Raw genomic sequence first — 111,878 nt, forward strand, 5'->3', positions numbered from 1 at the left:
AGCCGCTTCGGCCATGGCTGGGACGAAGAACGCGTACAGAGGCTGGCCAAGCAGAAGGCGATGGGCCTCGTGCCGGAAAGCACCGAACTGCCGCCGCCAAATCCCGGCGTGCGCGCCTGGGCCGAGCTCTCGCCTGAAGAACGCGAGGTGTCGGAGCATATGCAGGAGGCCTATGCCGCCCTTCTGGGCCATACCGACGCCGCCTTCGGCAGGCTGCTCGACTTCCTCGAGCGTACCGGCATTCGCGACAACACGATCATCGTGCTGATATCGGACAATGGCGCGTCCACCGATTGTGATCCCGACGGTACGACCAATGTCCTGCGCTGGTTCAACCGCCTGCCTGAAGACTATGCCGTGTCGCGCGAGCGCCTGGCGGAAATCGGCACGGCGCGCAGTTCGGGTAATTATCCCTGGGGCTGGGCGCAGGCGTCGAACACGCCGCTCAAGCTCTACAAGAGCTTCACCCATGGCGGCGGCGTGCGTGACCCGATGATCTTCTCCTGGCCATCAGGCATATCAGACAAGGGCGAGGTGCGCAGCCAGTTCACCCATGTCACCGACATCACGCCGACAATCATGCAGCTCTGCGGCGTCAGCGCGCCCGAGAGCATCAACGGCGTGGCGCAGATGCCGATCCATGGCGAGAGTTTTGCCTATTCCTTCGCCGCGCCCGATGCGGCAACGGCCAAGCAGTCGCAATATTTCGAGATGTACGGCCATCGCAGCATCTGGCACCGCGGCTGGAAGGCTGTGACGCAGCACAAGGCCGGCAGCGACTTCGACAGCGAGCACTGGGAGCTCTACCACCTTGACGAGGATTTCTCCGAACTGCGCGACCTCTCCGGGGAAAGGCCGGAAAAGCTCGCCGAGATGAAGGAACGCTGGTGGGCGGAAGCAGGCCGCTACGGCGTGATGCCGCTCGACGACAGCGACGTGCTGTTCAAGCCGCCCTACAGGCCCGGCGCACCACGCTGGCGCAACGAATACAGCTACTTCCCGCCGATCTCGTCGATACCTGCGGAAGCGGCGCCGATGACGCAGGACGTCTCGCACCGCATATCGATCGAGATCGAGCGCACGAACAAAAACCAGGGCGGCGCGCTCGTCTGCTTCGGCAGCTGCCATGGCGGCTATGCCCTCGACATCATCGAGAACCGGCTGGTCTACACCTACAACTATGCCGGCTTCGAAGTCAGCCGCCTCGTCTCGGACCGGGAAATCCCGCTCGGCAAAACGACTGTCGCCTTCGAGTTCGAAAAGACCGGCACGCTGAAGGGATCCGGTCGCCTGACCGTGGAAGGTGAGCCGGCCGGAGAGCATGTGTTCGAGCGGACCCTCCTCAGGCTTTCGCTGTCACCGCTCACCTTCGGACGCAGCAACGCCGAGCCAGTCGATCCTGACAGGCAGACGAACCCGGATTTTTCGGGCCGGATCCTGCGTATCGACTACGCCATCGCAGACGATCGCGAGGTCGCGCCGGCAAGCGTGGATGTAGACTGACCAGCTAAGGGGCATAGCGCACCACGCAGTTCCTGCGCGGTCGCCTGCCCGACGCTACGGTCGAAGTGTGGCATCGATGTCCCAGATCTTGCTCTGCGCTGCGAATGAAAGGGGCGACCCGTGTGGAACTGGCTGGAAAGAAACTCATCAGGAAAATCCCCCACGACAGAGAGCGTTTCGGATTTATAGGCCCTCGGCCCATTTGACATCCGCCAAGACAGCAATGTTCTTCCAAGTTTCCTACAGATGATCCGGCAAGACTTGCGATCGCATCATGCGGCTGTCGACCACCAAAACGCTTGGTCATGAAACATACCCCCGCCATTCGCCTGTATTTTCACGCCACTCTACTACGCTCCCTGAAACCTGTTGAACCTGCCTGATTTCTGGCTCCCTTAATCATCCCCGATCAGGGTCGCGCAGCGCGCCACCCGCACCAGAACGGGGACGAAGTGGCGACTTCTCAACGACATTCCGAAGCATCCTTGCGCGGTGCGCGCATGCTACGCACCGCACTGGGCCCAGCGATCGCTGGATTCCTTGAAGATCCGTTGATCGTGGAGGTGATGCTCAATCCCGACGGACGGCTCTGGATCGACCGCCTCTCCGGCGGCCTTGAAGATACAGGTTGCACGCTTCTGGCGGCGGACGGAGAACGCATCATTCGCCTCGTCGCCCATCATGTCGGCGCCGAGGTACATCCTGGCAATCCACGCGTTTCGGCTGAGCTTCCCGAAACTGGAGAGCGGTTCGAAGGACTGCTGCCACCCGTCGTCGCAGCACCAGCCTTTGCGATCCGAAAGCCGGCCGTCGCTGTCTTCACCCTCGACGACTACGTCGCAGCCGGCGTCATGACAGCGCAGCAGGCAACTGCCCTGCGTCAGGCAGTCGCCGAGCGCGCCAACATTCTTGTCGCTGGTGGCACCTCGACCGGCAAGACCACGCTCACCAACGCCCTTCTTGCGGAAGTCGCCAAAACCTCTGATCGCGTCGTCCTGATCGAGGACACACGCGAGCTGCAATGCGCTGCGCCCAATCTCGTGGCCCTTCGCACCAAAGAAGGCGTCGTCTCCCTCGCCGATCTCGTTCGCGCGTCACTTCGACTGCGGCCCGACCGTATTCCCGTGGGCGAAGTGCGCGGCTCCGAAGCGCTCGATCTCCTGAAAGCCTGGGGCACCGGCCATCCCGGCGGCATCGGCACCATCCATGCCGGAACAGGCATCGGCGCCCTGCGGCGCCTCGAGCAACTCATCCAGGAAGTTGTTGTCACCGTCCCGCGCGCACTGATCGCGGAAACCATCGATCTCGTCGCGGTGCTTTCCGGGCGAGGTTCCGCCCGACGACTGGTCGAACTCGCTCGCGTCGAAGGGCTCGACCCCGGCGGCGATTACCGCATCGTCCCCATCACCTCCAACAACGAAGGAACCTCCGCATGACCCAACCCCTTTCCCGAGCCGGACGCCGAATCGCGGCATTTTGCTCGGTCACCATCCTTGCACTTGCGATTGCCCCTGCCGCACATGCCGCAGGCTCGTCCATGCCCTGGGAACAGCCACTGCAGCAGATCCTGCAGTCGATCGAAGGCCCGGTCGCCAAGATCATCGCCGTGATCATCATCATCGTGACCGGTCTGACGCTCGCTTTCGGCGACACCTCGGGCGGCTTCCGGCGTCTGATCCAGATCGTCTTCGGCCTCTCGATCGCCTTCGCCGCATCGAGCTTCTTCCTCAGCTTCTTTAGCTTCGGCGGCGGAGCGCTTGTCTGATGGAAGAACCAGTCCCAGGGTTCAGCGCACCTGTTCATCGGGCGCTTACGGAACACATCCTTCTCGGCGGCGCCCCGCGCTCGATCGCCATCCTGAACGGCACACTTGCTGCGGCCCTCGGGCTCGGCCTGCGGCTCTGGATCGTCGGGATCGCGCTGGGGTTGCTCGGCCATCTTGCCGCCGTCTGGGCCGCCAAGCGCGATCCGATGTTCGCCGATGTTGTGCGCAGGCATCTGCGCATGCCCGGCCACCTCAGGGCGTGAGGTAATCGCCATGATGAACCTTGCCGAATATCGAAACCGAAATGCCCGCCTCTCGGACTTCCTGCCTTGGGCTGCGCTCGTGCGTGAGGGCGTTATCCTCAACAAGGATGGCAGTCTCCAGCGCAGCGCCCGATTCCGCGGGCCGGATCTCGACAGCTCGGTCGCAGCTGAGTTGGTCAGCATCGCAAGCCGTCTTAACAACGCTTTCCGCCGCCTCGGCTCGGGCTGGGCGATCTTCGTCGAAGCCCAGCGTCATGCAGCCGGTGCCTATCCGGAAAGCACATTCGCAGACGCCGCCTCCGCCCTGGTCGATGCCGAACGCAAGGCCGGCTTCGAAGAGACCGGGGCCCACTACGAGTCCAGCTATTTCCTGACCTTCACCTATCTGCCACCGGCGGAGGACGCGGCGCGCGCAGAAGGCTGGCTCTACGAAGGCAAAGCCGAAAGCGGCGTCGATCCGCATGAGATCGTCGTCGGCTTCGTCGACCGCACCGACCGGGTGCTGCAACTCGTCGAAGGTTTCATGCCGGATTGCGCATGGCTCGACGATGTCGAGACGCTGTCTTATCTCCATGCCTGTGTTTCGACCGAACGCCATCGAGTGCGCGTTCCCGAGACGCCGATGCATCTTGACGCGTTGCTCGCGGACCGATCCCTTGCCGGCGGGCTCGAACCGCGTCTTGGCGACCAACATCTTCGCGTTCTCACCATCGTCGGCTTTCCGACCGCGACCACGCCTGGAATCCTCGACGAGCTCAATCGCCTCGCATTCCCCTATCGATGGTCGACCCGCGCCATCCTCCTCGACAAGACTGACGCTACGAAGCTTCTTACCAAGATCAGGCGGCAATGGTTCGCCAAGCGCAAGTCGATCGCAGCAATTCTCAAGGAGGTGATGACCAACGAGGCGGCTGCCTTGGTCGACACAGATGCGGCCAACAAAGCTGCCGACGCCGATCTCGCGCTGCAGGAACTGGGCGCCGACTATGCCGGACAGGCTTACGTCACAGCGACGCTCACTGTCTGGGACGCCGATCCGCGTGTCGCCGACGAGAAACTGAGGCTCGCCGAAAAGGTCATCCAGGGACGCGACTTCACATGCACGCCGGAGACCATAAATGCCGTTGACGCCTGGCTGGGTTCGCTGCCCGGTCACGTCTACGCCAATGTGCGGCAACCGCCGCTCTCCACCGTCAATCTAGCCCACATGATCCCGCTCTCGGCTGTATGGGCAGGACCGCAAGAAGATGAGCATTTCGCAGCGCCCCCTCTGCTGTTCGGCAAGGCCGAGGGCTCAACCCCGTTTCGCTTTTGCCTTCATGTCGGCGACGTCGGTCACACGCTGATCGTAGGTCCAACCGGGGCGGGAAAGTCAGTGCTGCTCGCCCTGATGGCACTGCAGTTCCGCCGCTATCGCCACTCGCAGGTCTTCGCCTTTGATTTCGGCGGCTCGATCCGCGCCGCCACACTCGCCATGGGCGGCGACTGGCATGATCTTGGTGGCGGCCTGAGTGGCGACATTGGCGAACCGGCCCAACTCCAGCCACTCGCGCGCATCCATCATGTGCCGGAGCGCGCCTGGGCAGCCGACTGGATTGTCTCAATCCTGGTCCGCGAGAGCGTATCCATTACGCCGGAGATCAAGGAGCATCTGTGGTCGGCGCTGACTTCTCTCGCCAGTGCTCCGCTCCACGAGCGCACGCTCACCGGCCTCAACGTCCTGCTCCAGTCAAATGACCTGAAACAGGCGCTACGCCCCTACTGTGTCGGAGGTCCTTATGGCCGGCTACTTGACGCCGAGTTCGAGCGGATCGGTGAGACATCGGTCCAAGCCTTCGAAACCGAAGGACTGGTCGGCACAGCTGCCGCGCCCGCAGTGCTTTCCTACCTCTTTCACCGCATCGAGGACCGGCTCGACGGCTCGCCTACACTCGTCATCATCGACGAAGGTTGGCTCGCACTCGACGATGATGGCTTCTCCGGCCAGATCCGGGAGTGGCTGAAGACCTTGCGGAAGAAGAACGCCAGCGTCATCTTCGCCACGCAATCTCTGGCGGACATCGACAGCTCGGCTATCGCGCCAGCCATCATCGAGAGCTGCCAGACCCGGCTATTGCTGCCGAACGAACGCGCAATCGAACCTCAGATCACCGCAATCTATCGTCGCTTTGGCCTCAACGATCGCCAGATCGAAATCCTGGCGCGCGCTACGCCTAAGCGCGACTACTATTGCCAGTCTCGGCGCGGCAACCGGCTCTTTGAACTCGGCCTTTCCGAAGTTGCTCTCGCGCTTTGCGCCGCATCTTCAAAAACCGACCAGACCCTGATTACGCAAATCCTCGGTGAACATGGCCGCGACCGCTTCCTCGCCGCCTGGCTCCACGCCCGCGGCGTCGCTTGGGCGGTCGACCTCATCCCCAACCTCACCAATCTCGTCCCTCTGCCTGAAAAGGAACCCACGCCATGACCGCCCAACCCTCGACCCTTCGCGCTGCCTTGATTGCGGCAACGGTTCTTTCCATTACCGGAGCGCTTTCGCCCATGCTGACGAGCCCAGCTCAGGCCTTCTTCGGCCGGATTGTCTACGATCCGACCAACTACGCGCAGAACGTGCTCACCGCAGCCCGAACGCTGGAGCAGATCAACAACCAGATAAAAAGCCTCCAGAATGAAGCGCAGATGCTCATCAACCAGGCGAGGAACCTGGCGAGCCTGCCATACTCGTCTCTCCAGCAGCTTCAGCAGTCGGTCCAAAAGACTCAAGCGTTTCTCAGCCAGGCGCAAAACATCGCCTTCGACGTCCAGCAGATCGACCAGATATTCCAGCAAAAATACGGCAGCGTGTCCTTGTCGGCCTCCGATCAAGAGCTCGTCGCCGACGCGCGTTCCCGTTGGCAAAACACCGTGGGCGGCTTGCAGGACGCCATGCGTGTCCAGGCAGGCGTCGTCGAAAACATCGAGACCAATCGTGCCCAGATGTCGGCACTGATCGGCCAGAGCCAGAATGCCGCCGGCGCGCTTCAGGCAACACAAGCCGGCAACCAGCTACTAGCGCTCCAGGCTCAGCAACTCGCCGACCTCACCGCTGTCATCGCCGCCAATGGCCGGGCGCAGGCGCTGACCGAGGCCGAACGCACAGCCGCGGCCGAACAGGGCCGCGAGCAGCGCCGCCGCTTCCTGACCCCGGGTGCCGGCTATCAGCCCGGCAATGCCCGCATGTTCAACAATGGCAACTGACGGTCACAGGAGAACATCATGGACGGCAAGATGCTGGCGCGCCTCGGCGCAGTCGTGTTCGTTGCTATCGCCATCACGGCGACAGCAATCGAATTGACCCGAAAAGAAGCAGTGCCTGCGACGGCGGCGGTGCTGGTTCTGCGGCCCGAGGCCGATGCGCTGCACGAGAGACAGCGCCGGTGCCAGCGGCTTGGACTGAAGGCGGCTGAAGACGCAGAATGCCTGCGCGTCTGGGCGGAAATCCGCGACCGCTTTCTTGGTCGCAGGCCCGTGCCTGCTGCTCCGCACATTCAGGAAATGCGGTGAAGCATGGGCGGCGCCGGCGTCATCGACAATTTCCTCGAGGTCTTCGCCCGCTACATCGACAGCGGATTTGGCCTTCTGGGCGGAGAAGTCGCCTTCATCGCCACCACGCTGATCGTCATTGACGTGACGCTGGCGGCTCTGTTTTGGAGCTGGGGCGCTGACGACGACATCATCGCACGGCTGGTCAAGAAGACTTCTGTTTGTCGGCGTCTTCGCCTACCTCATCTCCAACTGGAACAATCTGGCAAATATCGTCTTCGACAGTTTCGCGGGTCTCGGCCTCAAGGGCTCCGGCACGGGATTTTCGACGGCCGACCTGATGCGCCCCGGCAAGGTGGCACAAACCGGCCTGGATGCCGCCCGTCCGCTGCTTGAGTCCATCTCCGACCTGATGGGATGGGTGGCCTTCTTCGAGAACTTCATCCAGATCGCCTGCCTGCTCTTCGCATGGGCACTGGTCATCCTCGCCTTTTTCATTCTGGCAATTCAGCTCTTCGTCACACTTATCGAGTTCAAGCTGACCACGCTGGCCGGCTTCGTGCTGATCCCCTTCGGCCTGTTCGGCAAGACCGCCTTCATGGCCGAACGTGTGCTCGGAAACGTTGTCTCCTCCGGCATCAAAGTGCTGGTGCTCGCCGTGATCATCGGCATCGGCTCGACATTGTTCAGCCAGTTCACGCAAGGTTTCGGCGGCCAGACCCCGAGCATCGACGACGCGATGGCTGTCGTGCTCGCTGCCCTGTCGCTGCTGGGTCTCGGCATCTTCGGTCCCGGCATAGCGTCTGGGCTTGTCAGCGGTGGGCCCCAGCTTGGCGCTGGAGCGGCGGTGGGCACGGGTCTTGCCGCAGGTGGCATGACGCTGGCCGCTGCTGGAGCTGCCGGTCTTGCGGCGAAGGGCGGCGCTGCCGCTGTCTCGGCGGGCGCGGCAGCCGTCCGTGGCGGGGCATCCGCCGCTGGCGCGGCGTCTTCTGCCTATTCACTCGCATCCCTCGGTCAGTCCGGCGCGGCCGGCAGCGCCTCCGGACTGGGGGGCGTTGCACATGCCGCCGCCAACGCGGCGACATCGCCGCTCCGCAGGGCTGCCGCCAGCGTCAAGTCAAGCTTCGCCGACGGCGTCAAGGCCGGCTTCAGCGCGACCGGCGGCTCCTCGACCATGGGCTCGGTCGGAGGCGCCGTTGAACCTGCACCCGCTTCCATCAACCATGCTTCCAGCACGCCGCCCGGCTGGGCGCAGCGTATGCGCCGGTCCGGCCACATGGGTCATGCCGTCCAGACAACTGCGCATGCCGTTCGCTCCGGCGACAGCCATGCCTCCGCCTCTTCCGTCAACCTTCAGACAAGTGATCGTTCATGAACCTCTTCAGGCGACCCGCCGCGCATTACGGCAAGACACCTCAACCCGAGACCCCTTATCAAAAGGCCGCGCAGATCTGGGACGAACGCATCGGCTCGGCCCGCGTTCAGGCCAAGAACTGGCGCTACATGGCGTTTGGATCGCTGGTTCTTTCTGGCGTATTCGCTGCGGCACTCGTCTGGCAGTCGACGCGCGGGACCGTCGTGCCCTGGATCGTGCAAGTCGACAATCTCGGTCAGGCGCAAGCTGTCGTACCAGCTAGCGCCGACTATCGGCCAACCGATCCGCAGATCGCATGGCATCTTGCCCGCTTCATCGAACAGGTCCGCTCGATACCGGCTGACCCGATCATCGTCCGCCAGAATTGGCTGCGCGCCTATGACTGGACCACGGATCGTGGCGCGGCGGCCCTCAACGACTACGCTCGCACCAATGACCCATTCACCAAGGTCGGCAGGCAACAGATCGCAGTCGAAGTCTCCTCGGTGATCCGCGCCTCGCCGGACTCGTTTCGCGTCGCCTGGACCGAGCGCCACTACGAGAGCGGGAAGCTCGCCACGACCCAGCGCTGGACTGCAATCCTGACCAACGTGATCCAGCCGCCACGCGATGCCGAAAGGCTCCGCGCCAATCCGCTCGGCATCTATGTCAATGCCATCAACTGGTCGCAGGAGATGAGCCAATGAACCGGCCGGCGATCCGCAGAATGTCCCTTCGCAAATCCGTAGCTCCAGTCCTTTTGCTTTCCGTCATACTCGCGGGCTGCGCCACGAGCAAACCGCCTGTGATCAGCTACGACGCCGACGTGCCGCCCCTCCCGGCAATCCCCATGGCAGCGGCAGATGCCAAACCGAAACCTCTCCATATCCCGCCTGCCTGGACCCCGGCACGTGGCGGTAGCACCGCCTCGACACCGACAGCGCGTGTCGAAAATGCCAATGCAGCCGCGCGCGTCCAACCTCGCCGAGAAGGCTATTACAATGCGATCCAGATCTACCCCTGGAGCGAAGGTGCTCTCTACCAAGTCTACGCCGCTCCAGGACAGATCACCAATATCGCGCTCGAGCTCGGCGAGAGCCTGACCGGCGCAGGCCCGATCGCCGCCGGCGACACCGCTCGCTGGATCATCGGAGACACCGAGAGTGGTAGCGGGGTCAGCCGGCGTGTCCATGTGTTGGTTAAGCCCACGAGCGCCGACATCTCGACCAACCTCGTCATCACCACCGACCGGCGCACCTACATGATCGAGCTGCGTTCCGGCGAAAAGCCATATATGCCGGCGGTGGCCTGGGCCTATCCAAAGCAGCCAGCCGGACAGCGCCAGACCATTCCGGCAACACCCCTCATTCCGGCTGTCGCAGCGCGGAACCATCGCTACGGACTTAAGGGCGACAATCCACCTTGGCGGCCTGTCGCAGTCTATGACGACGGCCGGCGCGTCTTTGTCGAGTTTCCACGCGGCATCGTGCAGGGCGAAATGCCGCCACTGTTTATCATCGGCCCGGACGGCGAAGCCCAGATCGCTAATAACCGTATCTACCAACACATCCTGATCGTCGATCGCCTGTTCGGCGCGGCCGAGTTACGTCTTGGCGGCGGCGATCGGCAGCAGACCGTAAGGATTGTGCGCACTGATGGAAGACCATCGTCATGAGTGAGACAGACAATGTCGCTCCGATGCGCCTTCGCGCCGAAACACCGCGCATCACCCGCCTGTCGCCAAAGGTCATCGTCGGCGCCGGCGTCGTCGCCTTGCTCGGCATCGGCGGAGCGCTGATCTATGCGCTTCAGGCGCGCGTGCCCGGTGCCGACGACCAAGAGCTCTACTCGACCACCAATCGGCAACCGGCGGACGGTCTTGCCGGCCTGCCGCGCGACTATACCGGCCCGATCCTCGGGCCGGCGCTGCCGGGTGATCTCGGCCGGCCGATTCTCAACGCCCAAAACAGGGGGCAACCCGTCGTGCCGCCCGCGATCATGGCACCGGCTGTCGACGAGGCGGAACAGCGCCGGCGCGCTGAGGAAGAGGCTGCACGGACGAGCACCGTCTTTTTCCAGTCACGGGGAGGATCGGCCGCGACGGTCGGGACGGAAGAACCCGCGTCGGGCTTTCCGGGCGCTGGCCTGGGAAGCCAGCCTGGTGAGCAGACCGCACAGGACAAGCAACTGGCTTTCCTCAACGCCGCCGCCGACAGACGCACAGTGGCGCGCGACCGCGTCATGCCGCCGGCATCGCCCTTCGTTCTCCAGGCCGGCGCCGTCATCCCGGCAGCTCTCATCACTGGCATCAGGTCCGATCTACCCGGACAGGTCACCGCACAGGTCACTGAGAACATTTACGACAGCCCCACCGGACGCGCCCTGCTCGTGCCGCAGGGCACGCGGCTCATCGGGCAGTATGACAACAACGTCCAATTCGGCCAGCGCCGCGCACTCCTTGTCTGGAACAGGCTCATTTTTCCGACTGGCCGTTCCATTGTTCTCGAACGTCAGCCGGGCGCCGATGCGCAAGGCTATGCCGGGCTTGAGGACGGGGTCGACTATCATTGGTGGGATCTGGCCAAAGCCGCCGGTCTCTCCACGTTGCTTGCCGCTGGTGCAGAGTTGGCGATCGACGACGAGAACCGGCTATTGCGCGCAATCCGCGATGGAGCGCAGGACACGATCAATGACGCTGGCCAGCAGATCATCCGCAGACAGCTCAATGTTGCGCCGACGCTGACCATCCGGCCGGGGTTTCCAGTGCGCGTCATCGTCACGCGCGACTTGGTGCTTGAGCCCTATGGAGCAACGCAATGACCAAGCTGAAATTGGGCCCATCGCCGACGACAGACTCGTCAAAGTGACATTGGAGCTTCCAGCGTCGCTGCATCGCGATCTCATGTTTTTGACCATGTACGCGACGTAGCCGTTTTCGTCCCTTTCTCGGCTACAGATCCTTAAACCTGAAGGCCTGCCGGCGGACTCACTGGGCAGGCCTTTCTTTTATGTCGGCGTGATTACCTCGATCACAGTGGCGTGGCGCAGCTTCTCTTCGCCCTTCAGGTGCTTCGCGACGACGTTCAAGATCGGGTGCACCGGTACCGCAGCCTTGTTGCCGCCGCCTATCGGGGTGGCGAAGTGGCTTGTGTGCAGGAACTCAAGCGCCTGCCAGAGCTCGTCACGACGGTCTTGCCGGATAGCCGGGAGTGCCCTGCCGACATAGCGCAGGCTGGCGTCTGTTTCCTCGGCCAGCAGGAGTGAGGGTGCCGCACCGCGCTTGCGCTCATAGCCGATCACGACAAATTCCCCCGTGATATAGGCTTTCGTCTTCAGCCAGTCCTTGCTGTCACCTGATCGGTAGATGCTGGCCTTGCGCTTGGACCCGATGCCCTCGAGGTCCATCTTCTCGACGGCAGCGAAGAAGTCGACCCCGAGCCTTCGAACGATTGGCTGACCTGGACCGGAGAGATGGACCGAGGATCGCCAACGAGCTCGTGCAGTTGTTCCCGACGATCCTCGCAACGCTGCTTGCGCAAGTCGCTGCCGTCCAAACTCAGCAGATCGAATGCGTGGAAGACCAGACTGGCGCCCTCCCACCGGATTGCAGTGGCCAGCTTTTTGAAGTCCGATCGGCCGCTTTCATCCTGCACCACCATCTCGCCGTCGAGAATGGCATCGCGCGTGATCAACTCGCGCGACGCGGCAAGCACCGACGCGTACTTCGATGACCAATCATGCCCGTTGCGCGTGAAGGCGCGTGCCTGGCCGCCGGCCAGGTGGATCTGCGTGCGGTAGCCGTCATACTTGATTTCGTGGGTCCAGCGGTCGCCTTCTGGCCGCTTGTCGACCAGCGTCGGAATGCATGGCGGGATGAACGCGGACCGGCGCTGGTCCTTCATCGGTCAGCCGCAGTGAAAGCGGCCCGCCTGGTCTTTGCCAAGTCGGGCCGCCTGCATTGCGTGGTGAGTTTGGGCGTGGCAGCCGACGCAATACTCAACTCTCGGACTTAGGCCCTGCATCGACGTCGCACCTCACCGTGCAAGGCCTAATTTTGCTCTCGCGACGGTTGCAGGCAATAGCCCATTGGATAAGGGTGACCTAGCCAATTCGTGCACAATGCAGGCATTCAGTTGTCGGGAAGCTGGCCCAATCACGCTGAGTCTGGGGAATCCAAGCGCCTGATACGCCCTTTATCGATCCGGAATATTCCGCTTGCGCCGCCTTGCTTTTCGAAGTCGGTTTGCAACTCATCCCAAGAGCCTAGAAACTCACCGCAATCTGCGCAGGTGATTGCGGTGTCGGGGGCTGCATCCTGCGGGATCCTCAGCCTAATCGTCCCACAGAAGGGGCATTCCAGCTTATGATTGAGATAGCCTTCTGACATATCAACACACTCCCCGTGATGGTCGCGACGAGAGATCGAAATGCTGATGCAAGGGAGAGGGCCGCCCACCCCTGACAGCGGGGCAATTATACACCCTGCATTTGTTAGCGCTATATGACGGTAGGAGGTGTCATTCCATATCAGGCACTTCGCCCGCGCGGTAAAGTATCGTGGGTTCCCCATACTCGCCGATGGCAGGGTTGGCTTCCCGGCTCCATGCAATCACGCCGGCGTGCTGGCTCTCGATCGTCTTGGCTAAGCGCTTGGCAGCGTCTTCGCTCTGCATCTGGCGAGGATCGAATGCGGGTTTCAGGTCGCCTTCGTCGTCGCGGTTGAACGCGGCGACGACGATCAGCTTCGGCATCTTCTGCTGCGGGACGACGTGACCGGTATTCGACATCGAGGTAGCTCCTAGATCAACGACGCCTGCGATTGAGGTGAAACGATCTGGGTAGGCGGAAGATCCACTGTTGTAGCATGTCATCAGGCAACGGACGCTGCAGCTTGCTCGCCTCTGACCAGGGCGCCGTCAGCCATGTTTCAATCTCGTCTTGCGTCGTCAGGATGACCGGCATGGCCTTTTCGTGGATCGGGGCGACGACAGCGTTCGGGCTGGTGGTGAGGAAGGCATAGACCTCCCAGTCGAGCACGCCGTCACGAATGGTACGGGCGCCGCGCCAAGGCGTCCACAAACCCGCGAAAACGGCGAGCGGCTGGCTTTCGTTGAGCGCAAACCAGAAATTGCGATGTTTGCCGGTGAGAGGGTCCTTGTCGCCTTCGACTGGGCTCGGCTCGGCAAAGCTGGTGAACGGCACCACGCATCTGCTCTTGGCGTCGAGATGGGGTGCCCAGTGCTTGCTGTCCGTCCGTCGGATGTTGGTTACGCCTTTGTCGGGCTCCTTTTCCATCAGCGCCTTGAAGTCGACGGTCTGAGCCTTCGCCTCGAGCCTTGCCGCACGGGCCTTGGTCGCCTGGAATTGTACGTTCGAAGCAGTCGGCATGCCCCAGTTGAGCATCGCCAACTGCCGGCGCCCTTCGAAGTTGCGCACCACAGGCCCATTGCGGCCCGGATAGACGTCGATCGACGGTTCAAGGTTGCCGGCGATGTCGTCGAGCACCTTGGTCAGCGCGCGCAGTTCATCTTGCGAGGATGAGAAATTGTAGAGGTTGCACATGGGCCAAAACCTGCCGTGGGGTGCGCCCGGCGTCAATCGGGGACCGGCTTTCGGGCGATTGTGAAGCCGTCAGGACAGATGAGGCCTCTCTGGCATCGGTCGTTTGCCGTCGACAATATCGATGAACGCCTGGGCGGACTGGATAATCATCTCGGCCGCTGCCTTGGAGATCACATACTCGACCATGTTGTCGTCGATATCGATCATGCCGAACAGCCCGTAGATGACGCCGTCAGCCTTGAACGCATCGACATTAACGGCGATTAGACCAACAGGATCCGATTTCGGAACTGGTTTCCTGGGCATGTCTTGGCCTCTGCTTCTGTGGACATGGACGCGGGCCTCTACGGCTGCGCCGTGTACTTCTTTCCCTCGGCTTTGTGCTCATAGCAGAACCAATGCGGCGCCTGCTTGCCAGTTGCGAACCCCCAGCCACCGTCCTTTTTACAGCCGGGGTGCTCGCAATAATGCTCATAGATGCCGCCTGGTTTGCGTGGTGCGGTGTTTTGCTCGTCGCTCATGCCAATACGTTAGCGTGATGTGAATTGACTCCGCAAGGAGTTTGTTCCTATTTCGTTCTCATGCCACAGCCGAACCGAGCAACACCTTTTCCACTGTCCAAGCTGAACGATGCCCGCGATTTGGTCGAGGTTCGATGCGCCTATTGCAAGCGAGCCCACGTCTATTACCCGACGGACCTAATTCAGCTGTTCGGCGACGTCGACGTCGATTCTCTATCCGGCCGGATGAAGTGCGAGAGTGTCGCCGGGGGCCATGGTTTCCTCAAGGTCGAGCGCGTTTTCTCCGGCTCCAGGGAGATGGAGGGCAAGAAAATCCGCCGGCTTGTCGCCATCAAGATCCGGCGCGAGCCAGTCTGGCGGGAAGAATGACGTCCGCTAAGACGCGCGAGAATACAAAGCGCTGGCAGATTCGCCAGACCCAACCATATCAGGTCGCACTGCCCAACGACCTTTGCTGCATGGAGAACTACGACTTCCTCGAGCGGTATTGCAGGCGCTTCGAACCTCGTCCAAGAACGCAGCAGGTCATGGCGAAATGGCCGAACGGAAAGCAGGAGGACTATCGGCTCTATTGCTTCGCGAGCCGAGCCGACGCTGACGTTTTTGCCGCCGAATTCGAAGGCATTCACTTCGATCCTGCAAAGGACCGAGAGGGCGGCCGTGTTAACGGCGCCTGGCTACGAACCGATGAGTGGAAGCCGATCGAGCGTTGCGGGCCACTTCAGTTGCCGCGGTTCTTCCGCGAGTACGGCCGCTGATCACCCACACCACGATCGCTTCACCTTCGGGCGAGCTCAATGGTTCCCCGCGTAGGGTGGCGCTCGCGGTGCCGATCGCTACTTTGCTTTTGCGGCAATGATAGGGCTCGAAAATGCCTACCTCTATTCAGGCGCTATCCGGATCGCCGCTTCCATTGTGATCAAGAACGCCAAAATCTTGCGACTTCGCTCCGGCGCCTGCCTCCATGAAGCCTGCTGCGGCCAATCCTCGACGCAGCAATTCGCGTACTGCGGAAGCCCGGCTAGGCATTCTTCGTTGGAAACGGAAATCCTCGACGGCCGCCAGTTCCTCTGCATTGAGCATAATCTGCAGGCGTTCGCCTCTCTCAAGCTCAGGCATCGACACCACCATCTTTCGGCATGAATGTGCTGAATGAGTAAGTGGCTAAAATATGGGTCTTGCCTCAAACGTAGTCAAGACTGCCAGGGTCTAAATCGGCGCAGCATTTTCATTCGGCGTCCAACCCTAATTCTGGCCTCACCACCCATTTGCGGCATTCTACTAACTATATGATTTTATTAATTTAATTCTGGATTACTCTTGCCAGCAGCTCGTCCCCCAGCGATAATCGGGCTTCAAAAGGAGATATCCAGATGCGCCAGCTATCCCGAGATTTGATGAACAGGATATCGGCGGCCGTCGCAGCCGCCAGATCCTCGAGCCCGATCAACGTGGTTGAGATCGCGCAGGCGGTTCAGAGCGAGAACCCACAGGAGAATGTGGCCTTCGAGGATATCTTGAGTTACGTCCTCGATGTCGCGCAGTGCACCGGAGAGCCACTATTGTTTGAGCGGCAGCACAGCACTTCCGAAGGGGTCTACATGAACGGTGCCAGTTTGATCGATAGGTAGTCTCCGTACAGAGCATGGAGCCCGCACGCGGCCTAATCGCAGAACACGATTTGATGGCGGATTGGTTTTCCATCTGCTTCTGTCGAGCCGCCAGCGTTTCCCGCGCGGATTCCCGTGCGGCTTCCCAATCTGCTTTGCGGTCACGGTTGGACGGCTGGGACGCCTTCGAGGCCAAGGGCCTGCGGCGCTAGAACAACTTTTAAGCGGAGTGCGGAACAGACTGGTGTTGGCGATCGTTCTCAATCGCTGCAGGTTGGTATTCGCAGTTCCTCATTGGAGAAGCGTTCGTAAGACCGGGCCGAGCCATCCAGCTTCACCCACGTTACGGCTGGCAAGGACAAATTGATGCCTACGCGAGCAGTAAAGCGGAAAGAACCTGGATCCGATGAGCGTCGCGAACGGCGGCGGCTGCGCAGGGAGAAGCAGCGGGTAGAAAACACTGGGCGCGCCGAAAAAATGCACGCCGCTCGTTTAGCGGCGACGATACCTCTGGGTGTGAAGGGAGTGAATATTCCGGGCTTGACGGCATCCGCCTATGTTGGCTGCTCTGGGTGGTTCTACTGGAAATGGCGTGGGCAATTCTACCCGGAGGAGCTGCCCACCGGCGACTGGTTCAGTTACTACGCTGAGCAATTCGATACTGTCGAAATCAATGCATCCTTTTATTCGTGGCCAACCGTCGCCAATGTTAAAAGCTGGCTCCGACAACCCGGTAAGCGCAAGTTTGTCTATACGGTCAAAGTTTGTGAGCTGATCACTCATGTGAAAAAGTTTGAGAGCACCGAAACCCTCGTCAGGGATTTTGGAATGATCGCCGACATTCTCGGCGAGCGTATGGGCTGCTTTCTATTCCAGCTTCCGCCGAGTTACCGATTCACTGAGGCAAGGCTAAGCGAGATTCTTTGCCAACTCGATTCGACGCGGCGCAATGTTGTGGAGTTTCGCCACGCCAGTTGGTGGAATCAAACTGTTTACTCGGCCTTTCGTGACGCAGGCACGATCTTTTGCTCATGCAGCGGGCCGCGTCTGCCGGATGACTTAGTGCGCACAACCGATGAAATTTACCTTCGGCTCCACGGGCCAGATCGATGGTACCGCCATGATTATTCGGACGACGAGCTGACAATTTGGGCAGACAAAATCCGAACTAGCGGCGCTAAAAAAGCATGGGTCTACTTCAACAATGATTACGAAGGTTTTGCCCCAAAGAATGCCATGGCCATGCGGCGCTTGCTCGGAAAAGCTGTCCCTGCAGGATGAACCGCCCGTTTGAGCCGAGCTTTGGCGCTTGGCCCCATGATCGCTTCATTATTCGACGTTCAGGTTTCTGGGCGACGCATAATATGCATCGCGGCGGCCTAGCTCCTTTGGAACTAGATTCGCTTGAACTCGGAACCATAGCCCGGTGACTCGATTAAAGACCACATGGGTGGTTTCGGAGTGTGAGTGCTATGGTTGCGGCGCGCGCGAACTGGAAGGGCTTTATCAAGTTTGGGGAGGTTGCCTGTGCGGTGGCGCTTTACACGGCCGCCTCCTCATCCGAACGGATCGCCTTTAACACGCTTAATCGTACAACTGGAAACCGTGTCCGACGCGAATTCGTCGACATCGAAACCGGCAATCCGGTGGAGCGGGACGATCAGGTTAAAGGTTATGAGATTGAGAACGGCGATTATATTGTCCTCGAGCCCGAAGAGGTAGCAGCAGCGCTCCCAGAAAGCGACAAGACGCTAAAAATCGAGGCCTTCGTTCCTTGCAACGAGATCGACGACGTATATTTCGACAAGCCCTACTACTTGGCGCCGGACAAAATGGGCGCCGATGCTTTCAAGCTGCTGCGCGACGGCATGCGACAGGCCAAGGTTGCCGCACTCGCGCGCGCCGTCCTATTCCGCAGGCTTCGCACGGTTCTGATACGTCCCCATGGCAATGGCCTAATCGGGACGACGCTGAACTTCGACTATGAGGTGCGCTCTTCGAAAGAGGCTTTCGACGACATTCCGGAGATAAAGATCGAAGGCGAGATGTTGGAACTGGCCACACACATCATAAACACGAAAAAGGGTGAGTTCGATGCCAAGACTTTTGACGACCGTTATGACGCGGCCGTCGCCGAACTGGTCAAGGCGAAGATCGAAGGCAAGGCTCTGCCCAAGAAGAAGGCACCACCAGCCTCGAAGCAGAGCGATCTGTTGCAGGCTCTGCGGGAGAGCGCTGGGATAGCGTCCTCGAAAAAGCCGAAACGTGTCGCGGCAAAGGCCGATCCCGGCGCTAAGCAACCGAAGCGTGTCGCTGCCAGCGCCAACCGCGCCGCCTGATTGGAGGACGTGATGGCTGTGCGCCCGTACTGGAAAGGCTACCTGAAGCTCTCGCTGGTGACTTGTCCGGTGCAGATGATGCCCGCGATATCGGAAAGCGAAAAAGTCCGTTTCCACACGCTCAATCGCGAGACTCAAAATCGCGTCGTCAGCCACTATGTCGATGCCGTGACGGGCGAGGAAGTCAAGGACGAAGACGAGGTCAAGGGCTATCAGCGCGGCGAGAACGACTACATCATTCTCGAAGACGAGGAATTGGAAAACGTCGCCTTAGAAAGCACGAGGACCATCGATATCAATGTGTTCTCTCCACGCGATTCCATCGAGTGGATCTGGCTCGACTCGCCTTATTATCTGTCACCCAACGATCCGGTCGGCCAGGAGGCTTTCTCGGTCATCCGGGACGCCATGGCCGCGGAGGACATGGTGGGCATTTCGCGCCTGGTGATCTCACGGCGCGAGCGGGCAGTCATGCTCGAGCCTCGGGGAAAAGGTATCGTGCTCTGGACCCTGCGCTACGGCGACGAGGTACGGGATGAGGAAGCCTATTTCGGCGGGATCGATGACACGGCGTCCGATTCCGAGATGATGCCGCTCATCCTGCAGCTGATCAAGAAGCAGACCCGCCATTGGGACAGCGAACTGGTGTCCGATCCGGTGCAGAACAAGCTGCTGGAGATCATGGAGGCTAAGCGCAAGAAGACGAAGCGCGCGGCGAAAGCCAAGGCATCCGATGCGAAGGCTACGCCCAATAACGTCATCAACATAATGGACGCCCTTCGCAAATCCGTCGAAGGCGAGAAGCGGCCCGGCAAGCGTTAGCAATTTACATGCGGCGATCGTCCAAACCGGCGGCTGCGCTGCTCGCGACATCCGACCCTTCGATGCAGTCTCATCTGGTGCGCCGGCGTGATCCAAGGCAGCCCGACCTGCCGTTCGATCCCATGCCACAGCGGGTCAACCCTGGCTGGCAGGCCTCGTACAAAGGCTTGCGCGAAGTTCAAGACAATGTCGGTATTCGACATAAGCGATCAAGAGTCCTGATCAAACTGCCTGCTTCATTGACTTCGCCAATTGCTTGATCGCCGCTTCCAGCGGCCGGTGACCGTCATCATAGTCCTTCCAGGCCGTACTCTTGGCTAGCAGCGCTGGAACGGTGCGGACCGTGAAGCGCTTTGGATCGAGATCGGTCTTCACCTGGGTCCAGGTAAGCGGCATCGACACCGTCGCGCCGGGCCGCGCCCGGGGCGAGAGCGGCGACACTGCCGTCGCCATACGATCGTTGCGGAGATAGTCGAGGAAGATGCGGCCGTGGCGTTGGTTCTTCGCCATCTTCGTCAGGTAGAGTTCGGGATTGTCGCGCGCCATTTGCACGCAGACGTCGTGGGCGAAGCCCTTGGCCTCCGCCCACGTCAGCTTGTTGCGCTTGGCGACTGCAAGCGGCGTGACGACATGAAGCCCCTTTCCCCCGGTTGTCTTGCAAAAGCTGACGAGCCCGAAATGATCGAGGCGCTCGCGCATCTCCCGCGCGGCTTCGATGACCCTCGAGAATGGAACATCTGGACCAGGATCGAGGTCGAAAACGAGCCGCCCTGGCACCTCCGGCAGCTGTGGCGCGCAATTCCAGGGGTGCAGCTCCAGCGCGCCGATCTGCGCCACAGCGGCGAGACCTTCGACACGGTCGATCTGGAGATAGGGCTTTTTGTCGCCAAACACCGTCACCAGTTCCAGAAGGTTGGAGGTTCCTGGCATGGCGTGGCGCTGAAAGAACTGTTCGCCGCCAATCCCGTCCGGCGCGCGCAGGATCGAGCATGGCCGCCCCCTTATGTGCTCGATCAGCCACGAGCCGATCGCTTGGTGGTAACGGGCAAGATCTTCCTTGGTGACGGGTTTCCCGTCATTGGCATCAGGCCAGAGCTGCTTGTCGGGGTTCGAGATCAGCACGCCCATGACATCGATCTTGCCGCCACGACGGGAAGATTTCGATGATGTTGGCGCGGCCGGCTGCGAGACCTCCGTCTTGGTCGGCGAAGCCGGTTCCTCGGCTTCCACCTCCGCTGCCGGCTTGTCCTCGCGCAGGGCCTTGAAGGCGGCCTGACGAACGAGGCCGTCGGAGGTCCAACCGGCAAACTCGATCTCCGCTACAAGCTCCGGCTTGAGCCAGACCACGCCTGGCTCCTTCTTCGGCGCGCCGGCACCGGTAAAGGGTGATTTCGTAGCCTCGATTGCCTTCAGCTTCGGCAACAACTTCTCGACCTTGGCAGCGCCGTAGCCCGTGCCGACGCGACCCACATAGACGAAGCTGTCGCCACGATTGACGCCGACCAGAAGGGACCGGAATTTGCCAGCTGTCGTGGCATAGGCGCCGATGACGACCTCGTGACCTGCCCGGCACTTTGATTTTACCCATGTGTCCGTCCGGCCGGAGACGTAGGGCGCATCGCTGCGCTTGGAGACGATCCCCTCCAAGTTCAACCGGCAGGCCGAGCGCAGAACCGCCTCTCCGCCAGTCTCGAAATGCTCGACGAAGCGAAGACGGGCATCTTCGCCAGGGTCCGCAAGAAAAGTCTGCAATCGCGTCTTTCGGCCGGCCAATGGCAATGCGCGAAGGTCGTCACCGCCTTCGAACAGGAGATCGAAGGCGAAATACACAAGTGCGTCCGTCCTTCCTTCCGAAAGGGCCGCCTGAAGCGCCGCGAAATCCGGAGCCCCGGTTTCGTCCAGTGCGCATATCTCGCCATCGATGATCGCATCCGGCAGATTGGCGGCAGCTCGCGCGATCGCAGGATATTTCGACGTCCAGTCGAGGCCCTTGCGGGTCTTCAAGGTAGCCTCGCCATCAAGCACGCGCATCTGGATTCGATAGCCGTCGAACTTGATCTCGTGAATCCAACCGGCGGCCGACGGCGGCCGGGCCAAGGTCTCGCAAAGCTGCGGGGCAATGAAGCCGGGAAGATCGGCGGCCGTGACGGTGTCCGGCTTTTTTTTTCCGCGGGCTTTCCCCTTGCGTTCCTCGGCCGCGAGGCCGGTGCGGCTGTCCCAGACGGCATCGGCCTCCACGTTGCCGTCCTGGTGCATGAAGGGTTTGGGCCTGCGCCCTTTGCCGGCCGCTATCGCCTCCATCGTGCGGGCGGAGGCGACTGAGCGATCATTCACCTCAAGGATCGCTGCGCCATGCTCGTCCACGGCGAATTCATCGCGATGCTTGATCAGAAGCCAGTTGGTGCGCTTGCCTCCTTCCCGGTCGTTTGCCATCCGGACCAGCACAAAGCTGCCGTGCAGCCGCTCACCCTCAAGGGTGAACTTGAAATCGCCCTTCGCCAGCGCTTGTTCGGGACTTCTCTTTCCTTCCGGCTCCCAGTAGCCGCGATCCCAAAGCATAACTGTGCCGCCCCCGTACTGGCGTTTCGGGATCGTCCCTTCGAAATCGCCATAGTCGAGCGGGTGATCTTCCACCTCGATGGCGAGGCGCTTGTCACCAGGGTCGAGCGAAGGGCCACGGGTCACGGCCCAGGATTTGAAGACACCGTCGAGTTCCAGACGCAGGTCGTAGTGCAGCCGCGTGGCGTCATGTTTCTGTATGACGAACCGACGGCGGTTTGACGGTTTCACCGAACCAGCGCCACTCGGCTCTTTCGTCTGGCGGAAATCACGCTTGGCCTTGTAAGTGGTGAGCTTGTCGTTCCCCATCGGCGTCCTCAATCGATAACCCATTATCCATCAACCAGAATGCTGGTTGCGAGAAGATGTTCCGCCTCAACAGAGCCGGGCTTACCAACCGGGTCGCGATCTCGAACCGCCGGATGATCGCCTTTTCCGCTATGAGGATTATCGCCGCTCCGGCCGCGACCGGCAGCAGATGAAGACGCTCACGACCGACCAGTCCATCAGCAGCTTCCTGCTCCATGTACTGCCACGCGGCTCCCACCGCATCCGCCATTGAGGTCTGCTCGCCGGCTCCTGGCGCAAGTCCAGCCTCGTGCTTGCCCGCCAGTTGCTCGCGGTCGCGCCTCCCGTCCTCAACGATCCATCGGTAGAGACGACTTTCGCCCGCCCTGCCCCTGCTGCGGCGGAAGCATGATCGTCATCGAGGTGTTTACGGTGGAGCCAACCGCGCGGACCGCCGGGCAAACGGCGGCGAACCGGGAGAACGCCCCATGACCCGGCATGGCATAGTCCAGCCTTCTGCCGCAGGCAGCCTCCGGCTGCACGCGGCGATATCAATCTGGTGAGGTCGCTATGACGGACATATTCCAACACGTGAGAGAGGCCATCTGGGAGCTCTTCTGTGTGAGGCCGCGACCGTGATCTTGACGCGCACTCATGCGGAAAGTGGAGTTGCGAACCTGGGGCTCGAACTTCGTGAGAAACTCGGGTTCAAGCGAGCCGCTGTCGCCGTGCCAGCTATTGAGGCGGCGTCATCCTGGAGGCAGCCACTAGTGCCAAGGCCCCTAAGATGTCTTCCGCCTGTCCTCGTTCAGCACCTTGCACGCCTTAATCTCTTCGGCCGCCTCCAGAAGCATCTCCGAGACCTTTTCAGGCGGGAAGAGATCGATTGATGTGGCCATGACAGTCAGCTCAAATACGATGTCACCTTCGCCGGCGTCATTCGCTGGACTGTAGGAAGAGGTGATTTGCTCTCTGTATTCTCGAATGCTGGTCGCAGCACGCTGTAGCAGCCGGGCGGTTTCAGCTGGCGTCATTTTCGAAATCTCATTTGCGGCACGTATCAGTTCGGAGAATGAAGAAGGAAACGGCCTCTGTCATTTCCGGTACTCAAGCAACTCTGCTTCAATAATTTCTAGCGCGGCATCGTAGATCGATGCCAGCCCCGGCTCGTTCCCCTGATGTTCCTTGAGCAAAAAATAGGCATGCTCGTAGATTTCCCCGACTTCCTTGTCGGAGAGAAGGCCTTTGGCCCCGAGCATTCCGACTAGGGAGGCAAGCAGAGAGGAGGACACCAGTTCGCTGGCAGCTAATGCGTCAACACGAGGATCGTCGGACATCTCATGCCTCTCTTAGATGTGCTGGCGTAGTCGTGGGCTCGCTACACATCATCACGCAAATCCAGCCGGACACAATGCTGCAAGGCGTGCGGCTGGTCACCTCGTGAACATGAGTTTGGCGGATTCCAAGACCCCCTTCGGCAAGGCTTGCATCGCAGTCGCATTAAAGGGGAGATGTTCGAAGTACATGGCCGTCAATTGTGCCACCGCTTCCGCTTGGGCAAAGTCTCGCCGACGCTTGATGGGTTCGCGGTCTGCCCGCCGCGACACCCAAAGCTTATGCGCAGCAAAAAAACGAGGATCGGGTGTAACCATGCGCAGCGGCCCGCCCTTTTCGTCTATCGCGATTGCCTCGAACGGTGGTGCATTCTCTAGCCATGCCAGGCCTTCAATCCCGGCGGCAACCAACTCGTCGTCCGATTTCCCAACTGCGTCGCGATCCCGCTTCCAGGCTGGGCGCGCAACGGGTTTGATCAGGTCGACGAGATAGCCGTCGCGATTGACCGCCCTGAATGTTGATTTCGAACGCTCAAAGGATTTGTCGACCTTCCGCAACAGGTTGATCAGGGTGCCGTCCTCCACTTGATCGTCGGCCACGATCCTTAGCGACTGGCGTGCATCCATGAGAAGATCAATGTCCTCGGTTGTCGTGATGCCGGGATCGACGAACACGCCAGCTGCCGCTTCGTAGGCATAGATCGCATTGGTGCCAGCGATGCGTATGCCCACGCCAAGCAAGCCAGCGTTGTCCAGCGCCCTGATGATCCTGGCAGTGAGGAACGGGACGCGGCCTAATCGCAGAACGCGGTTGATCGCGGATTGGCGTTCGATCTGCTCCTGTCGAGCCGCGAGCGTTTCCCGCGCGGATTCCCGTGCGGCTTCCCAATCTGCTTTGTGTTTCTCCGTCTCAGGCGACCGACGCCCCTCGACCTTCTGGCGCCTGGCGCCAGAAGAGTCATAGTAGCTCCGCATCAGATGCTCGACGCCGCCGACAGTGTGCCAGACCAACGAGCCCCGATAGGTCTTGGCTTTCTGCTGAGCTTGCTGCAGCGTGGCAAAACGCTGGTCTGAATTGACCTTCTCGCGTCGCTGATCGTTGTTTAGCTCAAGAAAATCAATCATATCAACACATCGATGGCGATTTCGTACAAACTGTTGCAAGAGACCCTACGTGGTCCCCCGTAGCGTTGCAACAGTTTGGCCTTGATTGGCCCGAAACTGATGATGCTCATGAATCTGCTTATGAAACCAGCCGCCAAGCGCAGCATGTCCTTCCGATATGTGCGAGATTCCCGCCGCCTGTACGATACGCTTTTTTTCGTTCTTCTCCTCTCGACCACAATCGCCTTCAGTCAGTTCAGACGAAATCGAAAGGAGAGATCAATGGCACTACAGAGAGATATTGCGATCAAGCGGACCATTCGTCGCAAAGAACTCCGTCAGATTGTCCCGCTAGCCGACAGCACAATTTTCGAAATGGAGCAGCGGGGGCAATTTCCACGCCGCTTCGCTCTTACACCGAGATGCGTGGTCTGGGATCTCGCCGAGGTTGAGACGTGGCTGACAGCCCGCAGAGCCACGCCAGTCCAGCGCACACCAGCGCCGGATCTCACCAAGCGGCGATCGCATGCGCTAAAAGAGACGGATCAGGCTCGCTGACACTCACTTGGGGGGCGCACGCCCTGCCCTGTTCCGCTCCCGAACGGGATCACATCACCAAAGGCCATCCTGCTACCGATCGGGAGCAGGATGGCCTTCAAAATTGCCCCAGGCCATATCGAATGGCGTTCCGTCAGTTCCGGATCTCGGCAAGCGCCGACAGCAGTACATCAAAGAGATGGATCAGGTTCAAAGATGGGCATCGAGGCCGGAACTAAAACGGGCGTGTGCCGCCGACCTTCGATCCAGGCATCCACCATATCCGACCATTCCTGCATCATATGGCGGCGCTGCAGCTCATACTCGGCCTTGTTGTACACGCCTCGTGAAGAACGACCGTCCTCATGCGCGAGGCATTTTTCAATCCAGTCGCTGTTGAACCCCAGTTCATTGAGTAGCGTCGATCCCGTCCGCCTCAGATCGTGCACGGTGAAAGCCTCAAGAGGCAGACCGTCCTTCTTCGCTTGTTCGACGACCAGGTAGGTGACCCGGTTAAAGGTGGCTCGCGACATTGGAGCATCAGCATCGTAGCGTGATGGCAAGACATAACGAGAGTTGCCGGCGCAGGTCTTCAGCGCGATGAAGATGTCGAGCATCTGACGCGACAGGTACACATTGTGCGCCTTGGACCGTTTCATGCGCTCCTTCGGGATCGACCAGACGGCGTTCCCGAAATCGACCTCATCCCAAGTCGCATCCTGAAGCTCGCTCTTTCGAACCATGGTCAACAGAAAGAGCTTTATTCCCAACCGAATGGTCGGAAGGGTTGCGATCTTCTCAAGCGTCTTCAACATCACTCGGATCTCGGCCGGAGACAGCGAGCGATCGCGTGGCACGAAATGGGCGATTGAAGCGGGGCCAACATCGTCCGCGGGGTTAGAAACCTTCTCCCCGTGCAGGATGGCAAAGCTGTAAATCTGTTTTAGGATATCGCGGACATGAATTGCGGTCGCCGGTGCCCCGCGCTCGACAATCTTTTTGCAATGCGCGCGTAGATCGTCGGGCGTGATTTCGGTGAGCAGGCGGTTTCGCCAGATTGGCAACAAATCCCGCTCGAAGATTGAGCGACGCATCGCGCGCGTGCTCTCAGCCATAGGCGCGCCTTCCAGCCACTTCGCGCCGAACTCGCCGAAGCTCTTCGCTTCCTTCAGGCGCCGCTTGCCTCGCTGCTTTTCCAGCGCTGGAGACCGCCCCTCGCGAACCTCCCGCCGGGCATCGAGACAAAGCTCGCGCGCTCTCACAAGTGAGATTCCATCTCGACCGTACTTGCCGAGATAGACCGTCTCGCGCCGGCCATTGATCCTGTAATCCAGGCGAAACGAGACCGCGCCGCTAGGCATGACGCGCACATACATGCCGTCGCGGTCCGCCACTTTGTAGGCTTTGTCTTTTGGCCTCAATGACTTAAGAGCAACGTCCGTCAACATGCGCCCACTTCCTCCAGAAAGTACCGTCAGGGGTATTTCAGAGGTTCGCGGCGAATAAACTCATTTTAATTCAATGAGTTATGCGCCAAAAAGTACCGTCACGACCCTCAGGTCCTGTGACGGTACTTTCGAAAATCGGGGAACGCAATATGGGGGAGGTCCGTCAGAACGCACGACAGGCCCGTCTGCTGCCTGCCGATTGTTCTCGACAGGCAGAAACAGAATTTATTTTTTATTTCAATTAGTTAGATCGAACCATGGCGTATTTTTGGATACGCCCGGAGGGGCCTAAATCATTCCCACTCGATCGTGCCGGGCGGCTTCGAGGTGACGTCGTAGACGACACGGTTGATGCCGCGGACCTCGTTGATGATGCGGGTGGCGGCCTGGCCGAGGAAGTTCATGTCGTAGTGGTAGAAATCGGCGGTCATGCCGTCGACCGAAGTCACGGCACGCAGCGCGCAGACGAACTCGTAGGTGCGCCCGTCACCCATGACACCGACGGTCTGAACCGGCAGCAGCACGGCGAAAGCCTGCCAGATGGCGTCATAGAGGCCGGCCTTGCGGATCTCGTCGAGATAAATAGCATCGGCCTGGCGCAGGATGTCGAGCTTTTCGCGGGTCACGCCGCCGGGGCAGCGGATGGCGAGGCCGGGTCCCGGGAACGGATGGCGGCCGATGAAGCTGTCGGGCAGGCCGAGTTCCTTGCCAAGCACGCGCACCTCGTCCTTGAACAGCTCGCGCAGCGGCTCGACCAGCTTCATGTTCATGCGGTCGGGCAGACCGCCGACATTGTGGTGCGACTTGATGGTAACCGAAGGGCCGCCGGTGAAGGACACGCTTTCGATGACGTCGGGATAGAGCGTGCCCTGGGCAAGGAAATCCGCGCCGCCGAGCTTTTTCGCTTCTTCCTCGAAGACTTCGATGAACAGGCGACCAATGGTCTTGCGCTTGGTTTCGGGGTCGGCTTCGCCTTCGAGTGCGCCGATGAAGCGGTCGGCGGCATTAACGAGGATCAGCGGCAGATTATAGTGCTCGCGGAACATGGCGACGACGTCGGCCGCCTCGTTCTGGCGCATCAGGCCGTGGTCGACGAGAATGCAGGTGAGCTGGTCGCCGACGGCTTCGTGGATCAAAAGGGCTGCGACCGAAGAGTCGACGCCGCCCGAAAGCGCGCAGATGACCTTCTTGTCGCCGACCTGCTTGCGGATCGCCTCGACGGCATGCTCGCGATAGGCGCGCATGGTCCAATCGCTCTCGATGCCAGCAATCTTGTGGACGAAGTTGCGCAAAAGCTTCGCGCCATCTGGCGTGTGCACGACTTCGGGGTGGAACTGCACGGCGTAGAATTTGCGGGCTTCGTCGGCGATGGCTGCGAAGGGCGCACCATTCGAGGTGCCGATGACACGGAAGCCGGCGGGAATGGCGGTGACGCGGTCGCCGTGGCTCATCCAGACCTGGTGGCGAGTGCCCTTGGCCCAGACACCGTCGAACAAGGCGCTGTCGTCCTCGATCTCGAGATAGGCGCGGCCAAATTCGCGATGATGACCGGCCTCGACCTTGCCGCCGAGCTGGGCGCACATCGTCTGTTCGCCATAGCAGATACCGAGAACCGGAATGCCTGCAGCAAAGACGGCGTCAGGAGCGCGCGGGCTGCCGATGTCGACTGTCGAGTGCGGGCTGCCGGAGAGGATCACCGCTTTCGGGTTGATCCGCTTGAAGGCGTCGGCGGCCAGCTGGAAGGGGACGATCTCGGAATAGACGCCAGCTTCGCGGACGCGACGCGCAATCAACTGCGTCACCTGGCTGCCGAAGTCGATGATGAGGACGGTGTCGGGATGTTCAGCGTTCTTCATGGCGGGCGTTTAATGAAAGAATCAGTTCTGTGCAATGGGCTCGATTGCATGGGTGACAAGTGCGGCATGCAATGCGGTGCCAGCCGGGCCGGTCAGTCACTTGGGCTGCGGCTCGGCGAGGCCACGCAATGCCGCCATCAGGGCTTCGAACGGCCCCTGCCCCAGCCGTTCGCGGTAGCCGCGCTCGATCTCGAGCTTGATGCGGTCGCCGTCGCCAAGTGCCGCCAGGCCGCCCGCCGTGTAGTGGACAAGCTTGCCACGCTTGTCCTGGGGGTCGGGCAGCCGTTCGATGACGCCTTCGGCCTCGAGACCGTCGAGAAGCTGCTGCACCGCCTGCTTGGAGATGCCGGCCCGCTCGATCAATGCCACCTGGCGAATGCCCCGGCGCGGGATGTGGCCCAACAGGCTGGCGCGGGCCTCGCTGAACCAGCCGTGCCCTGCAGAACGCATCGCCTCGGCGAACTCGGCCTGCCAGGCACGGCTTGCCTGCCACAGCCGCCAGCCGACATGGTCGAGCAACGTCCCATTGTTATTTTCGTCAAGCTCCTTGACCATTTTTCCATTCACGCATAACGTCAAGTGACTTGACTATCTTGATAACCAATGGAGACGAAGATGGCAATTCTCGATCAAGCGGCGCTGTCGGTGCTGATCCCAGGCACAACCCATGTGCTCGACCGCAACGGCAAGGAGGCATACGTCTATTTCGAGACCGGCGACGTAGCGCACATGCTGCTCGAAGACGGCGAAAGCAGGAAAGGTGCCTGGAAACTGGTCGAAGGCGGCTATGCCGTCGACTGGGACAATGGGGTGACAGGCCGCTGGGCACTCGACCACGAAGCCGGTAGCGTGACCTACATCAACCGGGATCGCGACGTAAGGGTGAAGCTGCTCGGCATCTTGTTCGGCAACGCCAAGGGCCTGCCGCGTGGCACGAACTAGAGCCTCAGATCGCCACTGCCGATCGCCTGGCCCAGCAGGTGCACGGCATGGGCCAGCTTCTCGTCGACGACATGCAGATATTCGGTCCAGTCGTCGACATGGTGGATGTCGCTGGCGCCATCGGAAATGCCGCGCAGGCCGATGAGCGGCACGCCGAAGAGCTGGCAGGCGCGCAGGACTGCGAAGGTCTCCATGTCGACCATGTCTTCAGCTATGCTGTCGTAGGCAGCGCCTGAAATGATGGTGCCGCCGGTCGACAGGCTGGCCTCTTTGACACCGGGGATGTTCAACGGCAGCGGCACCGTGATTGGCAAGTCGAGAAAGGGTGTAGCACCCTTCTCGAAACCAAGGGCGGAGGCATCCATGTCACGATAGCTGACCGATGTCGCCTGATAGACCTCAGTCTGCTCCAGCCTGCGACTACCAGCTGAGCCGAGGCAGACGACGAGATCGGGCAAGGCATTGATGGCGGCAAGCTGTGCCAGCTCGGCACCGACCCTGATAGCTGCCTCGACCGGACCGACGCCGGTCATCAGGGGCATAAACAGCTTTTGCAGATGCGGGCCGTATTCGGCATCGACAGCCATGACAAACAGCACGTTGCGGCCGGCGAACTGGGTGTTGGGCATGAGCTCAGCCCTCGATGCCGTCACGGCCGGCAATCGCCATCATCGTGCCGGTCATGGTGGCGATCAGCTTGGCCTCGCCATCGGCCGAAATCGCATAGGCCTGGCCGTCGGCGACAACGATGGTGCGGCCGGGCTTGGTGACCGAGCCGCGAAACAGGAAGCGTTCGCCCTTGCCGGGTGCGAGCAGATTGACTTTGAACTCGATGGTCAGCACGCCCGCATTTTCCGGCATCAGCGAAAAGGCCGCATATCCGCAGGCGGAATCGAGCGCTGTCGAGATGACGCCGGCATGAAGAAAGCCGTGCTGCTGGGTCAGCTGAGCGGAAAACGGCATCTCGATCTCGATGATGCCGGGCGTGACCAGCGTGAGCTCGGCGCCGATGGTTCGCATCACGCTCTGGCGCGCAAACGAAGCCCTGACGCGCTCGTCATAATCGGGGGACGGTACGATCTTGGCTGCCATATCAGATATCCTCTTGGCTTTGCTTATCGCAAAGCCGGCAAATGCAGGCAATCGGAAATGCTGCAGCGCAAAATCATATCGATTGAGCCATCAGATCGAAGCGTCAAGCAGCGTGGCGAAGGCAAGCCGGGCTGGGTAGGGCACCAACAGCCAGGCAGCGACACGGTTGGTTTTCGCAACGGTTTTAACGAAGCTCAATATGGCATTTCGTTCCGTCACAAGGCGAAGCGAAATGATCCGCTGGCAGGTCAGGTCCGGCGCATGGCGGCGAAATAGAAGCCGTCGGTACCGCTTCTGGCCGGTGTCAGCGACAGGCCCTGGGCACCGAAGCGCACGGCATCGTCGCGACCTGGAAAATGCTTGGTCCACAGAGCTTGGTGATCCACGGCGGCAAAGCTGCGGTCGCGCTCAAGAAACGCCACAACCTGATCGGCATTCTCTTCGTCGAAGACCGAGCAGGTGATGTAGACGACAAGACCGCCCGGCTTCACATAGGTGCTGGCAGCATCGAGGATTGCCGATTGCTCGGCCTTGCGGACATCGAGCTGGCGCTGGGTCAGGCGCCATTTGGCGTCGGGCCGGCGCCGCCAGGTGCCGCTGCCGGTGCAAGGCGCGTCGATCAGCACGAGATCCATATGGCCGGTGAGGCCCGAGAGTTCGGACGGCTTGGTGACGACCTGGACGTTGCGGTTGTCGGAGCGGCGCAGACGGTCGAACATCGGCGCAAGGCGGGATTTTTCCGAATCGTGGGCGAGATCTGGCCCCGGTTTTCCATCGCCGCCGACAGCGCCAAGGTCTTGCCGCCAGCGCCGGCGCAGAAATCGAGCACCTGCATGCCGGGCAAGGCACCGGCCAGTTCGGCAGCCAGCTGCGAGCCCTCGTCCTGGATCTCGAACCAGCCCTTCTGGAAGGCCGGTTCGGCCTGAACGTTGGGATGGCGGCCACTGCCGTCGATCGGGGGGATGCGCACGCCATGCCGGGCAAGTGCCGTCGGCGCTGCCTGGGTGCCTTCGAGCTCGGCGATGACGCGGGCGCGATCAGCCTTCAGCGTGTTGGCCCTGATGTCGAGCGGCGGACGGGCGGCAAGGGCAGCACCTTCGGCGACCCACTCGTCGCCGAAGGCGCGTTCGAGCAGCGACGCGCACCAGTCCGGGCAGTCGGCGCGAACCGCGTCGGGTGCATCGTCAAGCTTGCGTTCGGCAATGGCGTCGAGTTCGGCGGTGCTGAGCGGCTCAGGTGCGAACTTGTCGCCGTCGAGCGTCTGGTTGAGCGCTTCGGCCGACTGGTCCCATTCGAGCAGCAGCGCGCCGAAGCCGAGCGCGCGCGAGGTCTCGTCGCCGAGCAGCCAGCCGGCGGAACGCTTGCGGCGCAGCGCATCATAGACAATGTTTCCGATCGCGGCGCGATCGCCGGCGCCGGCAAAACGGTGGGATAGTCCCCAATCCTTCAGTGCATCCGCGGCGGGCCTGTGCCGCCTCTCGATATCGTCGAGAACTTCAATGGCCGCAGCCAGTCTTCCGCCTAGTCGCATATTCGGTGATCCGTCTTCGGTTGACCCGTATCAGGTCTAGCTAAACAGCGATGACGAAATGCACAAGCGCCGGCCGGTGTTCACAGGGCAAAAACTTCCTCCAAACGGGTGCGGTACAAAATGAAACAGGCGCGGATCGCGCCGCGCCTGTCTCTTCCATTCGATTCCGGCTGGCTACTCGGCCGCCTGCAACGTCTCGGCAAGGTCGAAGCGGTCGGCGTTCATGACCTTGTTCCACGCCGCCACGAAATCCCTGGCGAACTTCGCGCCGGCATCGGACGAGCCATAGACCTCGGCCAGTGCGCGCAGTTGCGAGTGCGAGCCGAACAGAAGATCGACGCGGGTGGCGTACCACTTCACCTCCTGCGTGCTCCTGTCGCGGCCTTCGAACAGGTCCTTGGCATCCGACGTGGCCTTCCACTCCGTGCCCATGTCGAGCAGGTTGACGAAGAAGTCGTTGGTCAGGGTTTCGGGATTCGCGGTGAAAACGCCATGGGCCGAGTCGTCGGCATTGGCGCCGAGCACGCGCAGGCCGCCGACAAGCACCGTCAGCTCGGGTGCCGTCAACGTCAGCAGTTGCGCCCGGTCGACAAGGTTCTCCTCAGCACTCAGGCGCTGCCTGCCGTTGACATAGTTGCGGAAGCCGTCGGCGGACGGCTCGAGCGGTGTGAAGGAGTCGACATCGGTCTGCTCCTGCGAAGCATCCATGCGGCCCGGCGCGAACGGCACCTTCACCTCATGACCGGCATCCCTGGCCGCCTTCTCGATCGCGGCGGCACCGCCGAGAACGATCAGATCGGCGAGCGACACCTTCTTGTTGCCCGACTGCGCGGCGTTGAACTCGTTCTGGATCGCTCCGAGCTTCTCCAGCACCGAAGCCAGCTGCGCCGGCTGGTTGACAGCCCAATCCTTCTGCGGCGCAAGGCGGATGCGCGCGCCATTGGCGCCGCCGCGTTTGTCCGAGCCGCGGAAGGTCGAGGCCGAGGCCCAGGCGGTCGAAACCAGCTGCGACACCGACGCCACCGAGGCAAGGATCTTGGCCTTCAGGGCGGCAATGTCCTGCTCATCGACAAGGACGTGATCGACCGCAGGGATCGGATCCTGCCAGATCAGTTCTTCCTTCGGCACCAGCGGGCCGCGATAGCGGGCGAGCGGGCCCATGTCGCGGTGGGTGAGCTTGAACCAGGCGCGGGCGAAGGCGTCAGCGAACAGGTCCGGGTTCTCGAAGAAGCGGCGCGACACCTTCTCGTATTCCGGGTCGAAGCGCAGCGCGAGGTCGGTGGTCAGCATCGCCGGTGCGTGGCGCTTGGCTGCGTCATGCGCATCCGGCACGGTGCCGGCGCCCATATTGTGCTTGGGCGTCCACTGGTGCGCGCCGGCCGGGCTCTTGCTCAGCTCCCACTCGTAGCCGAGCAGGTTCCAGAAGAAGTTGTTGCTCCACTTGGTCGGCGTCGTGGTCCAGGTTACTTCCAGGCCGGAGCCGATGGTATCGCCGCCCTTGCCGGTGCCGAAGCTGTTTTGCCAGCCGAGGCCCTGCAGCTCGAGGTCGGCCGCCTCAGGTTCGACGCCGACATGAGCCGTGTCGCCAGCACCATGGGTTTTGCCGAAGGTGTGGCCGCCGGCGATCAGGGCGACGGTCTCCTCGTCATTCATCGCCATGCGCGCGAAGGTCTCGCGGATGTCGCGCGCGGCGGCAAGCGGATCCGGGTTGCCGTTCGGGCCTTCCGGGTTGACGTAAATCAGGCCCATTTGGACGGCGGCCAATGGACCTTCGAGCTCGCGGTCGCCGCTGTAGCGCTCGTCGGCCAACCACTTGCCTTCCTTGCCCCAGTAGATGTCCTGCTCTGGCTCCCAGACATCGGCGCGGCCGCCGGCGAAGCCGAAGGTCTTGAAGCCCATCGTTTCCAGCGCGACGTTGCCGGTCAGGATCATCAGGTCGGCCCAGGAAATCTTGCGGCCATATTTCTGCTTGATCGGCCACAGCAGGCGGCGGGCCTTGTCGAGGTTGACGTTGTCGGGCCAGCTGTTGAGCGGAGCGAAGCGCTGCTGCCCGGCTCCCGCACCGCCACGACCGTCGCCGATGCGGTAGGTGCCGGCGCTGTGCCAGGCCATGCGGATGAACAGCGGCCCGTAATGGCCGAAGTCAGCCGGCCACCAGTCCTGCGAATCCGTCATCAAGGCAGTGAGGTCCTTGATCACGGCATCGAGGTCGAGGCTCTCGAATTCCTTGGCGTAGTCGAACGCCTCGCCCATCGGGTCGGACAGGTTCGAATGCTGGTGCAGCACGGCAAGGTCCAGCTGGTTCGGCCACCAGTCGCGATTGGCCGTGCCGGTAGGCTTGTGCGCGACCGGGCATTTGCCAGCGTTGTTGTCAGGTTGAGTGTCCATGTTCGTCTCCGAAAATTTCTGTGTCATGGTGCCCAAGGTGCCTGGGCGGCAGTCAAGGAGCAGGCGGCTCTACGGAAGGTCCGGAGCGCGGATGCCCGCCACTTTCGGTTGGTTCTTGTCCGGTACGGGCGCACCAGCGCTGGTGATAATCGTCGGTTCTGTCATGGCTTGCGCCTCCCTCCTGGATAGAACTCGCTAGACCGTCATAAGTGCAAAACTGAATACTGTATGCCAAATTGATTGGAATAGTTCCAGTCTAGGACGCGTTTTCGATAAAGCCAAATTGCCTTTTCTAAGAACCTTGATAGCCTACGCTTATGATACGCCTGACGATCCGACAGATGGAATACTTCGCCGCCTTGGCGCAGACGCTACATTTCGGCCGCGCGGCGGAGTTCGCCGGCGTCAGCCAGCCAGCGCTTTCGGCGCAGATCGCGGAGATGGAAGAGCGGCTCGGCTGCGCGCTTTTCGAGCGCGGCGGCAAGGCGGTGAGGCTGACAGAGGACGCGCTGGAGCTGCGGCCGCGCATCGAAAACATCCTGGCCGAAATCCATGAGGTCGAGACAATGGCACGCCGTGGCAGGTTGGCGATGGAAGGCCGCCTGCGGCTTGGCATCATCCCGACGGTGGCGCCCTATCTTTTGCCGCACGTCCTGCCGGCGCTGAAGCACGAGTATCCCAGTCTGCGGCTCGAATTGCGCGAAGCCATTACCGGTGTTCTGGTCGACGATGCGGTCAACGGCCGGATCGACGCCTTCGTCGCGGCCCTGCCGCTCGACTATCCCGGCCTGACCTCGGAGGAGTTGTTTGCCGACCGCTTCTATCTGGCAGTGCCGGCGAACGATCCGGACTTCATCTCCCCGCCGGTGCCGCCGGAAAGCCCGGCACTGGAACGGCTGATGCTTTTAGAGGAGGGCCATTGCCTGCGCGAACAGGCGCTGGCTGTGTGCGGCAGTATCAAGCCGGTGGCGATGGCCAATTACGGCGCGACCAGCCTGACCACCCTCTTGCAGATGGTGGCACATGGGCTGGGCGTGACGTTGATACCGGAGATGGCGGCGGGGCCGGCCCACGACCAGCGCGACCTGAAGGTCGTGCCGTTTGCCGAACCGGTTCCGGAGCGCCGCATCTGCCTGGCCTGGCGCCGCAACAGCCCCCGGCACAATGAATGCCTGGAGCTTGCGCGAATTATCCGTGGACTGCAGCCGCTATTGCGGCATTGAACTCGGCCAAGGTTGCCTCGTCGGCGGCATTGCGGGCTTTCAGCGACTGCACCAGGCAGGCCTGCGAGCGCAAGATGACGCCGTCGGACAGTATCTTCAGATGATTGGCGCGCAACGTCGAACCAGTCGAAGTGATGTCGACGATGACATCGGCCGAACCCGCAGCAGGCGCGCCCTCGGTGGCACCGAGGCTTTCGACGATGCGGTAGACCTGGATGCCGTGCATCTGGGAGAAGAACTGCTGCGTCAGCCGCCAATATTTGGTGGCGATGCGCAGGCGCCTTCCATGGCGCTGGCGGAAGTCGGCGGCAACATCGTCGAGATCGGCCATGGTGTCGACGTCGAGCCAGATATCAGGCACGGCAACGACAACGTCGGCATGGCCGAAACCCAGGCGAGCAACGATCGCGGCCTTGCGCTCCCAGTCGGCAAGGTTTTCGCGGATCAGGTCTTCGCCCGTGATGCCGAGGTCGACATTGCCCTGGCCGATCTCGCCCGAAATCTCCGACGCCGAAAGAAAAGCGATCTCGATATCCGCCCTGCCCTCGATCGAGGCGCGATAGCGACGGTCGTCGTCGGGCAGGTTGACGGAGAAGCCGGCTTTGGCCAGCACGTCGAGCGCCTGCTCCTTGAGCCGGCCCTTGGAAGGGAGCGCGATCGATATCGCCATCAGTTGATCTCCCTCAAAGCTTCGATGCGGTCGAGCCAGACGGAGAAGCCGACGCCGGGAATGGGCTTGCCGGCGCCGAGCAGGGTCAGCAGCCGGTCATAGCGGCCGCCGCCGGCCAGCGGGCGATCGGCGTCGGGGCCGGAGATTTCGAAGACCAGGCCGGTGTAGTAGTCGAGCGGACGGCCGAAGGCAGCGTCGTAGCGGACTGAACCGGCGGCAAGGCCATGGTCTGATATAGCTTTGGCGCGGGCGGTGAAATTGTCGAGCGCGGCTCCCAGCGTCAGCCCGGCGCCGGCGGCAAACTCCTTCAGCGCAGCCGGTGCCTCGTCGAGCACAACGTCGATGGCAAGGAAACGCTCGAGCGCCTCGAAGGCATCGCTGGACAGGCGCACGCTGCGCAACTCGGCCTTTTCGATCAGGCGGCGGGCGATGTCGTTGGGTGTACGGCCGGCCGACGGCGACAGGCCAGCCTGGTCCATGCCAGTGGCGATATAGGTGGCAAGCGCATCGTGATCGCCTGAAGCAACCAGCGAGGCGGCAGGTTCGGCAAGCGCCGAGCTGCGCGTCGGCGCGGCGAGATCGCCAAGGGCCGCCGCCAAAAGCTCGGCCGAGCCGAAGGCGCGGGCAAGGCGCATGCGCCAGCCACGCGGCAGGCCAAGCGCTGCCAGGACTGCCTCGAAGATCGCCTGATCACCGACCGTGACGTTGAGATCACGCCCCGGCAGGCAGAGCGACAGCAGGGCGTGCGCATCGGCCACCGAGCGGGCGTCGGCGGCGGCTGTATTGGTGTCGCCGAGATCCTCGACGCCGGCCTGGAAGAACTCGTTGCCACCCTCGCGGCGCTGCCGAAATACTTCACCGAGATAGGAGTAGCGGCGTGGCGTGCCGGACTGGGTATGGATGTGGTCGAGGCAGACCGGGATGGTGAATTCCGGCCGCAGGCACAGCGACGCTCCCGTCTCACTTTCGGTCAGGAAGATGCGGCGCCGCAGGTCTTCGCCGGCCATGTCGAGAAAAGGGTCGGCCGGCTGCAGCACCGGCACGTCGACGGCATCGGCCCCGCGCGCGGCGAAGAGCTTGAGGATATCGGCTGCGATGGCCGGGTAACGCGCGTTCATGGCCTTACTGCTTTGCCCGCTCTTCCGCCTGCGCGGCCAGAATCTTCTTCACCTCGGCAACGAGGTCGGCCTCCGGCACGGTGATCTGGGCCGGACGCGCGGCGCGCCATTCGGCGTTGTCGGTGATGCCGGCCGACATTCGCGCGCCTTCGATCAGGTCCTTGATCTGGATTTCGCCCTTGGCACGTTCGTCGCCACCCTGGATGATGACGACACCCGAGCCCCTGCGGTCGGCATACTTGATCTGCGCCTTCATGCCGGCGCCGCCGAGATACATCTCGGCGCGGATTTTCGCTGCGCGCAGTTCGGCAACCATCTTCTGGTAGCGGCCGAGGCTTTCGGTGTCCTTGTCCATGACCAGCACGACGACCGGGGCGATCACGTCCGACGTATCGAGCTTGCCCAAGTTCTTCAGCGCCGTCATCAGGCGCGACACGCCGATGGAGAAGCCGGTGGCCGGTACCGGCTCGCCGCGGAAGCGCGAGACGAGGCCGTCATAACGGCCGCCGCCGCCGACCGAACCGAAACGCACGACCTGTCCGTCATCATTGGGGATTTCGGCCAGCAGTTCGGCCTCGTAGACGGGACCGGTGTAATATTCGAGGCCGCGCACGACGGACGGATCGATCTTGATGCGGCCGTCGTCATAGCCGGCAGCAGCGACCAGCGAGCCGATCTGCGCAAGTTCCTCGACACCTTCGGTGCCACGAACATTGCCGGAAACGATGGCGTTGAGGTTCCGAGCCGTGGTGTCGGAACTGGCCGCACCAGCTTCGGTGAACGCGATCACCGTATCGATTGCAGCAGCATCCAGCCCGGCACCCTTGGTGAAGTCGCCCTCGCCTTCCTTGCCGCCGTCCCAGCGCCCCTTGCCAAGCAGCAGGCGCACACCTTCGGCGCCAAATTTGTCGAGCTTGTCGATGGCGCGCAGCACCGTCAGGCGGCGGTTGCCATTCTCGTCGCCGCCGAGGCCGATGGCCTCGAGCACGCCGTCGAGCACCTTGCGGTTGTTGACGCGGATGACGTAGTCGCCGCGCTTGATGCCAAGCGCTTCCATCACGTCGGCCATCATCATGGTCATCTCGGCATCGGCCGCGACACCAGGCGTGCCGACGGTGTCGGCGTCGAACTGCATGAACTGGCGGAAACGGCCGGGACCGGGCTTTTCATTGCGGAACACCCAGCCGGAGCGATAGCTGCGGTAAGGCTTGGGCAGCTTCTCGTAGTTCTCGGCGACGAAACGCGCGGTCGGCGCGGTCAAATCGTAGCGCAGCGACAACCACTGCTCGTCATCGTCCTGGAAGGAGAATACACCCTCATTGGGCCGATCCTGGTCGGGCAGGAATTTGCCGAGCGCATCGGTATATTCGATCAGCGGCTGCTCGACGGGCTCGAAGCCGTAAAGCTCATAGACCTCGCGGATCGCGACCATCATCTTCTCGACAGCGCGGATGTCGTCCGCACTGCGGTCGACGAAACCACGCGGCAGCCGCGCTTTCATCTTTTCCGATTTGTCGGCCATGGTCGAATTCCGCACTTTTTCCAGATGTTTTGGCCGCGATCACGGCGCGGCGTGTCGTAACCGATATGGGATGGAGCGGCAAGCGTTTGGCGCGCCGCGGGGAAGCCGAAACATTTCCTCAATTTGACCGACATCGTGCCGATACAGCTGGCAACGACAAGGCGCAGCATTGAATGCCAGGACAAACACGATGCCGACGATCGCACAAGAACTCGACGAGACCGCAGCCCAGGCACCTCAGGCGCGGCGGGAAGATGCCGCCCCAAGGCGGGCGTCGTCGTTCGGGGATACGCTGCTGACGGTGGCACTCGTGCTCTATCCCGCACTTACCGCCGTCGGTGCGATCGCAGCCGGCCTGATGTTTTCCGCATAGGGCCCTCATTCGGCCCCGAAAGGGCACTGCCATGCCACGGATCGTTTCAACCACTGCCCTCAGTGCGCTGTCGCTTGCGGCCGGACTTGCCACGGCGAAGGCGTGTTCCCCCGGCGATGCCAAGCTCGCCGGACATTATTATCTCAACGGCGTGATGGAGGTCGGCTCCGAACTCCTGCTGAGGCCGAACGGCAGCTTCGAATTCATGCTCGCCTATGGCGCCAACGACCAGTACGGCAAGGGCTGCTGGGTCAAACGCGGCTCGACGGTCGAGGTGATCCCGGCCGGGCGCAGCGCTGCCTCGCGCCGACACACGCCCGACGACCGTGGTTTCGGCGGTCTGGTGCTGACCGTTTCCGGCCGGTCGCTGGTCTGGGACATCGCCGGCAGTGGGCACAAGGGACGATATGAGAAGTGAGCTGCTCTAGCCCGGCCGCTTGAACGCCTTGCGCTCGGCTTCGATCTTGCCGCGGCACATGCAGCCTTCGATGTGATCGTTGACCATGCCCATCGCCTGCATGAAGGCATAGACAGTAGTCGGGCCGACGAAGCTCCAGCCGCGCTTCTTCAATTCCTTGGAAATCCGTGTCGAGGTCGGCGTCGTCGGGTTGGCGATCAACGTGGGGTAATCAACGACCTTGGGCCGTTCGTCCGGGCTGGGCTCGAACTTCCAGAACCACGCCGCGAGCGATCCGGCCTCGTCGGCGAGTTCGCGAGCCCGTTTGGCATTGTTGATGGTCGAAACGATCTTGCCGCGATGGCGCACGATACCGGGATTGCCCAGTAGCCGCTCGATGTCGGTTTCGCCATAGTCGGCGACCGTGTCGAAGTCGAAGCCGGAAAATGCTTCGCGAAAGCTCTCGCGCTTGCGCAGGATCGTCAGCCAAGACAAGCCGGACTGGAACCCTTCGAGGCAGATCTTTTCGAACAGCCTGACGTCGTTGGCGACCGGGCGGCCCCATTCATTGTCATGGTAATGCAGATAATCGGGCAGCGTGCCCGGCCAGAAGCAGCGTGTCGCCCCATCCGCGCCGACCATCAAGCCGGTCTTTTTCTCGTCCATGTCCATTCCGTTCGTTAACAGCAAGAAGTGCTGATTTACGCGTGCTTTACCAGACTCCTGAACCGGCCGGTAACCACACCGAAAGCTTTCCTGACAATCTCGCATTTTAAGCAACCCGATTCATGTTTCGGTGGGAAGGCCCGGACAACATGGCCCTGAAAAGGGAATGGGCCGTGCCCTGCCCCGCTGACGATCGAGTTGAGAGCACGTCATGAGAAAACCTCTGATCCTACTGGCATCGGCTGCCATGCTGGCCGAGCTTATCTCGCCTGCACTGGCCTATGACCGCTACGCCGAGCGCCCGCCAGTTGTTGTGAGCCCCGACCTTTCGGCACCCTGGGTGCTGCAACTTGGCCGCAACCCCGGAGAAGTGATGCCCCGGCAGCAGCGGCGCCAGCCACACGTCCAGGTCCAAGTCAGGCCGGCGGCGCCACGCAGCGCCCCGCGTGTGGCCCAGCGCCAGAAAGCACAGCCGGACCGGGTGCAAACTGCGGCACTGCGCGCGCCGGAGAAGCGCTCGGTCAAGCCGCAGATCAACCCGATCTACCTGCCGCAGACGGTCGCCTATGACGGCGGCGAGAAGGCAGGCACGATCATCATCGATACCAACGAGAACTTCCTCTACCTCGTGGAGGCGGACGGCCAGGCGCGGCGCTACGGCGTCGGCACCGGCAAGCCGGGCTTCGAATGGTCGGGCACGCACAAGGTGACGTCGAAGCGCGAATGGCCGGAATGGCGTCCGCCGGCGGAGATGATCGCACGCGAACGCGCCAAAGGTCGCGTGCTGCCGGCGATGATGACCGGCGGTCCCGAGAACCCGCTCGGCGCGCGCGCGCTTTATCTCGGCTCGACGCTCTACCGCATCCACGGCACCAACCAGCCATGGACCATTGGCGGGGCGGTGTCGTCAGGCTGCATCCGCATGCGCAACGAAGACGTCATGGATCTCTACGAACGCGTCGCCGTCGGCACCACGGTCGTCGTCAGATAATTCATCCGGTTACGGGGGCGGAGCCGGTCGCAAGACCTGGTTCCCAAGCAAAAGGGCAGCGCGGCGGAAGACCGAGCTGCCCTTTTCGCATTCCGCGAGATCGTTCGAGAACCCGTTTCTTGCTAGGTTTCAGGAAAAATTGTTTAACATGGATGAAATTTTATCGGTTCAACCCTTTTCATCCCGGACGTGGCGAAGTATCCCGGTTCTATCCCAAGCCGATGGCCTGCGAAGGAAAACACATGCCGCCGCTCGATGACAACCGCTATCTCAAGGGCGGCCCCGTGGCCGCTCGCATCATCGCCGAAGTCCGCGCCGCCGCCCAGCAGGCGACCGATGAAGGATTCCGCCCCGAGCTTGTTTCGATCACCGTCGGCGACGTCGCCGCGGTGGATGTCGTACGTCCGCAACCAGCGCGCCAAGGCAGAACTTGCCGGCATCGACTTCGAAGAGCGGCGTTTTCCGGCGGAGCTGACCGCCGGTGAGCTGGAAGCCGCCATCCACGGCATGAACGCCGATCCGCGCATCACCGGCATCATCATCCAGCGACCGGTGCCGGCGCACATCCCGATCAAGGCGATCCAGGCGGCGGTGCATCCGCTCAAGGACGTCGAAGGCATGCATCCGGCCTCGATCGGCAACATCGTCTACAACCAGCTCGACCTGGCACCGTGCACGGCTGCCGCTTCGGTCGAGCTGCTGAAGGCCACCGGGCTCGATCTCAAGGGCCTGGAGGTCGTTGTCGTGGGGCACTCGGAGATCGTCGGCAAGCCAATCGCCTTCCTGCTGATGAGCGAAGGCGCAACCGTGACGGTATGTCATCACATGACGCGTTCGCTGGCGGCGCATGCTCGCCGCGCCGACGCGCTGTTCGTCGCGGTCGGCAAACCACGCCTGATCAAGGCCGACATGGTCAAGCCAGGTGCCGCGGTCATCGACATTGGCATCAATGCCGAAACACTGCCGGATGGTTCAAGCCGCATCGTCGGTGATGTCGACACCGAAAGCGTCAAGGAAGTGGCGTCGTGGATCACGCCGGTGCCGGGTGGCGTCGGCCCGGTGACGGTGGCGATCCTGTTGCGCAACACGATGGTGGCGCTCAACCGCCAGCGCGCGGTCTACCGCGCGACATTCGGAACGGCCGAAGCAACGCTGGCGGCCGAATAAGATCCGTCGCCGTCTCTAACCGCTGGCTCCAGTCTACAGCCTCCAGGTGCCGTCCTGGACCTGCGGCGTCGCCGGGTTGGCAACCATCTGCAATCCATTGGAGACGACGATCGGCGTGCCATCTGGCACGCGCTCGTAGAGATCGATGACGTCCTGATTGATCAGGCGCACGCAACCCGACGAAACCGACTTGCCGATGGATGCCCATTCGGGTGAGCCGTGCAGGCGGTAGAGCGTGTCCTTGCCGTCCTGGAAAATATACAGCGCACGCGCGCCGAGCGGGTTCTGCACGCTTGGCTGCATGCCGCCCTCCCACTCGTTCTTGCCCGGGATCTGGCGGGCACGGTACTTTTCCAGCTCGGGCTGGCGGTCGATCATCTCGTTGGGCGGGAACCAGCGCGGCCAGGTCTGCTTCCATTCGATGACGCCGCGGCCGGCCCATTCGAAGCCGGCGCGGCCGAGGCCGACGCCGTAGCGGATCGCCTCGCCATTGTCGGCAACGACATAGAGGAAATGGCCTGATGTATCGATGACCACCGTGCCGGGCGCCTCGCCGGTCGGATCCTGCACGACCTGGCGATAATAGCGCGGGTCGACCTTCTGGAAGGGAACGGCGGGAATGTCATAACCATTGTCGTTCAGCGCCGCATACATCATGCGCGGATCGCCGAAGGACGGATCATTGTTCAGGGTTGGCGGCGGTGGCGCTGCGGGGAATGCCTGCACCGGGGCAGAGCGCTCGCTGCGCGTCGTCGAGCATGCGGACAAGACCGCCGAGGCTGCGCCGGTAGCGGCCAGGGCCAGCAACCTGCGGCGGGTGAATGTCGACATAGAGGCTTCCAATGCGTTTTTCGATTTGCTGCAACGCACGAAGCCTTCGCATGTTCCACCCGCCCAGTTCAATCCCGGACGGCGCAGGCGGCGGTCAACTCTGGTTGTAGTCGCTGCGCATCGGCTGCCACATCGAGATGTCACGCGGAGCGGCCAGCAATTCCTCGAGCGCGGCATGCCATTCCTCGCGATAGGGCCGCTTGAGCTGCACGTCGAGCACGTCCTGGTGATCGGCCCAGGTCTCTTGCAGCAGGAAATGGTTGGTATCGCCCGGGTCGCTGTTCAGCGTCGCACTGACGAACATCGGCTCATGGCGCATGGCATCGAGCACGCCGTTGAGCAGCTTGAGAAAGCGCGTGCGCTGCTCGGGGCGGACGGTGAAGCCGATGATGTAGGTAACGCTCATTTCCAATTTCCTCCTGATGGCTGGGCAAGACGCCGACCGCATGACGAGGAAAGTGCCAGAGCTGCGCGCAGCTTCAATGACCTTAGAGGTAATAGCTTCGATTTACTGCTGCGCAGGATCTGGCCCCTGCTCACTCGGCTGCCTGCAATGTCATCGCGGGTAGCTCGGCGGGCTTTTCGCCGCCATAGGCCCAGTCGAGCAGCTTGACCGTATGGACCACCGGAATGTTCGCCGCCGAGGCGATCTGGGTGATGCAGCCGATATTGCCGGTGGCGACAAGCGCGGCGCCCGTCGCCTCGATGTTTTTGACCTTGCGATCACGCAGGCGCGCCGAAATCTCCGGCTGCATGATGTTGTAGGTGCCGGCCGAGCCACAGCACAGATGCCCCTCGCGCGGTTCCTTGACGACGAAGCCGGCGCGGGTCAGCAATTCCTTGGGCTGGCGCGTGATCTTCTGGCCATGCTGCATCGAGCACGCCGAATGATAGGCGACGGTCAGGCCCGGCTTGCGCTGGGGCTCAGGCAGGTCCAGCGTCGCCAGATACTCGGTGACGTCCTTGGCCAGTGCCGAGACCCGCGCGGCCTTCTCGGCATAGGCCGGATCGAGCCGGAGCATGAAGCCGTAGTCCTTGATGGTGGTGCCACAACCCGAGGCGGTGATGACGATGGCGTCGAGACCATCTTGCTCGATCTCGCGCATCCAGGCGTCGACATTCTGCCGCGCCTGATCAAGTGCTGCGCCTTCGCGGCCCATGTGATGGACCAGCGCGCCGCAGCAGCCTTCGCCCCTGGGCACCACCACCTCGATGCCGAGCCGGTTGAGCAGCGACACCGTCGCCTCATTGATGCCGGGCTCAAGCACTGGCTGAGCGCAGCCGGTGAGGATGGCGACGCGGCCAAGCTTCGTGCCCTTGGCGGCATGGCTGCCGGGCGAAGCCATGGCCGATGCGGCCGGCACCGAGGCCGGCGCCAGCCGCAGCATGGCCGCGAACGGCTTCAGCGCGGCAATCTTGTCGAAGGCGCCGGCGAAGGGGCGGCCAAGGCGGGCCAGTTTCAGCGCTGCGCGGAACCGAGTGGGATATGGCAGCACGGCGGCCAGAACTCCGCGTGTGAAACGGTTCATCAGCGGGCGGCGATAGGTCTTTTCGATATGGACGCGGGCGTGGTCGACGAGGTGCATGTAGTTCACGCCAGACGGGCATGTGGTCATGCAGGCAAGGCAGGACAGGCAGCGGTCGATGTGGGTGACGATTTCCTTGTCGGCCGGGCGGCTGTTTTCCAGCATGTCCTTGATCAGGTAGATGCGGCCGCGCGGACTATCGAGTTCGTTGCCGAGAGTCACATAGGTCGGGCAGGTCGCCGTGCAGAAGCCGCAATGCACGCATTTGCGCAGGATCTTCTCCGATTCCGCGACATGCGGATCGGCAAGCTGGGCGGTGGTGAAATTGGTCTGCACGGCGTTATGACACTCTTGTCAGGTGGCTAGATCAGCCAGCTCTCGGGGTTCTTGATCGGCTCGCTGCGTCCTAACGCCTGCAGGCCCATGATGCAGCGGACGATGAACCAGACAGCGACTGCGAACATCAGGATGAAGCCGATGAACACCATCATAAGCACTAAGGAAGCCAGCGCGTAGAGTAGGCCGATCCAGAAGGTGCGGATCAGCCAGGTGTAGTGGGATTCGATGAACCCGCCCGCCTTGCCACGGTTGATGTAGGCGAGGACGATGCCGACTATGCCGCTGATGCCGATCACCAGACCGGCGAGGTAGAGGATATAGATGACCTGGACGTTGGTCTGGCCGGGCTCGAGCCAACGGTCGGTCTGGCGCGGCGTGATGGGCGGTGGTGTCTCGCTCATGAGATGACTCCCTCGGTTGCACCCCTAGAAGTAGCAGAGTCGGGCGAATGCACCATGCGGCCGGGGTTGAGGATGTTCTTCGGGTCGAACTCCGCCTTGAGGCGTGTGGAAAGTGCGGCGAGTGCTGCAGGTTGCGGCTCGAAGACCGGGGCTGCAGCGCGCCAGTCCGGAGCGGCGCGGACCAGCGTGGCATGACCGCCGCCGAATTTCCGGATCAATGCGCGCAGCAATTCCGCTTCGGGTTCGCCCTCCATGCGCAGCCAGATCAGGCCGCCCTGCCAGTCGTAGAAGGCGTCGGCTGCAGCCTGCATGCGCAGGGCCAGAACCATGTGGTGGGCGTTGGCCGGCGGCATAGAAATGCGCCAGACCGGCTTGTCGCTGCTGTCGGCAAAAGGCCTGATATCGCGGACGTCGCGCCACAGCGTGCGCGATGCCTCCTCAGTGACCTCCTCGATGGCACCGGCGTTGCCGAGCAGTTGCCGGAGCTGGCCGAGGCGATAGGCGACGGATGGGCCGAAGCCTTCGACACGTAGCAGCGTGGCCGGGTCGCCGCCGAGTCTGCCGTCGAGGACGCGGCCGGCCATGCGTTCGGGCAGATGTGCCGCCGACGACACCTCGGCGCTGGAGCCCATGGCGATCGACATGGCTGCCGTGGCATTGTCGTCGAGCAAGCCGCGGATGATCAGCGTGGTCTCGGTTTCGGCTGCCGGCAGCACCTTGAAGGTAACGTCGGTGAGCACCGCCAGCGTGCCCCAGGAGCCAGCCATGACCTTGGACAGGTCGTAGCCGGTGACGTTCTTGACAACGCGGCCGCCCGACTTGAAGGCTTCGCCGCGCCCGGAAACGGCGTTGATGCCAAGGATGTGGTCACGCGCGGCACCGGCCTTGAGCCGGCGCGGTCCGGCGAGATTGGCCGCCAACACGCCGCCGATGGTGCCGCGCCCTGGCGCCTGGCCAAGCAGCGGACCGTAGTCCATCGGCTCGAAATCGAGCCGCTGGCCATTGTCGGCGAGCAGCTTCTCGATCTCAACCAGCGGCGTGCCCGCCTTTGCCGACAGCACCAGTTCGGCCGGTTCGTAGAGCGTGACGCCTGTGAGCTGCGACAGGTCAAGCGTGTGTTCGCATTGCAGCGGGCGGCCGATGCCGCGCTTGGAGCCATGGCCGACAATTTCCAGCGGCGCTTCTTCGGCCAGCGCCCATTGGACGGCAGCAAGGACGTCGGCCGATGTGGCGGGGGTGAAGGTGGTCATGGTGTTTCTGTCACCCCTCTCCGCCTCGCTGCGCTCGGCACTTGTCCCCAGCGGGGTGAGGAATACGATCTGAAAGCGAGCCCATCACAGCCGGTGCTCCCGCAGCTTTTCGAGGGCAGCAGCTCCGCGCGGCGACAATCGGTAGCCGACGTCGAGGCTCTCGGTCAGGCCAAGTTCCTTGAGCTTGCGCACGTCCTGCTTGAACTTGAGTTTCTCGACGCCGAGGCGTTCGGCGAGGAGTGCAGCAGCCATTTCGGGGTTCTGGCCGATCAGGCGCAGGATCGAGGGGAAGTAGCCGGGTGAAGCACTGTCCCATCGCTCGAAGCGGGCGGCGAGCGCATGCCAGTCGGCATCACTGAGGTCAGCCACGTCGCGCAGCGCCAGCCTGTTATCAGCCTCGATGCCGTCGAGGGAAATGCGATAGAGGCTGCGACCGGTGCCGGCGCGGAGATCTGCGGCCAGTGCGGCACGGTCGGCAAAACCGGCGGCACGGGCATCGGCATCGGAAAGCGCGGCCTCGTCAACGATATCCACCGAGCCGATGCGGACAACCCCGGCGGCGGTGCGCAGGCCGGTGCCCGCCTTGACCGCCGGCCTCTGCCAGCGCCGGAAGGCGAGCGTGATGTCGCCGCGCGCAATACCGTCGAGGATGGATTGTTCGAGCAGCATCGCTCAAAACCTCGGAATGTCGGGAAACGCCACCAAGCCGCGGTGGACATGCATGCGGCCGAGTTCGGCGCAGCGGCGCAGTTGCGGGAAAACCTTGCCGGGGTTGAGCAGGTGATTGGGATCGAAGGCGCATTTGACCCGCATCTGCTGGTCGAGATCGATCTCGTTGAACATTTCGGGCATCAAATCGCGCTTTTCGACACCGACGCCGTGCTCTCCGGTCAAGACGCCGCCAACTTTGACGCACAGGCGCAGGATGTCGGCGCCGAAGGACTCGGCCTTCTCGAGTTCGCCCGGCACATTGGCATCGTAGAGGATCAATGGGTGCAGATTGCCGTCGCCGGCATGGAAGACATTGGCGACGCCAAGGCCATATTGCTCCGACAATTCGCGCATGCCGGCGAGCACACGCGGCAGCTCCTTGCGCGGGATGGTGCCGTCCATGCAGTAATAGTCAGGAGAGATGCGGCCGACGGCTGGGAATGCCGCCTTGCGGCCGGCCCAGAAGGTCAGCCGCTCCTGCTCGGACTGGGAGATGCGGCAGGTGGTGGCGCCGTTGGCATTGGCGATCGCCTCGACAAGGCCGATCAGATGGTCGACCTCGATGCCGGGACCATCCAGCTCGACGATCAGCAACGCCTCGACATCGAGCGGATAGCCGGCATTGACGAAATCTTCCGCCGCGTGGATCGCCGGCCGGTCCATCATTTCCATGCCGCCGGGAATGATGCCGGCGCCGATGATGTCGGCGACACACTGGCCGCCCTGCTCGCTTGTGGGGAAGCCGATGAGCAGCGCCCGCGCCGTCTCCGGCTTCTTGAGAATGCGCACGGTGACCTCGGTGACGACGCCGAGCAGCCCCTCGGAGCCGATCATGACGCCAAGCAAGTCATAGCCCTCGGCATCGAGATGCTTGCCGCCGAGGCGCACGACCTCGCCACTCATCAGCACCATTTCGATGCCGAGCACGTTGTTGGCGGTGAGGCCGTATTTCAGGCAGTGCACGCCGCCGGAATTTTCCGCGACGTTGCCGCCGATCGAGCAAGCGATCTGCGATGACGGGTCGGGCGCATAATAGAAACCGTCCTGCTCGACAGCATGGGTGATGCCAAGATTGGTGACGCCCGGCTGGGCGGTGACGGTGCGGTTGGGATAGTCGATTTCGATAATGCGGTTGAAGCGGCTCATCACCAGAAGCACGGCGTCTTCGAGCGGCAGCGCGCCGCCCGACAGCGACGTGCCCGAACCGCGTGGTACAACGCGGATGTTGCGGTCGTTGCAATATTTGAGCAGGCGCGACACCTGAGCGACGGTTTCGGGCAGGACGACGACCATCGGCAACTGGCGGTAAGCGGTGAGGCCGTCGCTTTCGAAAGCCCGCATCTCGTTGACGGCGTCGACCACGCCCTCGCCCGGGACGATGATGCGCATGTCGGCGACGATCTCGTCACGCCGGATCAGCGTCGCCGCATCGGGCTTGGGCATCGATATGCCGGACATCGGTCACCTGAGATCGGTCAACTGGTAAAAAGCTTTTACCAGTAGTGCCGGCGCTCTGTAAACCGGGAGCGATCAACGGGCAGATGGGTATCCAATCCGGGTTCACGTAGCGTCAATGTGCCGCTGGTGGGATCGTCCTGCCCGTTTGAGCAGGGCGAGATCGGAAAATTACTCGCCCGGAGGCGCCTTGGGCTCTTCATGGGCACGGCGCACCCGGCGCACACCCCACCACACAAGCAGGATCGCCAACGGCACCGAAGCAGCGGTGACGACCTCCGGAGCGAAGAAATGATCCACCGTCGAGGCGCCCTTGGCGACATAGCCGATGAGGCCGACGACATAATAGGACACGGCGGCAACCGACAGGCCTTCGACCGTCTGCTGCAGGCGCAATTGCAGGCGGGCGCGATTGTTCATCGAGGCGAGCAGGTCGCGGTTTTGCCTTTCGACCTCGACGTCGACCCAGGTGCGCAGCAGCGTGGTGGCGCGGGTGAGCTTGCGCGACAGGTTGGCCTGGCGCTCCTCGACCGAACGGCAGGTGCGCATGGCAGGCGCAACGCGGCGCTTGAGGAAACCAGCCCAGGTGTCGTAACCCGCGACGACCTCCTCTTCGAGCGCTTCCAGGCGCTCGCGCACGATGCCATCATAGGCGCGGCTGGCGCCAAACCGATAGAGGCTGGAGGCCGCGTCCGCTTCCAGCTCGGCGGCAAGCTCGGTGAGATCGGCGAGCAAGGCCTGGCTGTCGCGGGTCTCGGTCGCCTTCATCTCGCGGGTGGCGACAGCGAGCCTGTCTTCGATACGACGCACGCGGCTCGACAGCGACAGTGCCATCGGCAGGCCGAGCATGGCCAAGGTGCGATAGGTCTCGATGTCGATCAGCCGCTGCAACAGCGCGCCCGTTCGTGCCGGAGTCAGTCCGCGGTCGAGGACAAGAATGCGGGTCAGGCCATCGCCATCCTGGCGGAAATCGGTGACGATGCCAGCCGCACCGCCCTCGACCAGCGAATAGCACAGGCTGGTGGGATCGAAAGTCGCGATCAGCTTTTCGTTTGCCGGCGTCCACTTGCGGATCTCGAGGCGGATGCCCGAGATGACCGTGCCGGGCGGGCTGAAACCGTTGCCAAACGGCGAATCCTCCTGCGAACGGTCGCTCTCGCTGAGCGGGCCTTCCCACAGATAGGTCGAAAACTCGGTGTGACGCTCCCAGCGCAAGGAGCCCTGGCCCCATTTCATGGCATGATGCCGGGCTTGACGATCGGGCGCGGCGATGCCGAGGCGGCGCGACAGTTCGGAAAGCACCGCCTGGTCGACGGCGGAGCCGCCCTCGGTCATGAACGAAAGCTGGACGATTACGCGCGGGCTTTCGACGAGCGGATGCGGGCGCGAGTGCACCTCGCCCAAGGCACCGGGACGCCCCTCATGCGCAGGGAAACCCATGACGCTGCCAGTCGAACGCGGCAGGAATTCGAGAGAGGACGGGTCTACTGTCACCAATGGCTCCATATGTGCCCGGAATTTTTTGGCTCTAGGTAAATTCGTTGCAACAGGCAAACACCAACTTTAGCGCCGGCTGATGAGCGCCCATCGGCACGAGCTGACCGAATTCGCCCAGATTGGATAAATAATTTGACCAGTTGCTGACGAGGCTCTTATCTTCGGGGCCCTAACAAAGGCGTTGGACAGGACCTTGAGCGACATCTTTTCCAGGATCGAGCATTCGCGCACAGCCGACGAGGTGGTGCAGCAGATCGAGAGCCTGATCCTCGAAGGCGTGTTGCGCGCCGGCGATCGCCTGCCTGGCGAACGCGAGATGGCCAAGCAGTTCGACGTGTCGCGGCCGATCCTGCGCGATGCGCTGAAGACGCTCGAAGGCCGGGGGCTGATGGTGACCCGCCATGGTGGCGGCACCCATGTCGCCGACGTCATCGGCCAGGTGTTTTCCAAGCCGGTGATGGAGCTCATCGTCAACCACCGCAAGGCGGCAGCCGACTATCTCGAATATCGCCGCGAGATCGAAGGGCTGGCGGCCGAATATGCGGCGCGGCGGGCAACCGCCGAGGATCTGGCGCTGCTCGACCGCATCATGGCGAAGATGGAAGCAGCGCATGCGCGCGCCGACGCCGCCGAGGAAGCGGAAATCGACGTCGAGTTCCATCATGCCGTCGGCGAATGCGCCCACAACATCATCCTGCTGCACACGTTGCGCTCCTGCTACCGGCTGCTGTCGGACGGTGTTTTCCAGAACCGGCTGGTGGTGTTCACCGTGACCGGAACGCGCGACGTGCTGCTTGAACAGCACCAGGCGATCCATCGCGCGGTCGTGGCTGGCGACCCGGCCAGCGCCCGCAAGGCAGCGATGGACCACATCACCTATCTCGAACGCGCCATGGCCGAGGCCGAGCGCAGCGGCGACTGGCAGCGCATTTCGCGCCTGCGGCTAAGGCAGCGTAGCGACAGCGGCGAAACGGGTCGGAAGCCATGACTGGCGTGCATTATCTCGACGCCAAGGGCCCCGAAGGCATGCGCGTCTATGCCATCGGCGACATCCATGGCCATCTCGAACTGCTGACAGAGATGCACGCGCGGATCGCCCAAGAGATCGCGCGCGACAAGCCTGAGGATTGGCGCATCGTCCATCTTGGCGATCTTGTCGACCGGGGACCAAATTCCCGGGGCGTGATCGACTTCCTGATCGCAGCCGCGAAGCACGATAGCCGCAACATCGTTTTGACAGGCAATCACGACGTCGGGTTTCTGGACTTTCTCGCCGAGCCCGATCCCGAAAGCCTGTTTGCGCGGCATGGGGGACGCGAGACAGCCATGTCGTATGGCGTGGACCTGAAAACCAGCGATGCCGCCGGGCTGTGGCACAGCCACCGCGCGCTGGCGGCAGCCGTGCCCGACAGCCATTTGCGCTTCCTGCGCACGCTGCCGCGTTCCATATCGTTCGGTGATTTCTTCTTCTGCCACGCCGGCATCAGACCCGGCATCGCGCTGGAAAATCAGGATCCGGACGATCTGATCTGGATCCGCAACGAATTCCTCAACCATCCGGGGCTGCACCCGAAAGTTGTCGTGCATGGGCACACGCCACAGGCAGAGCCCGAGGTGATGGCCAACCGGGTCAATGTCGACACCGGCGTTTATTATTCAGGCGCGCTGACCGCGCTCGTCGTCGACGGCACGGAAAAACGATTGATCTCGGTGGAAGTGCCTGGCGTTAGCGGGCGGCGGTGACGCCGTAGCCGTCGACCGCGTGATGGTCGGCCGCGGCATCCGCGGCATAAATCCCAAAGCCGCCGAGCACGATTGCCGACAGCATGGCGAAGGACAGGAGCGCTGCTTTCAAGGGAGTCATCTCAGGTTGAGCTTCCTGTATCCTGCACGAGCAGAGTTACGAATAAGTTTCCGAAAAGTTTAAGCGGCACCGCAGTCGCGCGGCATCACGGCCGTGCTTCTAGGGTGGTTCTGTATCGGGCTTGTGTCGCGCTGCACTCAGAGATGGTTCATTCGCGATACCATCGCCAGCTGGCGCCGGGCTGTCTTTAGAAAGGCTTTCAGGCACAATCCAGCCGGCAAATCGCTATGCACAGCGGATTTTGTTCGACGTGCCAAAAATGTCACGTAACTGACGGTTATCCGGTCAAATGGCGGCGACCCAGGCGCGTGCCAGCGCCAGGCCGACGGCGTCGGCTTCGGGGCCGTGGCGGGCGGCTTCGGCTTCGTGCCGCTCGGGCCAGTCGGGATGGCGCCTTGAGATCGTCTCGGCAAAGGCCTCGCTCCATCCGCGCACCATCGGCTGGTCTGCCTCGAAATGGAACTGGATGCCGTAACCGGCGCGACCGACACGGAAGGCCTGGTTGCCGGTCACCGAACTGCCGGCAAGCCGCACCGCATCCTCTGGCAAGGTGAAGGTGTCGTCGTGCCACTGGAAGATCGGAAAGCGCTGGGGCAGATCGCTGAAGACGAGATCGTCCTGGGCTTCATCGGTCAGCGTGATGCCGTGCCAACCAAACTCGGTCGAGCCGCCGATGCGGTTGTGACCGCCAAAGGCCCGCGCCAAAAGCTGGCCACCGAGGCAGATGCCGAGCACCGCCTTGTCCTTTTCGACAAAATCGCGGGCGAGTTCGAGCAGAGCCGGAAAGTAGGGCGAGTGCGCATCGTCGCGCGCATTCTGGCCGCCACCGAGCATGATCATCGCGTCATGACCATCGGCATCGGCAGGCAAGGCATCGCCGAGATAGGCGTTGCACTGATCGACCACTGCCTCGACCTCGGCAAGGGCGGAACCGACCTGGCCAAGGCCGGTATCGGCAAAATTCTGGACGATCAGAACGCGCATCTTGGCCTTTCCGCAGCCACAGTGACAATGTTGCGGCGAGCCCTATCATGCGCCGCGCGACGCAGCCAAGAAGGAACAGCTATGCCACTGCAGAACCGGGTCGATCCTTTCGGCGAGATCCATCCCGATCCGGCGCGCGGCATGTTCACTGGCAATCGCGGCATTCTCCACGACCCGGCGACAAAGACGCTGCTGAATAAGCGCTGGGCGACAAAAGCCTGGATCACCTGTGCGCTGCATTTCAAGGATGCCCGTCGCGTGCCCATGGGGCGCAATCGCCCCGGCGGCCTGACGGGATGGACGGAGCTGTTCTTTCTCGACGAGGTGACCGCGCTCGCGGCCGGGCATCGCCCCTGTTTCTACTGTCGGCGCGAGCGGGCCAAGGCCTACAGCGCGGCCTATGCACACGCGTTTGGCGCTGACGATCCAAAGGTTGGCGAGATCGACGCCAAGCTGCATGCCGAGCGGCTGGCGTCGGGCGGCAAGGCGATCGAAGTCGACCGGCACGGGCTTTCGCTGCTGCCGGACGGCGCGATGGTTTCCGACGGCGAGGCCGACTACGCCATCCACCGCGGCCGTGCCTTGCGTTGGTCATTCGCGGGTTACAGCCAAGGCCTTGGCTTCGACGACTTCGGCACGCGTGAAATGTGCGTCGTCACGCCTGCGACCACGCTGGCCGTGCTGCGGCAAGGTTTTGAACCGGAGTGGCACCCGAGTGCGGCGCGCGCATAGGCCACCGCACGCCATGTCCGCCCCCTTAGATGCAAAGTACACAACTTGAACATTTGGGATTGACCAGTAGGCCCGACATCCCGCCCTTGACCGCGGCAGCGGGGTGCCGCATTCCTCGCCGATGCGCGCAAACTACAAGATGCAGCGGCTTTTCGTTCTGGACGACCTCGCCAAGGGCGCGGACTTCGACGCCAGCCCGCAACAGAGCCACTATCTCGGCAACGTGCTTCGCCTCGGCGAAGGCGCGGAAGTCCTGCTGTTCAATGGTCGTGACGGCGAATGGTCAGCCAGGATTGCGGCCAGGACCAAGAAGGCCGTGCGGCTCGAAGTGTTGGAGCAACAGCGGCCGCAGCCTGCACACCCCGATCTCGTTTACTGCTTTGCTCCGCTGAAGGTCGGCCGGCTCGACTATCTCGTGCAAAAGGCGGTCGAGATGGGCGCGGGCACGCTGGTGCCTGTGATCACCCAGCACACGCAGTTGGCGAAGCCAGGCATTGAGCGGCTGCGGGCCAATGCGGTCGAGGCTGCCGAGCAATGCGGCATCCTTGCCATTCCCGAAGTGAGCGACACGGTGAGGCTGGAGCAGCTTCTCAGCGGTTGGGACAAGGAGCGGCGGCTGATCTTCTGCGACGAAGACGCCTCGACCAACAATCCGATGGCCGCACTGCAGGGGATAAAGGAGCGCAAGCTGGCCCTGCTGGTCGGACCGGAAGGCGGCTTTTCCGATGTCGAGCGGCGCATGCTGCGCGCCCTGCCCTTTGTGACCGCCATTCCACTCGGATCGCGCATCCTGCGTGCCGACACGGCGGCGGTGGCAGCGCTCGCCGTGATCCAGGCGACCATCGGCGACTGGTAGTCAGGCGAGCACCTTGCCCGGCCACGGATTGAGGTCGTCGCGCAGCCAGATCAGCGTGTCGAGCCAGAAATCGGGCGCATGGCGGCTGTGGAACAGGCCGAAATGGCCGATCTCCTTCTTGTCGAAATCCGCAGGCGAAAGCAGGACCTGGGTCGTGCTTTCGCCTGCGTAGTAGGCCAGCGCCCGCCGGACAGCCTGCGGCGTGCCGAGTTCGTCATCGGTGACGCTGACGGCGAGTATGGATGCAGCGACGGCAGCGAAGCGTCGCAACACGTTTTCCCGCTCATCTTCGGGATGGCTCAGTTCCATGCGGGCGCGACGAAAGCTCCATTCGTTGGCTACGCCGGATGGAAGATCCTCGAGCCAGCCGAGCCTCTGGCCGGGGAAATAGCCGCAGAACGCAGTGAGCGCAGGCATGGCGACGTGCCATTTGAGAAACAGCCGCAGGCGCCGCTCGGGCGCATAGTCGCGCCAGAACGCATATTGGGCACCAACGGTGAGCATACGTCCGATTGCGGGCGCCGATTCCGCCAGCCCAGGCAGGACACCGCCGATGCTGTGTCCGACGACCATCAAGGAAGCGCTGGGATCAAGGCGGATCGCCAGGCGCAGCACCGCTTCGAAATCGCGCTCGCCCCAGTCGCGCCAGCGATAGCCGCAGCGGCGCATGTTCGCCGGCCGGGATGCGCCGATACCGCGATAGTCGTAGGTGACGACATCGAAGCCGTGCCCGGCGAGGAAGGCGGCGTAGCGATGGTAGTAGCGCGCGAGCACCCCGGTCGCCGGGTTGACGATAACCGTGCCGGCCTTTTCGCCGCGCGCATGCGGCCAGATATGGCCACGCAGCGCCACGCCATCGCGGCAGGCGATCTCGACCGTTCTGACATCGACGGCTGAAACGGCAATGGACATCGACAGGCCTCGCTGTTGCGGATACCTGAAGCTGTAGCGAATGCCCGCTTTTCGTTACACTCACTAGTCGGTATACATGATCGATGAAATCGACAGAGATTCCAACGCGCGAGCGGATCGTCACCGCAGCCTCGAAGCTGTTTTACAGCGAAGGCATCAGGGGCGTCAGCGTCGATGCGGTGGCCGAAAAGGCAGGGTTGACCAAGCGGACGCTGTATTATCACTTCGCCAGCAAGGACGATCTGGTCGCCGCCTATCTCGACGCACGCGACCAACCCAACCTCAAACTGTTCCAGCGCTGGTTCGCGGAAGCCGAAGGCGGTGTGGCCGGCAAGGTGCGGAACATTTTCACCAACCTGGCCAAATCGGCGCGCCACCCCAGCTGGAAGGGTTGCGGTTTCCTCAGGACCGCCGCAGAGCTTGCCAACATGCCCGGCCATCCGGCGGTCAAGCTCGGCATCGCCCACAAGAAGCGCGTCGAGGCGTGGCTGACGTCAGTTTTTGCGGCGGAAGGGACCCAGGCACCGGAGATGCTGGCGCGGCAGGTCATCCTGCTTGTGGACGGCTCCTTTGCCGTCGTTCTGCTCAACCGCGATCCCTCCTACATGGAAACCGCAGGCGAGGCGGCGGCAGCGCTTGTCGAGGCCGCGATGGCGTATGCAAAACCGACAATTGCGCCCTAAATGGAAGGTGCAGTCCGCAACGGGACAATTCCAAGCATCAACATTTCACTATCGCCCCCGGAATCGATCAATTCCTGTTGACGAAGGCTCAGGATTTTTCGCTTGATCGGCGAGCGCTCGATCGTCCATCAAGCGCCCGCGGTCCTTCCGCCTTCAGGAGAAGCATACATGGCGCGCGACACCACCGATTTCCGGCCTATCGAAGGGATGGACGAACTCGTCGACTATCTCGCAGCCGGCAACAAGCCGCGCGACAAGTGGCGGATCGGCACCGAGCACGAGAAGTTCCCGTTCTATGTCGATGGCAACGCGCCGGTTCCTTATGGCGGTGACCGCGGCATCCGCGCCCTGCTCGAAGGCATGCAGAAGACGCTCGGCTGGGATCCGATCATCGACGCCGGCCGCATCATCGGTCTCGTCGAGCCGACTGGCCAGGGCGCGATCTCGCTCGAGCCGGGCGGACAGTTCGAGCTTTCCGGTGCGCCGCTGGAAACGATCCACCAGACCTGTCGCGAGGGCAACGCCCATCTGGCGCAAGTGCGCGAGATTGCCGAACCGCTCGGCATCCGCTTCCTCGGCCTCGGCGGCAGCCCGAAATGGACGCTGGCCGAGACGCCGCGCATGCCCAAATCGCGCTACGACATCATGACCGCCTACATGCCCAAGGTAGGTACCAAGGGCCTCGACATGATGTACAGGACCTGCACCATCCAGGTGAATCTCGACTTCGAAAGCGAAGCCGACATGCGCCGCAAGATGCAGGTATCGCTCAAGCTGCAGCCGCTTTCGACGGCACTTTTCGCCAACTCGCCCTTCACCGACGGCCGTGCCAACGGCATGCAGAGCTGGCGCGGCGATATCTGGCGCGACACCGACAACCAGCGTTCGGGCCTGCTCGAATTCTGCTTTTCGCCAGAATTCGGCTTCGCCGACTATGTCGAGTGGGCGCTCGACGTGCCAATGTATTTCGTCATCCGCGACGACCAGTATCGCGACATGACGCACATCACTTTCCGCCAGTTCATGGCCGGTGCCGCGCGCAACGAAATCCCCGACGGCATGCCGACGATGGGCGACTGGGCCAACCATTTGTCGACGCTGTTTCCCGATGTGCGCCTCAAACGCTTCCTCGAAATGCGTGGTGCCGACGGCGGCCCGTGGCGCCGCATCTGCGCTTTGCCGGCCTTCTGGGTTGGACTGCTTTATGATCCCGCTGCCCTTGATGCCGCCGAAGAACTCACCAGGAACTGGACCTACGCCGAAGTGCTGGCAATGCGCGACGCGGTGCCAGAGCTAGGTATCGCGGCACCGTTCCGCAACGCCACGCTGCGCGAGGTCGGCCGCGAGGTGCTGACCATCTCGCGCCAGGGGCTGGTCAATCGCGGCCGCAAGAACCGCGAAGGATTCGACGAGGCCGGCTTCCTCAACACGCTCGACGAGGTGATCGCGCGCGGCACGACGAGTGCCGAGGAAATGCTCAACGCCTACAACACGCGCTGGGGTGGTTCGATCGAGCCGGCGTTCCTGGAATACGCCTACTAGACCTTTCGAAAGCCCCTTCAACCGGTTGCGAAAAGGCACTACGCTCCCTCCTCGGTGAATGTCCCGAGGAGGAAAAAATGCTGCCACTGTTCGAGATGCTGGCCAATGCCCAGAACGGCAACGGCATGGAAGCGCTGTCGCGCCAGTTCGGGCTGAGCCAGCAGCAGACACAATCGGCCATCGAAGCACTGATGCCGGCGTTCAGCCAGGGGCTGAAGCGCAATGCCTCCGACCCCTATGGCGTCGGCTCGTTCCTGCAGGCGATGGCGAGCGGCCAGCACGCCAAATATTTCGAGGACGCCAGCCGCGCCTTCTCGCCCCAGGGCGTCGACGAAGGCAACGGCATCCTTGGCCACCTGTTCGGCTCGAAGGACTTGTCGCGGGCCGTTGCCGGCCAGGCGGCACAGGCGACGGGCATCGGCCAGGACGTACTCAAGCAGATGCTGCCGGTGATCGCATCGATGATCATGGGTGGGCTGTTCAAGCAGTCGACCGGACAGATGCAGGCAGCCGGCGGCTTCGGCGGCGGCAACAACCCGCTCGGTGAGATCATCGAGCAGATGATGCGCCAATCTGGTGGAATGGGCGGTGGCGGCATGATGGGCGGTGGAGCGGCCCCTCAGCAGGCACCGCGACAGACCCAGGCACCCGACCCGTTCGACAACCCGTTCGGCAAGGTGCTCAAGGACATGTTCGGCGGCGGACAGGCGCAGCCTTCGCCGCGCCAACAGGCGCCGCAGCAGAATCCCTTTGGCGACAACCCGCTCGGCAAGATCTTCGAAGAGATGCTCGGCGGTGGCCAGGCAGCGGCACCGGAGCCGCAGGCCCGGCAGCGCCCGCAGGAGCAGGCCGCACCCAGCGGCCAGCCGAAAAACCCCTATGACGACCTGTTCGGCAAGATGTTCGAAACCGGACGCCAGCAGCGCGACGAATACCAGAAGGGTGTCGAATCGATCTTCGACCAGTTCAGCAAGGGCATGGACAGGCATCGCTGACCTGCGGTCAGGATCGATCCTCGATGCGATCTTCTACGCCTGAGACTTCAAAGGGTGGCAGCGGGATCAGATCGACGGCGCCTGCCCTGGCCAATTGCCTCGGGCACTACGACGAGCATGCACCGATGCTGGGCCTCGACGCGCATTTCCAATGCGTGTGGACCAACGCCATCCCCGGGGATCATTTCGGGCCGGTCGCGGTCGTGCCGGACGGCTGCGTCGATCTGTTGTGGAAGGACGAACGGCTGGTGGTCGTCGGGCCTGACATCGTTGCCGCCACCCCCGTGTTGCGCGGCGGAACGACGGTGCTCGGCATACGCTTCCGTCCGGGTGCGGCACACAGATGGCTCCGCACGCCGATGAGCGCGATCGTCGGTCAGGCGGTTGATCTTGCTGATATCTGGGACCCGCCTGTGGCCCGCGAACTTTGCCAACGGATCGGCGAGGCCTCAACCGTCGAACGACAGGCTGCCGTCCTGCAGCAACTGCTGCTGCGGCGGCTTCCGGAACTCGAGCGCCCGGCGCAAGACGCAGGCGAGATTTTTGCGGCAATGGCATCGGGGGCGGATGAAGTCGGTGGCAGGATTTCGTCGCTGGTGGATCGGCTTGATATCAGCGAGCGCACATTGAGGCGCCGCAGCCACAACTATTTCGGATATGGACCGAAGACGCTGGACCGCATCCTGCGTTTCCAGAACTTTCTTTCCCTGGTGCGCTCGCAGGGCAAGCAGCACATGGCCGGCCTGGCCTATGAGGCCGGTTATGCCGACCAGGCGCATCTCGGCCGCGAGATCCAGACGCTTTGCGGCATGACCGCAGGAAGCTTCGTACGCCAGATCAATGGCTAATGGCCGTTTCGTTCAAGATTTCCGCCGCTGCAATCGGCATCGGCTGATATCCCACGAAACACAGGAGATTTGCCATGGGTACAAGCGGAAACGATCGACGGATCGACAACATCGAATTCAATGTCAGCGACATCGCGCGGTCGCGTGAATTCTATGGCAAGGCCTTCGGCTGGAGCTTCACCGACTATGGTTCGACCTATTGCGAGTTCACCGACGGCCGCCTGACCGGAGGACTTACGACAACCGGCCCGGTCAGATCAGGCGGACCGCTGGTGATCCTTTATGCCGACGATCTCGCCGCAACACAAAGCCGGCTGGAAGCCGCAGGCGCCAGGATCGTCAAGCCGGTGTTCGAATTTCCCGGCGGAAGGCGTTTCCATTTCGAAGATCCCGACGGCTACGAACTGGCCGTGTGGTCGGCGAATTGAGATGGCAACGATGGCCGAAAGCCTCGGCTTTACCCTTCTGGGCGGCGTGTTCGTCTGGGCTGGTGCCGAGCACTTCTGGAATTTCCGCAAGGTCACTGGCTACCTGACCGAAAAGGGGTTTCCCGCGGCGGCAATTCTGCTCGGCTTAGGCTCGATCGTCGAAATCATCGCCGGCCTGTGCCTGGCGATCGGCGTGATGCGTGCTTACGCGGCAACGGCCCTGATCCTGTTCACCATCGCTGCGACGCTGATGGCGCTCAACTTCTGGCGTTACTCAGGCGCAGAAAGACAAGGGTTGCGGTCGGCATTCATCATCAATTTCGCAGTTGTTGGCGGGCTCATCCTCGCCGCAACAGCGTAGGCAGCACGCCGCGGCAAATCTGATGTGGGTTCCAGAAGGGAGCGCACCCAAGGCATGAAAAAGCCCGGTCCTTGGGAGGACCGGGCAACGTGCAGGCGAGGCCGGCGGGGACCGGCTGGGAGTGGGGAGCCTGCAAAACAGGATTCGGTTAGGCGACGCGGCGGGCCATGGTCTCGATGTTTTCGCTGCGCAGTTGCCTGATCGAACGAAGACGCGCCGTCGGGTCGCTGGCAAACGGCAGATCGACAGCGACATGCAGATCACCGCGCGTCAGCCCGACATCGGCGAGTTCGGTGTCGGTCATCTCGCCGAGGCGGTAGAAGGCGCGGCGGTTTTTCCAGGCACGCACGAGATCGGCGGTGTAGTTGACGATACGCATCGCATTCACCGGCCGAGCCGCAGAATGCGTCGTCTCAGTGCAATGGTCAAGCGTGGTCATATCTACCTCCATTTGGGACAAACGGGTCCCATCCGGTCGACGCTCCTTGCCGCCGCACCGGTTCCGATTCACATGCTTCATGTGGACAATGCGAGATTGCCATCGGCGTATTGATTAATCCAACGAATGTTTCTAATCTTTACCATCAATGTTCATGATGGAAACGTCGATGGCCGCTCCGCTCGATCTTGACCAGCTCCACACCTTCATCTCCATCGTCGACACCGGCAGCTTCACCCGCGCCGCCGACGAGGTGCACCGCACGCAGTCGGCGGTATCGATGCAGATGCGCCGTCTCGAGGACCGCATCGGCAAGGCTCTCTTCGAAAAAGAAGGGCGCATGAACAAGCTGACCGAGGAAGGCGAGCGGCTGCTGACCTATGCCAGGCGGCTGCTGCACCTGAACCGCGAGACGCTGGCCGCCTTCGACGACAAGGCGCTGGAGGGCACGGTCCGCATCGGCGTGCCGGACGATTATGCCGACCGCTTCCTGCCCGAGATCATGGCGCGGTTTTCGCGCTCCAATCCGCGCGTCGAGTTGTCGGTGCTGTGCGAGCCCACCGTCAATCTCGCCGACCAGATCCGTCGCGGCAATCTCGACATAGCACTTGTGACCCAGTGCGAAGATACACGCCCGAGCGAAATCGTGCGCAACGAGCCGCTGCTGTGGGTCTCGTCGGCCAGCCACATGGTGCATGAGGAAACCATCCTGCCGATGGCCTTCGGCCGCCCGACCTGCCAGTGGCGGCAGATGGCGACCGAACTGCTCGATGCCAGCGGCCGCGAGTACCGCGTGCTGTTCACCAGCTGGTCGGCCAACGTCATCACCGCCGCCGTTCTGGCTGGGCTCGCCGTATCGGTGTTGCCCGAATGCGCGCTGCGGCCGGGAATGCGCGTGCTTGGCGAAGCCGACGGCTTCGGCGCGCTACCCGACTGCAAGATCGGCATATTGCGCGGCCATTCCAGCCGGCCGGAGATCGTCGATGCGCTTGCGCGACATATCTCGGAAAGCCTCGACAACATCTCGGTGCCGCTGACGGAAGAGGGTGGCACGTTCGATTTCGCGGCCCTTGCCGCCGCGCGCGGCCGTCGGCTCAAGCCGAACCACATCATGCCGGGATGGTAGGCCGCAACTGAGCGGCAAAGCTTGACGAGGAGGGCCACCCGGCCCTCAATCGCGCCATGAACGAACTTGCCACCGAATCACGTACCAACGCTGCCGAATATACCGTCAGTGAAATTTCCGGCGCGCTGAAGCGCACCGTCGAGGACGTGTTCGGCAATGTGCGCGTACGCGGCGAAATCTCCGGCTATCGCGGGCCGCATTCATCGGGACACGCCTATTTCTCGCTGAAGGACGACCGCGCCCGCATCGAAGCGGTGGTTTGGAAAGGCACGATGAGCCGGCTGAAATTCCGTCCCGAAGAAGGGATGGAGGTGATCGCCACCGGCAAGCTGACGACCTATCCCGGTTCGTCGAAGTATCAGATCGTCATCGACAGCCTGGAGCCGGCAGGCGCCGGCGCACTGATGGCGCTGCTCGAGGAACGCAAGCGCAAGCTCGCCGCCGAGGGCCTGTTCGACGACAGCCGCAAGCAACTGTTGCCGTTCATGCCGCTGGTGATCGGGGTGGTGACCTCGCCGACCGGTGCGGTCATCCGCGACATCATCCACCGCATCAAGGATCGCTTTCCGCTGCATGTCCTGGTCTGGCCGGTGCGCGTGCAGGGCGAGACGTCAGGCGCGGAAGTGGCCGCAGCCGTCAACGGCTTCAACGAACTGCCTGAGCTTGGCCCCATTCGCCGCCCCGACCTTCTGATCGTGGCGCGTGGCGGCGGCAGCCTCGAAGACCTCTGGGGTTTCAACGACGAAGCGTTGATCCGTGCGGTCGCCGCATCGCATATCCCTGTCATCTCGGCCGTCGGCCACGAAACCGACTGGACATTGATCGACCTTGCCGCCGACAGGCGGGCGCCGACGCCAACGGGTGCAGCCGAGCTTGCCGTGCCGGTCAAGGCCGATCTTGAAGCGACACTCGCCAATCTCGGCGCACGGCTGCGCGGTGCCGTTTCACGCATGATCGACCGGCGCAGCCAGGCTGTAAGGGCAGCAGCACGTGCCTTGCCGACACCCGACCAGTTGCTGGCGCTGCCGCGCCGCCGTTTCGACGAGGCGACGAGCCGGCTCGGCCGGGCGCTGACCGTTGCCACCGAGCGCAAGCGCGCCCGGCTGTCGGCGGTGCGCTTGTCGCCGGCGACGCTATCGCGACGGATCGGCGAGACGCGGCGCCATCTCGACCGTGACATGTTGCGCGCTGATGCTGCCCTGCGAGGCATGGTGCGCGAAAAGCGCATCCGCTTCGACCGCACAAAGGGGCGACTCTCGCCGGAACCGCTGGTTCGGCGCCAGGAGGCCAATCGCCAACAGCTCGCCGGGCTGGAACGGCGTGGCACGCTGGCCGTTGGCCGATGGCTCGAGCGGGCAAGGACAAGCCTGTCGCAGGCCGACAGGCTGATGGCGACACTGTCGCACAAGGCGGTGCTGGCACGCGGGTTCGCGCTGGTGCGCGACGCCGATGGTGCCGTGCTCAAGCGTGCCGGCGAAGTGGCTACGGGTGCTGCGCTGTCGATAGAATTCGCCGACGGCACCGCGAATGCGGTCGCCACCAGTGGCGACGCCAAGCCGAAGCCGGTGGCCAAGCCCGTCACCAAGGTGAAAGAACCCGGCAATCAGGGCAGCCTGTTCTAAGTCAGTTGAGGTTCAGTCGCCCGTTGGCGACGAGATTACTGGTGCCACCAGCGGTGAAATGAACGGTGCGCTCCACGAGCCGCCGACGAAAAACGCTGTCGGCGGCACTGCAGGCGCTACCGGGGCCGTTGTTGTCGATGTCGACGCCGTGGTCTCCTTGGCTTCGATCGCGCCCGACAGTGCAAGCCCGCGCCCGACATAAGGCACGATGCCGGTCAGCCAGATGCGGCTTGTGGGCGTACGTGCCTCGGCCTTGTCGATCCTGGCAACGCCATTGGAAATCGTCGCCTTGAGCTCGACCCCGTCGACGGGCAATGTACCGCCGGACACTTCGTCGAGCGAGAAAAAGCCGCGGTCGGTGGCGCGCTTGAGAAATGCTTGCAGGTCGAGCCCGGCAATGGCACCGACGCCGAAAGTAGCGGCGACGGAACCGTTGGCGTTCTGAAGCAGCGTGTTCCAACTCAGGCCTGGCCCCTGCAGGATGACCGACACGGTGCCGCGGCCGATGGGCACGATGTGGCTCATGCCGGCGGCCGCGCCAAAGGCGCCGCCGTCGATATCAGAGGCCAGAAGCCGCATCTCGGCCTGCGTACCACCTGGCTTGCGGTCAAAGCGGATGCTGGCCTGGACATTGCCGCCGAAGGCTTCGGCATCGGAGATGTCGAACGCCGCCAGGCCGCCCTTGACCTGCGCGGTTGCAGCGACCTCGGCGAGCGCGATGGAACCGGCCGTCGCCTTGGTCGCCGATAGCCTCAGATCCAGATTTATACGGTCGGAAAAGCTGGTATCGATCTCAGTCGTGGCCGCATTGTTTGTCGGCACCATCGGGGCAAAGGACGAGGCAAACGTCATCAAATCGAGCGTGTCGAAGGCGAGTGTGCCGGAAACCGATGGCACCGGCCCATCAAGCGACAGGTCGAGGATGCCCATGCCGGGATTGCCGTCGAGGGTGACCTGCGCGTTTTCGATCTTCAGGCGAGATAGGTTGCCGCTGACCTTGGAAGCGAGTGAAATCGAGCCAACCGGGCTCCCCGGCAGGATGCCCGGCCGCGACCATTCCAGCATCCGCCGCAAGGAAGGTGCTGCGATCTTGGCCTGGCCGTCGACATGCGCGTCGGCACCCATGTTGATGGTGCCGTCGAACGAGGCTTCGACAGGCGCCGATTTCAGCGAAGCGACGATCGGCGCCATGCCACCGGCAAACAGCATCAGGGGGCGCGGCGAAGACAGTTCGAGCGCAATCTGTTCGCCATGCCAGACGCCAGTGGCGGTCAGCGTTCCAGCCTTGTTAAGCGCTGGCAGGCTGGCCTTGCCGGTGAGGTCGCTGAGAAGCTCGTCCTCGCCCTCGTCGGAAACCGCGACGACGCGCCCGTCGACGAATTCGACAGCGCCGAACTCGTCCGATGGCAGCGCGCTGAGGTCGGGCTCCACCGGATTCGACGCCACTGTGGCGCGGGCGCGTTCGATGGCGCGACTGAGACGCCCGCCCTGCGAGTGCGGCATCTCAAGTCCGCCATTGGCAAGGCGCTTCAAGCGCAGCGTCGGCCTGACGAAATGCGCGTCGGAAAAATCGACATTGCCGCTCAGCGCGGAAAGCGCGGACAGTTCGATCTCGACGCGTTCAGCTTCGATGACCGGCGAGCCCTGCTCGTCCTCCCAGTCGGTCAGCGTCACATCGGTAAGGGTGGCGCGGAAAACCGGCCAGATCTCGATGTCGGGGGTGCCCTCGATCGAAACGCGGAAACCGCTCCACGCGCTCATCTCGAAGGCGATGCGATCCTTGACGATCTGAGTGGAAGCAATGAACGGCACCGCGGCAACCGTTGCAGCGATCAGGACAACAAGTCCGATGATCGCCCAGATGCTGCGCTTGAACAGTGGTGATGGCATGCTGCCCTTGTGCCGCCCGTGCTGCGCCGTTGTGGCTACCGGGTGTAACCGAGTAACGCGGCATTTCAAGTCTTTGTGGCCATGCGATGACGTTTGCGCACAGCGCAATGGCGCTAATCGACATTTCCTTGATCTGCTGCAGTGCGACATGCATAAGCATGCGCGTTCTGGGAGAGATGCCGATGACTAGTGAAAAGCCGCTTTGGACGCCCTCGTCAACGCAGGTGGCGCAAGCGCCTCTCACGGCGTTCATGGCGCAGGCATCGGCGCGCGCCGGGCAGGAGTTCTCCAGCTATGCCGAGTTGCACGCCTGGTCGATCGCCGACCGCGCTGCGTTCTGGGATCTGGTCTGGGATTTCTGCGGCGTCATCGGCCAAAAGGGCGACCGCGTACTCGTCGATGGCGACAAGATGCCGGGCGCGGCGTTCTTCCCCGATGCCAAGCTGAACTTCGCCGAGAACCTGCTGCGCGGGTCTGGCCCCGGCGAGGCCATCGTCTTCCGCGGCGAAGACAAGGTCGAGCGGCGACTGTCGTGGGATGAATTGTCGGCGCTTGTGTCGCGGCTGCAGCAACTGTTCGTTTCGCTCGGCGTCAAGCAAGGCGACCGCATCGCAGCGATGATGCCCAACATGCCCGAAACGGTGGCCACGATGCTGGCGACGGCGTCGATCGGGGCGGTGTGGTCGTCATGCTCACCCGATTTCGGCGAACAGGGCGTGCTCGACCGCTTCGGCCAGATCGAGCCGAAGCTGTTCATCGTGCCCGACGGCTACTGGTACGCCACAAAACGCATCGACGTCAGCGAGAAGGTCGCGGCCGTCGCCAAGCGGCTGCCAAGTGCTGCCAAGGTGCTGGTCGTCGATTATCTCGGCGACGCCAGGCAGGTGGCGTCGGGCATCGCCAAGGCCGAGGCGCTGGATGACGCGCTGGCGCCATTCGCGGCAAAGCCGGTGACCTTCGAACCGCTGCCGTTTTCGCACCCGCTCTACATCCTGTTTTCCTCAGGCACGACCGGCATTCCCAAATGCATCGTGCATTCCGCCGGCGGCACGCTGATCCAGCATCTCAAGGAGCAGCGCCTGCATGCCGGACTGAAATCCGGCGATCGCTTCTTCTACTTCACCACTTGCGGCTGGATGATGTGGAACTGGCTGGTCTCTGGCCTGGCCTCGGAAGCGACGCTGCTGCTCTATGACGGCTCGCCATTCCATCCCGACGGCAATGTGCTGTTCGATTTCGCCCAGGCCGAGAAGATGACCTATTTCGGTACCTCGGCGAAGTTCATCGATTCCGTGCGCAAGGCTGACCTGAGGCCGATCGACAGCCACGATCTGTCTTCGGTGCGCACCATCTCGTCGACCGGCTCGCCTCTGTCGCCGGAGGGTTTTGCCTTCGTCTATGACGGCATCAAGAAGGACGTCCATCTCGCCTCGATCTCGGGCGGCACCGACATCGTCTCGTGCTTTGTGCTTGGCGTGCCGACCGAACCAGTGTGGACCGGCGAGATCCAGGGCGCGGGCCTCGGCCTCGCCGTCGATGTCTGGGATGACAATGGCCAACCGGTGCGCCAGGAAAAGGGCGAGCTGGTCTGTGCCAAGGCGTTTCCGGCGATGCCGATCGGCTTTTGGAACGATGCCGACGGCAAGAAGTACCATGCCGCCTATTTCGAGCGTTTCGACAATGCCTGGTGCCATGGCGACTTCGCCGAATGGACCCGACATGGCGGCATGATCATCCACGGTCGCTCGGATGCGACGCTCAATCCCGGGGGGTGCGCATCGGCACCGCCGAGATCTACAACCAGGTCGAGCAGATGGACGAGATCGCCGAGGCGATCTGCATCGGCCAGGACTGGGACGATGATGTGCGGGTGGTGCTGTTCGTCCGCCTCGCACCTGATGTCAGCCTCGACGACGGATTGGAAAAGCGCATCCGCGCCAAGATCAAGACCGGCGCCAGCCCGCGCCACGTGCCGGCCAGGATCGTCGCCGTCACCGACATCCCGCGTACCAAGTCGGGCAAGATCACCGAACTTGCCGTCCGCGATATCGTCCATGGCCGCCCCGTCAAGAACAAGGAAGCGCTGGCAAATCCCGAGGCGCTGGAGCTTTATCGCGACGTTCCGGCGCTGCAAAAATGAACGTGCCAAACTGACATGCTTAACAAGATGTGAAGTCTAAATTTACCTAGACTTCAGGAGTGGTACACTTTCGTAAATTTTTCACCATCTGGGTAAGGAGCTGTTAAGGTTCGACCCCGATAGTCGCTGTCAACTTGAGGGAGAAATCCCTTTCCTCATCCCTGAGGATTGCCAGTTTAGCTCAAGTCCCCGTTGAAACAGCATCTACCTTCAAGGCGCCCCTGTGGCGCCTTTTCTTTAGCTTGAACTAAAAAGAACTTAGAGCGACGCCTCGGCATCGCGCACCAGGGCACCGGAAAGCAGCACCACCGGCACCATGGCGGTGATGATGATGACGATCGCCGCAACCGCGCCCTCCTCCGGCACGCCGCGCGAGGCGTTTTCATAGACATGGGTGGCGAGCGTGCTGAAGCCGAACGGCCGCAGCAGAATTGTCGCCGACAGCTCCTTGACGGTGTCGACAAAGACCAGCACGGCCGCCGTCAGGATGGCCGGCTTGAGCAGCGGCAGCAGCACGCTCGTGGCACTTTGCGTTGGTGTCTTGCCCAGGCTCCGTGCCGCCTCGTCGAGGCTGCCCGGCAGCTTTTCCATGCCGGAGCGGACAGCACCTTCGGCAAGGGCGACGAAGCGGATGGTGCAGGCAAGAATGACTGCCGCCGCCGACCCGGTGAGCAGAAGCCCGGTGGAAAAACCAAACCAGGCACGGGCGAAGGCGTCGAGTGAATTGTCGAAGCGTGCCAGCACAAACAGCAGGCCGAGACCGAGAATGCCGCCGGGGAGTGCATAGCCGACCGAAGCCAGCCGTACGGTCGTGGCCATGGCCCGGGTCTTGGACAGGCGTTGGGCGTTGAGCAGGAACAGCGCGATGGCGACCGTGATGGCTGCGGTCAGCGACGCGGTCATCAGGCTGTTGAGGAAGGCGCGCGCCACTTCCGGCGAGGCGAACTGATCGAGCCTGCGCGATGCATACTGGCCGAAGATGGTGATCGGCACGCCGAAGCCACTGAGGATCGGCAGCGCCACACAGACCGGCATGATGAAGCACCGCCAACCTTTGAGTGAGACCCGCGGCGGATGGATCTTGAGATGGGTGCCACGGCCGGCGTGGAAGCGCTGGCGCCGGCGCGCCCATTGTTCGGCGACGAGCAACAGCAAGACCAGCACCAGCATCAACAGCGCGATCTGCGCCCCGCCCTCCAGGCTGCCACGGTTGAGCCATGTGGTGTAGACCGCAACCGTCAATGTGCGGACACCGAAATATTCGGCGGCACCGATATCGTTGATCGTTTCCATCAGCACCAGGGCAACGCCAGCGACGATGGCCGGGCGCGCCACTGGAAGAAGCACACGCCAGAACACGCGCGCGGGCCGCGCACCCAGCGTGCGCGCCACATCGGCGATGTTGCGCCCCTGCATGAGGAAGACGATGCGGGTTGTCAGGTAGACATAGGGGTAGAGCACCGAGGCGAGCACGAAGGCCGTGCCCCAGGTCGAGCGAATGTCAGGAAACCAGTAGTCGCGAATGGTCTGGAAGCCAAAAATCTCGCGGACAAGGCTCTGCACCGGGCCTTGATAATGGAAGAACTCGCCGAAGGCATAGGCCGCGAGATAGGGCGGCACGGCAAGCGGCAACACCAGCGCCCAGGACAGGATGCGGCGGAGGGGGAAATCATAAGCAACGACGGCCCAGGCGCAGGCCACACCCGCCATCGAAGTCAGCGCCGCGACCATGGCAAGCAGCGCGAGTGTCGTGCTGACAGCGCCAGGTAGCACATTCGCGATCAGATGCGGCCAGTCCTCGCCGGTGCCGGACAGTGCGACGAAGACAAGCGACAGGACCGGCAGGATGACGACAATGCCGACAGCAAGCGCCAGTGTGCCAATCAGGGGATGGCGCAGACGTTTGACGGGCAAGGCTCGGGCGCTCGCGGCTGACACCGCGCTTGAAATCCCCGAACTTGTTCCGCCTGTCGTCGGCAAGGCACTTCCCCGTCCTTTGTGCCCACATCGTGCTTTCCGAAAATCGATGATAATTTTCAGGCCGATGCGCTCATGCAGAAAAGCCGGACCGATCGCCCGGCCCGGCTCTTCCTCAGGTCATGTACCGGACTATCAGCTGCTCGGGCCGTCGTCGAGACCGACGCGGTCGACCATCTCGGATGCAGCCTTGCGGCCCTTGGCGATATCGACCAGCGGCAACGTGTCTGCCTTCAGCTCGCCAAATGCCTTGACCGTCTCGGACGGCTCGAGGCCCGGCTCGACCGGATATTCATAGTTCTTTTCGGCGTAGACCTGCTGCGCCTTGTGGCTGGCCAGGAAGCGGATCAGCTTGACGGCGTTGTCACGGTTCGGCGCGTTCTTGGCGAGAGCGGCACCCGAGATGTTGACGTGGGTCAGGCCGTTCTCGAAGGTCGGGAACAGCACGTTGATGGCGTTGCCCCATTCCTTTTCCTTGGGGTCCTTCTCGTTGTTGCGCATCAGGCCGACATAGTAGGTGTTGCCGATGGCGATATCGCACTCGCCGGCAGCAATGGCGCCAGCCTGCGGACGATCGCCGCCGTCGGGCTTCTTGGCGAGATTGGCCTTCAGGCCCTTCATCCACTCTTCAGTCTTTTCCGGACCCCAATGGGCGATCGCTGCCGAGAACAGAGCCAGATTGTAGTCATGCTGGCCCGAACGCATGCAGATCTTGCCCTTCCACTTGGGATCGGCGAGGTCGGCATAGGTGATCGCCGTGTCCTTGACGCGTTCCTTCGAGGCATAGATCACGCGGGCGCGCTTGGTGACGCCGAACCAGTTACCATCAGGATCACGATATTCGGCCGGCAGCAGCTTGTTGATTTCTTCGTCGACCAGCGGCTGGGTGACGCCCTTGGACTGGGCCGAGGTCAGGCGAGCGATGTCGACGGTCATGATGACGTCGGCGGGAGAGTTCTGGCCTTCTGCGAGAACGCGTTCCTCAAGACCCTTGTCGAGGAACAGGACCTCGGTCTTGATGCCGGTCTCGGCCGTGAAGGCGTCGAGAACCGGCTTGATCAAGTCAGGCTGGCGATAGGTGTAGACGTTCACGACACCATCGGCGAGCGCCGACGTGGTGAAGAGCGCAGCAACCGCAAGCGCACCGCCTGCAATGGCCGACCTGGCGTTTTTCATCTTCATTTTTCTCTCCTGGCCAAAGGGGGCAAAGTCCCTTGAGGAACAAATGGCAGTCTCGATTTCGAGACTGCCTCCCCTATGGTCATCGTGACTCTGGCGGTCAAGTTTAAAGGTCAATCTTATCAATAGTTTAGAATTATTCTAAACTGGATTGTTTCGCACCGGATTCAATGACTTGTTCGACAAATCCTAACAAGCGCAGGGCTTGTTCACGAAAATGTGCGAAAATGCCGCACCCTGCTAACAACCGTCTACTCGGCGAGGACCCGCGTCGAGGGGAAAGTCACCTCGACCAAAGTGCCCTCGCCCGGCGTCGAGGCGATGGCGAAACGGGCACGATTGGCCTCGACCATCGCCTTGGTCAGCGGCAGGCCAAGGCCGGTGCCGTCGCCGCGCGCACGCTTCAGCGAATTGATCTGCTTGAATGGCTTCAGCGCCTGCTCGATCTCGGCCTGGCTCATGCCGATGCCGGTGTCGCGCACCCGCATGACGATGTCACCCGAGGTTTCGTAGGCGGTTGAGACAATGACCTGGCCACCGGCCTGGGTGTAGCGCACGGCATTGGACAGCACGTTGAGCGCGATCTGGCGGATGCTGCGCCGGTCGGCGACGATTTCTGGCAGGCGCGAGGCAAAGCTCGAACGGATGATCACCCGTTCGCGATTGGCCTGCGGCTGCATCATTGCAACAGTCTCGGCCAGCGTATCGTTGAGTGACACGGCCTCATAGTCCATCTCCTGCTGCCCGGCTTCGATCTTGGAGATATCGAGCAGGTCGTTGACCAGCGACAGTACGTGATTGCCCGAGCGGTTGATGTCGCGCAGATAGTCGCGATAGCGGTCATTGGCGACCGGGCCGAACTTCTCGTCGACCATCAGTTCGGAAAAACCGATGATGGCGTTGAGCGGCGTGCGGATCTCGTGGCTGATGCGGGCGAGGAAATCGGTCTTCTGCGACGACGAGCGCTCGGCCACGGCCCGCGCCTGGGTCAACTCCTCCTCGGCGCGCTTCCACTGGGTGATATCGCGGACCACGGCGCAAAAGCCGCTGTCGTTGGGCAGGCGGCCGATGGTCATGAACAGCGGGATGAAACGGCCTTGCGCCTCACGCCCAATGACCTCGCGGCCATCGTTGAGTACGCTGGCCACGCCATGTTCCGAAAGCCCGACGAGATAGTCGCGCGCGGCGCGCTGGCTCTCGATGGCAAACAGCGAATAGAACGGCTTGCCGGTGACATCGTCGCTGTCAAAGCCGAACAAGGCTTCGGCCGGACGGCTGATCGAACGAATGGTGCCGTCGCGGTCGATGAGCACCACACCATCGGTGGCCGTATCGATGATCGTGCGCATCTCGGCGAGACGCTCTTCGAGTTCAACCACCTGCTCGGCGGCATCCTCGACGTCGTCGCCAGCGCTGATGCGGCGCACGACCAGCATCAAAGCCTTGCCATCCTGCCATGGCACGGATCGAAGCACGGCCTCGATCGGAAATTCCTCGCCGTCGCGGGTTTTCAATCTGAGGTCATGGTCCGAGCCCGGCTCGTTGCCGTAGCTCTCGGCGAACAACGCGTCGAGCCCACCGGCCAGCGCGAGTTCGTCAACCGAGCCGTAGCCGGTCAGGTCGAGGAACTCGGCATTGGCATAATGCAGCACATCGCCGGCATGGATCAGCACCGGAACCGGCAGCTGCTCGAGAATCGGCGCATCGACAGGCGTATCGCGCCCGGCGGCGAAGGAAGGAATGACGTCTTCGGCGCGCAGCGGCGGCTTTTCGGGCTCATCGCGCTCGATAGTGCCCTGTTCGACAGCGGGATCGACCGGCCGTACGGACGACAGCGTCACGACCTCGGCGCTCTCGACAACACGCTGCTCAACGGATGTCGGCACAGTCGTCTCGGGCTCAGCCGCTTCAACTGCCTTAGGCGCCTCCGACTCATCGATCACAGGCCCATACTCGGCGACTTCTGCGGCAGCAGCTTCCGAATAGGCCGCGATCTCGGCCGATGCGGCCTCGCCATTTTTCTCTCCGGCGGGCTTATCCGCGCCCGGCGCTTCGCTTGCACTTGCCTCCGCGGCCTGCTGCCTTGCTGCGACGATCTCGCTTGCCCGCTTGAGCTTTTCGCCGATCTCGCGAAAGGCACTGCGCTCGACACTGGAAAGGCCCTTGCCATTGGCAGGCTCCTCGGCAGCTGTCGGCCGATGTTCGGCAAGGCGGATCACCTTGTCGGAAAAGCGCCGATCATGCGTACGATCGATCTCCAATGCCGGCACTTCGCCGGCGAAAGGGTCTCCACTCTCGGCTGCTTCCGCAGGCAGCTTGGGCTCGACGGAAAGCGGCTCGGGGCGCTCGGCTGCAGCTTGGCTTGCTTCGGGTGGTGTTACGGCGACGACGGTGGGTACGGCTGCAACGGGCTCGACGAAGGCGGGCGCCACAGCGGCGGGTTCGGCGGCAGAGGGTTTCTCGGCTGCGCCAGTGGCTTCCTCTGCTTCTTCAGGATGCTTGCCGTTAGGGACCAGCGCCAGTCCGATGCGCTCATGATCGATGACCGCCTCCCCCGGGCGTGCCACGCCAAAGCCTCGAAATCCTTCAAAACTGCGGTCGCGGCCATAGACCGGCAAGGCCGCGAGGTCGACCGGGATACGCCGGTCGGAGCCGGCGACCGGCCACAGCACCGAACGGCCGGACCAGGTGTCGCGGCGCTGCAGCAGGCCGGCGATCTCACCCGAGGGGTCGAGTTCGAAGGTGTTCGATACGTCCTGGAAGCGGCGTCCGACAACATCCGCCGCATGCTCGCCGACAACGGCGGCGAATTCCGGCGAGATCGCGCTGAAGCGGCCGTCAGCGTCGGTACGCCAGACGAAACGAACCGGCGCTGCCGAGCGGTCTGCTGCCGGCTTGGCCTGCGATGGCTGCGATGGCTGCGATGGCTGCGATGGCTGCGATGGCTGCGATGGCTGCGATGGTGTCGGCTGAGCAGTCACAGGCGCGTCAACAGCGGTAGCCGGCTCTTCCAAGGGCTGTGAGGTCGCGCTCGATTCTATTGATTCCGCAACTGGCTCCAGCGGAACAACCGGCTCTTCAGCTACTGGGGTTTCGATAGTCTCAGCCTCGACCGGCGTAGCAGTCGGCTTGGCGGTCATCGCCCGAACGGTGGCGCCGGCCTGGCTTTCGCGCTCTTCGGGGCTGAAATACCAATGATCGTGCTCGGCATGGTTCTGTGACGATGCCTTCACTTCATCGCGCGGCGCGCCATGCAATGCATCGGCGCGCAAGGCGCTTGTCGAGGGCGTATCCAGCTCCTCGCCGGCGGCGGCGTCCTCCACTGCCTCAAGGCGTTCGTCGACGACGACCAGCAGGTGCCGCGCCGGCTCATCGGTCAGCCGCGCCAGTCCGGCGGGCAGATAGCCACCAGCCGCGGGAATCGCCCGCTTGATGATGCGGTCGCGCTCACGCCCCACTGCCGACACCAGTGCTGCCAGCGTCGAGGTGGCGATGCCAAGTCCGGCGAAGCCGTCGGTGGCGGCCTCGACCTCGCCACGGCCATCGACGAAAGCCAGGAAATGTCCCTGTTCGGTGAAACCGCTGATGGCGTTCGCAGCGATATCCTTGGCCCCACGCGAGCTGGCCTGTGCTGCGGGCACGGCAAGCATGATGGCGGTTGCGCCGTCTGGCAGCCGGACCGAACTGGCAACGAAAGCGACGGCACTGCTGGTCATGCCCGACGCCACACGCACCATGATCGAACGGTCGCGGCCGATTTCGGGGAAACCAGAGGTGGCAGCGATCTGGCGGCGCGCTGGCAGGCTCAGGCGCGAAGGTGCGCCGATCACCGCATCGATGTCGTCATAACCAAGCACGGCAGCACCGGGACCATTGGCCCACAGGACGTCCTCGAGGTCGACCGACAGCACGACGATAGCGTCGCCAGCAGCGAAACGCTGCCTGACACGGTCGATCACCGCGACGTCGATAAAGGAATAGGCTGCTGACGGCATTCACATAACCCGCAAGGCACGCATTCTCGCAATTAACGCTTTGTTAATAAAAGCCGTCATCGCCAAGGTCTAGCAAACAGGTGTCATACAGCGAGATTATTCTCGTCACGTGGTTAACCCGCAAAAGCCCGAAATGGTGCACTGCAACATAGATATTGCAACGCACAATGAAATGCCCTATATGAGACATGCGAATAAACGAGACGGGCAACAACACCCCGTCCAGTCCACAGGGTGAGACAATGTCCAAGACCAAGACCGCAGAATTCGCAGACAACATTGAAATGCCGAGCTTCGACGTTTCCAAGGCCACCGACCAGTTCCGCGTCTTCGCCGAAAAGGGCGTCGAGCAGTCCAAGGAAGCTTACACCAAGCTCAAGACCGGTGCCGAAGAAGCCCAGAAGACCATCGAGACCAGCTACGAGACCGCCCGCAGCGTGACCAACGAGCTGTCGCTCAAGGCGATTGCCGCGCTCCGCACCAATGCCGAAGCCGGTTTCTCGCATCTCGAAGCTCTCGCCGGCGCCAAGACGCTGTCGGAGATCGTCGAACTGCAGACCTCTTATCTGCGCAGCCGCGTTGAGCAGACCGTCGAGCAGGCCAAGGAATTCCAGGCCGTTGCCTCGAAGGCTGCCGAAGACGTTTCGAAGCCGGTCAAGACTGCTTTCGAAAAGGCGCTGAAAGACCTCAAGGCTGCTTAGTGCATGACCCCGAAAATCGGCTTCGATTTTCGGAAGGATCATGCGCCAAGTCCAAGAGGACGCGCGGCGCTGTAACAGCGCCTGAACAAGATACCCGGCGGGCGGTTCCTCCTCCCTCTGCCTGCCGGGCGAAGCGGCCAGCACCTCCTCCCGCTGGTCACAAAAAGGGAAAAGGCCGGCACCTCCTCCCGCCGGCCTTTTTCTTTTTTTGCGATGCCCGAAACGCCGGATATCAAGGACTTCCCACAGGCCGCGCAAATCGCCGCAGTGGAATATGCGCAAAGCTCTTGAAATGCGTCCGAAGAGTCCGTATTGACGCCGCACCAACAGGTACGCGGTTGTAGCTCAGTTGGTTAGAGCGCCGGATTGTGGATCCGGAGGTCGGTGGTTCGAGCCCACCCAACCGTACCAACTTCCCCCAAAGACAGATCGATATGCACGGCACCGCCCGGATACTTCCGGCTTGCGATGTGGTCCTTGCACGCCCCACTGGATTTAGCGCGAACGGGCCGCGTTCGAATCAATCAGATTTCCAACAATCCACGACTGGGCAGTCGCAACGCAAAACGGCGCGCTTCTGATGAAGCGCGCCGTTTTGCTGCCCCGAAAGGGACGAATTGTCAGCCGTAGTGGTGAGGCCTGTTACTGGCAGGGCGCCAGATAGGTCACCGGCTTGCCGTAGCGGTCGTACATCGGTCGGCCACGGTTGTCGTACTGGTGATAGCGGCATTCGCCGGGTGCCGTGCCCGCACCAATCATTGCGCCGGCCAGGCCGCCGATGACCGCGCCCGCAACGGTCGCACCGGTGTTGCCGCCAATGGCCTGGCCGACGAGGGCACCGCCCACCGCGCCGACGGCACCGCCACCAACGGCACGTTCCTGCGGGGTGTTACAGGCCGTAGCGGCCAATGCGACGAAAGACAAAGCTGCAGCCGTAACCAAAAAACGCGTCATCAACCCTACTCCTTGAGACTATCGCCACAACGCTATCATGGCGACTTTTGCTTATCCAGTAGCATATCCTTGGAAACTCTCGCCTTTTCGGCCGCTCCAGGAGCCTTTCATTTCCATCCGCGTCACTTGTCGCCGCCGTTGCTGGCGACGGACCACGCCAGCTCACCCCCGCTGCGCCGCCTGTTCGTCGCGCAGGCGCTGGACCTCCCGGCGCTTGTTGACCAGCGACGCGGCAATGACGCCGACGGCGACGATGGCGATCAGGATGGTACAAGCAGCATTGATCTCGGGCGTCACGCCGAGCCGCACCTGGCTGTAGATCTTCATCGGCAAGGTCGTTGCGCCCGGGCCTGAAGTGAAGCTCGAAATTACCAGGTCGTCGATGGAGAGCGTGAAGGCCAGCATCCAGCCCGAGATGATCGCCGGCAAAATGACGGGCAAGGTGATCTGGAAGAAGGTCTTGACCGGTGGCGCGCCGAGATCCATCGCGGCTTCTTCAAGCGAACGGTCGAAGGTGACCAGACGCGACTGCACCACGACCGCGACAAAGCACATCGAGAAGGTGATGTGCGCCAGCGTCAACGTGAAGAAGCCACGATCGAGCCCGACGGCGACGAACAGCAACAGCAACGACAGGCCGGTGATGACCTCGGGCATGACCAGCGGCGCAAACACCATGCCGGAAAACAGCACCCGGCCCCGGAACCGGGTGTAGCGGGTCAGCGCCAGGGCTGCGAGCGTGCCGAGCACGGTGGCGAGCGTCGCCGAGATCAGGCCGACACGGATCGTCACCCAGGCCGCATCCATCAGGCCCTGATTGTGGAACAGCGAGACATACCATTTGGTCGAGAAGCCGCCCCAGACGGTGACGAGCTTGGACTCGTTGAAGGAGAAGATGACCAGCAAAACGATGGGCAGATAGAGAAAGGCAAAGCCCAGGACGATCGCCGTGATGTTGAAGCGGCTCCAGCTCGAATTCATCTCAGCGCCCCTGTTCCTGGGCACGTGCCTGCGCCTGCTGGAAGAACATGATCGGCACGACCAACAGCAGAAGCAGGATGACGGCCACCGCCGATGAGACCGGCCAGTCGCGATTGGCGAAGAACTCGTTCCACAGCGTCTTGCCGATCATGAGCGTTTGCGAGCCGCCGAGCAGGTCGGGAATGACGAATTCGCCGACGGCCGGAATGAACACCAGCAGGCAGCCGGCGATGACGCCAGGCAGCGACAGCGGGAACGTGATCTTCCAGAACGCCGAGATCGGCGGGCAGCCTAGGTCCTGCGCCGCCTCGATCAGCGAATAGTCCATTTTCTCCAGCGCCGAATAGAGCGGCAGGATCATGAACGGCAGGTAGGAATAGACGATGCCGATGAAGATTGCCGTATGGGTGTTGAGGATCACCAGCGGCTGGTCGATGACGCCGGTGGCGAGCAACAGCTGGTTGAGCAGCCCTTCGGGCTTGAGGATGCCGATCCAGGCATAGACGCGGATCAGGAAGCTGGTCCAGAACGGCAGGATCACCAGCATCAGCAGCGTCGGCCGTATTGTCGCCGGCGCCCGCGCCATGCCGTAGGCGATGGGGTAGCCGACAAGCAGCGCGAGAAACGTCGAAATTCCCGCAATGATCACGCTCGAGACATAGGCGTTGAAGTAGAGCGCGTCCTGCGTCAGCCAGAGGTAGTTGTCGAAGCTGAACTCACTGATCTGCGACAACAGCCCGGAAAAGCCGTCGGCAAGGCCAAGGGTCGGCGTGTAGGGCGGCATGGCGATCGCCGTCGTCGACAGCGATATCTTGAACACGATGAAGAACGGGATGAGGAAGAAAAACAGCAGCCAGAGATAAGGAATGAGGATGACGAGGCGGTCAGTGATGGCTGAAAGAGGATGTTTCATCTCTCCCACCTATCGCGTCAGAACGACGCCAGCGTCGTTGCGGAAGGAGATCCATGCCTTGTCGTCCCAGCTCAGCGGATCCTCGGTGGCGCGGGTTGCGTTGAGCGAGCTCGCCTTGACCACCTGGCCATTGCCGAGCTGGACGTGGAAGATGGTCATGTCGCCGAGATAGGCGATGTCGTAGATCTCGCCTTCCATGACATTGTCGCCGGTTTCCGGCTTCTTCGACGAAACCTTGATCTTTTCCGGCCGGATGGCGAAGGCGACCTCGCTGCCCGCCGGCGCATCGCCGGCATTGGCGGTGCGGATGGTGACGCCATTGGCGCTGGCGATTGTCGCGCCCGCGCCGTCGCGGTCGGCGACCTTGCCTTCGAACATGTTGATGTTGCCAACGAAGTCGGCGACGAAGCGCGAGCCCGGAGCCTCGTAGACCTCGGCCGGTGTCGCCACCTGCATCACCTCGCCCTTGTCGAGGATGGCGATGCGGTCGGCCATGGTCATGGCCTCTTCCTGATCGTGGGTAACGACGACAAAGGTCAGCCCCAGCGTCTGCTGCAGGTCCATCAGTTCGAACTGCGTTTCCTCGCGCAGCTTCTTGTCGAGCGCGCCGAGCGGCTCGTCGAGCAACAGCACCTTGGGCCTCTTGGCAACGGCACGCGCAAGCGCGACGCGCTGGCGCTGGCCACCCGACAGCTGGTGCGGCTTGCGCTTGGCGAACTGGCCAAGCTTGACCAGCTTGAGCATGTCGGCGACGCGCTGTTCGATCTCGGCCTTCGGCATGCCATCCTGCTTGAGGCCGAAGCCGATATTCTGCTCGACCGTCATGTGCGGGAACAGAGCGTAGGACTGGAACATCATGTTGACCGGCCGCCGGTAGGGCGGGATGCCGCGCAGGTCCTGGCCATCGAGCATGATCTGGCCGGAGGTCGGCTCCTCGAAGCCGGCGAGCATGCGCAGCAGCGTCGACTTTCCGCAGCCCGAGGCGCCGAGCAGCGCGAAGAACTCACGCTCGTAGATCGACAGCGACAGGTTGTTGACGGCGGTGAAGTCACCAAACCTTTTGGTGACGTTCTTGAATTGAATGTAGGGCTTGGCGTCTGGCTTGTTCCAGGGCGCAAACTCCCTGCGGATATTGCCGAGCGATTTCATGTCCCTGTCCCACCTGCCCCTGATGCGAAGCCCGGCACCGATGGCGCCGGGCTCGTATGGTTGAAATTATTGTCCGGTGACGATCTTGGTCCAGCTGCGGGTCACCGCGCGCTGGGTCTTGGGATCGTAGGGCGGCACGGTGAAGAGCTTGGCGAGCGTCGCTTCGTCAGGATAGATCGCCGGATCGCTCGTGATCTCCTTGTCGATGAATTGCTGCGATGCCTTGTTGCCGTTGGCGTAGAAGATGTAGTTCGAGGCCTTGGCCGCGACTTCCGGCTTCAGCATGTAGTTGATGAACTCATGCGCCTCGGCAACGTGCTGGGCATCGGCCGGGATCGCCATCTGGTCGAACCACATCTCGGCACCTTCCTTGGGGATGACGTAGTCGACGACGACGCCCTGGTCCGCCTCGGCGGCGCGGTCGCGCGCCTGGAAGACGTCGCCCGACCAGCCGACGGCCAGGCAGATGTCGCCATTGGCGAGCGCGTTGATGTATTCCGACGAATGGAACTTGCGGATCGACGGCCGCACCGCGAGCAAGGTCTCTTCCGCCTTGGACAGGTCACCCAGTTCGGTCGACTGCGGCTTGAGCCCGAGATAGTTCAGCATGGTCGGGAAGATGTCGGTTGGCGAATCCAGCACGTAGACGCCGCAGTCGGCCAGCTTGGCCAATTGTTCGGGCTTGAAGACCACATCCCAGCTGTCGATCTTGTCGATGCCGAGCGCTTCCTTGATCTTCTTCTGGTTGTAGCCGATGCCGACCGTGCCCCACATGTAGTTGACCGAGTACTCGTTGCCCGGATCGTAGGCGGCGGTGCGCGAACTGACCACGTCCCACACATTTACAAGGTTGGACAGCTTGGACTTGTCGAGCTTCTGGTAGACGCCGGCCTGGATCTGACGTGCCAGGAAGGGGCTGGCCGTCGGGACGACCACGTCGTAGCCGCTGCCGCCAGCGAGCAGCTTGGTTTCAAGGATCTCGTTGGAATCGTAAACGTCGTAGACGACCTTGATGCCGGTTTCCTTGGTGAAGTCTTCGATGATCGTGGAGTCGATATAGTCCGACCAGTTGTAGACGTTGACGACCCGTTCCTGGGCGGTGGCTGAGGTCGCAACAAATGCGGCGAAGGCTGACGCGGCGGTCAGCCAAAGCGCTCTACGTTTCATGGCAGTCTCCTTTCGTGGACGTGCCCGTCCCGGCAGCATCCTGATCCTGTACAAAAATCGAATGATGAAGGTAGCGCGCTCCCGCCGGCTTGCAGCTCGGCGCAAACGTTATGGCGATTTACAGCTGCGGACACCGAAGCCCCGGCAGTGGAACCTGGCAAGATACGCCTGTGTTGTTGTTACCCTCGGGGTCAGCCTGCCCGCCGGACGGTAGTATTGTCAATGGTAAACAAAATATTGCTCAATCAGGCATCGGAACGCCCGTGACGCCCGGCCTTTGGGGCCGCACCTGGCGCCTGAATTCCAGCATCAAATGCACCAGCAAAGCTATGAAAATGACAGCTCCGCCAATGATGGTGCGCAGCGACGGCACTTCGGAATGGACGAGCCATACCCAGATTGGACCCAGCATCGGCTCGAACGTTCCGATCAGCGCGGCAACGGCGGCCGGAATCAACCTTGCACCAGTGGCAAAGAAGGCAAGGCCGAGGCCGAGATTGACGACGCCGAACGCAAACAGGAAAGCCATGTCGCGCGGCGAGACGGCAAATGCCGAAGCCTGCGAGGCGGCAAAGGCTGCAGCAATGATGGTGCCGAGACAGGTGGCGGGCGTCATGCGCACATGCGAGAAACGGCGGGTGATGACGGTGGCGATCGAAAAGACCACCGCGATCAGCAAGGCAAGACCGTCGCCGATCGGCGAGACTTCGCCGTTGAACGATTCCGAGACCATGATAGCGACGCCCGAGATGACCGCGAAAATCGCCACCCAGGTGGCGGTGGCAACGCGTTCGCGAAACAGCACCCAGGCAAACAACGCCGCTAGCAGCGGCACGCCAGCCTGCATCAACAGGATGTTGGCGACAGTCGTATAGGCAAGGGCAACGACGAACGAGGTCGAGGCCGTGGCGAAACAGAGCGCCACCAGCAGCCCGGGCAGTCCCATGCCACGGAACAGCTGCAGCGTCCCGCGCAATCCGTCACGCCAGGCCATGAAGGCCAGCAGGAATGCGGCCGCCCAGAGCGAGCGCCAGAACACCACGGTCCAGATGTCAGAAATCTCGATGAAGCGCCCGATGGCGCCACCAAGGCTCCACATCAGCGCCGACAGGAACACCAGGGCAATGCCAAGACGCTCGTCCCGCCGCGAAACCTGCGGGGCGATGACGTTCGATAGCGAGACTGCCGGGTCTGTCATGGCGCCAGTATCGATGACCTTGGAGCAGCTGGATGTGCTCAAAACGACGAGAAGAGGTCCATTTCGCTACCTCATTGGGCAAGGCCCGGCGTGATCCAGCCGATGGCGATGGTTGTGGCAAAGCCAGTCTCGCCGCGCCCGCGACGGCAGCGCTGTCCGAAGATTTCACGACGGCGACTTTCCGCTTGACCTCAATATTAGTTGAGGTTTTACAGAGATGGCTCCGAACGAACGCGAATATGGAGCCACTCCCAAAATGCCTCAGAATATCAAGCTCGCCATCATCTATGGCAGCGCCCGCGAAGGCCGCTTCTGCGACACCGTCGTCAACTGGGTCGCGACGGAGGTTCGCGGCCATCAGCAATTCGCCATCGACATGATCGACCCGCGCGACCTTGCCAACGGTCGTGGAGATGTCGCACGCCGCCTGGGCGAGGCCGACGCGTTCATCGTGGTGACGCCCGAATACAATCATGGCTACACCGCCGATCTCAAAGCACTGATCGACGCCCACAGCATCGAATGGCAAGCCAAGCCGCTGGCGTTCGTTTCGTATGGCGGCATCTCGGGCGGTTTGCGCGCCATTGAGCAGTTGCGCCTGGTCTTCGCCGAACTTCACGTCGTGGCGATCCGCGACACTGTGAGCTTTGCCTTCGCCTCGAGGCGGTTCGATCAGTCAGGCGCGTTGATCGAACCGCGAGATACACGCAAGGCGATGTCGGTTTTGCTCGCCCGTCTGCAGTGGTGGGCGATCAATCTGCGCGCCGCACGGGCCAGCACACCTTACCTCGAGGTGGCGGCATGAGCGCGCTCCAGCAAATTCAGGTCGCGGGGGCGACGCCCATCCCCGACCCGCATACCGGCCGCAACGCAACGCTGCTGTTGATCAGCACGCTGACCATCATGTCGGGCGCGACCATCTCGCCGTCGCTGCCGGCGATCGAAAGTCATTTCGCCGGCAGCGACAATGTCGAGATCCTGACAAGGCTCGTTCTGACGCTGCCGGCACTGTTCATCGTCATCTGCGCTCCCTTCGCCGGCGGGCTTGCTGATCGCCTCGGCCGACGGCCGCTATTGATCGCCGCAACACTGCTCTATGGATTGAGCGGCATGTCGGGACTGATCACCGACAGCCTGGCTGGGCTTCTTGTCGGGCGCGCGCTGCTCGGCGTTGCTGTCGCCGGCGTCATGACGACCGCAACCGCTCTTGTCGGCGACTATTTCAGCGGCCCTGCGCGCGACCACTTTATGGGCTATCAGTCGGCTTTCGTCGGCATTGGCGGCCTAGTGTTCCTGACCGGCGGCGGCATGCTCGCCGAACTGCACTGGCGCGCGCCCTTCGCTGTCTACGGACTGTCGCTGCTGCTGATTCCAGCGGTGGTGGCATTCATCGACGAGCCGGTTCGCAGCCACCTGTCCACGCCCACCGGTCCCACGCCGGTTTCAGCTGGCACCGTCTGGCTCGCCGTATCCGCCGTTTACATCGCAGCGGTGTTCAACAGCGTCGCGTTTTACCTGATCCCGACGCAGCTGCCATTCCATCTCAACGCCATGGGCATCGGCTCGCCGACACTGGCCGGCCTCGCGATAGGACTTGGCAACCTGATCGGGGCGGCCGTCGCATTGTTTTATGCGCGCCTGCGCGCCAGGCTTGGGGTGATCGGCGTGTTCGGCCTGGCCTTTGGCCTGATGGCGACAGGCTATGTTCTGCTCGGACTGGCGAGTTCGCTTGTCATGGTCCTGTCCGCGGCCAGCGTCGTTGGCCTGGGCCTCGGCATGGTCATGCCCAACATCGCGGCCGCGGCGATGGCTGCCGCAGCACCCGAAATGCGCGGACGCATCGCCGGCGGCATGACGGCCAGCATTTTCGCCGGCCACTTCATCTCGCCCTTCGTCAGCCAGCCGATGATCGCAGCGTTCGGCTTTGCCAACACCTACATCTACACCGGGCTCATTGTCGGCAGCATCGCAATCCCTGGCGGAGCACTGGCAATCCACCGCACGCGCAACAACAGGGCAAAAGAAACGGGCTTCTGAACCATCAGCCAGCCCGTTTCAGCCACCAAGGCGAGGTCAGTCGCGTCAGCTACTCGCTTTGTTTCGCCAGCCTCAGCACTTCCGACATGACGGCATCATCGCCAGCGGCATAGCTGGCGAAAGTCTGGGCAACTGGAACAGCAGGCAACAAGGAGCCCGCCACCCAATCCGGGACAGCACATGGTGGCTGAGCGTGCAGCGTTCAATTACCTGGCACATCAACCCGCGCGCCCTGCCCCGACGTGAGGAAACGGATCGGCAAGGTTTGCCCCCGATAAGGGCGGCCAAATTCTTGAATCTGCGCATCGACATTCCGAAAACGATCCCAATTTTCGGCCGACGCGCAAGGAACCGACCATGCTGACAGTACTCAACTGCCTCGTCACCGAACATGACTACCGCTTTGTCGCCGCAGCATTGACCATCTGCGCGCTGGGCTGCGTGGTATCGATGCGATTGTTCGCCCGCGCGCGCAATGTCAGGCGCGCCAAGCACGCGGCGTTCATATTCATGGCTGGCGTCGCCGGCGGCATGACGATCTGGACGACGCATTTCCTGGCGATGCTTGGCTTCATCCCCAATGTCGAACACGGTTTCGAGCCGAACTTCACCGTGTTGTCGCTGGCCTTTGCGATCACCACCTCGATGGCCGGCTTCCTGATTGCCGCCAGCCGCGAACGCGGCTGGATGATCGAAACCGGCGGCGCCATTATCGGCATCGGCATCGCGCTGATGCACTTTACCGGCATGCGTGGCTTCGTCGTTGCCGGAACAATTTCTTACGATCCCGCCTTCGTTGCCTTTTCGATCCTGGCCGGTGCGGCACTCGGAATGGTCGCGACCAATCGCGTGGCGCGGGGAACCACCCGCCACAGCCAGCATGTCGGCATGGCCGCCCTTATCCTGGGGATCGGCATGATGCATTTCACCGCCATGGGCGCGGTGCAGATCACGCCTGACCCGCGCGTGATCGTCCCCGGCCAGCTGATGTCCGACAGCGTGCTGGCGATCCTCGTTATTGTGGTCACAGTGCTTGTGGTGGTGCTCGGCGCCGTCACCCACCTTGCCGAGGAACAAGGCCAGCAGGATGCCGTCGCGCATTTCAAGCACCTTGCCATGCACGATCCACTGACCGGCCTGCCCAATCGCGCCGCGGTTCGCGACGAACTTCCGATGCGGCTGAAGCAGGCCGGCGGCACCTCGTTGGCGATCCTTGCCATCGACCTCAACCGCTTCAAGGAAATCAACGACGTCTACGGCCATGCGGCGGGCGATGCCGTGCTGATCCAGACCACGGCACGCATGCGCGCCGCGCAGATCGGCGGTGAGTTCTTTGCCCGCATCGGCGGCGACGAGTTCATTGCCGTCAAGCCGTTCACCCGCGAGAACGAAGTCGAGGAATTCGCGGCCCGCATCAGCGATGCCTTCTCGCGCCCCAACGAACTGGGCAAGGGGCGCTTCTCGACCAGCGCCAGCATCGGCATTTCGGTCTATCCGAAGGATGGCGACAGCGTCGATGAACTGACGACGCGCGCTGACCTGGCCATGTACCGCTCCAAGAAGCTGCAGGACGGCAGCTGGTGCTGGTATGATGCCGATGCCGACGAGGACGGCCGCCGCCGCGGCCAGATCGCCATCGGCCTGCGCAGCGCCATCGCCGACGGTGCGCTGCGACTGGTATTCCAGCCACAGATTTCGATGAAGCAGCGCGAACTGCTCGGCTTCGAAGCGCTGCTACGCTGGAGCAGCAGCGCACTTGGCGAGGTTTCGCCAGCCGACTTCATTCCCGTGGCCGAGCAGACCGGCATCATCGTCGAGATCGGCGACTGGGTGCTGCTGCAGGCCTGCCAAGAGGCGAGGCAATGGCCAGCACCCGTAGGCATTGCGGTCAACGTCTCGCCGGTACAGCTGATGCGACCCAATTTCGCCGAGCGGCTGACCGAAATCCTTGATGAGACAGGACTGGAGCCGGCGCGGCTCGAGATCGAGATCACCGAAACCATGCTGATCGACAATCCCGGCCAAGCACTGCTTGTGTTGCGCAAGATCAAGGCGCTCGGGGTCCGCGTCGCCATGGACGATTTCGGCACCGGCTATTCGTCACTGTCGACGCTGTTTTCGTTCCCCTTCGACAAGATCAAGGTCGATCGCAGCTTCCTCAATGCGCTGGGCCGGCAGGCGCAGGCGACCAGCGTCATCGAAACGGTCATCGAACTCGGCCACAAATTGTCGATCCCGGTGCTGGCCGAAGGCGTCGAGACCGATTTCCAGGCAGCGTTCCTCAAGGACCGGCGCTGCGACGAAGCACAAGGCTTCCTCTATGGCCGCCCGGTGGACTCTTCCACCGCGCATGCACTCGCCCAGACCGGCGCCTGGCAAGACGACGCCGGAGCGCTTGGCAAGCTGAGCGCTTGATCAGGCGCTTACTGGAAATCGAAGGCCGAGAGCCCCGTCACCATCTCGTCGCCGCCGAGCGGGGGCATCACCGGCGGCTCGGTCGTCAGGCGGAGCCGCGGATCCTGCGCCAAACCCAAGCGAGAGGCAGAAAGAGAAGTACGCCGAACTTCTTCAAAAACACCAAGGCAACCACCAGCAGCCCGGTCTTGGCCACCACCTTGCCAGCAATCAACCCACCGACACCGACCGCCGCAACCTTGTCAGCACTTGGAACATAATCCGAATAGCGTTTTCCCGGATCGAAGCTGACCGCGTTCAACACATCCGTCAGGCTGCCGTTGACCTCAGGCAGTTGATCCATCGAGGCGATGTAACTCATTACCAGCACGCCCTCACGGTTGAGGAAGCGAACATCGTAGTTCAGTGTATTCCTTTCGGCGTTGCCGAATTTCAGCTCCTTCGCCCAATAGAGCCGCTTATTCTCAGCATCATACTTCGGTGGCTGCGCCCAGCCCAGCAGAGTGATGGGTTCGTAGCCAGCCTTCGTCCGCTCTTCGTTTCCGGCCAGCGTGTCGGATTTCATGGACGTCAGCAATTCATCGTAATCGATGGAGGCGGCATCCTCGTCATTGACGTAGCCGATCAGATCCGGCCGCAGCTCTATGCCCCAGGTGTCCGACAAGGGCGAAGCCTTGCCGGGAAAGATCATGCCGGCGGCCTGGGTAGCCGAGTCGGGTGGGTTGCCCCAGGCTTCGGTCAGGATGGCGCGCGCATCTTCGGAATTGACGAAGTAGAACTTGTCCTTGAGGTCGAGATTGACGCCATTGGGCAGTTCCACCGAGCCTGTGACCGGCTCGATCTTGTCGAGGAACGACCGGCCCTTCTCGGTATAAGCTGCATAGTCGGAAAAGTACTCGGATGCTTTTTCGGCCTGCACCGGCGATACCAGCGCGCACGCCAAAGCAGCAGCCGTCACCAAAGCAAGATATCTGGTCACCTGCGCCCCACCCCTCGCTGCCCGCCACAACCAGCAGATGAAATCTAATCTAGGGCTCCAGATCGAATGGGCGCAAGTGATTTCTCACTACCCGCTGTTACTGGAAATCGAAGGCTGACAGACCCGTTACCATCTCGTCGAGGCCAAGCGGCCTGGTGATCGGCGGTTCGGCACGCGACAGGCAGCCCGAGCGCTCGCACAGCCGGCAGGCCGGGCCGACCGGCGTGGCCGCCACCAACCCAGGCTTGGCGCCGACGGCTGCTGCCGGCAGGGCGGCGCCGTAGACGATCTCGTCGCGAAAGGCGATGTCGCAGCCAAGCAGGATCGCCGTGCGCCGCGGTCGCTCGCTGAAAGCCCCTTGCGGTCCTTCAAGCGTACGGGCGACGCAGAGAAACTCGGCACCATCCGGCATCTCGACCGCCTCGACAAAGATCTGGCCCGGCTGAGTGAAAGCGGCATGTACCGGCAGCTTGGGGCAGCCGCCGCCGAAGCGGCTTTGCGGAAAACCTTGCGCGCCCGCCTTGCGGAAACGGTTGCCGGCATTGTCGACCTCGAGCATGAAAAACGGCACCGCCGACGCACCGGAGCGCTGCAGCATGGTCAGCCGATTGGCCGCCTGCTCGAACGACACGCCGAAGCGCGAGCGCAGCACGTCGACATCGTAGCGCGCACGCTGGGCGGCCGAGTGGAACACCTGATAAGGCATCATCAGCGCATGCGCGGCGTAACGGCCAAGCTCGAAACGGGCGAGCCGCCTCGCCTCGTCCGACGCAAGCTTCAGAGCCTGGAGTTCGGCGGCGACAGCGACCTGCATGCGGATCAGGCTCGCTTCCATCGCCACTTCACGCAACTGGTCGAACGGCGACAGACGTTCGGACAGGAACAGCCGCTGTGAATGCCTGTCATAGCGGCGGCGCCAGTTGGGCATGGTGGCGACCGGCAGCACCTTGACGACGATGCCATGCTCGCGCCTGAGCCAGCCCTTCAGCGCACCAAACAGATCATCGCCGGGATCAAGCAGCGAGGTGAAGGCCTCGGCCTCCTCTTCCAGCGAGGTGAAATGATTGGGTCGACGCTCGAACACCTCATGCACTTCGTCGATCGGCAGGCGCGCGCCCGACAAGGCGGTGGTGTGCCCTTCGCGGGCCAGCAGCTCAGTGAGATCGGACAGGCGCTCGGCCTGTTCGCGATAGGCGCGGAACAGCTTGATCACCGCCGCCGCCGCATTGGGTGCTGCCTCGGCGATCTCCACCAGTTCCTGATCGCCTGGCAATTCGCCGGCCAAAAGCGGATCGGCGAAGACCTCGCGCAGGGCGGCGATCGAGCCCCTCGCCTCGCCCTGCAACTCCTCGGGATCGATCTTGTAGACCGAGGCCAGCTTGAGGATGAGCTGCACCGTCAGCGGCCGCTGATTGCGCTCGATGAGGTTGAGATAGGACGGCGAAATGCCGAGCCCCTCGGCCATCGCCGTCTGGGTCAGGCCCTTCTGGTTGCGGATGCGCCTGATGCGCGGCCCGGCGAAGATTTTCTGCTCGGCCATCGTCTGGTTATCCCTCCACCCAGAGGTAGTAAGGCAAAAACAGGCACACGAGCCCAAAGGCGCTAAACCCCAATTGAGCGGTCGCCATCCGAGACGTTGAAGACAGCGATGTCACAAAGGATGACAGTCCGACCGCTGCGAAGCCCGCTCCGGCTAGCATCAGGAGGCCATTTTGCAGATTACCCTGCAAGAGGCCCGGCAGCGTCAGTACGAACAACGCGCAGTTAAACAGAGCCGCCTGAAGCACAACCGCAATCGTCCCTGGTAGTCCGACTGCTGTCTGCGATCGCGGATCGGCTTCCGCGTTTTCGGCATTCCTGCGCGAAAGGAGCCAACTGAACTCGCGGAGGCAGAGGCAGACAATAAGAAACTGGCAGACTGCCGCTAGCGCGAGAAGAATCAACCCCGGCAGTGGCATCGTGCCCAACCTTTCCATTCGAACCCGACTTTTACATCATTTTACAACGAAAGTAGGGGTTTCGACCTGCCCAGCCTTTTACATTCTTTACAAATTTACAGCGACCCTTTGTCAAACGCAACACAGGTTTTCCCTATTCTCACCTACAAATTGTTGAATTTTCTGGCTGCTTTGGCCCTGCGATGTCAAACAAGTCACATAGAAATCGCCGCAACAACCCAAGACGCGGTGACCGCCCCAAGCCTCAAGTGACCAGACGGAGTCGACAATGACTGATTTTTACAACCTCGTCCCTTCAGCCCCGGATGGCCGCTTCGATGGCATCGAGCGCCCCTACTCGCCGGAGGACGTGAAGCGGCTGCGCGGCTCCGTCCAGATCAAGCAGACCTTGGCCGAAATGGGCGCCAACCGCCTGTGGAAGCTCATCCACGAGGAGAACTTCGTCAACGCACTCGGCGCCATGTCTGGCAACCAGGCGATGCAGCAGGTCCGCGCCGGCCTGAAGGCAATCTACCTCTCGGGCTGGCAGGTTGCGGCCGACGCCAACACCGCCTCGGCGATGTATCCCGACCAGTCGCTTTACCCGGCCAACGCCGCACCTGAACTGGTCAAGCGCATCAACCGCACGCTGCAGCGCGCCGACCAGATCGAAACCTCGGAAGGCAAGGGCCTGTCTGTTGACACCTGGTTCGCGCCGATCGTGGCTGACGCCGAAGCCGGCTTCGGTGGCCCGCTCAACGCCTTCGAGATCATGAAGGCCTTCATCGAGGCGGGTGCTGCTGGCGTCCACTTCGAAGACCAGCTCGCTTCGGAAAAGAAGTGCGGCCATCTCGGCGGCAAGGTGCTGATCCCAACCGCGGCCCACATCCGCAACCTGAACGCCGCGCGTCTCGCCGCCGACGTGATGGGCACCTCGACGCTGATCGTCGCCCGTACCGACGCCGAAGCCGCCAAGCTTTTGACGTCCGACATCGACGAACGTGACCAACCCTTCGTCGACTACGACGCAGGCCGGACCGTGGAAGGCTTCTACCAGGTGCGCAACGGCATCGATCCCTGCATCGCCCGTGCCATCGCCTACGCACCGTTCTGCGACCTGATCTGGATGGAAACCGGCAAGCCGGACCTCGAGCAGGCCAGGAAGTTCGCCGAGGCCGTGCATAAGGCGCATCCGGGCAAGAAGCTGGCCTACAACTGCTCGCCGTCGTTCAACTGGAAGAAGAACCTCGACGACGCGACGATCGCCAAGTTCCAGCGTGAACTGGGTGCGATGGGCTACAAGTTCCAGTTCATCACGCTGGCTGGTTTCCACCAACTGAACTTCGGCATGTTCGAACTGGCCCGCGGCTACAAGGATCGCCAGATGGCGGCCTATTCGGAGTTGCAGGAGGCGGAATTCGCCGCCGAGGTCAACGGCTACACCGCGACCAAGCACCAGCGCGAGGTCGGCACAGGTTACTTCGACGCCGTGTCGATGGCGATCACCGGCGGCAAGTCGTCGACGACCGCAATGCATGAATCGACCGAGCACGAGCAGTTCCGCCCGGCCGCCGAATAGGCCCGGCGCAACCGACAAATCCGGAGGCATGAGCCTCCGGACACTGCCAGAGGAAACGCCCCGCAAGGGCAAGGCAACACTCCGAGGAGAACCACAATGGCACCGCGCACCCGCGTCAAGGAACGAGCCGAAGAACAGGCGACGACCATGAGCGCCGACCAGCAGGCCGTGATCCGCATCGTCGCCAACGACCTGCACCGCCTCAACCAGTCGGTCATGAAAGCAGTCGAGGCCGGCGTGTCGGTGGAACTGGTCCGCTCGGCCCGTCACCATGGCGGCGACGGCAACTGGGGTGACCTGTTGATCCCCGTTATCGTGACCCAGCAGCCGCACGGCTGACAAGCATTCCCTGTGCCCCCACGGATCCCGTCCGCAGCCCCTGCTGCGGGCGGGGTTTGTTTTTTGCGGCATTGCTCAAGGGATTACGATCAACTGTCGAAATTCTATCGACTACGACTAAAGTCGAATGCCGTTTCCAGCGTATTACTTGACACGTCCCGCAGTTGACGCGAACGTAAGGAACCGAACGCAACCACGCATTGAACAGACGCCCCCCAGCTGTCGGCTAAGCCAATGAAATGGAATGACCCAGATTCGGGCTGCAGTCCGGATGAGAGTGCGCGCACTCCCGATCGCCACGTCGCCGATCTTACAAAAGTGCTTGTCGTTGGCCGCTCGCCGATCAATCGCGTCGTCGTCGCCAAGATCGTCGAACGCTCCGGGCTCAAGACGATCTCGGAAGCACCCGACGCGGCCATGGCCATGCTGCGCAAGATGGCGCCAGGCACCATCATTCTCGATGGCGGCAGCGACAACAAGGATTGCGACGAGTTGATGCAGTCGATCCTGTCACTGAGGCTGGCATCAGGTACCAACCTGCCGTCGGTCATCCTGTTGTCCAATCGCCCCGGCACGCCAGAAAGCCTGTCGCTGTCCAGCGCCGTCGACATCGTCGTCGCCAAGCCGATCACGCCGGAGCGGCTGCAACCCGTCGTCGAAAAGCTTTTAGGCCGCTGCTGACTGTCAGCCGAGACTTTTCAGCAGTCCTGACAGTTCGCCGAGATGCTGGAGCTTGCGGAAACGCTCGGCTGCCGTTGGCTCGTCGACATGCTCGTAGACCCAAGTCAGGTCGTGGGGAATGTAGACGCCCCAGCTGCCGGCCTCGAGCGCCGGCACAACGTCCGACTTGAGCGAATTGCCGATCATCATGCCGCGCGCCGCACCGTCGCCATGGCGGGCGAAAATGCGCTCATAGGTTGGCCGCGACTTGTCGCTGACGATCTCGACGGCATTGAAGAAATCGCCGAGGCCTGACTGCGCCAGCTTGCGTTCCTGGTCGAACAGATCGCCCTTGGTGATCAGCACCAGGCGATAACGCCCGGCGAGTGCTTCGAGCGTGTCGTGGACATGCGGCAGGGTCTCGATCGGGTGGCTCAGCATCTCGCGGCCGGCGGCGAGGATCTTTTCGATCACCGAAGCTGCCACCCGGCCTTCCGTCACCTCGATCGCGGTTTCGATCATCGACAAGGTGAAACCCTTGATGCCGAAACCGTAGGTGCCAAGGTTGCGCTTTTCGGCTTCGAGCAGGCGCGACTTCAGCTGCTCTTCTTCGCCATGTTCGGCAAGCAATTCGGCGAAATGCTTTTCCGTCATGCGGAAGAACTGTTCATTCTGCCACAGCGTGTCGTCGGCATCGAATCCGATGGTGGAAAGGTGGGTCGAGGTGGAGGTCATCGCGCTCGTCTAGTTCAGAAATCGGCCCAAAACCAGCATTTTGATGCCTGCAGGCCGTCAGAATCGCTTGTCAGCCCCCCTTTTCTTCCTTCGAGGGGGACGGCTATACTCAACAATCTGCAACGACAATCTGGTGAATGATGCCGCCTGCCAAGAAGGAAGTCCGTCCGACCACTCGGGGGGCTCGCGCCCGCACGCCCGCATATGTCAAAAACAAGCGTGGCGTACGGAACTGGAAGGAAACCGCCGACTGGCTGGAATGGCGGGGCATCGAAGACATTGAGTGCATCACGCCCGACCAGGCCGGCGTCGCCCGCGGCAAGATGATGCCATCGAGCAAGTTCACCTCCAACACCGCGCTGGCGCTGCCATCCGCACCGTTCATGATGACGATCTCCGGCGGCTACCCCGAAGACGGCAACGGCTTCGCCTATCCCGAGGATGACGGCGACCTGAAGCTGGTGCCCGATCTTTCGACGCTTGCCGTAGTGCCATGGGAAGACGACCCGACCGCGCAGGTGATCTGCGACCTCGTCCACCAGGACGGCCGCCATGTCGAATTCACACCGCGCAACGTGCTGAAGCGCGTGGTCGCAGCCTACGACAAGCTCGGCCTCAAGCCCGTGGTCGCGCCCGAAATCGAATTCTACCTGGTGCGCAAGAACCCCGACCCGGATTATCCGCTGACCCCGCCGGTCGGACGCTCGGGCCGCCCGATCGGCGGCGGTGCCGGCTATTCGATCGCCGGCGTCAACGAATTCGACGAACTCATCGACGACATTTACCACTTCTCCGAGGCGCAGGGCCTGGAGATCGACACACTGATCCACGAGGAAGGTGCCGGTCAGCTCGAAATCAACCTCCGCCATGGCGACCCGATCGAACTGGCCGACCAAGTGTTCATGTTCAAGCGCACCATCCGCGAGGCGGCGTTGAAGCATGACATCTATGCCACCTTCATGGCCAAACCGATCCAGGGCCAGCCGGGTTCGGCAATGCACATCCACCAGTCGATCATCGACAAGAAGACCGGCCACAACATCTTTGCCGCCGAAGACGGCACGGAAACCGACGCGTTCTTCCACTTCATCGGCGGCATGCAAAAGCACGTGCCGAACGCGCTGGTGATGTTTGCGCCTTATGTGAACTCGTATCGCCGGCTGACGCAGGCGGCCTCGGCGCCGGTCAACAACAAATGGGGCTACGACAACCGCACCACCGCCTTCCGTGTGCCGCGTTCCGATCCGGGCGGCCGCCGCGTCGAAAACCGCATCCCCTCGTCGGATGCCAATCCTTACCTGGCGCTGGCGGCATCGCTTGCCTGTGGGCTGATCGGCCTCAAGAACAAGCTGCCGGCGGAAGCGCCGGTGCTGACGACCGCCAACGAGGACGAGATCGACCTGCCGCGTGGCCTGCTCGAGGCCGTCGACCTGTTTGAGGGCGACAAAGAGCTGACGTCGCTGTTGGGGCAGTCATTTGCGACCACCTATGCGGCGATCAAGCGGGCGGAGTTCGAAACCTTCATGGAAGTCATCAGCCCCTGGGAGCGGGAGTATCTGCTGCTGAACGTGTAGGGCAAGTGAGTGAGTAGGGAATGGTGAGTAGTGAGTAGAAAACGAACTTCTACACTACTCACTACTCACTACTCACTACTCACCATTCGCTTCCATCCGCTCAAAGATTACCGGAGCCTTCTCCGCATCATGCCCTACTTCTCCCCTATCTCGCCCGGCCTATCCTGGTACGAAGACACCGCCGGCCCACGACCGGAATACCCTGTCCTCGACGGCGACCGGCAGGCCGACGTCGTCATCATCGGTGGCGGTTTCACCGGGCTTTCAGCGGCAACGCATCTCGCCAAGGCCGGCACCAATGTCGTGCTGATCGAGGCGCATCGCTTCGGCGACGGTGCTTCGGGGCGCAATGGCGGCCAGCTTGGCACCGGCCAGCGGGCCTGGGCCGAAGAGCTCGAAGGCGAGCTTGGCTTCACACGCGCCAAGGCGCTGTTCGATCTGGCCGAGGAAGCCAAGGCACATCTGCTCGATTTCACCGCCGCCAACGGCATCGACATCGACTACATGCCGGGCCAGATGTCGGTGGCGCACAAGCCGCGTTATGTCGACGATTACAAGGCCCATGCCGAGATCATGGCGAGCCGTTTCAACTACCCGCACGTCAGCTTCATGGACGCGCAAGAAACTGCCGAACGGCTCGGTTCGACGCATTATTACGGCGGCACGCGCGACACCGGCACCGGCCATATCCATCCGCTCAAGCTGGTGATCGGCACGGCGCGCGTGGCTGCCGCCGCAGGCGCCCACATCTTCGAAAACACGCAGTCGACCGGCATCATCTCGCAGGGCGGCAAGGTGGTGGTGACGACGCCGCGCGGCACCATCACCGCGCAGAAATGCCTGATCGCCGTTAATGCCTATGGCGGCAAGCTGGAGCCGGTGAGTGCTTCGCACATCATGCCGATCGGCTCGTTCATCGGCGCCACCGTGCCGCTGGGCGTGGATTCGAAGGTCATCCCGGGTGGCGAGTCGGTCGACGATTCTCGCTTCGTGGTGCGCTACTTCCGCAAGTCGCGGGATGGGCGGCTTTTGTTCGGCGGGCGCGAGATCTATGGCGTCAACGACCCCAAGGACATCCACATCCACATTCGCAGGCAGATCACCGAGATCTATCCTGAGCTGAAGGATGTCGAGATCACCCATGGCTGGGGCGGTTATGTCGGCATCACCGTGCCACGCAAGCCATTCGTGCGCGAGGTGATGCCGAACGTCATCTCGATGGGCGGCTATTCCGGCCACGGCGTGATGCTGTCGAATTTCTTCGGCAAGCTTTATGCCGAGACGGTGGCCGGCAACCGTGACCGGCTCAAGCTGATCGAGGAGTTGAAGATACCGCCCTTCCCCGGAGGCCGGCGCTTCCGCGCGCCGCTTTTGTTCCTCGCCCTCAACTGGTTTGCGCTGAGGGACAGGATCTAGCGCCATGGTCGGACGAAACGGCCTATATTCCAGCGCCCGCCATGATGCCCAACCTGCCGACCGCTGAGGTGTAGGCCAAATCCAAGCCGTGAGCCCGGTCGCCATCACCCCGCCGCAGTGATCATCAACTGATCTGTCTTGCTACATCCGGTTTGCCGCCGACCGACGCCTGCCCTTGCCACAGCGGCAGTTGCAACCTGATGCGGGCACCGCGCCACGGACCTACAAGGATTTCGACGCCGCCGCCATGCAACCGGGCAATTTCGCGGGCAAGGTTGAGCCCAAGGCCAGCGCCGCTGTTGCGCGGGCGCAAGCGATAGAACGGCTGGAAGACGCGCTCATGTTCGTCGTCGGGAATGCCCGGGCCTTCGTCGTGGATTTCCAGCCCGCCCCTGGCGTCCACCACCACCGAAATGATGCCCTCGCCGCCGCCATGGTCGATGGCGTTGCGCAGAAGATTGGTGACGGCCTGCTGGATCTGCGACGGCTGGATGTTGACCAGCACGCTCGACGCAGCCGGCTCGAAGGAAAAGTCGTAGCCGGCGGCAAGCGCCAACGGCGCGAAATCGGCGGCGAGATGGCGCGCGAATTCGACGAGGTCGACGACCTCGCGGGCGCCAGCCGACTGGTCGAGTACCTGCCGGTCGAGCAGTTGCTGCGCCAGATGCGACAGACGCTCGATGTCCTTCAGCAGCCGCGCGCTTTCGGGATCCTCGCGCAGCAGTTCGGCGCGGGTGCGCAGGATGGCGATCGGGGTGCGCAGTTCGTGCGCCGCGTCGGTCAGGAAACGGTTGCGCTGGTCATAACCTTGGCCGAGGCGCGACAGCGCATTGTTGAAGGCCTGCACCATCGGCTCGATCTCGGTCGGCACGTTGGCGGTTGGCAGTTGCACGCCACGGTTGTCGATATCGATGCGGCCGGCCTGCGTAGCAGTGGCGACAAGACCGGCAAGCGCCCGGCGGACCACCGTCGGCGTGACAACGAGGGTCGTCCCGCCCATGACGATGAAGAAGGGCGCGAGAAACGCCACGATGATCAGCGCAACCGTCGGGCCGATCTTCATCCACTCGATCTGTCCGTCGGCGTTGCGGGTTCCGTCGAGACTGAGCTGGAATGTAACGTCGACGCCGTTCGTTTCGGTACGGGACAGAATTGTCGAGGTCAGTATCTGGACCGGGCCGGCGGCGGTTTGCCGATTGGCCAGAATTGAATCGGGCCGAACGTCAAAGACCGGGAAACGCAGGAACGCATATTCGACGCCCCACGGGATCTTGAGGTCTTCCCCGGCATAAGCGTCCGGTATCTTGCCCAGCCGCAAGGTCTTGCCCGCCTGGTCACGAACGACCAGCCAAAGATTGGGATAGTTCTCCCGCGCCGCAAGCATCTCCTTGGTGTCACGCAAGACAATGTCGCCGTTGGCATCCCTGCTTACGGCGCCTGCTACCGCCTCCACGGCGGTTTCGTTGTCGCTGAGCAGCCGCGGCTCAAGCAGGAACAAGACCAGCCAGATGAGACCGACGAAGGCGAACAAGGTCGCGGCCTGAAGCAGGATCAGCCTGCGCACGAGCTGCCATTGCAGCGAAGTGGGGCGCAGCTTCTTCATGCCACGGCGCGCAAGAGGTAGCCGAGATTGCGGATCGCCCTGATCTCGACGCCGGCAGCGACATCGTCGAGCTTGCGGCGCAGGCGCGAGACATGGGAATCGAGCGCGTTGGAACCGATCTCGTCGTCCATGGCGTAAACCGACTCCTCGAGCGTGGCGCGCAGGACCGTGCGGCCGGGCCGGCGCAGCAATGCTTCCAGAGCGAGTTGCTCGCGCCGCAGCAGTTCCAGCGGCTTGTCGCCGACGCTCGCCTCGCGATGGTGGAAATCATAGGTGAGCCGGCCGACCACCGTCTGCTCGGATCGCAAGGCGACGGGGCGGCGATGCAACGCGCGCAAACGAGCCATCAACTCTTCCATGGCAAACGGCTTGACCAGATAGTCGTCGGCGCCGGCATCGAGACCGGCGACACGATCATTGAGGCCGCCGAGCGCGGTCAGCATCAGGATCGGCGCGTCGACGCGCAGCGCGCGCAGTTTGGGGATCAGGTCGAGACCTTCGCCATCCGACACGCGGCGATCGAGCACCACCGCGTCATAGGGCCCGAACTCGGCCGCCGCTTCGGCATCCGCGAGCGTGGCGACGTGATCGACGATGACGTTTCGACGTGCTAGCGCCGACTTCAGCACCGAGGCCATCTCCGGCTCGTCCTCGAGCAGCAAAATGCGCATGCACGTATTCCCTCGATCAGTCTTCAGGCCGTCATGACCGAAACCGGTGGCGGCATTGCCAGCCACCGGGACGGCAAGACCTTGATGTCGTTACTCGCATTCCAGCTTCGGCTTGCGGAAGTTGGTGATGTACCAGCGACCCTCGGACCTGGTGGCGTAGAATGTGTAGAAGCATTCCTGCTCCTCGACATAGCCCGGAGTCGTCGTCTCCTCATAGCGCGTGCCGCGCCTGGTGTCGCGGTACTCGCCGCTCGTCGAGCCGGCAACTGCGTTCGTCGATATCTTGCGCCATTGGTAGGCGCGTTCGCCACGGCCAAGCTCAAGCACGGCAACCGGCGGGCCATAGTCGATGATGACCGACTCAAGCGGCTGGCCGACATAGCCTTTCATGACATCCGACTGGCAGCCGGCGAGGAAAGCCGTGGCGGCCACAACAACGATGCCGACAGCGCGGCGGGCAGTGCTGAGAGACATGTCTGATCCCAGGTTGAACGATGTTCCCGGGCAGCTACGCCGCCAAGATTGCATCTACATTGCAGGACGAACAGGAGAGCCTCGGCGCGTTGCGGCGCCATGACGATTTCCGGGAACCTTTTCATGCAAGCCGCATCCAATGGTTCGAAGCCGCCGCAACATGCGGAGGCATCGACCAAGGAGAAGCCCGATGAAACTGGTAGCCGCCGCACTTTCTCTTGTGCTCGCCAGCGCCTTGCCTGCGCTCGCCCACGATGTCCCCGCCGATGTCGCCAAATCACCGCCAGCCGGCGCCTTCAAGGCGGTCAGCAGTCTGGTCAAGCTGCCCGACTTCCTGCCTGGCATGGGGCAGCTTTTCGTCGATCCGGCAACGCTGCCGGCAGGGCCGTTCCTCGCCTATGACCATGATGGCAAGCTGGTCAGCACCATCTACATGCTGCCGATCAAGGATCTCAATCCCGACAAGCGTTTCGACGACCTCGCCGCACCGGGCGGCAATGTCGACCACGTCAGCGTCTACTACAATGCCGGCCACCCCGGGGTTGAAGAGCCGCATGCCCATGTCGTGCTGTGGCATGTGGCCAAGGCCGACGAGGCACGGGTGGCGAAATGATCGTTACGCGCCGACAAATGATCGAAGCCGGCGGGGGGATTTTTCCTCGCCGCGCTTCTTGCCCGGAAAGCATTTGCCGCAAGCAGTGACACTGTCGATGTCGAAATGCATGGCAAGGACGATGGCGCGCATGTCTGGTTCGATCCCGTCGGCATCCACATCAAGCCTGGCCAGACCATCCGCTGGACCAACCGCGACGCGGGCAATTCGCATACGGTGACGGCGTATCACCCCAAAATCTTCGAGCGGCCGCTGCGCATCCCGGCAAACGCCAAACCCTGGGATTCGGACTATCTGCTGCCTGGCCAATCCTTCTCGGTGACGCTGACGGTGGCAGGGGTGTATGACTATTATTGCGTGCCGCATGAGCACGCCGGCATGATTGGGCGGATAGTGGTCGGCATACCGCCTGCTCCAGTCGAAACGGCGGCAGCGCCAGACCAGACGCTGACACAACTGCCTGATATCGCACTGAACGGGTTTCCGCCGGTGGACGAAATCATCGCCAAGGGCATCGTCCACCGCATGTGAACGACGGGCCGGAGAATGGAGGCGACAACATGCGACTGGCGATCCTGCGGCAACAGGTCGATCTCGACGGACACCGCGACGAGGAACTGGTGGCGCTCGCGCGCCAAGGCGGCGAGAACGCCATCCGCGCGCTCATCAAACGCAACAATCAGCGGCTGTTCCGTGTCGCCCGCGCCATCATGCGAAACGACGCGGATGCCGAGGACGTGGTGCAGGAAGCTTATGTCAGGGCCTTCACCAGGCTCGACAGCTTCAAGGGCGATGCACTGTTTTCGACCTGGCTGACGCGGATCGCGCTCAACGAGGCGCTCACGCGCATCCGCAAGCGGCGGCCAGTCGCCGAATTTGAGGAACTCGATATCGCTGCCGCAGCCAACGGAGGCCAGGTAATCATGTTTCCGACATCGCTGACCCCACCCGGTGCCGACGCCGAATTCGCGCGCGGGCAAGCGCGGGCATTGCTCGAACAGTCAATCGACGAATTGCCGGAAACGTTCCGCCTTGTCTTCATCTTGCGCGACGTCGAGGAGATGAGCATCGAAGAGACGGCAGCCCAACTCTCGCTCAAGCCCGAGACGGTCAAGACACGCCTGTTCAGGGCACGCCGGCTGATGCGCACAGCCATCGAAAAAAGGCTGTCGGCGGGTTTTGCCGAATTGTTCCCGTTCAACGGCTGGCGTTGCGAACGCATGGCCGACAGTGTGGTCGAGCGGCTGCGCGCGGGAGCCTAGATTTTCCTGACGATGACGCTGCCGGCGGAATAGCCGGCGCCGAAGGAGCAGATGACGCCGAGGCTGCCTGCTGGCAGGTCGTCGGAGAATTTCGAAAACGCGATGATCGAACCGGCCGACGAGGTGTTGGCATAATCCTGTAGCACATTGGGCTGCTCCTCGCGGCTCGGCTCGCGGCCAAGCACGCGCGAGCCGATCAGGTCGTTCATGCCCTTGTTGGCCTGGTGCAGCCACAGGCGCGACAGATCAGCAGGCTCGATGCCCTGCTCGGCAAGGTGGCCGAGCATCAGTTCGGCCACCATCGGCACCACCTGCTTGAAGACCTTGCGGCCCTCCTGGTGGAACTGCATATCGCGGCGGTCGGACATGTGGCCTTCGCGGGTGCGGCGCAGGAAACCGTTGTTGTTGCGGATGTTGTTGGAGAACTCGGTGAGGCAACGCGTCGCCAGCACCTCGTAGGCATTGTCCGCCTTCACCTCGTCGGCGCGCTGCAGGACGACGGCGGTGCAGACATCGCCGAAGATGAAGTGGCAGTCGCGGTCGCGCCATTCCTGGTGGCCGGAGGTGATCTCGGGATTGACCATCAGGATCGCACGGGCCGAGCCGGTGCGGATCATGTCAGCGGCAAGCTGGATGCCGAAGGTCGCCGAGGAACAGGCGACGTTCATGTCGAAGGCAAAGCCCTTGATGCCGAGCGCCTGCTGCACCTCGATGGCAACCGCCGGATAGGCGCGCTCGTGGTTGGAGGCAGCACAGATGACGGCGTCGATGTCATCGGCGGTCAACCCTGCCTTGTTCATCGCCTCGTCGGCCGCCTTGACCGAAATTTCGGCCATCAGTGACAGCTCGTCTTCGGCGCGCTCCGGCAGCACGGGGTGCATGATGCCAGGGTCGAGAATGCCGAACTTCGAGATGACATGGCGGCGCTCGATGCCGGATGCCTTGACGATGAACTCTTCCGACGACATCGCCATCGGCTCGCGCTCGCCAGCCTCGATGGCGTCGGCGTGCAGCTTGTTCTGGCGGTGGGCGTACTCGTTGTAGGAGGCCACCAACTCAGCGTTGGTGATGATTTCCTCCGGCGTGAAGATGCCGGTACCGCTGATCGCAACCCTGTGCATGGCGTTTCCCGTTGGTTTTGAGCCATTGGAATAGGGTTCGGGCAGCGGCGGTCAAGCTTTGCGACCACAATTTCAGGTCGACAGCGCGATTACCTCGCGGAACAATCGCTCAAATGCAGCGCCCACCGTCGACTTCCATGGCCACGCCGGTGATCAGCGAGGCTTCGTCGGAGACAAGGAACAAGGCGGCGTTGGCGATGTCGAGCGGCGTCGAGAAACGGCCGAGCGGGATCGACGCTTTGAATTTCTCGCGGATCTCGGGTGTGTCCTTGCCCATGAATTTCTCCAGCATGCCGGTCTCGCCGGCGACCGGGCACAGGCAATTGACGCGGATGTTCTTCGGCGCCAGTTCGACGCCCATCGACTTGGTGGCGGTGATCGCCCAACCTTTCGAGGCGTTGTACCAGGTCAAGCCGGGACGCGGGCGCAGGCCGGCGGTCGATGCCGTGGTCAGGATCGAACCGCCGCCCTGGCGCTCCATGATCGGCACGACGGCGCGGGCAGCGTGGTAGATCGCCTTCATGTTGACGGCGGTGATCAGGTCGAAGACGTCTTCCTCGACATCGACAAGGTCGCCGTTGCGGTGGGTATAGCCTGCATTGTTGACCATGATGTCGATGCGGCCGAAGGCACTCTTGGCAGCGTAGACGAGTTCGTCGAATTCGGCGCGTAGCGACACATCGGTGGTGACGGCAATCGCATTATTGCCGATCTCGGACGCGACGCGCTCGGCCTCCCTGGTGTTGAGGTCGGCGACCACGACCTTGGCACCTTCCTCGGCGAAGCGTTTGGCCATGCCCTCGCCAAAACCGGCCGCAGCCCCGGTGATGATCGCAACCTTGTCTTTCAGACGCATCGTCTTTCCGCCCTGTCGATTTTCTTCCTGATCGATCTAGCCGCCGCCACACGCCACCGCAAGGCAGAGTAGCCGATGCATCGGGCCAGCGGCTTCCTCTTGGATTTCCAAACGCCTACGCCTTATGTTGGGCCGGTATGATCGCTATGTCGAAAACGAAACTGTGACACCGAGGCACTGGCGCTTTTAAATCGATTAGCATATATCGGTCGTCGACATCACGACCGTCTTGAAAACGGATAGAACATGACCAGCCAGATCATCCCCGTCGATCCCTTCGACTTCATCATTTTCGGGGGCACCGGCGATCTGTCGGAACGCAAACTACTGCCGGCGCTCTATCATCGTCAGCGCGACCACCAGTTTTCCGAGCCGACCCGCATCATCGGCGCGTCGCGCACCAAGATGGACGACAAGGAATTTCGCGCCTTCGCCAAGAAGGCGATCTCCGACCACGTCAAGCCGGAATATATCGAGGAAAAGGAGCTCGCGACCTTCCTCGACCGGCTGAGCTACGTCACCATCGACGCCAAGTCGGGCGACGGCTTTGCCGAGTTGACGACTTCGGTGGGCGACAGCAAGCGCATCCGCGTCTTCTATCTCGCTGTGGCGCCCAGCCTGTTCGGCGACATCTCCGACCACCTCAAGGCAAACAAGCTGGTCACTCCGGATTCGCGCATCGTCGTCGAGAAGCCGATCGGCCGCGACCTCGAGTCGGCCAAGGCGCTGAACGACATCATCGGCGACGATTTCGGCGAGCACCAGATCTTCCGCATCGACCATTATCTCGGCAAGGAGACGGTGCAGAACCTGATGGCGCTGCGCTTTGCCAACGCGCTCTACGAGCCGTTGTGGAACTCGGCCCATATCGACCACGTCCAGATCACCGTCGCCGAAACCGTCGGCCTCGAGGACCGCGTCACCTATTACGACAAGGCCGGTGCTTTGCGCGACATGGTGCAGAACCACATGCTTCAGCTGCTCTGCCTCGTCGCCATGGAGGCTCCCGCTTCGATGGAGGCGAATGCGGTTCGAGACGAGAAGCTCAAGGTTCTCAATGCATTGAAGCGCGTCAACGGCAATGAGGCGCCAAAGCAGACAGTGCGCGGCCAGTATCGCGCCGGAGCCTCCGCCGGCGGACCGGTCAAAGGCTACATCGAAGAACTCGGCGCCGACAGCAACACCGAGACCTTCGTTGCGATCAAGGCCGAGATCGCCAACTGGCGCTGGGCCGGCGTGCCGTTCTACCTGCGCACCGGCAAGCGGCTGGCATCGCGCGTCTCCGAGATCGTCATCGAGTTCAAGCCGATCCCGCATTCGATCTTCGGCGAGAGCGCCGGGCCAATCTTCAACAACCAGCTGGTGATCCGCCTGCAGCCCGACGAGGGCGTCAAGCAGTTCATCATGATCAAGGATCCAGGTCCGGGGGGCATGCGCCTGCGCCAGATCCCGCTCGATATGAGCTTTGCCCAATCCTTCGACGGTCGTGCGCCCGACGCCTATGAGCGGCTGATCATGGATGTCGTGCGTGGCAACCAGACGCTGTTCATGCGCCGCGACGAGGTCGAGGCGGCATGGAAATGGATCGACCCGATCCAGCACGCCTGGGAAGGCAGCCGTCAGGAGGCCCAGGGCTATACCGCCGGCACCTGGGGCCCGTCGGCTTCGATCGCCCTGATCGAACGCGACGGCCGCACCTGGCACGAGAGCAATTGAGCGCCATGGCTGGCATAGCGCCCCACTGGAACGAGTTTGCGACCCGGGAAGAACTGGCATCGGCTCTCGCGAGTACCGTCGCCGACGCGTTGAAGGCCGCGATCTCGCGCCGCGGCGAAGCCTTTTTCGCCGTATCGGGCGGCACGACTCCCGGCCGCTTCTTCGCAGCATTGTCGCGGCAGGTTCTCGACTGGAGCAAGGTCACGGTGACGCTCGTTGACGAGCGCTTCGTGCCTGAAAGCTCGCCGCGTTCGAATGCAGCGCTGGCCAAGGCGAACCTGTTGCAGAACGAGGCGACCGCCGCACGCTTCGCGCCGCTGTTCCATGAGGCCACAACCGTTGAACGGGGCGCAGACGCGGCGGATGCGGAGATCCGCGCCCTGCCCTGGCCGCTCGATGCGGCGATCCTCGGCATGGGCGGCGACGGCCACACCGCCTCGTTCTTCCCAGACGCGCAAGGCCTGAGCGCCCTGCTCGATCCGGCATCGAACCGGATCGTCATGCCAGTGCATTCGGGAACCGCCGGCGAACCGCGGCTGACGCTGACGCTGCCGGTATTGGTCGGTGCCGGGCTTGTGGTCGTCCACATCGAAGGCGCGGAGAAGCGCAACGTCATCGAGGCGGCCTTGGCGGCGGACAAAGCATTGCCGATCTGCACCGTGCTCGACCGGGCGCCGCGCGCCGCCGAGATTTACTGGGCGCCCTGAGACGGGCGCTCGTGCCGTGCCCGGCGTCCGCAAAGGTGCTGTGACGCGTTGAACAGGCATGATCTCTGGGATCATGCGCCAGCCCGAAGCTCCTCCCGGTTCGGGCACCGAGTTGAAAGGACCAAGGCCATGACCACCAGGAACGATATCCAAGCCATCACCGAGCGTATCCGCGAACGCTCGAAGGTCAGCCGCGAGATCTATCTCGGCCGTGTCGATGATGCCGCCGGCAAGACGGCCAACCGGGGCGTGCTGTCCTGTGGCAACCTCGCGCATGGCTTCGCCGTCTGCAGCCCGTCGGAAAAGGTGGCGCTTGGCGGCGACAAGGTCGCCAATATCGGCATCATCACCTCCTACAACGACATGCTGTCGGCGCATCAGCCGTTCGAGACCTACCCGCAGCTGATCAAGGATGCCGCACGCGAGGCAGGCGGCATCGCCCAGGTGGCCGGTGGTGTGCCGGCGATGTGCGACGGTGTCACCCAGGGTCAGCCGGGCATGGAGCTGTCGTTGTTTTCGCGCGACGTCATCGCCATGTCGGCTGCCATCGGCCTCAGCCACAACATGTTCGATGCGGCGGTCTATCTCGGCGTCTGCGACAAGATCGTGCCGGGTCTTGTGATAGCAGCCCTTACCTTCGGCCATCTGCCGGCGATCTTCGTGCCGGCCGGGCCAATGACGTCGGGCCTGCCCAATGACGAGAAAGCCAAGATCCGCCAGCTTTATGCCGAGGGCAAGGTCGGTCGTGCCGAGTTGCTCGAAGCGGAATCGAAGTCTTATCACGGCCCGGGAACCTGCACTTTCTATGGTACCGCCAACTCCAACCAGATGCTGATGGAGATCATGGGCCTGCACACGCCCGGCGCGTCCTTCGTCAATCCGGGCACGCCGCTGCGCGACGCACTGACCCGCGAGGCGGCCAAGCGCGCGCTGGCGATCACGGCGCTCGGCAACGAATACATTCCCGTGGGCCGCATGATCGACGAGCGCTCGGTGGTCAATGGCGTCGTTGGCCTGCACGCCACCGGCGGGTCGACCAACCATACCATTCACCTGATCGCCATGGCGGCAGCCGCCGGCATCCGGCTGACCTGGCAGGACATTTCGGACCTGTCGGACGCGGTGCCGCTTCTGGCGCGCGTCTATCCGAACGGACTTTCGGACGTGAACCACTTCCAGGCAGCCGGCGGCATGGGCTTCCTGATCCGAGAGCTGCTCGACGTCGGCCTGCTGCATGAGGACGTGCGAACCGTCTGGGGTGAAGGCCTGCGCCCTTATGCGGTCGAGGCCAAACTGGGTGCCGATGGCTCGGTGGTGCGCGAGGCGGCCCCCAAGATAAGCGGCGACGAGAAGGTGCTGGCGCCGGCAGCCAAGGCATTCCAGCCGAGCGGCGGCCTCAAGGTGCTCGGCGGCAATCTCGGCCATGCCATCATCAAGACTTCGGCGGTGAAACCCGAGCGACGCATCATCGAAGCGCCTGCTGTGGTGTTCGACAGCCAGCAAGGCCTGAACGACGCCTTCAAGGCCGGGCTGCTCGACCGCGACTTCGTCGCTGTCATCCGCTTCCAGGGCCCCAAGGCCAACGGCATGCCCGAACTGCACAAGCTGACCACCGTGCTCGGCATCCTGCAGGACCGCGGCCACAAGGTCGCGCTCGTCACTGACGGCCGCATGTCGGGCGCGTCGGGCAAGGTGCCGGCGGCGATCCACGTGACCCCGGAAGCGCTCGAAGGCGGGCCGATCGGCCGCGTCCATGACGGCGACATCGTCAGGCTCGACGCCGAGGAAGGCACGCTGGAAGTGCTGGTCCCGGCCGGAGATCTGGCGCTGCGCCCTGCTCCGGTCTGCGACCTCTCCGGCAACGAATATGGCATGGGCCGCGAGCTGTTCGCCGGCTTCCGCCAGATGGCCGGCCGCGCCGACCACGGCGCGAGCGTGTTCGGGACGGCCTAGCCAGAAGCTGTGCAAGACAAGGGCGGCGCATCCTCGCCCTTGGTCAGGTCGTAGAGGTCGGCGTTGTCGCCCTTGGTCCACCAGACATAGTGCTGGCCGGCGTATTTGGCGCCGGAACCGCTGAGCACCGTCACGGCTACGATCGTCTCGTCGCCGATCGTGAGCACGGCAAGCGAATTGTCGCCGGCGTTGATGTATTCGGCCTTCACATCGCGGTCGCCGCATCTGTAGACGACTGCACTGCGCTCGACCGGCGCGTTGCCCGGCAACTCCAGCGTCACGGCCGAAGCCGTTGCGGCACTGGTCGCTACGGCGAGAATGATCGCAGTGAAGGTCAGGCGCATGACAGTCTCCCGAGTTGCTCGCTGGGCAGACGATAGCATGAGCCAAATGCCTGCCGAAACCGAAGCCGCGGCAGGCATGTGACAGATGCTAGGCGCCGTTCTTTGCCACGTCGGCGAAGAAGCCATCCGGGCTCTCGACCTCGACCAGGCGTTTCTTCTCGATCAACCAGAAGCGGTTGCCGACGGCGCGGACGAAGCTGCGGTCGTGCGACACCAGCAGGCAGCTCGCCTCGTGCTTCAGCAATTCGTCCTCCAGCGTCTCTTGCCCGTCAATGTCGAGATGGTTGGTCGGCTCGTCGAGCAGGTAGAGGTTGGGATAGGTCAGCCTCAGCACCAGCATGCCGAGCCGAGCCTTCTGACCGCCTGAAAGACGGCCGATCGGGTTCGACTGCATGTCGACAACAATGCCGGCGCCGGCAAGCAAGGTGCGGGCGCGCTGCTCGCCGAGTTCGAAGCGGCGCGTCAGGACGCCCAGCGGCGTATCCTTGTCGGTGAGGTCGGAGAGACCCTGGTCGCCATAACCCAGCACCAGCGACGGTGTCGCCTTGATGCCGTCGACGGCGTCATCCGGCTGGGCGATGGCGCGTCTCAGCATGTTGACCAGCCGTGTCTTGCCGGTGCCGTTGCGGCCGAGCAGGACGACGCGGTCGCCCTGGCGAAGCCACAGCCTGCCGGTCCTGAACAGCAGCGTGCCGTCTGGTGTGGTGACGGGCGCATCTTCGAGCGTCACCAGCACCTTGGCGTGCGTGCCACGGTTGGCGAGTTTGATCGTACCAGCCGACCGCTCCAGATGGGCGGGACGCGCGCTCTCTTCGATGCGCTCGGCCCGTTCCTTCAATTGCTTGGTCTTCACCACCAGCAGGTCGCTACCCGAATTGATGCCGATGTTGTTGAGCTTGGCCGCCTGCCGCCGCAACTGCTGCGCGGTCTTCATGTCCTTCTCGAAACGGCGCGCCTCGGACGCGTCGATCTCGTCAAGCGCGTCCCGCGCCCTGGAATAGGGCAGCGAAAACACCTGCGAATTTTCCGGGCGCAGGAACAGCGTCTTGTTGGTTACAGCATCGAGGAAGGCGCGGTCGTGGCTGCAGATCACCACCGGCACATCGCGCGGCAGCGCATTCAGCCACCCTTCGAGCTGGCTGATGCGGGCAAGGTCGAGATGGTTGGTCGGCTCGTCGAGCAGCAGCATGTCCGGCTCGGTCACCCAGGCGCGCGCCAGCATGGCCAGCCTTTGCCAGCCACCGCTCAGCTTCGACAATGGGCGCTGGCGCAGTTCCTCAGGCACATCAAGATCGTCGAGCACGATGTCGACGCGCCAGCTTTCGCTGTCCGCCTGATCCTGTGGCAAGGCCTGCAGCACCGCATCATAGAATGCCAAACCGCTTAGGCTGGCTGGCACGTCCTGTTCGACATGGCCAACCCGCAAGCCGCGCGCACGGGTGATGTCGCCCGCCGTCGGTTCGAAAGCGCCGGTGATCGAGCGCAGCAGCGTGGACTTGCCGCGGCCATTGGCAGCGACGATGCCAAGCCGATCGCCTGGCTCGATGGAAAGGTTGAGATTGGAAAAGAGCGGAGCACCAAGCGTTACGCCAAGCGACCTCAGATTGATCAATGCCATGTCAGTTCTCTGGTCTGTCCAGACCGTCGCCCGCATTCGATCTAGCGGGGAACCAGGTCCGGTGAGTTATCCAGATGCGGTCGAGCACGAGGCACAACGCCGCATCACCACCAAGGGCAGACCGGGAGAGAGATACGCTGGATTGGTCCCGCAACTACTTTCCAAAAATCGAAGCCGATTTTTGGGTCGATGCGGTTGGCGCGTCGTCCGAGGTCAGCCCTGCAAACGCATTTGCAGGGCGTGGACAGGGCCGCGCTGACGGTGGTGACGAAAAAACGTGTACACGCAGCCCTCCTTCGTTGTTCGAGTTGCGCGACCTGAATAGCCGCGCTTGCCGCAAGTTGCAATCCTACTGGATGGTGACTTCGCTGCGTTCGCCGGCGTGGACGGTGGCAGTGCCTTCCTTCTTGCCGCCATTGGCCTCGCGGTCAACCTCTACGACATAGTCGCCGGCGGGCAAGGTGGTCTGGTGCTTCTCGTCGTAGGCCAGCCCGAAGTCCTTGCGATTGCCCTGGATGTCCTTCTTGGCCGAAAACACCTTGATCGTCTTGGCGCCCGGGGCGCTGATGGCCAAGACGCCGGCGTCGAGGATCGCCGTCACATCGCCACGTTCGCCGACCCTGACATTGAAGGGTTGCTCGGTTTCGGCCTGGTCCATCTTCACCACAGCAACATAGTCGCCGGCTGGAAGATCGAACTTGGAATCCGGCCCGAAGGCGTAGGTCACCTGTTCGCGGCTACCGTCGATCTTCTTCTTGGCCTTGAACACCTTGACGTCGAGCCCGGACGCATCGACCTTCTCGCTGCCTGCCGCATACAGCGCGTTGACCACGGCATGGCCGACGCCGACGATAACGTCCTTCTCCACAGTCTGGCCAGCGACCAACTGAACCGTCTCGTTGGCCTCGCCCTGGCCGATGCTGACCTTCACCTTCTGCTCACCGGCCGGCAGGACAACCTTGGTCTGGCCGTAATAGGTCGCGGGATGGTCGCCGCCGGGGAAATCGATCACGACAGCGGCGCCATCGACGATGTCGGCGCCCTCGCTGGGACGCGGGCGTACGATCAGCGTACCGGCGTTGAGCACAAAGAGTGGCTTGTAGGCCTGGCCGGCTTCCACCTTAAGTGGCTGCTCGACAGCTGCTTCGCCAAGCGTCGCGCGGATGACATAGGCGCCGGCTTCCAGCGAGCCCTTGTAGTTGTTGTATTCGGTGGTGACGCGCTCGCCCTTGGTGCCGTCGGCATTGGCCTTGTAGATTTCCCAGGCGTTGCCGGCATCCGTCAAGGGTGCTGCGCCTTCGGCCAGCGTCAGCTCGGGGATGAAGTTGAACTCCGGCTTGGCCGGTTCTGGCGCCGGCTCGGGGGCAGGTGCGGGTGCCGCAACGGTCTGGACCAAAGCGTCTTCGAGGCCCTTGGCGTCGGTGGCCTGGATATATTTGCCGCCGGTGTTTTCGGCGAGGCAAGCGACCTGCTTGCCCTCCTCGGCGGTGAGCCCGAAGCCAACGACATGGGCGGTGAAATCGACGCCCGACTGCTCAAGTTCCTTGCCGAGCGCGCAAGGATCGGCGTTGCACGTCTCGAGTTCCGTCGGTGATGAGAATGACCGTCGCCTTGTCCTCGGTGTATTTGAGGTCTTCGGCGGCCTGCTTGACGGCAGCCGACAGCGGTGTCTTGCCGAGGAACTTCATGCTGTCGGCAGCAGCCGTAATGGCGCTTGCCGAGCCGGCGGCGGGCGGAACGACCAGTTCGATGTCGGTGCAGCTGCCCTTTTCGCGATGACCATAGGCCATCAGGCCGAGCTCGGTGTCGGCTGATATGGTGGTCAGCACCGAGCGCAGCGCCTCGCGAGCGATCTCCAGCTTGGGTTTGCCGTCGATCTGGCCCCACATTGACCCGGACGCGTCGAGCACGATGATGGCGCGGTCGGCGGCATTTGCCGCCGCTACTGGCGACAGCATCAGGACAGACGCCAGGATGCCTCGTGTAAACGCCTTCATGCTGCCCCTCGCCGATTCAGTTGAATGCCGCGAAGCTAAACAACGGTCCTTGGACTGACAACCCTGAAGCCGATCAATAGGTGGTGCGGCGCTCTTCGCTTGGTGGCCGGCCGAACTGCAGCCGGTAGCTCTGGGCAAAATAGGAATGCGAGGTGAAGCCGGTGGCGATCGCCACATCGAGGATCGGCATGTTGGTCTGGCGCAGCAGTTCCCGTGCCCGCTCAAGCCTGAGCCGCATGTAATAACGCCCCGGCGTGACATTGAGGTGGCGCAAAAACAGGCGCTCGACCTGCCGGACGGACAGCCCGGCAGTCTTGGCCAATTGCACCGCCGACAGCGGCTCGTCGAGATGATCGGCCATCAGTTCGACGATGCGCTTGAGCTTGTCGGACTTGCCGGTGAGATCGCGCTCGGGGCCGACACGCTGGCGGTCGCCGGCCGAACGGATGCGCTCATGCTGGAACTGGTTGGCGACCTCATTGGCAAGGTTGGCGCCGAAGTCGCGCTTGATGATTTCGAGCATCAGGTCGATCGAGGTGGTGACGCCGGCACAGGTATAGCGCTTGCGGTCGATCTCGAAGACATTGTTGGTGCACTCGATATCGGGAAACTTCTCCATGAAACCGGCACGGTTTTCCCAATGGATGGTGCAGCGGTAGCCATCGAGCTGGCCGGCTTCGGCCAACAGGTAAGAGCCGACCGAAAGCGCTCCCAGTGCTGCGCCGCGCCGGCCCCAGGAGCGGAGTGCGCCAAGCACCTTGCTCTTGCCGGGAAATTCGGTGGCGACACCGACGCAGACAAACATGATGTCCACCGCCGGCACGTCGGCGACGGAATAGTCGACCTTGAGCGGCAAGCCATTCGAGGCAATCACCGCCTCGCCGTCGGCCGAAACCGTGGTCCAGCCATAGACGTCGCGGCCAAGCAGGCGGTTGGCCGACCGGCAGGTGTCGATTGCCGCCACCAGCGAGAACATCGAGAACTTGTCGACCAGCAGGAAAGCGAACTGGCGGCCTTCGGGGTGGGGCTCTGACATGGAGGCCAAATCTACAGAACGCGCCGGTTTGGGCAAGGAAGCGGCGCCGGTTTCAACAACGCCGCGTTCATTCAAAACCCCGGCTGTTTGAGGCCGGCGTGGCGATAGGCCGACACCAGCGTA

109 protein-coding genes, 1 tRNA gene and 5 pseudogenes (2 of these 115 running past the window's edge) are annotated in these 111,878 nt (G+C 62.6%); 56 read left to right on the plus strand and 59 right to left on the minus strand.

From position 1 onward, the window contains the following. The 12 genes and pseudogenes from ACHMW7_RS24295 to ACHMW7_RS24350 all read left to right on the plus strand — a co-directional run. Positions 1-1,503: the 3' portion of an arylsulfatase gene (locus ACHMW7_RS24295; protein ID WP_395447991.1), read on the plus strand. Its footprint begins 732 nt before the window's first position; 1,503 of the gene's 2,235 nt are visible here — the last part of the coding sequence; the start codon falls outside the window, past its left edge; its stop codon occupies positions 1,501-1,503. 500 nt (positions 1,504-2,003) lie between these two features. Further along, positions 2,004-2,939, plus strand: coding sequence for a P-type conjugative transfer ATPase TrbB (gene trbB / locus ACHMW7_RS24300; RefSeq protein ID WP_395447992.1), 936 nt, complete (start codon positions 2,004-2,006; stop codon positions 2,937-2,939). Further along, positions 2,936-3,268: a TrbC/VirB2 family protein gene (locus ACHMW7_RS24305; RefSeq protein ID WP_395447993.1), complete on the plus strand. Its 333-nt coding sequence runs from the start codon at positions 2,936-2,938 to the stop codon at positions 3,266-3,268. The genes trbB and ACHMW7_RS24305 overlap by 4 nt, the downstream gene beginning before the upstream one ends. After that, positions 3,268-3,531 carry a VirB3 family type IV secretion system protein gene (locus ACHMW7_RS24310; RefSeq protein WP_395447994.1) on the plus strand — a complete coding sequence of 88 codons (264 nt, stop codon included), beginning with the start codon at positions 3,268-3,270 and terminating at the stop codon, positions 3,529-3,531. The genes ACHMW7_RS24305 and ACHMW7_RS24310 overlap by 1 nt, the downstream gene beginning before the upstream one ends. Positions 3,532-3,541: 10 nt before the next feature. Then, positions 3,542-5,998, plus strand: coding sequence for a conjugal transfer protein TrbE (trbE, locus tag ACHMW7_RS24315; RefSeq protein WP_395447995.1), 2,457 nt, complete (start codon positions 3,542-3,544; stop codon positions 5,996-5,998). After that, positions 5,995-6,768, plus strand: a complete 774-nt coding sequence (gene trbJ / locus ACHMW7_RS24320; RefSeq protein ID WP_395447996.1) for a P-type conjugative transfer protein TrbJ — start codon at positions 5,995-5,997, stop codon at positions 6,766-6,768. Before trbE ends, trbJ begins: the two co-directional genes overlap by 4 nt. Before the next feature lie 18 nt (positions 6,769-6,786). Further along, on the plus strand, positions 6,787-7,074 hold the full coding sequence (gene trbK-alt, locus ACHMW7_RS24325) for a putative entry exclusion protein TrbK-alt (protein WP_395447997.1): 288 nt from the start codon (positions 6,787-6,789) through the stop codon (positions 7,072-7,074). Between the two features lie 3 nt (positions 7,075-7,077). Continuing rightward, a pseudogene (gene trbL / locus ACHMW7_RS24330) lies at positions 7,078-8,428 on the plus strand (P-type conjugative transfer protein TrbL). Then, positions 8,425-9,114 (plus strand): conjugal transfer protein TrbF, encoded by a 690-nt coding sequence (gene trbF, locus ACHMW7_RS24335; RefSeq protein ID WP_395447998.1) that lies wholly within the window; start codon positions 8,425-8,427, stop codon positions 9,112-9,114. The pseudogene trbL and the gene trbF overlap by 4 nt, the downstream one beginning before the upstream one ends. Positions 9,115-9,134: 20 nt before the next feature. Further along, positions 9,135-10,082, plus strand: coding sequence for a P-type conjugative transfer protein TrbG (gene trbG, locus ACHMW7_RS24340; protein ID WP_395447999.1), 948 nt, complete (start codon positions 9,135-9,137; stop codon positions 10,080-10,082). Continuing rightward, positions 10,079-11,227 (plus strand): TrbI/VirB10 family protein, encoded by a 1,149-nt coding sequence (locus ACHMW7_RS24345; RefSeq protein ID WP_395448000.1) that lies wholly within the window; start codon positions 10,079-10,081, stop codon positions 11,225-11,227. The genes trbG and ACHMW7_RS24345 overlap by 4 nt, the downstream gene beginning before the upstream one ends. Beyond that, the gene (locus tag ACHMW7_RS24350; protein ID WP_395448001.1) at positions 11,211-11,336 is read left to right on the plus strand and encodes a DUF2274 domain-containing protein; all 126 of its coding nucleotides are present in this window, start codon (positions 11,211-11,213) and stop codon (positions 11,334-11,336) included. The genes ACHMW7_RS24345 and ACHMW7_RS24350 overlap by 17 nt, the downstream gene beginning before the upstream one ends. A 77-nt stretch (positions 11,337-11,413) precedes the next feature. Here the strand turns inward: ACHMW7_RS24350 and ACHMW7_RS24355 are convergent, their stop codons facing one another. The 6 genes from ACHMW7_RS24355 to ACHMW7_RS24380 all read right to left on the minus strand — a co-directional run bounded on the left by ACHMW7_RS24355 (position 11,414) and on the right by ACHMW7_RS24380 (position 14,490). Then, the gene (locus ACHMW7_RS24355) at positions 11,414-11,812 is read right to left on the minus strand and encodes a hypothetical protein (protein WP_395451487.1); all 399 of its coding nucleotides are present in this window, start codon (positions 11,810-11,812) and stop codon (positions 11,414-11,416) included. Beyond that, entirely contained in the window at positions 11,740-12,309 is a 570-nt protein-coding gene (locus tag ACHMW7_RS24360) for a hypothetical protein (RefSeq protein ID WP_395448002.1), read from the minus strand. Before ACHMW7_RS24360 ends, ACHMW7_RS24355 begins: the two co-directional genes overlap by 73 nt. Before the next feature lie 615 nt (positions 12,310-12,924). Next, on the minus strand, positions 12,925-13,194 hold the full coding sequence (locus ACHMW7_RS24365) for a hypothetical protein (RefSeq protein WP_395448003.1): 270 nt from the start codon (positions 13,192-13,194) through the stop codon (positions 12,925-12,927). 16 nt (positions 13,195-13,210) lie between these two features. Then, the gene (locus tag ACHMW7_RS24370; RefSeq protein WP_395448004.1) at positions 13,211-13,969 is read right to left on the minus strand and encodes an SOS response-associated peptidase; all 759 of its coding nucleotides are present in this window, start codon (positions 13,967-13,969) and stop codon (positions 13,211-13,213) included. 69 nt (positions 13,970-14,038) lie between these two features. Further along, entirely contained in the window at positions 14,039-14,275 is a 237-nt protein-coding gene (locus ACHMW7_RS24375) for a hypothetical protein (RefSeq protein ID WP_395448005.1), read from the minus strand. 38 nt (positions 14,276-14,313) lie between these two features. Then, positions 14,314-14,490 carry a hypothetical protein gene (locus ACHMW7_RS24380; RefSeq protein WP_395448006.1) on the minus strand — a complete coding sequence of 59 codons (177 nt, stop codon included), beginning with the start codon at positions 14,488-14,490 and terminating at the stop codon, positions 14,314-14,316. 120 nt (positions 14,491-14,610) lie between these two features. Here ACHMW7_RS24380 and ACHMW7_RS24385 point away from each other — a divergent pair, with 120 nt between their 5' ends. Continuing rightward, positions 14,611-14,859, plus strand: coding sequence for a hypothetical protein (locus tag ACHMW7_RS24385; RefSeq protein ID WP_395448007.1), 249 nt, complete (start codon positions 14,611-14,613; stop codon positions 14,857-14,859). Next, positions 14,856-15,248, plus strand: coding sequence for a hypothetical protein (locus ACHMW7_RS24390; protein ID WP_395448008.1), 393 nt, complete (start codon positions 14,856-14,858; stop codon positions 15,246-15,248). The genes ACHMW7_RS24385 and ACHMW7_RS24390 overlap by 4 nt, the downstream gene beginning before the upstream one ends. Before the next feature lie 127 nt (positions 15,249-15,375). Here the strand turns inward: ACHMW7_RS24390 and ACHMW7_RS24395 are convergent, their stop codons facing one another. After that, on the minus strand, positions 15,376-15,609 hold the full coding sequence (locus tag ACHMW7_RS24395; RefSeq protein ID WP_395448009.1) for a hypothetical protein: 234 nt from the start codon (positions 15,607-15,609) through the stop codon (positions 15,376-15,378). Between the two features lie 254 nt (positions 15,610-15,863). Between ACHMW7_RS24395 and ACHMW7_RS24400 the strand changes: the two genes are divergently transcribed. The 4 genes from ACHMW7_RS24400 to ACHMW7_RS24415 all read left to right on the plus strand — a co-directional run bounded on the left by ACHMW7_RS24400 (position 15,864) and on the right by ACHMW7_RS24415 (position 19,261). Next, the gene (locus ACHMW7_RS24400; RefSeq protein ID WP_395448010.1) at positions 15,864-16,121 is read left to right on the plus strand and encodes a hypothetical protein; all 258 of its coding nucleotides are present in this window, start codon (positions 15,864-15,866) and stop codon (positions 16,119-16,121) included. Between the two features lie 345 nt (positions 16,122-16,466). Further along, positions 16,467-17,381, plus strand: coding sequence for a DUF72 domain-containing protein (locus ACHMW7_RS24405; protein WP_395448011.1), 915 nt, complete (start codon positions 16,467-16,469; stop codon positions 17,379-17,381). Between the two features lie 191 nt (positions 17,382-17,572). Next, positions 17,573-18,439, plus strand: a complete 867-nt coding sequence (locus ACHMW7_RS24410) for a Ku protein (protein ID WP_395448012.1) — start codon at positions 17,573-17,575, stop codon at positions 18,437-18,439. A gap of 12 nt (positions 18,440-18,451) precedes the next feature. Further along, positions 18,452-19,261, plus strand: coding sequence for a Ku protein (locus ACHMW7_RS24415; protein WP_395448013.1), 810 nt, complete (start codon positions 18,452-18,454; stop codon positions 19,259-19,261). Between the two features lie 222 nt (positions 19,262-19,483). Here ACHMW7_RS24415 and ligD read toward each other — a convergent pair whose 3' ends face one another. Beyond that, positions 19,484-22,129, minus strand: a complete 2,646-nt coding sequence (ligD, locus tag ACHMW7_RS24420; protein WP_395448014.1) for a DNA ligase D — start codon at positions 22,127-22,129, stop codon at positions 19,484-19,486. A gap of 169 nt (positions 22,130-22,298) precedes the next feature. On the opposite strand from ligD, the gene ACHMW7_RS24425 reads away from it, so the two are divergent. Both ACHMW7_RS24425 and ACHMW7_RS24430 read left to right on the plus strand, forming a co-directional pair. Beyond that, the gene (locus tag ACHMW7_RS24425; RefSeq protein WP_395451426.1) at positions 22,299-22,382 is read left to right on the plus strand and encodes a hypothetical protein; all 84 of its coding nucleotides are present in this window, start codon (positions 22,299-22,301) and stop codon (positions 22,380-22,382) included. A gap of 266 nt (positions 22,383-22,648) precedes the next feature. After that, positions 22,649-22,839, plus strand: a pseudogene (locus tag ACHMW7_RS24430) (IS110 family transposase); the annotation flags it as partial. A gap of 51 nt (positions 22,840-22,890) precedes the next feature. On the opposite strand, the gene ACHMW7_RS24435 reads toward ACHMW7_RS24430, so the two are convergent. From ACHMW7_RS24435 to ACHMW7_RS24445, 3 genes are all read right to left on the minus strand, one after another. After that, a complete protein-coding gene (locus tag ACHMW7_RS24435) occupies positions 22,891-23,142 on the minus strand; it encodes a hypothetical protein (protein WP_395448015.1) in 252 nt (83 codons plus the stop codon). A gap of 60 nt (positions 23,143-23,202) precedes the next feature. Beyond that, complete coding sequence (locus tag ACHMW7_RS24440) at positions 23,203-23,445, minus strand: hypothetical protein (RefSeq protein ID WP_395448016.1); 243 nt, start codon at positions 23,443-23,445, stop codon at positions 23,203-23,205. Positions 23,446-23,541: 96 nt separating this feature from the next. Next, a complete protein-coding gene (locus ACHMW7_RS24445; RefSeq protein ID WP_395448017.1) occupies positions 23,542-24,567 on the minus strand; it encodes a GSU2403 family nucleotidyltransferase fold protein in 1,026 nt (341 codons plus the stop codon). Between the two features lie 261 nt (positions 24,568-24,828). Between ACHMW7_RS24445 and ACHMW7_RS24450 the strand changes: the two genes are divergently transcribed. After that, positions 24,829-25,104 (plus strand): helix-turn-helix transcriptional regulator, encoded by a 276-nt coding sequence (locus ACHMW7_RS24450; RefSeq protein ID WP_395451427.1) that lies wholly within the window; start codon positions 24,829-24,831, stop codon positions 25,102-25,104. A 170-nt stretch (positions 25,105-25,274) separates the two neighbouring features. Here the strand turns inward: ACHMW7_RS24450 and ACHMW7_RS24455 are convergent, their stop codons facing one another. The 3 genes from ACHMW7_RS24455 to ACHMW7_RS24465 form a co-directional block, all read right to left on the minus strand. Further along, positions 25,275-26,531, minus strand: a complete 1,257-nt coding sequence (locus ACHMW7_RS24455; RefSeq protein ID WP_395448018.1) for a tyrosine-type recombinase/integrase — start codon at positions 26,529-26,531, stop codon at positions 25,275-25,277. A gap of 293 nt (positions 26,532-26,824) precedes the next feature. Next, positions 26,825-28,387 (minus strand): glutamine-hydrolyzing GMP synthase, encoded by a 1,563-nt coding sequence (guaA, locus tag ACHMW7_RS24460; RefSeq protein ID WP_395448019.1) that lies wholly within the window; start codon positions 28,385-28,387, stop codon positions 26,825-26,827. A gap of 96 nt (positions 28,388-28,483) precedes the next feature. Continuing rightward, positions 28,484-28,942 carry a MarR family winged helix-turn-helix transcriptional regulator gene (locus ACHMW7_RS24465; protein ID WP_395448020.1) on the minus strand — a complete coding sequence of 153 codons (459 nt, stop codon included), beginning with the start codon at positions 28,940-28,942 and terminating at the stop codon, positions 28,484-28,486. 60 nt (positions 28,943-29,002) lie between these two features. Here ACHMW7_RS24465 and ACHMW7_RS24470 point away from each other — a divergent pair, with 60 nt between their 5' ends. Next, positions 29,003-29,329 carry a hypothetical protein gene (locus ACHMW7_RS24470; RefSeq protein WP_395448021.1) on the plus strand — a complete coding sequence of 109 codons (327 nt, stop codon included), beginning with the start codon at positions 29,003-29,005 and terminating at the stop codon, positions 29,327-29,329. On the opposite strand, the gene ACHMW7_RS24475 is transcribed toward ACHMW7_RS24470, so the two are convergent. The 5 genes and pseudogenes from ACHMW7_RS24475 to katG all read right to left on the minus strand — a co-directional run bounded on the left by ACHMW7_RS24475 (position 29,326) and on the right by katG (position 34,340). Then, entirely contained in the window at positions 29,326-29,958 is a 633-nt protein-coding gene (locus ACHMW7_RS24475; protein WP_395448022.1) for a 5'-methylthioadenosine/S-adenosylhomocysteine nucleosidase, read from the minus strand. The two genes, ACHMW7_RS24470 and ACHMW7_RS24475, sit on opposite strands and share 4 nt — an antisense overlap. Before the next feature lie 4 nt (positions 29,959-29,962). Beyond that, positions 29,963-30,421: a PaaI family thioesterase gene (locus ACHMW7_RS24480; RefSeq protein ID WP_395448023.1), complete on the minus strand. Its 459-nt coding sequence runs from the start codon at positions 30,419-30,421 to the stop codon at positions 29,963-29,965. A gap of 90 nt (positions 30,422-30,511) precedes the next feature. Further along, positions 30,512-30,640, minus strand: coding sequence for a tryptophan-rich sensory protein (locus ACHMW7_RS24485; RefSeq protein WP_395448024.1), 129 nt, complete (start codon positions 30,638-30,640; stop codon positions 30,512-30,514). Between the two features lie 29 nt (positions 30,641-30,669). Next, positions 30,670-31,952, minus strand: a pseudogene (locus ACHMW7_RS24490) (RsmB/NOP family class I SAM-dependent RNA methyltransferase). Positions 31,953-32,126: 174 nt separating this feature from the next. Then, positions 32,127-34,340: a catalase/peroxidase HPI gene (katG, locus tag ACHMW7_RS24495; protein WP_395448025.1), complete on the minus strand. Its 2,214-nt coding sequence runs from the start codon at positions 34,338-34,340 to the stop codon at positions 32,127-32,129. A gap of 317 nt (positions 34,341-34,657) precedes the next feature. Here katG and ACHMW7_RS24500 point away from each other — a divergent pair, with 317 nt between their 5' ends. Next, positions 34,658-35,563 (plus strand): hydrogen peroxide-inducible genes activator, encoded by a 906-nt coding sequence (locus tag ACHMW7_RS24500; RefSeq protein ID WP_395448026.1) that lies wholly within the window; start codon positions 34,658-34,660, stop codon positions 35,561-35,563. Here the strand turns inward: ACHMW7_RS24500 and hisG are convergent. The 3 genes from hisG to hisS are packed head-to-tail and all read right to left on the minus strand — an operon-like array spanning position 35,529 to position 38,873. Further along, a complete protein-coding gene (gene hisG / locus ACHMW7_RS24505) occupies positions 35,529-36,233 on the minus strand; it encodes an ATP phosphoribosyltransferase (RefSeq protein WP_395448027.1) in 705 nt (234 codons plus the stop codon). The two genes, ACHMW7_RS24500 and hisG, sit on opposite strands and share 35 nt — an antisense overlap. After that, entirely contained in the window at positions 36,233-37,351 is a 1,119-nt protein-coding gene (locus tag ACHMW7_RS24510; protein WP_395448028.1) for an ATP phosphoribosyltransferase regulatory subunit, read from the minus strand. Before ACHMW7_RS24510 ends, hisG begins: the two co-directional genes overlap by 1 nt. 4 nt (positions 37,352-37,355) lie before the next feature. Continuing rightward, positions 37,356-38,873: a histidine--tRNA ligase gene (gene hisS, locus ACHMW7_RS24515; protein ID WP_395448029.1), complete on the minus strand. Its 1,518-nt coding sequence runs from the start codon at positions 38,871-38,873 to the stop codon at positions 37,356-37,358. Positions 38,874-39,063: 190 nt separating this feature from the next. Between hisS and ACHMW7_RS24520 the strand changes: the two genes are divergently transcribed. Continuing rightward, on the plus strand, positions 39,064-39,246 hold the full coding sequence (locus ACHMW7_RS24520; protein WP_395448030.1) for a hypothetical protein: 183 nt from the start codon (positions 39,064-39,066) through the stop codon (positions 39,244-39,246). A gap of 31 nt (positions 39,247-39,277) precedes the next feature. Then, positions 39,278-39,664: a hypothetical protein gene (locus tag ACHMW7_RS24525; RefSeq protein WP_395448031.1), complete on the plus strand. Its 387-nt coding sequence runs from the start codon at positions 39,278-39,280 to the stop codon at positions 39,662-39,664. 6 nt (positions 39,665-39,670) lie between these two features. Here the strand turns inward: ACHMW7_RS24525 and ACHMW7_RS24530 are convergent, their stop codons facing one another. Further along, positions 39,671-40,309, minus strand: a complete 639-nt coding sequence (locus ACHMW7_RS24530) for a DNA-3-methyladenine glycosylase I (protein ID WP_395448032.1) — start codon at positions 40,307-40,309, stop codon at positions 39,671-39,673. A gap of 211 nt (positions 40,310-40,520) precedes the next feature. On the opposite strand from ACHMW7_RS24530, the gene ACHMW7_RS24535 reads away from it, so the two are divergent. Together ACHMW7_RS24535 and ACHMW7_RS24540 are read left to right on the plus strand one after the other, a co-directional pair. Continuing rightward, positions 40,521-41,300 carry a L,D-transpeptidase family protein gene (locus ACHMW7_RS24535; protein WP_395448033.1) on the plus strand — a complete coding sequence of 260 codons (780 nt, stop codon included), beginning with the start codon at positions 40,521-40,523 and terminating at the stop codon, positions 41,298-41,300. 242 nt (positions 41,301-41,542) lie between these two features. Next, positions 41,543-42,467: pseudogene (locus ACHMW7_RS24540) on the plus strand (bifunctional 5,10-methylenetetrahydrofolate dehydrogenase/5,10-methenyltetrahydrofolate cyclohydrolase). 33 nt (positions 42,468-42,500) lie between these two features. Here the strand turns inward: ACHMW7_RS24540 and ACHMW7_RS24545 are convergent. The 8 genes from ACHMW7_RS24545 to ACHMW7_RS24580 all read right to left on the minus strand — a co-directional run bounded on the left by ACHMW7_RS24545 (position 42,501) and on the right by ACHMW7_RS24580 (position 50,474). Further along, positions 42,501-43,298 (minus strand): L,D-transpeptidase, encoded by a 798-nt coding sequence (locus ACHMW7_RS24545; protein ID WP_395448034.1) that lies wholly within the window; start codon positions 43,296-43,298, stop codon positions 42,501-42,503. A gap of 94 nt (positions 43,299-43,392) precedes the next feature. Beyond that, a complete protein-coding gene (locus ACHMW7_RS24550) occupies positions 43,393-43,704 on the minus strand; it encodes a putative quinol monooxygenase (protein ID WP_395448035.1) in 312 nt (103 codons plus the stop codon). A gap of 130 nt (positions 43,705-43,834) precedes the next feature. Next, complete coding sequence (gene glcF, locus ACHMW7_RS24555; RefSeq protein ID WP_395448036.1) at positions 43,835-45,160, minus strand: glycolate oxidase subunit GlcF; 1,326 nt, start codon at positions 45,158-45,160, stop codon at positions 43,835-43,837. Between the two features lie 26 nt (positions 45,161-45,186). Next, the gene (locus tag ACHMW7_RS24560) at positions 45,187-45,564 is read right to left on the minus strand and encodes a DUF4870 family protein (RefSeq protein ID WP_395448037.1); all 378 of its coding nucleotides are present in this window, start codon (positions 45,562-45,564) and stop codon (positions 45,187-45,189) included. Beyond that, complete coding sequence (glcE, locus tag ACHMW7_RS24565) at positions 45,561-46,814, minus strand: glycolate oxidase subunit GlcE (RefSeq protein WP_395448038.1); 1,254 nt, start codon at positions 46,812-46,814, stop codon at positions 45,561-45,563. The genes ACHMW7_RS24560 and glcE overlap by 4 nt, the downstream gene beginning before the upstream one ends. Before the next feature lie 84 nt (positions 46,815-46,898). Then, entirely contained in the window at positions 46,899-47,483 is a 585-nt protein-coding gene (locus ACHMW7_RS24570) for an ASCH domain-containing protein (protein ID WP_395448039.1), read from the minus strand. Positions 47,484-47,486: 3 nt separating this feature from the next. Further along, on the minus strand, positions 47,487-48,983 hold the full coding sequence (locus tag ACHMW7_RS24575) for an FAD-linked oxidase C-terminal domain-containing protein (protein WP_395448040.1): 1,497 nt from the start codon (positions 48,981-48,983) through the stop codon (positions 47,487-47,489). 168 nt (positions 48,984-49,151) lie between these two features. Further along, the gene (locus ACHMW7_RS24580) at positions 49,152-50,474 is read right to left on the minus strand and encodes a DUF3422 family protein (RefSeq protein WP_395448041.1); all 1,323 of its coding nucleotides are present in this window, start codon (positions 50,472-50,474) and stop codon (positions 49,152-49,154) included. A 196-nt stretch (positions 50,475-50,670) separates the two neighbouring features. Between ACHMW7_RS24580 and ACHMW7_RS24585 the strand changes: the two genes are divergently transcribed. Together ACHMW7_RS24585 and ACHMW7_RS24590 are read left to right on the plus strand one after the other, a co-directional pair. Further along, a complete protein-coding gene (locus tag ACHMW7_RS24585) occupies positions 50,671-51,465 on the plus strand; it encodes a FadR/GntR family transcriptional regulator (protein ID WP_395448042.1) in 795 nt (264 codons plus the stop codon). Next, positions 51,462-52,220, plus strand: a complete 759-nt coding sequence (locus ACHMW7_RS24590) for a metallophosphoesterase family protein (RefSeq protein ID WP_395448043.1) — start codon at positions 51,462-51,464, stop codon at positions 52,218-52,220. The genes ACHMW7_RS24585 and ACHMW7_RS24590 overlap by 4 nt, the downstream gene beginning before the upstream one ends. On the opposite strand, the gene ACHMW7_RS24595 is transcribed toward ACHMW7_RS24590, so the two are convergent. Together ACHMW7_RS24595 and ACHMW7_RS24600 are read right to left on the minus strand one after the other, a co-directional pair. Continuing rightward, positions 52,204-52,341, minus strand: a complete 138-nt coding sequence (locus tag ACHMW7_RS24595) for a hypothetical protein (protein ID WP_395448044.1) — start codon at positions 52,339-52,341, stop codon at positions 52,204-52,206. The genes ACHMW7_RS24590 and ACHMW7_RS24595 overlap by 17 nt on opposite strands. 285 nt (positions 52,342-52,626) lie before the next feature. After that, a complete protein-coding gene (locus ACHMW7_RS24600) occupies positions 52,627-53,325 on the minus strand; it encodes a type 1 glutamine amidotransferase (protein WP_395448045.1) in 699 nt (232 codons plus the stop codon). 81 nt (positions 53,326-53,406) lie between these two features. On the opposite strand from ACHMW7_RS24600, the gene ACHMW7_RS24605 reads away from it, so the two are divergent. Together ACHMW7_RS24605 and ACHMW7_RS24610 are read left to right on the plus strand one after the other, a co-directional pair. Further along, positions 53,407-54,057 (plus strand): hypothetical protein, encoded by a 651-nt coding sequence (locus tag ACHMW7_RS24605; RefSeq protein WP_395448046.1) that lies wholly within the window; start codon positions 53,407-53,409, stop codon positions 54,055-54,057. Positions 54,058-54,178: 121 nt separating this feature from the next. Beyond that, positions 54,179-54,913, plus strand: coding sequence for a 16S rRNA (uracil(1498)-N(3))-methyltransferase (locus tag ACHMW7_RS24610; protein ID WP_395448047.1), 735 nt, complete (start codon positions 54,179-54,181; stop codon positions 54,911-54,913). On the opposite strand, the gene ACHMW7_RS24615 is transcribed toward ACHMW7_RS24610, so the two are convergent. Beyond that, positions 54,914-55,825, minus strand: a complete 912-nt coding sequence (locus ACHMW7_RS24615; protein ID WP_395448048.1) for an alpha/beta fold hydrolase — start codon at positions 55,823-55,825, stop codon at positions 54,914-54,916. An 83-nt stretch (positions 55,826-55,908) separates the two neighbouring features. Between ACHMW7_RS24615 and ACHMW7_RS24620 the strand changes: the two genes are divergently transcribed. The 6 genes from ACHMW7_RS24620 (at position 55,909) to ACHMW7_RS24645 (ending at position 60,682) form a co-directional block, all read left to right on the plus strand. Further along, positions 55,909-56,508: a TetR/AcrR family transcriptional regulator gene (locus ACHMW7_RS24620; RefSeq protein WP_395448049.1), complete on the plus strand. Its 600-nt coding sequence runs from the start codon at positions 55,909-55,911 to the stop codon at positions 56,506-56,508. A 168-nt stretch (positions 56,509-56,676) separates the two neighbouring features. After that, positions 56,677-58,050, plus strand: a complete 1,374-nt coding sequence (locus tag ACHMW7_RS24625) for a glutamate--cysteine ligase (RefSeq protein ID WP_395448050.1) — start codon at positions 56,677-56,679, stop codon at positions 58,048-58,050. Positions 58,051-58,127: 77 nt separating this feature from the next. Continuing rightward, complete coding sequence (locus tag ACHMW7_RS24630) at positions 58,128-59,045, plus strand: DUF937 domain-containing protein (RefSeq protein ID WP_395448051.1); 918 nt, start codon at positions 58,128-58,130, stop codon at positions 59,043-59,045. Positions 59,046-59,068: 23 nt separating this feature from the next. Continuing rightward, positions 59,069-59,893 (plus strand): DUF6597 domain-containing transcriptional factor, encoded by an 825-nt coding sequence (locus ACHMW7_RS24635; protein ID WP_395448052.1) that lies wholly within the window; start codon positions 59,069-59,071, stop codon positions 59,891-59,893. Between the two features lie 74 nt (positions 59,894-59,967). Beyond that, positions 59,968-60,321: a VOC family protein gene (locus ACHMW7_RS24640; protein ID WP_395448053.1), complete on the plus strand. Its 354-nt coding sequence runs from the start codon at positions 59,968-59,970 to the stop codon at positions 60,319-60,321. A gap of 1 nt (position 60,322) precedes the next feature. After that, complete coding sequence (locus tag ACHMW7_RS24645; RefSeq protein ID WP_395448054.1) at positions 60,323-60,682, plus strand: DoxX family protein; 360 nt, start codon at positions 60,323-60,325, stop codon at positions 60,680-60,682. 148 nt (positions 60,683-60,830) lie between these two features. Here the strand turns inward: ACHMW7_RS24645 and ACHMW7_RS24650 are convergent, their stop codons facing one another. Further along, the gene (locus tag ACHMW7_RS24650) at positions 60,831-61,121 is read right to left on the minus strand and encodes a DUF1127 domain-containing protein (protein WP_395448055.1); all 291 of its coding nucleotides are present in this window, start codon (positions 61,119-61,121) and stop codon (positions 60,831-60,833) included. A 169-nt stretch (positions 61,122-61,290) separates the two neighbouring features. Here ACHMW7_RS24650 and ACHMW7_RS24655 point away from each other — a divergent pair, with 169 nt between their 5' ends. Next, positions 61,291-62,247, plus strand: a complete 957-nt coding sequence (locus ACHMW7_RS24655) for a LysR substrate-binding domain-containing protein (protein ID WP_395448056.1) — start codon at positions 61,291-61,293, stop codon at positions 62,245-62,247. Positions 62,248-62,303: 56 nt separating this feature from the next. Continuing rightward, positions 62,304-63,869: an exodeoxyribonuclease VII large subunit gene (gene xseA, locus ACHMW7_RS24660; RefSeq protein ID WP_395448057.1), complete on the plus strand. Its 1,566-nt coding sequence runs from the start codon at positions 62,304-62,306 to the stop codon at positions 63,867-63,869. Between the two features lie 12 nt (positions 63,870-63,881). On the opposite strand, the gene ACHMW7_RS24665 is transcribed toward xseA, so the two are convergent. After that, entirely contained in the window at positions 63,882-65,759 is a 1,878-nt protein-coding gene (locus ACHMW7_RS24665) for an AsmA family protein (protein ID WP_395448058.1), read from the minus strand. Positions 65,760-65,941: 182 nt separating this feature from the next. Here ACHMW7_RS24665 and ACHMW7_RS24670 point away from each other — a divergent pair. After that, positions 65,942-67,899, plus strand: a pseudogene (locus tag ACHMW7_RS24670) (acetoacetate--CoA ligase). Positions 67,900-68,157: 258 nt separating this feature from the next. Here the strand turns inward: ACHMW7_RS24670 and ACHMW7_RS24675 are convergent. The 3 genes from ACHMW7_RS24675 to ACHMW7_RS24685 all read right to left on the minus strand — a co-directional run bounded on the left by ACHMW7_RS24675 (position 68,158) and on the right by ACHMW7_RS24685 (position 75,050). After that, positions 68,158-69,630, minus strand: a complete 1,473-nt coding sequence (locus ACHMW7_RS24675) for an ABC transporter permease (protein ID WP_395451428.1) — start codon at positions 69,628-69,630, stop codon at positions 68,158-68,160. Between the two features lie 381 nt (positions 69,631-70,011). Continuing rightward, positions 70,012-71,058: a Fe(3+) ABC transporter substrate-binding protein gene (locus ACHMW7_RS24680; protein ID WP_395448059.1), complete on the minus strand. Its 1,047-nt coding sequence runs from the start codon at positions 71,056-71,058 to the stop codon at positions 70,012-70,014. Between the two features lie 248 nt (positions 71,059-71,306). Beyond that, complete coding sequence (locus ACHMW7_RS24685; protein ID WP_395448060.1) at positions 71,307-75,050, minus strand: PAS domain S-box protein; 3,744 nt, start codon at positions 75,048-75,050, stop codon at positions 71,307-71,309. Positions 75,051-75,292: 242 nt separating this feature from the next. Here ACHMW7_RS24685 and ACHMW7_RS24690 point away from each other — a divergent pair, with 242 nt between their 5' ends. After that, positions 75,293-75,751 (plus strand): phasin, encoded by a 459-nt coding sequence (locus ACHMW7_RS24690; protein WP_184771363.1) that lies wholly within the window; start codon positions 75,293-75,295, stop codon positions 75,749-75,751. 334 nt (positions 75,752-76,085) lie between these two features. Beyond that, positions 76,086-76,162: transfer RNA gene (locus ACHMW7_RS24695), tRNA-His, on the plus strand. A 231-nt stretch (positions 76,163-76,393) separates the two neighbouring features. Here ACHMW7_RS24695 and ACHMW7_RS24700 read toward each other — a convergent pair. The 6 genes from ACHMW7_RS24700 to ACHMW7_RS24725 form a co-directional block, all read right to left on the minus strand. Beyond that, positions 76,394-76,705, minus strand: coding sequence for a hypothetical protein (locus tag ACHMW7_RS24700; protein ID WP_395448061.1), 312 nt, complete (start codon positions 76,703-76,705; stop codon positions 76,394-76,396). Between the two features lie 162 nt (positions 76,706-76,867). Next, positions 76,868-77,686 (minus strand): ABC transporter permease, encoded by an 819-nt coding sequence (locus ACHMW7_RS24705; RefSeq protein ID WP_395448062.1) that lies wholly within the window; start codon positions 77,684-77,686, stop codon positions 76,868-76,870. 1 nt (position 77,687) lies between these two features. Further along, positions 77,688-78,599: an ABC transporter permease subunit gene (locus tag ACHMW7_RS24710; RefSeq protein ID WP_395448063.1), complete on the minus strand. Its 912-nt coding sequence runs from the start codon at positions 78,597-78,599 to the stop codon at positions 77,688-77,690. A gap of 9 nt (positions 78,600-78,608) precedes the next feature. Continuing rightward, complete coding sequence (locus ACHMW7_RS24715) at positions 78,609-79,748, minus strand: ABC transporter ATP-binding protein (protein ID WP_395448064.1); 1,140 nt, start codon at positions 79,746-79,748, stop codon at positions 78,609-78,611. Between the two features lie 66 nt (positions 79,749-79,814). Further along, positions 79,815-80,915, minus strand: coding sequence for a polyamine ABC transporter substrate-binding protein (locus ACHMW7_RS24720; protein WP_395448065.1), 1,101 nt, complete (start codon positions 80,913-80,915; stop codon positions 79,815-79,817). 241 nt (positions 80,916-81,156) lie between these two features. Continuing rightward, on the minus strand, positions 81,157-82,113 hold the full coding sequence (locus tag ACHMW7_RS24725; protein WP_395448066.1) for a DMT family transporter: 957 nt from the start codon (positions 82,111-82,113) through the stop codon (positions 81,157-81,159). Positions 82,114-82,369: 256 nt separating this feature from the next. Between ACHMW7_RS24725 and ACHMW7_RS24730 the strand changes: the two genes are divergently transcribed. The 3 genes from ACHMW7_RS24730 (at position 82,370) to ACHMW7_RS24740 (ending at position 86,565) form a co-directional block, all read left to right on the plus strand. Next, positions 82,370-82,918, plus strand: coding sequence for an NADPH-dependent FMN reductase (locus ACHMW7_RS24730; protein WP_395448067.1), 549 nt, complete (start codon positions 82,370-82,372; stop codon positions 82,916-82,918). Continuing rightward, positions 82,915-84,150, plus strand: coding sequence for an MFS transporter (locus ACHMW7_RS24735; protein ID WP_395448068.1), 1,236 nt, complete (start codon positions 82,915-82,917; stop codon positions 84,148-84,150). Before ACHMW7_RS24730 ends, ACHMW7_RS24735 begins: the two co-directional genes overlap by 4 nt. 357 nt (positions 84,151-84,507) lie before the next feature. Next, complete coding sequence (locus ACHMW7_RS24740) at positions 84,508-86,565, plus strand: putative bifunctional diguanylate cyclase/phosphodiesterase (RefSeq protein ID WP_395448069.1); 2,058 nt, start codon at positions 84,508-84,510, stop codon at positions 86,563-86,565. A gap of 85 nt (positions 86,566-86,650) precedes the next feature. On the opposite strand, the gene ACHMW7_RS24745 is transcribed toward ACHMW7_RS24740, so the two are convergent. Beyond that, complete coding sequence (locus ACHMW7_RS24745) at positions 86,651-87,544, minus strand: DUF2167 domain-containing protein (RefSeq protein WP_395448070.1); 894 nt, start codon at positions 87,542-87,544, stop codon at positions 86,651-86,653. 97 nt (positions 87,545-87,641) lie between these two features. Beyond that, positions 87,642-89,084 (minus strand): short-chain fatty acyl-CoA regulator family protein, encoded by a 1,443-nt coding sequence (locus ACHMW7_RS24750; RefSeq protein ID WP_395448071.1) that lies wholly within the window; start codon positions 89,082-89,084, stop codon positions 87,642-87,644. Positions 89,085-89,770: 686 nt separating this feature from the next. Here ACHMW7_RS24750 and aceA point away from each other — a divergent pair. From aceA to ACHMW7_RS24765, 3 genes are all read left to right on the plus strand, one after another. Then, positions 89,771-91,060 carry an isocitrate lyase gene (gene aceA / locus ACHMW7_RS24755; RefSeq protein ID WP_395448072.1) on the plus strand — a complete coding sequence of 430 codons (1,290 nt, stop codon included), beginning with the start codon at positions 89,771-89,773 and terminating at the stop codon, positions 91,058-91,060. A 96-nt stretch (positions 91,061-91,156) separates the two neighbouring features. Further along, on the plus strand, positions 91,157-91,399 hold the full coding sequence (locus ACHMW7_RS24760; protein WP_067965227.1) for a hypothetical protein: 243 nt from the start codon (positions 91,157-91,159) through the stop codon (positions 91,397-91,399). A 234-nt stretch (positions 91,400-91,633) separates the two neighbouring features. After that, positions 91,634-92,080 (plus strand): response regulator, encoded by a 447-nt coding sequence (locus tag ACHMW7_RS24765; RefSeq protein WP_395448073.1) that lies wholly within the window; start codon positions 91,634-91,636, stop codon positions 92,078-92,080. 3 nt (positions 92,081-92,083) lie between these two features. Here ACHMW7_RS24765 and ACHMW7_RS24770 read toward each other — a convergent pair whose 3' ends face one another. Further along, complete coding sequence (locus ACHMW7_RS24770; protein WP_395448074.1) at positions 92,084-92,794, minus strand: HAD family hydrolase; 711 nt, start codon at positions 92,792-92,794, stop codon at positions 92,084-92,086. A 137-nt stretch (positions 92,795-92,931) separates the two neighbouring features. Here ACHMW7_RS24770 and ACHMW7_RS24775 point away from each other — a divergent pair, with 137 nt between their 5' ends. Together ACHMW7_RS24775 and ACHMW7_RS24780 are read left to right on the plus strand one after the other, a co-directional pair. Then, a complete protein-coding gene (locus ACHMW7_RS24775; protein ID WP_395448075.1) occupies positions 92,932-94,368 on the plus strand; it encodes a glutamine synthetase family protein in 1,437 nt (478 codons plus the stop codon). Between the two features lie 129 nt (positions 94,369-94,497). Then, positions 94,498-95,784, plus strand: a complete 1,287-nt coding sequence (locus tag ACHMW7_RS24780; protein ID WP_395448076.1) for an NAD(P)/FAD-dependent oxidoreductase — start codon at positions 94,498-94,500, stop codon at positions 95,782-95,784. A 124-nt stretch (positions 95,785-95,908) separates the two neighbouring features. Here the strand turns inward: ACHMW7_RS24780 and ACHMW7_RS24785 are convergent, their stop codons facing one another. The 3 genes from ACHMW7_RS24785 to ACHMW7_RS24795 all read right to left on the minus strand — a co-directional run bounded on the left by ACHMW7_RS24785 (position 95,909) and on the right by ACHMW7_RS24795 (position 98,532). Next, positions 95,909-97,387 carry a sensor histidine kinase gene (locus ACHMW7_RS24785; protein WP_395448077.1) on the minus strand — a complete coding sequence of 493 codons (1,479 nt, stop codon included), beginning with the start codon at positions 97,385-97,387 and terminating at the stop codon, positions 95,909-95,911. Continuing rightward, positions 97,384-98,058 carry a response regulator gene (locus tag ACHMW7_RS24790; RefSeq protein WP_395448078.1) on the minus strand — a complete coding sequence of 225 codons (675 nt, stop codon included), beginning with the start codon at positions 98,056-98,058 and terminating at the stop codon, positions 97,384-97,386. Before ACHMW7_RS24790 ends, ACHMW7_RS24785 begins: the two co-directional genes overlap by 4 nt. 90 nt (positions 98,059-98,148) lie before the next feature. Beyond that, on the minus strand, positions 98,149-98,532 hold the full coding sequence (locus ACHMW7_RS24795) for a hypothetical protein (RefSeq protein ID WP_395448079.1): 384 nt from the start codon (positions 98,530-98,532) through the stop codon (positions 98,149-98,151). Between the two features lie 190 nt (positions 98,533-98,722). Here ACHMW7_RS24795 and ACHMW7_RS24800 point away from each other — a divergent pair, with 190 nt between their 5' ends. From ACHMW7_RS24800 to ACHMW7_RS24810, 3 genes are all read left to right on the plus strand, one after another. Next, positions 98,723-99,145: a DUF5602 domain-containing protein gene (locus ACHMW7_RS24800; protein WP_395448080.1), complete on the plus strand. Its 423-nt coding sequence runs from the start codon at positions 98,723-98,725 to the stop codon at positions 99,143-99,145. 105 nt (positions 99,146-99,250) lie between these two features. After that, positions 99,251-99,676 carry a plastocyanin/azurin family copper-binding protein gene (locus ACHMW7_RS24805; RefSeq protein WP_395448081.1) on the plus strand — a complete coding sequence of 142 codons (426 nt, stop codon included), beginning with the start codon at positions 99,251-99,253 and terminating at the stop codon, positions 99,674-99,676. Between the two features lie 29 nt (positions 99,677-99,705). Further along, a complete protein-coding gene (locus ACHMW7_RS24810) occupies positions 99,706-100,407 on the plus strand; it encodes an RNA polymerase sigma factor (protein ID WP_395448082.1) in 702 nt (233 codons plus the stop codon). Here the strand turns inward: ACHMW7_RS24810 and ACHMW7_RS24815 are convergent. Both ACHMW7_RS24815 and ACHMW7_RS24820 read right to left on the minus strand, forming a co-directional pair. Further along, positions 100,404-101,528: a beta-ketoacyl-ACP synthase III gene (locus tag ACHMW7_RS24815; RefSeq protein WP_395448083.1), complete on the minus strand. Its 1,125-nt coding sequence runs from the start codon at positions 101,526-101,528 to the stop codon at positions 100,404-100,406. The two genes, ACHMW7_RS24810 and ACHMW7_RS24815, sit on opposite strands and share 4 nt — an antisense overlap. A gap of 109 nt (positions 101,529-101,637) precedes the next feature. After that, a complete protein-coding gene (locus ACHMW7_RS24820; protein ID WP_395448084.1) occupies positions 101,638-102,384 on the minus strand; it encodes an SDR family oxidoreductase in 747 nt (248 codons plus the stop codon). Positions 102,385-102,630: 246 nt separating this feature from the next. Here ACHMW7_RS24820 and zwf point away from each other — a divergent pair, with 246 nt between their 5' ends. From zwf to edd, 3 genes are all read left to right on the plus strand, one after another. Continuing rightward, entirely contained in the window at positions 102,631-104,100 is a 1,470-nt protein-coding gene (gene zwf / locus ACHMW7_RS24825) for a glucose-6-phosphate dehydrogenase (RefSeq protein WP_395448085.1), read from the plus strand. Between the two features lie 5 nt (positions 104,101-104,105). Continuing rightward, positions 104,106-104,807 (plus strand): 6-phosphogluconolactonase, encoded by a 702-nt coding sequence (gene pgl / locus ACHMW7_RS24830; RefSeq protein ID WP_395448086.1) that lies wholly within the window; start codon positions 104,106-104,108, stop codon positions 104,805-104,807. A 129-nt stretch (positions 104,808-104,936) separates the two neighbouring features. After that, the gene (gene edd, locus ACHMW7_RS24835; protein WP_395448087.1) at positions 104,937-106,760 is read left to right on the plus strand and encodes a phosphogluconate dehydratase; all 1,824 of its coding nucleotides are present in this window, start codon (positions 104,937-104,939) and stop codon (positions 106,758-106,760) included. Here edd and ACHMW7_RS24840 read toward each other — a convergent pair. From ACHMW7_RS24840 to folD, 6 genes are all read right to left on the minus strand, one after another. Further along, positions 106,757-107,104, minus strand: coding sequence for an MliC family protein (locus ACHMW7_RS24840; RefSeq protein WP_395448088.1), 348 nt, complete (start codon positions 107,102-107,104; stop codon positions 106,757-106,759). The two genes, edd and ACHMW7_RS24840, sit on opposite strands and share 4 nt — an antisense overlap. An 88-nt stretch (positions 107,105-107,192) precedes the next feature. Then, complete coding sequence (locus ACHMW7_RS24845; protein ID WP_395448089.1) at positions 107,193-108,722, minus strand: ABC-F family ATP-binding cassette domain-containing protein; 1,530 nt, start codon at positions 108,720-108,722, stop codon at positions 107,193-107,195. Positions 108,723-109,071: 349 nt separating this feature from the next. After that, positions 109,072-110,118, minus strand: coding sequence for a hypothetical protein (locus ACHMW7_RS24850; RefSeq protein ID WP_395448090.1), 1,047 nt, complete (start codon positions 110,116-110,118; stop codon positions 109,072-109,074). 139 nt (positions 110,119-110,257) lie between these two features. After that, positions 110,258-110,719: a VWA domain-containing protein gene (locus ACHMW7_RS24855; protein ID WP_395448091.1), complete on the minus strand. Its 462-nt coding sequence runs from the start codon at positions 110,717-110,719 to the stop codon at positions 110,258-110,260. A 73-nt stretch (positions 110,720-110,792) separates the two neighbouring features. After that, complete coding sequence (locus tag ACHMW7_RS24860) at positions 110,793-111,755, minus strand: GlxA family transcriptional regulator (protein WP_067967057.1); 963 nt, start codon at positions 111,753-111,755, stop codon at positions 110,793-110,795. 71 nt (positions 111,756-111,826) lie between these two features. After that, positions 111,827-111,878: the 3' end of a bifunctional methylenetetrahydrofolate dehydrogenase/methenyltetrahydrofolate cyclohydrolase FolD gene (folD, locus tag ACHMW7_RS24865; RefSeq protein WP_395448092.1), read on the minus strand. 845 nt of this gene lie beyond the right edge of the window; 52 of the gene's 897 nt are visible here — the last part of the coding sequence; its start codon lies beyond the right edge, outside the window; the stop codon is at positions 111,827-111,829.

It is taken from the genome of Aminobacter sp. UC22_36 (assembly GCF_044056035.1).
Taxonomy (GTDB): domain Bacteria; phylum Pseudomonadota; class Alphaproteobacteria; order Rhizobiales; family Rhizobiaceae; genus Aminobacter.

Coding starts and splice junctions, on each gene's coding strand:
- ACHMW7_RS24715 (WP_395448064.1), bottom strand. CDS start 79,748: ATGAAATCGCTCGGCAATATCCGCAGGGAGTTTGCGCCCTGGAACAAG.
- ACHMW7_RS24305 (WP_395447993.1), top strand. CDS start 2,936: ATGACCCAACCCCTTTCCCGAGCCGGACGCCGAATCGCGGCATTTTGC.
- ACHMW7_RS24775 (WP_395448075.1), top strand. CDS start 92,932: ATGATGCCGCCTGCCAAGAAGGAAGTCCGTCCGACCACTCGGGGGGCT.
- ACHMW7_RS24685 (WP_395448060.1), bottom strand. CDS start 75,050: ATGCCGTCAGCAGCCTATTCCTTTATCGACGTCGCGGTGATCGACCGT.
- edd (WP_395448087.1), top strand. CDS start 104,937: ATGACCACCAGGAACGATATCCAAGCCATCACCGAGCGTATCCGCGAA.
- ACHMW7_RS24450 (WP_395451427.1), top strand. CDS start 24,829: ATGGCACTACAGAGAGATATTGCGATCAAGCGGACCATTCGTCGCAAA.
- ACHMW7_RS24665 (WP_395448058.1), bottom strand. CDS start 65,759: ATGCCATCACCACTGTTCAAGCGCAGCATCTGGGCGATCATCGGACTT.
- ACHMW7_RS24455 (WP_395448018.1), bottom strand. CDS start 26,531: ATGTTGACGGACGTTGCTCTTAAGTCATTGAGGCCAAAAGACAAAGCC.
- ACHMW7_RS24845 (WP_395448089.1), bottom strand. CDS start 108,722: ATGGCATTGATCAATCTGAGGTCGCTTGGCGTAACGCTTGGTGCTCCG.
- ACHMW7_RS24510 (WP_395448028.1), bottom strand. CDS start 37,351: ATGAACGCGCGTTACCCGGCCATCGCAGCCGATATCCTCAAGCTCTTC.
- ACHMW7_RS24605 (WP_395448046.1), top strand. CDS start 53,407: ATGCCACTGCAGAACCGGGTCGATCCTTTCGGCGAGATCCATCCCGAT.
- katG (WP_395448025.1), bottom strand. CDS start 34,340: ATGGACACTCAACCTGACAACAACGCTGGCAAATGCCCGGTCGCGCAC.
- ACHMW7_RS24720 (WP_395448065.1), bottom strand. CDS start 80,915: ATGAAACGTAGAGCGCTTTGGCTGACCGCCGCGTCAGCCTTCGCCGCA.
- ACHMW7_RS24820 (WP_395448084.1), bottom strand. CDS start 102,384: ATGCGTCTGAAAGACAAGGTTGCGATCATCACCGGGGCTGCGGCCGGT.
- ACHMW7_RS24425 (WP_395451426.1), top strand. CDS start 22,299: ATGAAGACGCTCACGACCGACCAGTCCATCAGCAGCTTCCTGCTCCAT.
- ACHMW7_RS24310 (WP_395447994.1), top strand. CDS start 3,268: ATGGAAGAACCAGTCCCAGGGTTCAGCGCACCTGTTCATCGGGCGCTT.
- ACHMW7_RS24800 (WP_395448080.1), top strand. CDS start 98,723: ATGAAACTGGTAGCCGCCGCACTTTCTCTTGTGCTCGCCAGCGCCTTG.
- ACHMW7_RS24610 (WP_395448047.1), top strand. CDS start 54,179: ATGCGCGCAAACTACAAGATGCAGCGGCTTTTCGTTCTGGACGACCTC.
- ACHMW7_RS24570 (WP_395448039.1), bottom strand. CDS start 47,483: ATGCTGCTCGAACAATCCATCCTCGACGGTATTGCGCGCGGCGACATC.
- ACHMW7_RS24750 (WP_395448071.1), bottom strand. CDS start 89,084: ATGGCCGAGCAGAAAATCTTCGCCGGGCCGCGCATCAGGCGCATCCGC.
- trbK-alt (WP_395447997.1), top strand. CDS start 6,787: ATGGACGGCAAGATGCTGGCGCGCCTCGGCGCAGTCGTGTTCGTTGCT.
- ACHMW7_RS24630 (WP_395448051.1), top strand. CDS start 58,128: ATGCTGCCACTGTTCGAGATGCTGGCCAATGCCCAGAACGGCAACGGC.
- ACHMW7_RS24590 (WP_395448043.1), top strand. CDS start 51,462: ATGACTGGCGTGCATTATCTCGACGCCAAGGGCCCCGAAGGCATGCGC.
- ACHMW7_RS24790 (WP_395448078.1), bottom strand. CDS start 98,058: ATGCGCATTTTGCTGCTCGAGGACGAGCCGGAGATGGCCTCGGTGCTG.
- ACHMW7_RS24650 (WP_395448055.1), bottom strand. CDS start 61,121: ATGACCACGCTTGACCATTGCACTGAGACGACGCATTCTGCGGCTCGG.
- pgl (WP_395448086.1), top strand. CDS start 104,106: ATGGCTGGCATAGCGCCCCACTGGAACGAGTTTGCGACCCGGGAAGAA.
- ACHMW7_RS24595 (WP_395448044.1), bottom strand. CDS start 52,341: ATGACTCCCTTGAAAGCAGCGCTCCTGTCCTTCGCCATGCTGTCGGCA.
- xseA (WP_395448057.1), top strand. CDS start 62,304: ATGAACGAACTTGCCACCGAATCACGTACCAACGCTGCCGAATATACC.
- ACHMW7_RS24465 (WP_395448020.1), bottom strand. CDS start 28,942: ATGGTCAAGGAGCTTGACGAAAATAACAATGGGACGTTGCTCGACCAT.
- ACHMW7_RS24840 (WP_395448088.1), bottom strand. CDS start 107,104: ATGCGCCTGACCTTCACTGCGATCATTCTCGCCGTAGCGACCAGTGCC.
- ACHMW7_RS24680 (WP_395448059.1), bottom strand. CDS start 71,058: ATGAAGATGAAAAACGCCAGGTCGGCCATTGCAGGCGGTGCGCTTGCG.
- ACHMW7_RS24345 (WP_395448000.1), top strand. CDS start 10,079: ATGAGTGAGACAGACAATGTCGCTCCGATGCGCCTTCGCGCCGAAACA.
- ACHMW7_RS24375 (WP_395448005.1), bottom strand. CDS start 14,275: ATGCCCAGGAAACCAGTTCCGAAATCGGATCCTGTTGGTCTAATCGCC.
- ACHMW7_RS24675 (WP_395451428.1), bottom strand. CDS start 69,630: ATGGTCGCGGCGCTGACTTCGATGGCGGGTGTGGCCTGCGCCTGGGCC.
- ACHMW7_RS24735 (WP_395448068.1), top strand. CDS start 82,915: ATGAGCGCGCTCCAGCAAATTCAGGTCGCGGGGGCGACGCCCATCCCC.
- ACHMW7_RS24435 (WP_395448015.1), bottom strand. CDS start 23,142: ATGACGCCAGCTGAAACCGCCCGGCTGCTACAGCGTGCTGCGACCAGC.
- ACHMW7_RS24545 (WP_395448034.1), bottom strand. CDS start 43,298: ATGTCGACATTCACCCGCCGCAGGTTGCTGGCCCTGGCCGCTACCGGC.
- ACHMW7_RS24640 (WP_395448053.1), top strand. CDS start 59,968: ATGGGTACAAGCGGAAACGATCGACGGATCGACAACATCGAATTCAAT.
- hisG (WP_395448027.1), bottom strand. CDS start 36,233: ATGGCGATATCGATCGCGCTCCCTTCCAAGGGCCGGCTCAAGGAGCAG.
- ACHMW7_RS24690 (WP_184771363.1), top strand. CDS start 75,293: ATGTCCAAGACCAAGACCGCAGAATTCGCAGACAACATTGAAATGCCG.
- ACHMW7_RS24525 (WP_395448031.1), top strand. CDS start 39,278: ATGCCACGGATCGTTTCAACCACTGCCCTCAGTGCGCTGTCGCTTGCG.
- ACHMW7_RS24810 (WP_395448082.1), top strand. CDS start 99,706: ATGCGACTGGCGATCCTGCGGCAACAGGTCGATCTCGACGGACACCGC.
- ACHMW7_RS24395 (WP_395448009.1), bottom strand. CDS start 15,609: ATGCCTGAGCTTGAGAGAGGCGAACGCCTGCAGATTATGCTCAATGCA.
- ACHMW7_RS24815 (WP_395448083.1), bottom strand. CDS start 101,528: ATGCACAGGGTTGCGATCAGCGGTACCGGCATCTTCACGCCGGAGGAA.
- ACHMW7_RS24730 (WP_395448067.1), top strand. CDS start 82,370: ATGCCTCAGAATATCAAGCTCGCCATCATCTATGGCAGCGCCCGCGAA.
- ACHMW7_RS24705 (WP_395448062.1), bottom strand. CDS start 77,686: ATGAATTCGAGCTGGAGCCGCTTCAACATCACGGCGATCGTCCTGGGC.
- ACHMW7_RS24615 (WP_395448048.1), bottom strand. CDS start 55,825: ATGTCCATTGCCGTTTCAGCCGTCGATGTCAGAACGGTCGAGATCGCC.
- ACHMW7_RS24710 (WP_395448063.1), bottom strand. CDS start 78,599: ATGAAACATCCTCTTTCAGCCATCACTGACCGCCTCGTCATCCTCATT.
- ACHMW7_RS24700 (WP_395448061.1), bottom strand. CDS start 76,705: ATGACGCGTTTTTTGGTTACGGCTGCAGCTTTGTCTTTCGTCGCATTG.
- trbB (WP_395447992.1), top strand. CDS start 2,004: ATGCTACGCACCGCACTGGGCCCAGCGATCGCTGGATTCCTTGAAGAT.
- ACHMW7_RS24520 (WP_395448030.1), top strand. CDS start 39,064: ATGCCGACGATCGCACAAGAACTCGACGAGACCGCAGCCCAGGCACCT.
- ACHMW7_RS24725 (WP_395448066.1), bottom strand. CDS start 82,113: ATGACAGACCCGGCAGTCTCGCTATCGAACGTCATCGCCCCGCAGGTT.
- ACHMW7_RS24625 (WP_395448050.1), top strand. CDS start 56,677: ATGGCGCGCGACACCACCGATTTCCGGCCTATCGAAGGGATGGACGAA.
- ACHMW7_RS24655 (WP_395448056.1), top strand. CDS start 61,291: ATGGCCGCTCCGCTCGATCTTGACCAGCTCCACACCTTCATCTCCATC.
- ACHMW7_RS24770 (WP_395448074.1), bottom strand. CDS start 92,794: ATGACCTCCACCTCGACCCACCTTTCCACCATCGGATTCGATGCCGAC.
- zwf (WP_395448085.1), top strand. CDS start 102,631: ATGACCAGCCAGATCATCCCCGTCGATCCCTTCGACTTCATCATTTTC.
- ACHMW7_RS24440 (WP_395448016.1), bottom strand. CDS start 23,445: ATGTCCGACGATCCTCGTGTTGACGCATTAGCTGCCAGCGAACTGGTG.
- ACHMW7_RS24410 (WP_395448012.1), top strand. CDS start 17,573: ATGGTTGCGGCGCGCGCGAACTGGAAGGGCTTTATCAAGTTTGGGGAG.
- ACHMW7_RS24370 (WP_395448004.1), bottom strand. CDS start 13,969: ATGTGCAACCTCTACAATTTCTCATCCTCGCAAGATGAACTGCGCGCG.
- ACHMW7_RS24380 (WP_395448006.1), bottom strand. CDS start 14,490: ATGAGCGACGAGCAAAACACCGCACCACGCAAACCAGGCGGCATCTAT.
- ACHMW7_RS24560 (WP_395448037.1), bottom strand. CDS start 45,564: ATGAGCGAGACACCACCGCCCATCACGCCGCGCCAGACCGACCGTTGG.
- ACHMW7_RS24600 (WP_395448045.1), bottom strand. CDS start 53,325: ATGCGCGTTCTGATCGTCCAGAATTTTGCCGATACCGGCCTTGGCCAG.
- ACHMW7_RS24550 (WP_395448035.1), bottom strand. CDS start 43,704: ATGAGCGTTACCTACATCATCGGCTTCACCGTCCGCCCCGAGCAGCGC.
- trbJ (WP_395447996.1), top strand. CDS start 5,995: ATGACCGCCCAACCCTCGACCCTTCGCGCTGCCTTGATTGCGGCAACG.
- ACHMW7_RS24645 (WP_395448054.1), top strand. CDS start 60,323: ATGGCAACGATGGCCGAAAGCCTCGGCTTTACCCTTCTGGGCGGCGTG.
- ACHMW7_RS24575 (WP_395448040.1), bottom strand. CDS start 48,983: ATGTCCGGCATATCGATGCCCAAGCCCGATGCGGCGACGCTGATCCGG.
- ACHMW7_RS24480 (WP_395448023.1), bottom strand. CDS start 30,421: ATGGCAGCCAAGATCGTACCGTCCCCCGATTATGACGAGCGCGTCAGG.
- ACHMW7_RS24365 (WP_395448003.1), bottom strand. CDS start 13,194: ATGTCGAATACCGGTCACGTCGTCCCGCAGCAGAAGATGCCGAAGCTG.
- ACHMW7_RS24350 (WP_395448001.1), top strand. CDS start 11,211: ATGGAGCAACGCAATGACCAAGCTGAAATTGGGCCCATCGCCGACGAC.
- trbF (WP_395447998.1), top strand. CDS start 8,425: ATGAACCTCTTCAGGCGACCCGCCGCGCATTACGGCAAGACACCTCAA.
- ACHMW7_RS24765 (WP_395448073.1), top strand. CDS start 91,634: ATGAAATGGAATGACCCAGATTCGGGCTGCAGTCCGGATGAGAGTGCG.
- ACHMW7_RS24795 (WP_395448079.1), bottom strand. CDS start 98,532: ATGTCTCTCAGCACTGCCCGCCGCGCTGTCGGCATCGTTGTTGTGGCC.
- ACHMW7_RS24390 (WP_395448008.1), top strand. CDS start 14,856: ATGACGTCCGCTAAGACGCGCGAGAATACAAAGCGCTGGCAGATTCGC.
- ACHMW7_RS24860 (WP_067967057.1), bottom strand. CDS start 111,755: ATGTCAGAGCCCCACCCCGAAGGCCGCCAGTTCGCTTTCCTGCTGGTC.
- guaA (WP_395448019.1), bottom strand. CDS start 28,387: ATGAAGAACGCTGAACATCCCGACACCGTCCTCATCATCGACTTCGGC.
- hisS (WP_395448029.1), bottom strand. CDS start 38,873: ATGGCCGACAAATCGGAAAAGATGAAAGCGCGGCTGCCGCGTGGTTTC.
- ACHMW7_RS24475 (WP_395448022.1), bottom strand. CDS start 29,958: ATGCCCAACACCCAGTTCGCCGGCCGCAACGTGCTGTTTGTCATGGCT.
- ACHMW7_RS24535 (WP_395448033.1), top strand. CDS start 40,521: ATGAGAAAACCTCTGATCCTACTGGCATCGGCTGCCATGCTGGCCGAG.
- ACHMW7_RS24620 (WP_395448049.1), top strand. CDS start 55,909: ATGAAATCGACAGAGATTCCAACGCGCGAGCGGATCGTCACCGCAGCC.
- ACHMW7_RS24805 (WP_395448081.1), top strand. CDS start 99,251: ATGCATGGCAAGGACGATGGCGCGCATGTCTGGTTCGATCCCGTCGGC.
- ACHMW7_RS24780 (WP_395448076.1), top strand. CDS start 94,498: ATGCCCTACTTCTCCCCTATCTCGCCCGGCCTATCCTGGTACGAAGAC.
- ACHMW7_RS24530 (WP_395448032.1), bottom strand. CDS start 40,309: ATGGACGAGAAAAAGACCGGCTTGATGGTCGGCGCGGATGGGGCGACA.
- trbE (WP_395447995.1), top strand. CDS start 3,542: ATGATGAACCTTGCCGAATATCGAAACCGAAATGCCCGCCTCTCGGAC.
- ACHMW7_RS24500 (WP_395448026.1), top strand. CDS start 34,658: ATGATACGCCTGACGATCCGACAGATGGAATACTTCGCCGCCTTGGCG.
- aceA (WP_395448072.1), top strand. CDS start 89,771: ATGACTGATTTTTACAACCTCGTCCCTTCAGCCCCGGATGGCCGCTTC.
- ACHMW7_RS24400 (WP_395448010.1), top strand. CDS start 15,864: ATGCGCCAGCTATCCCGAGATTTGATGAACAGGATATCGGCGGCCGTC.
- ACHMW7_RS24785 (WP_395448077.1), bottom strand. CDS start 97,387: ATGAAGAAGCTGCGCCCCACTTCGCTGCAATGGCAGCTCGTGCGCAGG.
- ACHMW7_RS24360 (WP_395448002.1), bottom strand. CDS start 12,309: ATGAAGGACCAGCGCCGGTCCGCGTTCATCCCGCCATGCATTCCGACG.
- trbG (WP_395447999.1), top strand. CDS start 9,135: ATGTCCCTTCGCAAATCCGTAGCTCCAGTCCTTTTGCTTTCCGTCATA.
- ACHMW7_RS24855 (WP_395448091.1), bottom strand. CDS start 110,719: ATGAAGGCGTTTACACGAGGCATCCTGGCGTCTGTCCTGATGCTGTCG.
- ACHMW7_RS24355 (WP_395451487.1), bottom strand. CDS start 11,812: ATGGACCTCGAGGGCATCGGGTCCAAGCGCAAGGCCAGCATCTACCGA.
- ACHMW7_RS24405 (WP_395448011.1), top strand. CDS start 16,467: ATGCCTACGCGAGCAGTAAAGCGGAAAGAACCTGGATCCGATGAGCGT.
- ACHMW7_RS24470 (WP_395448021.1), top strand. CDS start 29,003: ATGGCAATTCTCGATCAAGCGGCGCTGTCGGTGCTGATCCCAGGCACA.
- ACHMW7_RS24415 (WP_395448013.1), top strand. CDS start 18,452: ATGGCTGTGCGCCCGTACTGGAAAGGCTACCTGAAGCTCTCGCTGGTG.
- ACHMW7_RS24445 (WP_395448017.1), bottom strand. CDS start 24,567: ATGATTGATTTTCTTGAGCTAAACAACGATCAGCGACGCGAGAAGGTC.
- ACHMW7_RS24760 (WP_067965227.1), top strand. CDS start 91,157: ATGGCACCGCGCACCCGCGTCAAGGAACGAGCCGAAGAACAGGCGACG.
- ACHMW7_RS24740 (WP_395448069.1), top strand. CDS start 84,508: ATGCTGACAGTACTCAACTGCCTCGTCACCGAACATGACTACCGCTTT.
- ligD (WP_395448014.1), bottom strand. CDS start 22,129: ATGGGGAACGACAAGCTCACCACTTACAAGGCCAAGCGTGATTTCCGC.
- ACHMW7_RS24635 (WP_395448052.1), top strand. CDS start 59,069: ATGCGATCTTCTACGCCTGAGACTTCAAAGGGTGGCAGCGGGATCAGA.
- glcE (WP_395448038.1), bottom strand. CDS start 46,814: ATGACCACCTTCACCCCCGCCACATCGGCCGACGTCCTTGCTGCCGTC.